The sequence below is a fragment of the Actinoallomurus spadix genome, assembly GCF_024055725.1.
GTDB classification, from domain to species: domain Bacteria; phylum Actinomycetota; class Actinomycetes; order Streptosporangiales; family Streptosporangiaceae; genus Actinoallomurus; species Actinoallomurus spadix.
Map to the genome: position 1 here is coordinate 1 of NZ_JAMXMX010000025.1, position 114552 is coordinate 114552.

General features: G+C 72.5%; 103 protein-coding genes (1 of these 103 only partly in view). 62 read left to right on the forward strand and 41 right to left on the reverse strand.

What is annotated here, in order from left to right:
* The first annotated feature begins 121 nt into the window (after window positions 1-121).
* Together NE235_RS29265 and NE235_RS29270 are read left to right on the forward strand one after the other, a co-directional pair.
* Window positions 122-1279: a serine hydrolase domain-containing protein gene (locus tag NE235_RS29265; RefSeq protein WP_252808506.1), complete on the forward strand. Its 1158-nt coding sequence runs from the start codon at window positions 122-124 to the stop codon at window positions 1277-1279.
* A gap of 142 nt (window positions 1280-1421) precedes the next feature.
* Window positions 1422-2225 carry a trimeric intracellular cation channel family protein gene (locus NE235_RS29270; RefSeq protein ID WP_252808514.1) on the forward strand — a complete coding sequence of 268 codons (804 nt, stop codon included), beginning with the start codon at window positions 1422-1424 and terminating at the stop codon, window positions 2223-2225.
* Window positions 2226-2338: 113 nt separating this feature from the next.
* Here NE235_RS29270 and NE235_RS29275 read toward each other — a convergent pair whose 3' ends face one another.
* Window positions 2339-3592 (reverse strand): cytochrome P450, encoded by a 1254-nt coding sequence (locus tag NE235_RS29275; protein ID WP_252808522.1) that lies wholly within the window; start codon window positions 3590-3592, stop codon window positions 2339-2341.
* Between the two features lie 250 nt (window positions 3593-3842).
* Between NE235_RS29275 and NE235_RS29280 the strand changes: the two genes are divergently transcribed.
* The 16 genes from NE235_RS29280 to NE235_RS29355 all read left to right on the forward strand — a co-directional run bounded on the left by NE235_RS29280 (window position 3843) and on the right by NE235_RS29355 (window position 23704).
* Window positions 3843-5372: an FAD-dependent monooxygenase gene (locus tag NE235_RS29280; protein ID WP_252808524.1), complete on the forward strand. Its 1530-nt coding sequence runs from the start codon at window positions 3843-3845 to the stop codon at window positions 5370-5372.
* A gap of 61 nt (window positions 5373-5433) precedes the next feature.
* On the forward strand, window positions 5434-6279 hold the full coding sequence (locus NE235_RS29285; protein WP_252808526.1) for a phytanoyl-CoA dioxygenase family protein: 846 nt from the start codon (window positions 5434-5436) through the stop codon (window positions 6277-6279).
* 12 nt (window positions 6280-6291) lie between these two features.
* Window positions 6292-7329, forward strand: coding sequence for a ketoacyl-ACP synthase III family protein (locus NE235_RS29290; RefSeq protein ID WP_252808527.1), 1038 nt, complete (start codon window positions 6292-6294; stop codon window positions 7327-7329).
* Window positions 7330-7383: 54 nt separating this feature from the next.
* Window positions 7384-8445 carry a ketoacyl-ACP synthase III family protein gene (locus NE235_RS29295; protein ID WP_252808529.1) on the forward strand — a complete coding sequence of 354 codons (1062 nt, stop codon included), beginning with the start codon at window positions 7384-7386 and terminating at the stop codon, window positions 8443-8445.
* A complete protein-coding gene (locus NE235_RS29300; protein WP_252808731.1) occupies window positions 8445-12194 on the forward strand; it encodes a type I polyketide synthase in 3750 nt (1249 codons plus the stop codon). Before NE235_RS29295 ends, NE235_RS29300 begins: the two co-directional genes overlap by 1 nt.
* A complete protein-coding gene (locus tag NE235_RS29305; protein WP_252808531.1) occupies window positions 12184-13047 on the forward strand; it encodes a transketolase in 864 nt (287 codons plus the stop codon). The genes NE235_RS29300 and NE235_RS29305 overlap by 11 nt, the downstream gene beginning before the upstream one ends.
* Window positions 13044-14042, forward strand: a complete 999-nt coding sequence (locus NE235_RS29310) for a transketolase family protein (RefSeq protein ID WP_252808533.1) — start codon at window positions 13044-13046, stop codon at window positions 14040-14042. The genes NE235_RS29305 and NE235_RS29310 overlap by 4 nt, the downstream gene beginning before the upstream one ends.
* A gap of 41 nt (window positions 14043-14083) precedes the next feature.
* Entirely contained in the window at window positions 14084-15481 is a 1398-nt protein-coding gene (locus NE235_RS29315; RefSeq protein ID WP_252808535.1) for an alpha,alpha-trehalose-phosphate synthase (UDP-forming), read from the forward strand.
* Window positions 15478-16284, forward strand: a complete 807-nt coding sequence (locus NE235_RS29320) for a cupin domain-containing protein (protein WP_252808537.1) — start codon at window positions 15478-15480, stop codon at window positions 16282-16284. Before NE235_RS29315 ends, NE235_RS29320 begins: the two co-directional genes overlap by 4 nt.
* Window positions 16281-16922: an SIS domain-containing protein gene (locus NE235_RS29325; RefSeq protein ID WP_252808538.1), complete on the forward strand. Its 642-nt coding sequence runs from the start codon at window positions 16281-16283 to the stop codon at window positions 16920-16922. Before NE235_RS29320 ends, NE235_RS29325 begins: the two co-directional genes overlap by 4 nt.
* A gap of 85 nt (window positions 16923-17007) precedes the next feature.
* Window positions 17008-17955, forward strand: coding sequence for a GlxA family transcriptional regulator (locus NE235_RS29330; RefSeq protein ID WP_252808540.1), 948 nt, complete (start codon window positions 17008-17010; stop codon window positions 17953-17955).
* Between the two features lie 153 nt (window positions 17956-18108).
* Window positions 18109-19107, forward strand: coding sequence for a type I glyceraldehyde-3-phosphate dehydrogenase (gene gap / locus NE235_RS29335; protein ID WP_252808541.1), 999 nt, complete (start codon window positions 18109-18111; stop codon window positions 19105-19107).
* A gap of 113 nt (window positions 19108-19220) precedes the next feature.
* Window positions 19221-19748 (forward strand): RpnC/YadD family protein, encoded by a 528-nt coding sequence (locus tag NE235_RS29340; protein ID WP_252808542.1) that lies wholly within the window; start codon window positions 19221-19223, stop codon window positions 19746-19748.
* A gap of 231 nt (window positions 19749-19979) precedes the next feature.
* Window positions 19980-21407, forward strand: coding sequence for a family 2B encapsulin nanocompartment shell protein (locus NE235_RS29345; protein ID WP_252808543.1), 1428 nt, complete (start codon window positions 19980-19982; stop codon window positions 21405-21407).
* 53 nt (window positions 21408-21460) lie between these two features.
* Complete coding sequence (locus tag NE235_RS29350; RefSeq protein ID WP_252808545.1) at window positions 21461-22717, forward strand: family 2 encapsulin nanocompartment cargo protein terpene cyclase; 1257 nt, start codon at window positions 21461-21463, stop codon at window positions 22715-22717.
* 117 nt (window positions 22718-22834) lie between these two features.
* Complete coding sequence (locus tag NE235_RS29355) at window positions 22835-23704, forward strand: geranyl diphosphate 2-C-methyltransferase (RefSeq protein ID WP_252808553.1); 870 nt, start codon at window positions 22835-22837, stop codon at window positions 23702-23704.
* 13 nt (window positions 23705-23717) lie between these two features.
* Here the strand turns inward: NE235_RS29355 and NE235_RS29360 are convergent, their stop codons facing one another.
* The gene (locus tag NE235_RS29360; RefSeq protein ID WP_252808555.1) at window positions 23718-24596 is read right to left on the reverse strand and encodes an alpha/beta fold hydrolase; all 879 of its coding nucleotides are present in this window, start codon (window positions 24594-24596) and stop codon (window positions 23718-23720) included.
* A 718-nt stretch (window positions 24597-25314) separates the two neighbouring features.
* On the opposite strand from NE235_RS29360, the gene NE235_RS29365 reads away from it, so the two are divergent.
* The gene (locus tag NE235_RS29365) at window positions 25315-25920 is read left to right on the forward strand and encodes a hypothetical protein (RefSeq protein WP_308206176.1); all 606 of its coding nucleotides are present in this window, start codon (window positions 25315-25317) and stop codon (window positions 25918-25920) included.
* Between the two features lie 137 nt (window positions 25921-26057).
* Here the strand turns inward: NE235_RS29365 and NE235_RS29370 are convergent, their stop codons facing one another.
* Window positions 26058-26552 (reverse strand): cupin domain-containing protein, encoded by a 495-nt coding sequence (locus NE235_RS29370; protein ID WP_252808558.1) that lies wholly within the window; start codon window positions 26550-26552, stop codon window positions 26058-26060.
* Between the two features lie 36 nt (window positions 26553-26588).
* Complete coding sequence (locus NE235_RS29375; RefSeq protein WP_252808560.1) at window positions 26589-26960, reverse strand: DUF4267 domain-containing protein; 372 nt, start codon at window positions 26958-26960, stop codon at window positions 26589-26591.
* A gap of 264 nt (window positions 26961-27224) precedes the next feature.
* Here NE235_RS29375 and NE235_RS29380 point away from each other — a divergent pair, with 264 nt between their 5' ends.
* Window positions 27225-27887 (forward strand): hypothetical protein, encoded by a 663-nt coding sequence (locus tag NE235_RS29380; RefSeq protein ID WP_252808564.1) that lies wholly within the window; start codon window positions 27225-27227, stop codon window positions 27885-27887.
* 101 nt (window positions 27888-27988) lie between these two features.
* Here the strand turns inward: NE235_RS29380 and NE235_RS29385 are convergent, their stop codons facing one another.
* Window positions 27989-28501 (reverse strand): MaoC family dehydratase, encoded by a 513-nt coding sequence (locus NE235_RS29385; protein WP_252808566.1) that lies wholly within the window; start codon window positions 28499-28501, stop codon window positions 27989-27991.
* A gap of 80 nt (window positions 28502-28581) precedes the next feature.
* Here NE235_RS29385 and prcB point away from each other — a divergent pair, with 80 nt between their 5' ends.
* A complete protein-coding gene (gene prcB, locus NE235_RS29390) occupies window positions 28582-29415 on the forward strand; it encodes a proteasome subunit beta (protein WP_252808568.1) in 834 nt (277 codons plus the stop codon).
* 31 nt (window positions 29416-29446) lie between these two features.
* On the opposite strand, the gene NE235_RS29395 is transcribed toward prcB, so the two are convergent.
* Entirely contained in the window at window positions 29447-30652 is a 1206-nt protein-coding gene (locus tag NE235_RS29395; protein ID WP_252808570.1) for a cytochrome P450, read from the reverse strand.
* A gap of 126 nt (window positions 30653-30778) precedes the next feature.
* Between NE235_RS29395 and NE235_RS29400 the strand changes: the two genes are divergently transcribed.
* The 3 genes from NE235_RS29400 to NE235_RS29410 are packed head-to-tail and all read left to right on the forward strand — an operon-like array spanning window position 30779 to window position 33070.
* Entirely contained in the window at window positions 30779-31498 is a 720-nt protein-coding gene (locus tag NE235_RS29400) for a hypothetical protein (protein ID WP_252808572.1), read from the forward strand.
* A complete protein-coding gene (locus tag NE235_RS29405; RefSeq protein ID WP_252808574.1) occupies window positions 31495-32601 on the forward strand; it encodes an XRE family transcriptional regulator in 1107 nt (368 codons plus the stop codon). Before NE235_RS29400 ends, NE235_RS29405 begins: the two co-directional genes overlap by 4 nt.
* 19 nt (window positions 32602-32620) lie before the next feature.
* Complete coding sequence (locus tag NE235_RS29410) at window positions 32621-33070, forward strand: hypothetical protein (RefSeq protein ID WP_252808576.1); 450 nt, start codon at window positions 32621-32623, stop codon at window positions 33068-33070.
* Window positions 33071-33134: 64 nt separating this feature from the next.
* On the opposite strand, the gene NE235_RS29415 is transcribed toward NE235_RS29410, so the two are convergent.
* A complete protein-coding gene (locus tag NE235_RS29415) occupies window positions 33135-33848 on the reverse strand; it encodes a helix-turn-helix domain-containing protein (RefSeq protein WP_252808578.1) in 714 nt (237 codons plus the stop codon).
* A 217-nt stretch (window positions 33849-34065) separates the two neighbouring features.
* On the opposite strand from NE235_RS29415, the gene NE235_RS29420 reads away from it, so the two are divergent.
* Window positions 34066-34992, forward strand: a complete 927-nt coding sequence (locus NE235_RS29420) for a hypothetical protein (protein WP_252808580.1) — start codon at window positions 34066-34068, stop codon at window positions 34990-34992.
* Window positions 34993-35416: 424 nt separating this feature from the next.
* Here the strand turns inward: NE235_RS29420 and NE235_RS29425 are convergent, their stop codons facing one another.
* On the reverse strand, window positions 35417-35842 hold the full coding sequence (locus NE235_RS29425; RefSeq protein ID WP_252808582.1) for an ATP-binding protein: 426 nt from the start codon (window positions 35840-35842) through the stop codon (window positions 35417-35419).
* Between the two features lie 168 nt (window positions 35843-36010).
* Here NE235_RS29425 and NE235_RS29430 point away from each other — a divergent pair, with 168 nt between their 5' ends.
* On the forward strand, window positions 36011-36775 hold the full coding sequence (locus tag NE235_RS29430) for a helix-turn-helix domain-containing protein (protein ID WP_252808584.1): 765 nt from the start codon (window positions 36011-36013) through the stop codon (window positions 36773-36775).
* 231 nt (window positions 36776-37006) lie between these two features.
* On the opposite strand, the gene NE235_RS29435 is transcribed toward NE235_RS29430, so the two are convergent.
* Together NE235_RS29435 and NE235_RS29440 are read right to left on the reverse strand one after the other, a co-directional pair.
* The gene (locus tag NE235_RS29435) at window positions 37007-39496 is read right to left on the reverse strand and encodes an ABC transporter permease (protein ID WP_252808586.1); all 2490 of its coding nucleotides are present in this window, start codon (window positions 39494-39496) and stop codon (window positions 37007-37009) included.
* Window positions 39493-40227 carry an ABC transporter ATP-binding protein gene (locus NE235_RS29440; protein ID WP_252808588.1) on the reverse strand — a complete coding sequence of 245 codons (735 nt, stop codon included), beginning with the start codon at window positions 40225-40227 and terminating at the stop codon, window positions 39493-39495. Before NE235_RS29440 ends, NE235_RS29435 begins: the two co-directional genes overlap by 4 nt.
* A 200-nt stretch (window positions 40228-40427) precedes the next feature.
* Here NE235_RS29440 and NE235_RS29445 point away from each other — a divergent pair, with 200 nt between their 5' ends.
* Complete coding sequence (locus tag NE235_RS29445; protein ID WP_252808590.1) at window positions 40428-42242, forward strand: serine/threonine-protein kinase; 1815 nt, start codon at window positions 40428-40430, stop codon at window positions 42240-42242.
* A 118-nt stretch (window positions 42243-42360) separates the two neighbouring features.
* Window positions 42361-42966 carry a response regulator transcription factor gene (locus NE235_RS29450; RefSeq protein WP_252808592.1) on the forward strand — a complete coding sequence of 202 codons (606 nt, stop codon included), beginning with the start codon at window positions 42361-42363 and terminating at the stop codon, window positions 42964-42966.
* Between the two features lie 56 nt (window positions 42967-43022).
* Here NE235_RS29450 and NE235_RS38400 read toward each other — a convergent pair whose 3' ends face one another.
* On the reverse strand, window positions 43023-45200 hold the full coding sequence (locus NE235_RS38400; RefSeq protein ID WP_252808594.1) for a sensor histidine kinase: 2178 nt from the start codon (window positions 45198-45200) through the stop codon (window positions 43023-43025).
* Between the two features lie 49 nt (window positions 45201-45249).
* Window positions 45250-46092: a fumarylacetoacetate hydrolase family protein gene (locus NE235_RS29460; RefSeq protein ID WP_252808604.1), complete on the reverse strand. Its 843-nt coding sequence runs from the start codon at window positions 46090-46092 to the stop codon at window positions 45250-45252.
* Between the two features lie 223 nt (window positions 46093-46315).
* Between NE235_RS29460 and NE235_RS29465 the strand changes: the two genes are divergently transcribed.
* Window positions 46316-46921 (forward strand): response regulator transcription factor, encoded by a 606-nt coding sequence (locus tag NE235_RS29465; protein ID WP_252808607.1) that lies wholly within the window; start codon window positions 46316-46318, stop codon window positions 46919-46921.
* On the opposite strand, the gene NE235_RS38405 is transcribed toward NE235_RS29465, so the two are convergent.
* Window positions 46841-48619, reverse strand: coding sequence for a sensor histidine kinase (locus NE235_RS38405; protein ID WP_252808609.1), 1779 nt, complete (start codon window positions 48617-48619; stop codon window positions 46841-46843). The two genes, NE235_RS29465 and NE235_RS38405, sit on opposite strands and share 81 nt — an antisense overlap.
* Before the next feature lie 100 nt (window positions 48620-48719).
* Between NE235_RS38405 and NE235_RS29475 the strand changes: the two genes are divergently transcribed.
* Window positions 48720-50726 carry a serine hydrolase domain-containing protein gene (locus NE235_RS29475; protein ID WP_252808611.1) on the forward strand — a complete coding sequence of 669 codons (2007 nt, stop codon included), beginning with the start codon at window positions 48720-48722 and terminating at the stop codon, window positions 50724-50726.
* Window positions 50727-50732: 6 nt separating this feature from the next.
* Here the strand turns inward: NE235_RS29475 and NE235_RS29480 are convergent, their stop codons facing one another.
* Genes NE235_RS29480 through NE235_RS29490 form a run of 3 tightly spaced genes read right to left on the reverse strand, consistent with a single transcriptional unit; the run spans window position 50733 to window position 53967 of the window.
* On the reverse strand, window positions 50733-51509 hold the full coding sequence (locus NE235_RS29480; protein WP_252808613.1) for an ABC transporter permease: 777 nt from the start codon (window positions 51507-51509) through the stop codon (window positions 50733-50735).
* On the reverse strand, window positions 51506-53047 hold the full coding sequence (locus tag NE235_RS29485; protein ID WP_252808615.1) for an ABC transporter permease subunit: 1542 nt from the start codon (window positions 53045-53047) through the stop codon (window positions 51506-51508). Before NE235_RS29485 ends, NE235_RS29480 begins: the two co-directional genes overlap by 4 nt.
* A complete protein-coding gene (locus NE235_RS29490) occupies window positions 53044-53967 on the reverse strand; it encodes an ATP-binding cassette domain-containing protein (protein ID WP_252808733.1) in 924 nt (307 codons plus the stop codon). The genes NE235_RS29485 and NE235_RS29490 overlap by 4 nt, the downstream gene beginning before the upstream one ends.
* Window positions 53968-54125: 158 nt before the next feature.
* Between NE235_RS29490 and NE235_RS29495 the strand changes: the two genes are divergently transcribed.
* From NE235_RS29495 to NE235_RS29505, 3 genes are all read left to right on the forward strand, one after another.
* Window positions 54126-55277: a sensor histidine kinase gene (locus NE235_RS29495; protein ID WP_252808734.1), complete on the forward strand. Its 1152-nt coding sequence runs from the start codon at window positions 54126-54128 to the stop codon at window positions 55275-55277.
* Window positions 55274-55957, forward strand: coding sequence for a response regulator transcription factor (locus NE235_RS29500; RefSeq protein ID WP_252808617.1), 684 nt, complete (start codon window positions 55274-55276; stop codon window positions 55955-55957). Before NE235_RS29495 ends, NE235_RS29500 begins: the two co-directional genes overlap by 4 nt.
* 146 nt (window positions 55958-56103) lie before the next feature.
* On the forward strand, window positions 56104-56955 hold the full coding sequence (locus tag NE235_RS29505; protein ID WP_252808619.1) for an SDR family NAD(P)-dependent oxidoreductase: 852 nt from the start codon (window positions 56104-56106) through the stop codon (window positions 56953-56955).
* A 131-nt stretch (window positions 56956-57086) separates the two neighbouring features.
* On the opposite strand, the gene NE235_RS29510 is transcribed toward NE235_RS29505, so the two are convergent.
* Window positions 57087-58259 carry an FAD-dependent monooxygenase gene (locus NE235_RS29510; protein ID WP_252808622.1) on the reverse strand — a complete coding sequence of 391 codons (1173 nt, stop codon included), beginning with the start codon at window positions 58257-58259 and terminating at the stop codon, window positions 57087-57089.
* On the reverse strand, window positions 58256-61372 hold the full coding sequence (locus NE235_RS29515; RefSeq protein ID WP_252808623.1) for a BTAD domain-containing putative transcriptional regulator: 3117 nt from the start codon (window positions 61370-61372) through the stop codon (window positions 58256-58258). The genes NE235_RS29510 and NE235_RS29515 overlap by 4 nt, the downstream gene beginning before the upstream one ends.
* A 266-nt stretch (window positions 61373-61638) precedes the next feature.
* Between NE235_RS29515 and NE235_RS29520 the strand changes: the two genes are divergently transcribed.
* Window positions 61639-62754: a glutamate--cysteine ligase gene (locus tag NE235_RS29520; RefSeq protein WP_252808624.1), complete on the forward strand. Its 1116-nt coding sequence runs from the start codon at window positions 61639-61641 to the stop codon at window positions 62752-62754.
* Window positions 62755-62768: 14 nt separating this feature from the next.
* Here the strand turns inward: NE235_RS29520 and NE235_RS29525 are convergent, their stop codons facing one another.
* The 4 genes from NE235_RS29525 to NE235_RS29540 form a co-directional block, all read right to left on the reverse strand.
* The gene (locus tag NE235_RS29525) at window positions 62769-63659 is read right to left on the reverse strand and encodes an alpha/beta hydrolase (RefSeq protein WP_252808626.1); all 891 of its coding nucleotides are present in this window, start codon (window positions 63657-63659) and stop codon (window positions 62769-62771) included.
* 107 nt (window positions 63660-63766) lie between these two features.
* Complete coding sequence (locus NE235_RS29530) at window positions 63767-64033, reverse strand: hypothetical protein (RefSeq protein ID WP_252808628.1); 267 nt, start codon at window positions 64031-64033, stop codon at window positions 63767-63769.
* A gap of 88 nt (window positions 64034-64121) precedes the next feature.
* On the reverse strand, window positions 64122-65051 hold the full coding sequence (locus tag NE235_RS29535) for a proline dehydrogenase family protein (RefSeq protein ID WP_252808630.1): 930 nt from the start codon (window positions 65049-65051) through the stop codon (window positions 64122-64124).
* Between the two features lie 95 nt (window positions 65052-65146).
* Window positions 65147-66460 carry an FAD-binding oxidoreductase gene (locus NE235_RS29540; RefSeq protein ID WP_252808632.1) on the reverse strand — a complete coding sequence of 438 codons (1314 nt, stop codon included), beginning with the start codon at window positions 66458-66460 and terminating at the stop codon, window positions 65147-65149.
* Window positions 66461-66507: 47 nt separating this feature from the next.
* Here NE235_RS29540 and pdxR point away from each other — a divergent pair, with 47 nt between their 5' ends.
* From pdxR to NE235_RS38410, 10 genes are all read left to right on the forward strand, one after another.
* A complete protein-coding gene (pdxR, locus tag NE235_RS29545) occupies window positions 66508-67944 on the forward strand; it encodes a MocR-like pyridoxine biosynthesis transcription factor PdxR (RefSeq protein ID WP_252808634.1) in 1437 nt (478 codons plus the stop codon).
* A gap of 253 nt (window positions 67945-68197) precedes the next feature.
* A complete protein-coding gene (locus tag NE235_RS29550; RefSeq protein ID WP_252808636.1) occupies window positions 68198-69277 on the forward strand; it encodes an MFS transporter in 1080 nt (359 codons plus the stop codon).
* Between the two features lie 111 nt (window positions 69278-69388).
* Window positions 69389-70909: a protein kinase domain-containing protein gene (locus NE235_RS29555; RefSeq protein WP_252808638.1), complete on the forward strand. Its 1521-nt coding sequence runs from the start codon at window positions 69389-69391 to the stop codon at window positions 70907-70909.
* 369 nt (window positions 70910-71278) lie between these two features.
* Window positions 71279-71488: a heavy-metal-associated domain-containing protein gene (locus NE235_RS29560; protein ID WP_252808640.1), complete on the forward strand. Its 210-nt coding sequence runs from the start codon at window positions 71279-71281 to the stop codon at window positions 71486-71488.
* A 27-nt stretch (window positions 71489-71515) separates the two neighbouring features.
* Window positions 71516-72394: a hypothetical protein gene (locus tag NE235_RS29565; RefSeq protein WP_252808642.1), complete on the forward strand. Its 879-nt coding sequence runs from the start codon at window positions 71516-71518 to the stop codon at window positions 72392-72394.
* The gene (locus tag NE235_RS29570; RefSeq protein ID WP_252808644.1) at window positions 72391-74640 is read left to right on the forward strand and encodes a heavy metal translocating P-type ATPase; all 2250 of its coding nucleotides are present in this window, start codon (window positions 72391-72393) and stop codon (window positions 74638-74640) included. Before NE235_RS29565 ends, NE235_RS29570 begins: the two co-directional genes overlap by 4 nt.
* Before the next feature lie 18 nt (window positions 74641-74658).
* Window positions 74659-75129 (forward strand): DUF6153 family protein, encoded by a 471-nt coding sequence (locus NE235_RS29575; RefSeq protein WP_252808647.1) that lies wholly within the window; start codon window positions 74659-74661, stop codon window positions 75127-75129.
* Between the two features lie 69 nt (window positions 75130-75198).
* Complete coding sequence (locus tag NE235_RS29580) at window positions 75199-75804, forward strand: DUF305 domain-containing protein (protein WP_252808649.1); 606 nt, start codon at window positions 75199-75201, stop codon at window positions 75802-75804.
* Between the two features lie 94 nt (window positions 75805-75898).
* Entirely contained in the window at window positions 75899-77047 is a 1149-nt protein-coding gene (locus tag NE235_RS29585) for a permease (protein ID WP_252808651.1), read from the forward strand.
* 386 nt (window positions 77048-77433) lie between these two features.
* On the forward strand, window positions 77434-78456 hold the full coding sequence (locus tag NE235_RS38410; RefSeq protein ID WP_252808653.1) for a C40 family peptidase: 1023 nt from the start codon (window positions 77434-77436) through the stop codon (window positions 78454-78456).
* Window positions 78457-78541: 85 nt separating this feature from the next.
* On the opposite strand, the gene NE235_RS29595 is transcribed toward NE235_RS38410, so the two are convergent.
* From NE235_RS29595 to NE235_RS29630, 8 genes are all read right to left on the reverse strand, one after another.
* On the reverse strand, window positions 78542-79561 hold the full coding sequence (locus NE235_RS29595) for a LamG domain-containing protein (protein ID WP_252808660.1): 1020 nt from the start codon (window positions 79559-79561) through the stop codon (window positions 78542-78544).
* Between the two features lie 120 nt (window positions 79562-79681).
* The gene (locus NE235_RS29600; protein WP_252808662.1) at window positions 79682-81754 is read right to left on the reverse strand and encodes a PQQ-dependent sugar dehydrogenase; all 2073 of its coding nucleotides are present in this window, start codon (window positions 81752-81754) and stop codon (window positions 79682-79684) included.
* 171 nt (window positions 81755-81925) lie between these two features.
* Window positions 81926-82738 (reverse strand): sugar phosphate isomerase/epimerase family protein, encoded by an 813-nt coding sequence (locus tag NE235_RS29605; protein ID WP_252808664.1) that lies wholly within the window; start codon window positions 82736-82738, stop codon window positions 81926-81928.
* A gap of 4 nt (window positions 82739-82742) precedes the next feature.
* On the reverse strand, window positions 82743-83876 hold the full coding sequence (locus NE235_RS29610) for a dihydrodipicolinate synthase family protein (protein ID WP_252808666.1): 1134 nt from the start codon (window positions 83874-83876) through the stop codon (window positions 82743-82745).
* Window positions 83873-85135: a Gfo/Idh/MocA family protein gene (locus NE235_RS29615; protein ID WP_252808668.1), complete on the reverse strand. Its 1263-nt coding sequence runs from the start codon at window positions 85133-85135 to the stop codon at window positions 83873-83875. Before NE235_RS29615 ends, NE235_RS29610 begins: the two co-directional genes overlap by 4 nt.
* 64 nt (window positions 85136-85199) lie before the next feature.
* Window positions 85200-85985, reverse strand: coding sequence for an ABC transporter ATP-binding protein (locus NE235_RS29620; protein WP_252808671.1), 786 nt, complete (start codon window positions 85983-85985; stop codon window positions 85200-85202).
* 51 nt (window positions 85986-86036) lie between these two features.
* Window positions 86037-87053 carry an ABC transporter substrate-binding protein gene (locus NE235_RS29625; RefSeq protein WP_252808673.1) on the reverse strand — a complete coding sequence of 339 codons (1017 nt, stop codon included), beginning with the start codon at window positions 87051-87053 and terminating at the stop codon, window positions 86037-86039.
* Window positions 87054-87133: 80 nt separating this feature from the next.
* Entirely contained in the window at window positions 87134-87994 is an 861-nt protein-coding gene (locus NE235_RS29630; protein ID WP_406567653.1) for an ABC transporter permease, read from the reverse strand.
* Window positions 87995-88377: 383 nt separating this feature from the next.
* On the opposite strand from NE235_RS29630, the gene NE235_RS29635 reads away from it, so the two are divergent.
* Both NE235_RS29635 and NE235_RS29640 read left to right on the forward strand, forming a co-directional pair.
* Complete coding sequence (locus NE235_RS29635; RefSeq protein ID WP_252808736.1) at window positions 88378-89391, forward strand: LacI family DNA-binding transcriptional regulator; 1014 nt, start codon at window positions 88378-88380, stop codon at window positions 89389-89391.
* Between the two features lie 163 nt (window positions 89392-89554).
* Window positions 89555-90037, forward strand: a complete 483-nt coding sequence (locus tag NE235_RS29640; RefSeq protein ID WP_252808678.1) for a cupin domain-containing protein — start codon at window positions 89555-89557, stop codon at window positions 90035-90037.
* A 132-nt stretch (window positions 90038-90169) separates the two neighbouring features.
* On the opposite strand, the gene NE235_RS29645 is transcribed toward NE235_RS29640, so the two are convergent.
* On the reverse strand, window positions 90170-90841 hold the full coding sequence (locus NE235_RS29645) for a response regulator (protein WP_252808680.1): 672 nt from the start codon (window positions 90839-90841) through the stop codon (window positions 90170-90172).
* A gap of 41 nt (window positions 90842-90882) precedes the next feature.
* Window positions 90883-92073, reverse strand: coding sequence for a sensor histidine kinase (locus NE235_RS29650; protein ID WP_252808682.1), 1191 nt, complete (start codon window positions 92071-92073; stop codon window positions 90883-90885).
* Between the two features lie 234 nt (window positions 92074-92307).
* On the opposite strand from NE235_RS29650, the gene NE235_RS29655 reads away from it, so the two are divergent.
* On the forward strand, window positions 92308-92916 hold the full coding sequence (locus tag NE235_RS29655; protein WP_252808684.1) for a CHAP domain-containing protein: 609 nt from the start codon (window positions 92308-92310) through the stop codon (window positions 92914-92916).
* Here NE235_RS29655 and NE235_RS29660 read toward each other — a convergent pair.
* Entirely contained in the window at window positions 92886-93584 is a 699-nt protein-coding gene (locus NE235_RS29660; protein WP_252808686.1) for a hypothetical protein, read from the reverse strand. The two genes, NE235_RS29655 and NE235_RS29660, sit on opposite strands and share 31 nt — an antisense overlap.
* 160 nt (window positions 93585-93744) lie before the next feature.
* On the opposite strand from NE235_RS29660, the gene NE235_RS29665 reads away from it, so the two are divergent.
* Together NE235_RS29665 and NE235_RS29670 are read left to right on the forward strand one after the other, a co-directional pair.
* The gene (locus tag NE235_RS29665; RefSeq protein ID WP_252808688.1) at window positions 93745-94341 is read left to right on the forward strand and encodes an RNA polymerase sigma factor; all 597 of its coding nucleotides are present in this window, start codon (window positions 93745-93747) and stop codon (window positions 94339-94341) included.
* Between the two features lie 13 nt (window positions 94342-94354).
* Entirely contained in the window at window positions 94355-95461 is a 1107-nt protein-coding gene (locus tag NE235_RS29670; RefSeq protein WP_252808690.1) for a hypothetical protein, read from the forward strand.
* A 57-nt stretch (window positions 95462-95518) separates the two neighbouring features.
* Here NE235_RS29670 and NE235_RS29675 read toward each other — a convergent pair whose 3' ends face one another.
* Complete coding sequence (locus NE235_RS29675) at window positions 95519-95878, reverse strand: cupin domain-containing protein (protein ID WP_252808693.1); 360 nt, start codon at window positions 95876-95878, stop codon at window positions 95519-95521.
* Window positions 95879-96111: 233 nt separating this feature from the next.
* Window positions 96112-97005 carry an NAD(P)H-binding protein gene (locus NE235_RS29680; RefSeq protein WP_252808695.1) on the reverse strand — a complete coding sequence of 298 codons (894 nt, stop codon included), beginning with the start codon at window positions 97003-97005 and terminating at the stop codon, window positions 96112-96114.
* A gap of 79 nt (window positions 97006-97084) precedes the next feature.
* Between NE235_RS29680 and NE235_RS29685 the strand changes: the two genes are divergently transcribed.
* Window positions 97085-97714 carry a TetR/AcrR family transcriptional regulator gene (locus NE235_RS29685; protein WP_252808697.1) on the forward strand — a complete coding sequence of 210 codons (630 nt, stop codon included), beginning with the start codon at window positions 97085-97087 and terminating at the stop codon, window positions 97712-97714.
* Between the two features lie 29 nt (window positions 97715-97743).
* On the opposite strand, the gene NE235_RS29690 is transcribed toward NE235_RS29685, so the two are convergent.
* Window positions 97744-98841, reverse strand: coding sequence for an NAD(P)/FAD-dependent oxidoreductase (locus tag NE235_RS29690; RefSeq protein WP_252808699.1), 1098 nt, complete (start codon window positions 98839-98841; stop codon window positions 97744-97746).
* A gap of 86 nt (window positions 98842-98927) precedes the next feature.
* Here NE235_RS29690 and NE235_RS29695 point away from each other — a divergent pair, with 86 nt between their 5' ends.
* A complete protein-coding gene (locus NE235_RS29695; RefSeq protein WP_252808701.1) occupies window positions 98928-99398 on the forward strand; it encodes a MarR family winged helix-turn-helix transcriptional regulator in 471 nt (156 codons plus the stop codon).
* 79 nt (window positions 99399-99477) lie between these two features.
* Here NE235_RS29695 and NE235_RS29700 read toward each other — a convergent pair whose 3' ends face one another.
* Window positions 99478-100446, reverse strand: coding sequence for a helix-turn-helix transcriptional regulator (locus NE235_RS29700; RefSeq protein WP_252808702.1), 969 nt, complete (start codon window positions 100444-100446; stop codon window positions 99478-99480).
* 88 nt (window positions 100447-100534) lie between these two features.
* Between NE235_RS29700 and NE235_RS29705 the strand changes: the two genes are divergently transcribed.
* Window positions 100535-102223: an MFS transporter gene (locus NE235_RS29705; protein WP_252808703.1), complete on the forward strand. Its 1689-nt coding sequence runs from the start codon at window positions 100535-100537 to the stop codon at window positions 102221-102223.
* Window positions 102224-102375: 152 nt separating this feature from the next.
* Here NE235_RS29705 and NE235_RS29710 read toward each other — a convergent pair whose 3' ends face one another.
* The gene (locus tag NE235_RS29710; protein WP_252808704.1) at window positions 102376-103071 is read right to left on the reverse strand and encodes a hypothetical protein; all 696 of its coding nucleotides are present in this window, start codon (window positions 103069-103071) and stop codon (window positions 102376-102378) included.
* Window positions 103072-103296: 225 nt separating this feature from the next.
* On the opposite strand from NE235_RS29710, the gene NE235_RS37810 reads away from it, so the two are divergent.
* The 3 genes from NE235_RS37810 to NE235_RS29730 all read left to right on the forward strand — a co-directional run bounded on the left by NE235_RS37810 (window position 103297) and on the right by NE235_RS29730 (window position 105919).
* Entirely contained in the window at window positions 103297-104769 is a 1473-nt protein-coding gene (locus tag NE235_RS37810) for an aminotransferase class I/II-fold pyridoxal phosphate-dependent enzyme (protein ID WP_289849386.1), read from the forward strand.
* A 123-nt stretch (window positions 104770-104892) separates the two neighbouring features.
* Window positions 104893-105396 carry a phage holin family protein gene (locus NE235_RS29725; protein WP_252808707.1) on the forward strand — a complete coding sequence of 168 codons (504 nt, stop codon included), beginning with the start codon at window positions 104893-104895 and terminating at the stop codon, window positions 105394-105396.
* Between the two features lie 268 nt (window positions 105397-105664).
* Window positions 105665-105919, forward strand: coding sequence for a hypothetical protein (locus NE235_RS29730; protein ID WP_252808708.1), 255 nt, complete (start codon window positions 105665-105667; stop codon window positions 105917-105919).
* Between the two features lie 2 nt (window positions 105920-105921).
* Here the strand turns inward: NE235_RS29730 and NE235_RS29735 are convergent, their stop codons facing one another.
* Window positions 105922-106308: an STAS domain-containing protein gene (locus NE235_RS29735; RefSeq protein ID WP_252808710.1), complete on the reverse strand. Its 387-nt coding sequence runs from the start codon at window positions 106306-106308 to the stop codon at window positions 105922-105924.
* Between the two features lie 419 nt (window positions 106309-106727).
* Here NE235_RS29735 and NE235_RS29740 point away from each other — a divergent pair, with 419 nt between their 5' ends.
* The 6 genes from NE235_RS29740 (at window position 106728) to NE235_RS29765 (ending at window position 111353) form a co-directional block, all read left to right on the forward strand.
* Entirely contained in the window at window positions 106728-107699 is a 972-nt protein-coding gene (locus tag NE235_RS29740) for an ATP-binding protein (RefSeq protein WP_252808712.1), read from the forward strand.
* 369 nt (window positions 107700-108068) lie between these two features.
* A complete protein-coding gene (locus NE235_RS29745; protein WP_252808715.1) occupies window positions 108069-108686 on the forward strand; it encodes a D-sedoheptulose-7-phosphate isomerase in 618 nt (205 codons plus the stop codon).
* Window positions 108683-108943 carry a HypC/HybG/HupF family hydrogenase formation chaperone gene (locus tag NE235_RS29750; RefSeq protein ID WP_252808717.1) on the forward strand — a complete coding sequence of 87 codons (261 nt, stop codon included), beginning with the start codon at window positions 108683-108685 and terminating at the stop codon, window positions 108941-108943. Before NE235_RS29745 ends, NE235_RS29750 begins: the two co-directional genes overlap by 4 nt.
* Window positions 108930-109613 carry a D-sedoheptulose-7-phosphate isomerase gene (locus tag NE235_RS29755; protein WP_252808719.1) on the forward strand — a complete coding sequence of 228 codons (684 nt, stop codon included), beginning with the start codon at window positions 108930-108932 and terminating at the stop codon, window positions 109611-109613. The genes NE235_RS29750 and NE235_RS29755 overlap by 14 nt, the downstream gene beginning before the upstream one ends.
* A 27-nt stretch (window positions 109614-109640) precedes the next feature.
* Window positions 109641-110033: a hydrogenase maturation nickel metallochaperone HypA/HybF gene (locus NE235_RS29760; RefSeq protein ID WP_252808721.1), complete on the forward strand. Its 393-nt coding sequence runs from the start codon at window positions 109641-109643 to the stop codon at window positions 110031-110033.
* Window positions 110034-110147: 114 nt separating this feature from the next.
* The gene (locus NE235_RS29765; RefSeq protein WP_252808723.1) at window positions 110148-111353 is read left to right on the forward strand and encodes an acetyl-CoA C-acetyltransferase; all 1206 of its coding nucleotides are present in this window, start codon (window positions 110148-110150) and stop codon (window positions 111351-111353) included.
* Window positions 111354-111482: 129 nt separating this feature from the next.
* Here NE235_RS29765 and NE235_RS29770 read toward each other — a convergent pair whose 3' ends face one another.
* The gene (locus NE235_RS29770; protein WP_252808725.1) at window positions 111483-111812 is read right to left on the reverse strand and encodes a Uma2 family endonuclease; all 330 of its coding nucleotides are present in this window, start codon (window positions 111810-111812) and stop codon (window positions 111483-111485) included.
* Between the two features lie 329 nt (window positions 111813-112141).
* Window positions 112142-113296, reverse strand: a complete 1155-nt coding sequence (locus tag NE235_RS29775) for an acyl-CoA dehydrogenase family protein (protein WP_252808727.1) — start codon at window positions 113294-113296, stop codon at window positions 112142-112144.
* Window positions 113297-113544: 248 nt separating this feature from the next.
* On the opposite strand from NE235_RS29775, the gene NE235_RS29780 reads away from it, so the two are divergent.
* A protein-coding gene (locus NE235_RS29780; protein ID WP_252808728.1) for an ATP-binding protein crosses the window boundary here: on the forward strand, window positions 113545-114552 show its beginning. 1356 nt of this gene lie beyond the right edge of the window; the window shows 1008 of its 2364 coding nt (coding positions 1-1008); its start codon is at window positions 113545-113547; the stop codon falls past the right edge of the window.

Below are 114552 nucleotides of genomic sequence, written 5' to 3' on the forward strand. Positions count from 1 at the left end.
TTCTGGTGGGGGGGGCCGGCCCGGTTGCCGGGGGGGGGCCGCCGAGGTACAGCCAGCACTACCCCGGAACTCCCGCCTGCGGTATCGATTCGTGAGGCCGCCCCTACATAACGTGATCGCCATGAGCGAGCAACGTTTCCGCAAGGGCCGGCGTCTCACCGGCATCGTCACGCTGAGCTGCCTCGGCCTCCTCGGCGGCCTCGTCGCGCCGAGCGGCGCGCTCGCGGCGCGCACCACGCGAAGCGGCGACGCCGTGCAGCAGCACCTGACCCGCCTCGTCCGCGACGACGGCTTCCCCGCGGCGCTGGCCTCCGTACGAGACCGCGACGGGCGCTTCCACGACTACACCGCGGGCGTCGGCGACCTGAAGACCCGGGCCGGAGTGCCGGCCGACGGATACGTCCGCATCGGCAGCAACACCAAGACCTTCACCGCCGTCGTCGTCCTGCAACTGGCCGGCGAGGGCCGGATCCGCCTCGACGAGCCGATCGAGACGTACCTGCCGAACCTCGTCCGCGGTGACGGCATCGACGGCCGCCACATCACCGTGCGGCAGTTGCTCCAGCACACCAGCGGCCTGCCCAGTTACACCAACATCATGGCGAAGGGCATCCTGCCCTTCCGGCACCGGTACTTCGAGCCCCGCGAACTGCTCGACCTCGCCCTCGCCCAGAAGTCCGAGTTCGCCCCGGGAACGAAGTGGGCGTACAGCAACACCAACTACGTCGTCGCCGGGCTGCTCGCCGAGAAGGTCACCGGCCGGCCGATCAACGAGGAGATCACCCGGCGGGTGATCGACCGCATCGGGCTGCGCCACACCTACTTCCCCGCCGTCGGCGACCAGACGATCCGCGACCCGCACCTCCACGGGTACCACCACGACGACCCGAAGGCGCCGCTGACCGACGTCACCGAGATGGACCCGTCCATGGGCTGGGCGGCCGGTGAGCTGATCTCCACGCCGAGCGACGTCGACCGTTTCTTCACGGCCCTCCTCGCCGGCCGGCTGCTCGCCCCGGCACAGCTGAAGGAGATGCGCACGACCGTCCCCGCGCCCGACTTCGGTACCGGGGTGCGGTACGGCCTCGGCCTGACGAGCACCCCGCTGAGCTGCGGCGGTCTCGTCTGGGGCCACGGGGGTGACATCGACGGGTTCGCGACGGTCAACGGCGCGACCGAGGACGGCCGCGCCGCGACCATCGCGGTCACCGAACTGCCCGCCGGCGCCTCCCAGCAGAGCCACCTCGACGCGGCCCTCGACACGGCCCTCTGCCACTGACCGCTCCGGCACCTCGCGGTGTCGTACGCCGGCCGGCGGTCAGGGGCCCGCCGGCCGACGTACGACACCGTGGGCGATCACCCGGTCCCGGGGATCGCGTGACAGGGTCTGCGGAAGATCACAAAAGAAGGGCACGGCGCTCATGACGTTCACCGGTTCGGTCCAGTACTCGATGGATCTGATCGGCATCTTCGCCTTCGCGCTGTCCGGCGCGTTCCTCGCAGTGCGCAAGGACTTCGACGTGTTCGGGACGATCATCCTCGCCGAGGTGGCGGGCCTGGGCGGCGGACTGTTCCGGGACCTCGTCCTCGGGGTCAAGCCCGTCGCGTTCACCGACCCCGGCTACTACTCGGCGCCCGTCATCGCGGCGCTGATCGTGTTCTTCAGCTCCCGGATCCACCGGCACGCGCGGCTGTCCGACGTCTTCGACACCTGCGACATGGCGGCCCTCGCCCTGTTCGGCGTCACCGGCACGGTCAAGTCCCTCGGCCACGGCTTCGGCACCGTCCCCGCCGTCACGCTCGGCCTCGCCAGCGCCGTGGGCGGCGGCGTGCTCAGCAGCGTGCTGGCGATCCAGGTTCCCGCGCTGTTCCAGTGGACGCGCGACCTTTATCTCCTGCCCGCCCTGACGGGCGCGGTACTGGTGGCCGTGTTCCGGCTCGCCGGAGTTCTGAACGGCGGGACCGCCATGGCCGCCGCCGTCTGCGCCATCGGCCTGCGGCTGATCTCCATGTACTTCGGCTGGCACACCCCGCGCGCGTACGTCTGGCGCAATCCGTTCGCCGGGATGCGCCAGCAGGTCGTGCCCGCCGGCCGCACGTCCCTCGGCGGCCTCGTCGGCGGCCCGGGCGGCACCGGCGGCCCGCCGTACGGGTCACCGTACGGGTCGCCGGACGCGGAGCACACGGTCATGACCTTCCGGCTGGACGACCGGGATTCGCGGTGACGACGGTCATCTTTATTTCGGTCATCCGCGCCGAAAAGGAACGCCAAGAGTGGCGTTATTCACACACTCAGTAATAAACGTGTGTTGCATCAATCACATGGGTGGCCGATGGTTCATGTCAGCGCCGCCCCATCCGCTTCGGGCGCCGAATGCCGGTGCGGAGACGAGTCCCAGGCGACCGGCAGGCGGTCCACGCCGTACACCGCCGAGCGCTCGCGGGTCGGCACCTCGTCCGCGGCGACGGCCAGGCGCAGGTCCGGGAAACGGCCGAACAGCGCGGTCAGCGCGATGCGCAGCTCGGCCCGGGCGAGGTGCTGGCCGAGGCACTGGTGGACCCCGTGCCCGAAGGCGAGGTGCCCGACGGAGGAGCGGCCCAGGTCGAGGGCGTCCGGGTCGGCGAACCGCGCCGGGTCCCGGTTCGCGACCGGCAGCGCGAGCACGACCGTCTCACCGGCCGCGATGACCTGGCCGTCGATCTCGACGTCGGCGAGCGCGGTCCGCCGCACGTCGAACTGCAGGATCGACAGGTAGCGCAGCAGCTCCTCGACCGCGCGCCCGGCGCCGTCGGCGTCCGCGCTCAGGCGCGCACGCTCGGCCGGGTTCGTGAGCAGCACGAACGTCCCCAGGGCGAGCATGCTCGACGTCGGCAGGTGCCCGGTGGCCAGCAGCACCATGCCGAGATTGGTGAGCTCCTCGTCGGTCAGGTCACCGGTGGCGACGGCGTGCGCGAGCAGGCCGTCCTCGGCCCCCATGACCGTGCCGGCGCGCAGCCGCCCGATGAGGCCGCGTACGGTCCCGGTGATCGACATGACGGCCTCGACCGCGCGTTCGGGAGTGGAGTCCAGGTCGTTCATCACCGCGGTGGCCGCCTGGATCGCGTGCCGGTCCTCCGCGGGCACGCCCAGGAGTTCGCAGATGACCAGGGCCGGGACCGGTACGGCGAACGCCGTGACGAGGTCGGCGGGCGAGCCGCCGTCCGCCATCGCGTCGAGGGCCTGTCCGGTGTACCGGCGGATCGCCGGCGTGAGCTCCGCGACGCGCCGGGGCCCGAAGTGGGCGCTGAGCAGGCGGCGGTACCGGGTGTGCTCGGGCGGGTCCATGTGCGGGAAGATGCCCGGTTCCGCCGGTGTCGGCCGCTCGTGCGCGCGTTCGCGGCCGACGGGCTGGTGGAGCAGCTCGCGCCGGGTGCTGAAGCGCGGGTCGGCGAGGATCGCTCGGGTGACGGAGTACCCGGTGGCCACCCAGCCGAGGTGCCCGTCCGGGTAGGCCAGGCGGCTGAGCGGGGGACGTCGCCGCAGCTCGACGGGTGGGTCGAAGGGGGTGGGCCGATCGGTCTCCAGCGGACTGGCCGCCCGGTCATCGATCATCCGACCACCTCCCGCCGGCCCCGGGCACGACCGCCCAGGGCGTGATCATCAGCGCGGCTGATTATGCATGACAAGTCGGAAAAAACACACCACTAGTCATTTCCGGACCGCCCGATTAGCATCGGCGCTGACCGAACGGACACATCTTCTGACACGCAGGGCGAACGGGCCGTCGCGAATGTCGCCGGTCCGTGATCGGCGACCCGGCGTTCCCTCCATAGGCTCACTGTCCTCCCTTATAGAGGTTTTAATGGCAGTTCGGCATGCTCAGGTGGCGGTTGTCGGCGGTGGACCGGTGGGGCTCATGCTCGCCTGCGAGGTGGCCCTCCACGACGTACCCGTGGTCGTCCTCGAACGACTGCCCGCGATCGAATGGCGCCCGAAGGCCGAGGGCATCACCGGCCGGGCCGTCGACATCATGGACCGTCGCGGCCTCATGCTCGGGGTCACCGAGACCCCCACCACGCCGCCGACGCCCGAGCAGCAGGCCCGCGTCGCCGCCGGTGAGCGGCGGCCCGACAGCCTGCTGCCCAAGGAGTTCCCCGGCGCGCGGCACTTCGCCAGCATGTTCCTGCTCCGCCCCGAGTCACCGGACCTGCTCGTGCCCCAGCAACTACTGGAGGAGGACCTGGCCCGGCGCGCCACGGAGCTGGGCGTCGACGTGCGCCGCGGCCACACGGTCACCGGGTACGCCCAGGATGACGACGGCGTACGCATCGACGTCGAGGGCCCCGACGGGCCGTACACGCTGGAGGCCGAGTGGCTGGCCGGCTGCGACGGCGGCCGGAGCACGATCCGGAAGCTGTCCGGCATCGCGTTCCCCGGCACGGACGGGATCACGACCGGGTACCGCGCCTTCGCCGAGATCGACGACCCCGACTTCCACCTGCCCGGGTGGTTCCGCAAGGACGCCGGGCTCCTGGTGTACGAGGAGGGGCCGGCCCGGTTCATCACGCTCGAGTTCGACGGGCCACCGGTGAACCGGGACGCGCCGATCACGATCGAGGAGTTCCAGGGCGCGCTGCGGCGGCTGAGCGGCACCAAGGTGACGGTCACCTCGATCTCGAAGATCACCCGGTTCACCGACAACGCGCGGCAGGCGGAGACCTACCGCAGCGGGCGGGTCCTGCTCGTCGGCGACGCCGCGCACGTCCATTCGCATTGGAGCGGTCCAGGACTGCGGCTCGGGCTCGGCGACGCCGTCAACGTCGGCTGGAAGCTCGCCGCGGTCGCCCGCGGCCGGTGCGACGAGAGCCTGCTCGACACCTACACCTCCGAGCGGCACCCGATCGGCGCGCAGACCCTGGAGATCCAGCGCGCCTCGATCGCGCTGATGCGGCCCGGCCCGCACGTCGACGCGCTGCGCCGGCTGCTCCGCGAACTCCTCCTCCGCGACGAGGCGAACCGGCAGCTCACCGCGCTCGTCGACGACCTGCACATCTCCTACGCCATGGGAGACTCCGCGCCCGCCACCCCGCTGGTCGGCCGGTACAGCCCCGATCTGCACCTGCGGCGCGCCGACGGCACCGTACGTGTCGCGGAACTGCAGCGGAACGGCCGGGCGCTGCTGCTCGACCTGCGCTCCGACCCGGAACTGCGCGCCCTCGCCGCGCCCTGGTCCGACCGGGTCGACGTGGTGACCGCCGAGTGCGACGACGCACCGGCCGACGCCCTGCTCATCCGGCCGGACGGCTTCGTCGCCTGGAGCACGCCCGCCGACCCGGCCTCGCTGCCGGACGCCCTCGCCCGCTGGTTCGGCGCGCCCGCCGCGACCGCCTGAGACGCCCCCGCGAATCCCTGAGAGAGACCAACCCAGCCGCTGCACGCCATCGGAGGCCGGAGTGAGTGACCCCAGCCTGACCACCTTGACCACGCTCCCCGCGTCGAGCCCGGTCGACGCCGCGATCGAGGTGGTCGACCGCGACGGAGCGGTGATCATCGAGGACTTCCTCGACGCCGGCACGCTCCGCGGGCTGTGGGCCGACCTCGGCCCGGACCTCGAACGCCAGGCGGACGGCGACGGACGCCTCGTCAGCGAGAAGACCCGCATCCTCCCCGGCCTGGTCCGCCGGTCCGCGCACTCGATGACCATCATGCGGCAGCCGCACTTCCTCGGCCTCGCCCGGCACTTCCTGCAGCGCCCGGTGAAGGCGTGGCTCGGCGAGCAGCGCGTGGAGTTCGTCCCGACGATCCAGCTCGGCATCTCCCGGGCGATCCAGACCTGGCCCGGCGTGCCGATCCAGGCCCTGCACCGGGACGACACCGCCCACCTGCGCACCCACCCGGGCCCGGAGAGCCGGGTCCAGGTCATGGTGGCCGCGAGCGAGTTCAGCGCGCGCACGGGCGCGACCCGGGTGATCCCCGGCAGCCACCGGTGGGACGACGAACGCGCGCCCCGCGACGAGGAGGCGGTGCCCGCCGCGATGCGGACCGGCTCCGCGCTGCTGTGGCTCGGCAGCACCTACCACGGCGCCGGCGTCAACACCTCCGACGGGCCCCGCACCGGCCTGTCGTACGCCTACGACCTCGGCAACCTCCGCCAGGAGGAGAACCAGTACCTGTCCGTGCCGCTGGACGTCGTCCGCGGCTACCCCGAGGACATCCAGCGGCTCCTCGGCTACGAGGCGTGCCCGCCGATGTGCGGGCTCCACGAGCTGAGCGACCCGATGCTCCTGCTCCGGCGCTGAGAGGAGGGACGGATGCGCACTCCGCACATGTACCTGCGCAGCATCGGCGTCCACCTGCCCCCGGTGGTCACCATCGAGACGGCCGTCGCCGAGGGCCGCTACCCGGCCGACGAGGTGGAGTACTTCCGGCTCGGCGGCGCGGCGGTGGCCGGCGACGTGCCCGCCCCGGAGCTGGCGCTGCGCGCCGCCCGGCAGGCGTTCGACCGCTCCGGCGGGCTGTCCCCGCGCGACCTGGACCTCATGCTGTACTCCGACGTCTGGCACCAGGGACCGGAGGGCTGGGAGCCGCAGTACTACCTGCAGCAGCACCTGGTCGGCGGCGACGTCCTCGCCGTCGAGATGCGGCACGGCTGCTGCGGGATGTTCAGCGCGCTGCAGCTCACCGCCGGGTACCTGCGGCCCGACGGCGGCACCGCGCTGCTCGTCGGCGCCGACAACCACGGCACCCCGCTCGTCGACCGGTGGCGGATGATCGAGGGCGCCGTGATGGGCGACGGCGGATGCGCGCTGCTGGTCACGACCGAGGGCGGGTTCGCCGAGCTGCGATCGGTCAACGTGGTCGTGCTGCCGGAGGCCGAGGCCGTCAACGACGGTGGCGTCCCGATGTTCCCGCCGGACGCGACCGTGGCGCGGCCCCTGGACTTCGCCGCGCGCAACCGGGAGTTCCGCAAGCGGCTGATCAACGGCAACGGCGCCGACGTCATGCTCGCCATCCAGAAGACCCTCCTCGAACTGGTCGACCGGACCCTCCAGGAGGCGGACGTCACCCTCGACGACGTCGCGCGCGTGGCCTTCCCGCACGGCCGCTGGGACGACCTGGAGCACCGGGGCGTCAACTGGCTCGGCCTGACGATGGCCGACACCACCTGGGACTACGGGGCGCAGATCGGGCACCTCGGGGTCGGCGACCAGTTCGTGGCCCTCGACCACCTCCTGGCGACCGGCGCGCTGGCCGCCGGCGACCACGTGCTGCTCGTCGGGCTCGGCGCCGGGACCACCATGGCCTGCGCCGTGCTGCGGATCCTCGACATCCCGCCGGAGTACCGGTGAGCGGAGCCTTCCGGGGATCGGAACCGGCCGGAGATCGGACGACGGGGAGGCGGCATGGAGACGGCGGACATGTACATCAGCGGGGTCGGGTCGTACGTCCCCGCCCGGGTGAGCGTCGAGGACGCCGTGGCGGCGGGCCGGTACACCACCGAGGAGGTCGGGCTGCACGGGCTCGCCTCGGTCGCCGTCGCCGGTGACGTCCCGGCGCCGGAGATGGCGCTGCGCGCGGCGCGCGCCGCGGTGGCCCGCAGCGGGCGGTCCCCCGCCGAACTGGACCTGCTCCTGTACACCTCGACGTGGCACCAGGGCCCCGAGGGCTGGCCGCCGCAGTCGTACGTGCAGCGGCATCTCGTCGGCGACGGGGTCCTGTCCACCCAGCTGAAGCAGGGCTGCAACGGCATGCTCACCGCCCTGGAGCTGGCCGCGTGCCACCTGCGGGCCGTGCCGGGGCGCCGGGCCGCGCTGCTGGTCACCGCCGACAACTACGGCACCCCGCTGGTCGACCGGTGGCGGATGCTGCCGGGGGCCGTCGCCGGCGACGCGGGCAGCGCGGTGGTGCTCGACACCGAGCCGGGGTTCGCGCGGCTGGCGTCGGTGTGCACGCTGTCGGTGTCGCAGGCCGAGGAGATGCACCGCTGCGCCGAGCCGCTGTTCCCGCCCGGCATCCTCGAGGGCCGCACGGTCGACTTCGCCGCGCACAACGACGAGTTCCGCCGGCGCGCCGTCACCGAGGGCGACGGCACGAAGGTGCTGGTGACCCTCGACGAGCGGATGGCCGAGGCGATCGACCAGGCACTGGCGGAGGCCGGGATCAAACCGGGAGACGTGACGCGGGTGGCGTGCATGAACACCTCCCGCGAGATCGCCGACCAGATCTGCGAGATGCGGCTGGGCGTTCCGGCGTCCCGGTCGGCCTGGGAGTTCGGCCGGACCATCGGCCACTGCGGGGCGAGCGACCAGGTCCTCGCGCTGGAGCACCTGGTCCGCACCGGCGGCCTGGGCCCCGGCGACCACCTGCTGATGTTCGGCTTCGGACCCGGCGTGACGATCTCCGCCGCGGTCGTGGAGGTACTCGAGTCGCCCGTCTGGGCGCGAGCACGGGGAGGGGATGCGTGATGGGCCGACCGGCCGAGGCCATCGCGGTGATCGGGATCGGCTGCCGCCTGCCGGGCGGCGCCGGCTCGCCAGACGCCTACTGGGACCTGCTACGCGAGGGACGGGACGCCAGCGGGCCCGCGCCCGCGGACCGCTGGCGGGACTACGCCGACCGCGGCCCGTCGTACGCCGCGGCGGTACGCCGTATGGTCCCGCGCGGCAGCTTCCTCGACGACGTCGCGGGTTTCGACGCGGAGTTCTTCGGGCTGACGCCGCGGGAGGCGGAGCTGATGGACCCGCAGCAGCGCCTCACGATGGAGACCGCCTGGGAGGCCCTCGAACACGCCGGGGTGTCGCCGGACGCGCTCGCCGGCACGGACGCGGGCGTGTACGTCGGCGTCTGCACCGGCGACTACGGGAACCGGCTGCTGGAGGACCTGCCCGACATCGAGGCGTGGACCGGGATCGGCGCGGCCACCTGCGCGGTCGCCAACCGCGTGTCGTACTCCCTCGACCTGCGCGGCCCGAGCCTGGCCGTGGACACCGCGTGCTCGGCGTCGCTGGTCGCGGTGCACCTGGCCGTGCAGGCGCTGCGGGCCGGGGAGACGGACGTGGCGCTGGCCGGCGGGGTGAACCTCATCCTGTCCCCCGGCCAGACGCTCACCCTGGACGCGGCGGGCACGCTGGCGCCGGACGGGCGCAGCAAGTCCTTCGACGCCTCGGCCGACGGGTACGGGCGGGGCGAGGGCGCGGCCGTGGTCGTGCTCAAGCGCCTCTCCGACGCCGTACGGGACGGCGACCGGATCCTCGCGACCATCCGCGGCAGCGCGGTGAACCAGGACGGCCGCACCGTGGGCATCATGGCGCCGTGCGGCCAGGCGCAGGAGCACGTTATGCGCCGCGCGCTGCGGCAGGCGGGCATCGAGCCGGACACGGTCGGGTACGTCGAGGCGCACGGCACCGGAACGGCGGTCGGCGATCCGCTGGAGGCCGCCGCGCTGGGCGCCGTGTACGGGACCGGCCGGCCCTCGGACCGGCCATGCCTGATCGGCTCGGCCAAGTCGAACATCGGCCACCTGGAGGGCGCCGCCGGCGTCGCCGGGCTGGTCAAGGCCATCCTCGCCCTGCACTACGGCGAGCTCCCGCCGAGCCGGCTCGACGCGCCGACCCCGGCCGTCGACTGGGCGGGCGCCGGGCTGCGGGTCGCGGAGGCGCCGACGCCGTGGCCCGACGCCGGGCACCCGCGCCGGGCCGCCGTCTCCGCCTTCGGCTACGGCGGGACCGTCGCCCACGTGGTCCTCGAGGAGGCGCCGCCGGCCCGGCCCGCCGAGGAGGGAACGGCGGGCCGGCTGTTCCCCGTCTCCGCCGCGTCGCGGGCGGCGCTGCGGCAGGCCGCCGGGAACCTCGCCGGCACCGCCGGTGACCTGCGCGCGGCCGACGTCGGGCACACGCTCGCACTGCGCCGGGCGCACCTGGCCGAACGCGCGGTCGTCGCGGCCGGCGACCCGGCCGCACTCACCACCGGGCTGCGCGCCCTCGCCGCCGGCACCCCGCACGCCTCGGTGACCACCGGGCGGGTCCTCACCGACCCCGGCCCCGGGCCCGTGTTCGTGTTCTCCGGGCACGGCTCGCAGTGGGCCGGGATGGGCCGGGAGCTGCTGGCGGCCGAGCCGGCCTTCGCGGCGGTGATCGACGAGCTGGAGCCGGTGTTCGCGGACGAGATCGGGTTCTCGCCCCGTGAGGTGCTGACCGGCGGCGAGCTCACCGAGGTCGACCGGATCCAGACCATGATCTTCGCGATGCAGCTCGGCCTGGCCGAGCTGTGGCGCGCGTACGGCGTGCGCCCGCACGCGGTGATCGGGCACTCGGTCGGGGAGATCGCCGCCGCCGTGACGGCCGGGGCGCTGAGCCGCCTGGACGGCGCCCGGCTGATCTGCCGCCGGTCCCGGCTGCTGCGGCGGGTCGCCGGACGCGGCGCGATGGCCATGGTGCAACTGCCGTTCGCCGACGCGGCCGCGCGGCTGGCCGGCCGTACGGACGTGGTCGCCGCGATCGCGTCCTCGCCCGGCTCGACGGTCGTCTCCGGCGACCCGGACGCCGTCGCCGAGGTCCTGTCCGGCTGGCTCGAGGAGGGCGTTCCGGCGCGCCGCGTCGCCTCGGACGTGGCGTTCCACGGGCCGCAGATGGACCCGCTGCTGGCCGAGCTGACCGCCGCCGCGGCAGACCTCGCGCCCCGCACCCCCGGCCTGCGGGTGTACTCGACGGCGCTGGACGACCCGCGCGGGGAGCCTGGTTTCGACGGCGCGTACTGGGCGGCCAACCTGCGCCGGCCGGTGCGCCTGGCCGACGCGGTCACCGCCGCGGCGGCCGACGGGTACCGCGCCTTCATCGAGGTCTCCCCGCACCCCGTCGTCACCCACTCGGTGCTGGAGACACTGAGCGTGACCGGCCACGAGGACGTCTTCGTCGGCGCGACGCTGCGCCGGAACCGGCCCGCACGGGACACCCTCCTGGCGGGCGTGGCCGCCGCGCACTGCGCCGGCCTGGACGTCGACTGGCGGCGGCTACAGCCGTCCGGCGGACCCGTCGCGCTGCCGACGTACCCGTGGCAGCACCGCAGGCACTGGCGCGCGCCCTCGGCCCCCGACGCCGGCGGGCGCGGCCACGACCCGGACACGCACACGCTGCTCGGCGACGGCGTCGAACTCGCGGGCACCGACGTCCGGCTCTGGCGTACCGCCCTGGACGACCAGACCCGGCCTTACCCCGGCAGCCACGCCATCGAGGGCGTCGAGATCGTGCCCGCCGCCGTGCTGGCGGTGACCTTCCTCGCCGCCTCGGGCGGCCGGGCGCTCGACGCGGTGACGATGTCGGCGCCGCTCCTGACCGCCGACCGCCGCGAGGTCCAGGTCGTACGGCAGGGGGCGCGGCTGCGGCTGGCCGCCCGCACGGCCGGCGACCCGGACGCCGCCTGGCAACTGATCGCCACCGCGGAGGTGCCCACGGCCGTGGCCGACCCGGGAGACGGGCCGGAGCCGCCCGCGCTGCCGCTCACACCGGCGGACCCCGGCTCGGTCACGCGGCGGCTCGCCGCCGTCGGCGTGCCCGGCACCGGCTTCGACTGGACGGTCGAGGAACTCCTGTCCGGCCACGGCGCGCTGCGCGCCCGCGTACGGTGCGGGCCCTCGGCCACCTGGGCGCCCGTCCTGGACGCGGTCATGTCGGTCGCGCCGAGCGCGTTCCCCGGCGATCCGCTGCTGCGGATGGTCACGCACGTCGACCGGCTCGCCGTGGCCGGTGAGCCACCGGACACGGTGCACATCGACGTCTGGCTCGACCCCGACCGCGCCGACATCGTCCAGGTCCGGGTGACCGATCCCGCCGGCGTGGTCGTCGCCCGGCTCGACGGGCTGCGGTACCCGGTGATCGACGCGCCCGCCGCCCGGGAGAACGGCGCCGGTGGCGCGGGCCCCACCGAGTCGTTCGCCGAGCTCGGGCCGGAGGAGCTGCGCGCCTTCCTGCTCCGGGAGGTCGGCGCGCAGATCGCCACGGAGATGCGCCTGGATCCCGCCGACCTGTCGCCGCACCGCCCGCTGGTCGAGCAGGGCCTGGACTCGGTGCTGACCGTGGTCGTACGCCGCCGGCTGGAGAAGCGGTTCCGCTGCTCGCTGCCGACCACGCTCCTGTGGCGGCAGCCGACCATCGTCGCGGTCTCCGATTACATCGCCGGGCTGGTGTCCGCGCCGAACGGGAGCGCCGATGCGGGCTGAGCGCACGGTCGCGGGCCCCGCCGTCGATCTCGCCCGGCGGGCCGACGCGGACCGGATCGCGCGGCTCGCGACCCGCTGCCGGCTCGTCCTGCTGGAGATGATCCACCGGGCGGGGTCCGGGCACGCCGGCTCGTCGCTGTCCTGCGCGGACATCGTCAGTGTGCTGAGGTTCGACCAGCTGGACCGGCCTCCCGGCGGGCCCGGTGACGTGTTCGTCCTGTCCAAGGGGCACGCGGCGCCGGCCTGGTACGCCGCGCTGGTCGTCGGTGGGGACCTGCCCGCCGGGGAGGTCGGCACCCTGCGGGCTTTGGACAGCCGGTTGCAGGGACACCCGGACCGTACGCGGCTGGGGCTGGTCGACGTCAGCACCGGCGCGCTCGGCCAGGGCCTGTCGGTGGCCGTCGGCCGGGCCCTCGCCCGGCGGCTGCACGGCCGCGACTCCACGGTGTACTGCCTGCTCGGCGACGGCGAATGCCAGGAGGGCCAGGTGTGGGAGGCGTTCCTGTACGCCGGCGCGCGCCGAGTGCCCGGCCTGGTGGCGATCATCGACCACAACGGCAGCCAGAGCGACGGCGCGGTCGCCGACATCCTGCCGCTGTACCCGCTGCCGGAGAAGCTGCGGGCGTTCGGCTGGCACGTCGCGGAGGTGGACGGCCACGACCACGGCGAGCTGCGCGACGCACTGCGGCGGCGCGACCGCGACGCGCCCACGGTGATCATCGCGCACACCCGCAAGGGGCGCCTCGGCCCCGACCGCGTCCTGCTCGACGGCAGCCACAGCGACCTGCCCTCGGCGGCGGAGTACGCGGCCGCGGTCGACTACCTGGAGACCCTTCTGGAGACCGGACCATGACCGAGCGGAGCGAGGGAGTCGAGAGCACGGCGGTCACGGGTCGTCCCTGCGGCGACGGAGGAGCCCCGAAGTCGACGCGGGACTGGTTCGGCGCCGCGCTGGTGGAGATCGCCCGCGAGTACGACCACGTCGTCGTGGTGAACTGTGACCTCGCCAAGGCCACCCGGACGCTGCCGTTCAAGGAGGAGTTCCCCGACCGGTTCTTCGAGTGCGGCATCGCGGAGGCCAACGCCATCGGCGTGGCCGCCGGGCTGGCGCAGGAGGGGTTCCGGCCGTTCGTCGCGAGCTTCGGGCACTTCCTGACCGGGAAGTTTCTGGAGATCTTCCAGACGGTCGGGCTCAACGACGCGGGCGTGGTCCTCGTCGGCACCCACGCCGGGCTGGCGATCGGTCGGGACGGCCCGACCCAGATGGGGCTGCGGGACCTGGCGCTGATGCGGACCCTGCCGAACGTCGGGGTGTTCCAGCCCGCCGACGGCGCCGAGACCTGGCAGATGATGGCGCACCTGGCGACCGACCGGCGACCCGCGTACCTGCGGCTGTGCCGGCAGCCGCTGCCGGAGGCGCACGCCGACGGGTATCGGTTCCGGTTCGGCGTCCCGCCCGTGCTCCGGGCGGGCGCGGACGTCGCCGTGTTCGCGATGGGCGGCACCGTGCCGGTCGCGGTCGAGGCGGCCGACCGGCTCGCCGCGGACGGGCTCGCGCCGACCGTGGTGAACGTGTCGTCGCTGCCCGTGGACCGCGCGGCGGTGGAGCGCCTCGCCGGCGGGCACCGGCAGGTACTGGTCGTCGAGGACCACTACGCCGTGGGCGGTCTCGCCGACGAGCTGGCCCGGATCGTGCTCGGTCTCCCTGATCGGCCTCGCTTCGACGTGCTCGCCGTACCCGACTACGGGCAGGCGGGGCCGCCCGAGGACCTGTACCGGCGGTACCGGCTCGACGCGGAGGGGATCGCGGCGCACATCGCCGCGCTCCTCCAGGAAGCCCCGGCGTGACACCGCCCGAGACAGCCGCCGACCCGAGGATGGCGACCGGAGTGAGACTGATCGTCTGCAGCAACAGCGCGCCGCGGTGGCAGGACGGCGCCGGCCTGCTGCCCCGCTCCCCCGGCGGCCTGGTCCCGCTGCTGGCCACCCTGCTGGGCGAGCACGGCGGCGACTGGGTGTGCACGATGCCCGCCGACGGCCCGCCCGGCGCGGAGCCCGTCGAGGTGACGCGGCTGCCCGGCGACGTCACCCTGCACCGGCTGCGCCTGCCCCCGGCGGTCGTGGAGCAGCACTACGAGAAGGTCGGCGTACGGGTGCTGCTGTGGCTGTTCCACTACCTGCTCGACACCCCGCGGCAGCCCGGCGAGGGGCTCGCGGAGGCGTGGGCCGGGTACGAGGCCGTCAACCGGGCGTACGCCGACCGGGTGGCGACGCTGCTGACGGGCTCGGCGGAGGAGTTCGTCCTCGTCAACGACCATCACCTGTTCCTCGTCCCAGAGCTGCTCGGGCGGCGCGCGGACCGCCGGGGCCGGGTGGCGTTCTTCCAGGGCCTGCCGTGGTGCGAGCCGGAGTACTTCGGCGTGCTGCCCGCGTACATCCGCGACCGCATCCTCACCGGCCTGCTCGGCGCGGATGTGGTCGGCTTCCACTGCACCCGGTGGGCGCGTGCCTTCCTGGCCTGCTGCGCGCGCTACCTGCCCGGCTGCGCGGTCGACGACGGCGGCGCGACGTACGGCGGGCACCGGACCCGCGTGACCGTCGCGCCGTTCCCGCTGGACGTCGCGACGGTCGAGCGGCTGCGCGCGGAGCCGGCCACCGCGGAGTGGCGGACGCGCCTGGATCGGGAGGCCGGCGGCCGGCGCGTGCTCGTCCGCGCCGACCGCATCGACCTGTGGAAGAACCTGCCGCGCGGCTTCGCCGCGTACCGGAGCCTGCTCGACCGCGACCCCGGTCTGGCCGGGGAGTGGTGGTTCTGCGCGGTGGCGACCCCGCCGGGCCGTCCCACCGAGCGCACCCGGGCGCTCCAGCGCGAGTGCGAGGACCTGGTCGCCGACCTGAACGAGCGGTTCGGCCGGCCCGGCCGGCCGGCCGTCTCGCTGATCTATCCGGACCTGGCCACGACGCGCAACTGCGTGGTGGCCGCCCTGTCGGGGGCCGACCTGACGCTCGTCAACCCGACCTTCGACGGGATGAACCTGGTCGCCAAGGAGGCCTTGTACCTCGGCGAACGCGGGCCGCTGCTGCTGTCCGTCAACGCGGGCGCCTACGAGGGGCTCGCCGGGCACGTCACTCCGGTGCAGCCGTTCGACGTCGAGGCCACCGCCTCGGCGCTGCGGGACGCGATGACCCGCCGTACGGCCCCGGAGGAGCGGGCGGCGGCACGGCGGCTGCTGCGCGACCAGGACGCGACCGACTGGCTGAACCGAATGATGGGAGCGGAACGTTGAGGACGACCGAGGTCACCACGCGGTACGGACGCGTCAGCCGGCTGGCCGACCAGGCCGCCGCAGGGGCGTACCTGTTCGCGGAGCACACGATCGAGCCCGGGCAGGCCACCCCCTTCCGTACCCATGCCCGCGACCACCGGACGTTCGTCGTCATCCAGGGGCGGGTCAGGCTGGAGACCGCCCGCGACGACGGCGGAACCGAGTCGTCGGTGTACGACCGCCTGAGCGGCTGGCACGCCCTCCCCGGCTGCGTCTACCGGATCGTGGGCGCCGGCGCCGGGCCGGCGGTCGTCATCGAGGCCGGGTCCGTGCTGGGCGAGACCCGGGAGGCGACCGGGCCCGACGTCCCGGACGCGGTGGCCTGCCGCTGCCCGGACATCTCCGACTACACGGTGCACAAACCCTGGGGCAGCGAGGTCTGGTACACCCAGAACCTGCCCGACCTCCCGTACGCCCTGAAACGCATCCGGATGACCGAGGGACACCAGTCGTCGCTGCAGTCCCACCGGCAGAAGCTGGAGACCAACTACGTCATCGAGGGAGAGGCGACCGTGCTGAGCGGAGCCATGGCCCCGGAGGATCTGACCGCGGTGATCGACGTGGCGAGCCTGACCACCACCGTCCACCGTCCCCGCTCCGGCTGGACCAACCCGCCGGGCGAACTCCACCGGGTGATCGCGCGGACCGACTACACCTCCATCGAGATCTCCACCCCCGAACTCGACGACGTCATCCGCTGGCAGGACGACGCCGGGCGCGGGCACGGCCGGATCGACTCCGAGCACGTGGGCGGCCGGTCATGAGCCTCGCCGAGACGATCGGGCTGTACCTCAGCGAGAAGCGCCGGATCCTGGACGCCTTCCCCGTCTCGGTGCTGGAGCGCGCCGCCGAGATGCTGTTCGCGACCTACGACCAGGGCGGCATCGTGTACGCCATGGCCAACGGCGGGAACGCCGGCACCCTCGACCACTTCTACTGCGATTTCAAGCACCATCCGTTCGTGACGGAGGACAAGACCCGGCCGCTGCCGGCCGGGGTCCGCCGCCTGTCCTTCGTCAACCTGTGCGGGTCGGCCGCCGAGCTCACCGGACTCGTCAACGACATCGGCTTCGAGGACATGTTCGCCGCGGCCCTGGCCCCCGTCGTCACCCCGAAGGACCTGGTGATGGCCTACTCCGGCAGCGGCAACTCCGCCAACGTGACGAAGGCCCTCGACGTGGCCGTCGCCGCGGGCGCCAGGACGTTCGCCATGACGAAGGGCGACGGCGGCCGGTGCCGGGACCTGGCCGAGGTATGCCTGGTCGTGCCCGGTACGTCCCGGTTCCCCGGTCAGGTCGGCAAGAACGACAACAACTTCCACTTCGAGGACCTCATGCTGTCGGTCAACCACATCCTCGTCGGTCTCCTGAAGGAACGCGTCGCCGCCCACGCCGCCTCGTAGGCCTGCGAGCCTCCGTTCGGCCAGTGGCAGGATGCTTGCGACAGTCGCCATCCAGGCCACTGGCCGAGCGCCGCAGGAGGACCCGATGAGCCGGAGGAGCCACCACGTCGCCGTGCTCGTGCTCGACGGCGCGAAGCCGCTCGACGTCGGCATCCCGGCCCAGGTGTTCTCCAACCGGCCGGGCATGCCGTACGAGGTGCGGGTGTGCGGAGCGGCACCCGGCCTGGTGACCGGCGGCGACGGCCTCTCGTACCACGTGGCCGAGGGCCTGGCGGCCCTGGAGCACGCCGACACCATCTTCATCCCCGGCTATCGCGAGCCGGCGACCACGGAACCTCCCGCGGCGATCGTCGGCGCGCTTTTGGCCGCCCACGAGCGCGGCACCCGGCTCGCGGCCATCTCCACCGGGGCGTTCGCGCTCGCGGCGACGGGCCTGCTGAACGGGAAACGGGCGACGACCCACTGGCACTACACGCGGGCCCTCGCCGAACGGCACCCGCTCGTACGGGTGGACGAGAACGTCCTGTTCGTCGACGAGGGCGACGTCCTTACGTCGGCGGGCGCGGCGTCCGGCATCGACCTGTGCCTGCACCTGGTCCGGCGCGATCACGGCGTCGGCCTGTCCAACCAGGTCGCGCGGCGGCTGGTGGCCGCGCCGTACCGCAGCGGCGGGCAGGCGCAGTACGTGCCGCGCAGCGTCCCAGAGCCGCTCGGCGACGTGTTCGCGAGCACGCGCGAGTGGGCCCTCGCGCACCTCGCCGAGCCGCTGACCCTGGAGGCGCTCGCCCGCAACGCGCGGGTGTCGACGCGCACCTTCTCGCGGCGGTTCGTGGAGGACACCGGTTACACGCCGATGCAGTGGGTGCTGCGGGCCCGCGTGGACCTGGCCCGTGAGCTGCTCGAACGCACCGACCTGGGCGTGGAGGAGATCGCCGACCGCGTCGGGCTCGGCACCGGGGCGAACCTGCGCCTGCACTTCCAGCGCATCCTCGGCACGTCCCCGACGGAGTACCGCCACACCTTCTCGGCCTGAGCCGTCCGCGGAAGCCCTGGTCGGAGGAGGGTTGGCGAGATCCTTGCGAAAGATGGCGAAACGTTTGGCGAGATTTTTGCGCACGGTGGCGTTCAGGCCACTTTCGGGGTGGCGATCCGGCGTCGACGATGGGGCGGACGAAAGGAGCCTCCAATGACTCGCATCGCCGTCAACGGATTCGGCCGGATCGGCCGCAACACCCTCCGCGCCCTGCTGGAGCGCGACAGCGACCTCGAAGTGGTCGCCGTCAACGACCTCACCGCGCCCGAGACCCTCGCGCACCTGCTCAAGTACGACAGCGCGTTCGGCCGCCTCGCGCGTTCCGTCGAGGTCGACGGCACCGACCTGGTGGTCGACGGCCGCCGCATCACGGTCCTTGCCGAACGCGAGCCCGCCAAGCTGCCGTGGGCCGAGCTCGGCGTCGACATCGTGCTGGAGTCCACCGGCCGCTTCACCAAGGACGGTGCCGCCCGCGCGCACCTCGACGCCGGCGCCAGGCGCGTGCTGGTCAGCGCCCCCGCCGACGACGCCGACGTCACGCTCGCCTACGGCGTGAACACCGACACCTACGTCCCCGGCGAACACGTGATCGTCTCGAACGCCTCCTGCACCACCAACGCGCTGGCCCCGCTGGCCTCCGTACTGGACGACCTGGCCGGCATCGAGCACGGCTTCATGACCACCGTGCACGCCTACACCCAGGAACAGAACCTCCAGGACGGCCCGCACCGCGACCTCCGCCGCGCCCGCGCCGCCGGTGTCAACATCGCGCCCACCACCACCGGGGCCGCCAAGGCCATCGGCAAGGTCCTGCCTAACCTCGACGGTAGGCTGTCCGGCGACTCGATCCGCGTGCCGGTCCCGGTCGGCTCGCTCGTGGAGCTGAACACCACGGTGTCCCGCGAGGTCACCCGCGACGAGGTGCTCGCCGCCTACCGCGCCGCCGCCGACGGCCCGCTCAACGGCATCCTCGAGTACGAGGCCGACCCGGTCGTCTCCAGCGACATCGTCGGCCGCCCCGCGTCGTCGATCTTCGACGCCGCCCTCACCCGCGTCGACGGCCGGCACGTCAAGGTGGTGGCCTGGTACGACAACGAGTGGGGCTTCTCGAACCGCGTCGTCGACACCCTCGAACTCCTCGCCCGCAACTGACCACCGGGTACGGCCGACCGTCGGGGGCCGGCCCACGACCAGCCCCCGACCCGCACTCGTGCGTCTGCCCTGACGCCAAAGTCGCCGCCTACTACGCCGAACCCATCACCACCGTGCTGCCCGGTTACCGGTTTCAGGCCGTGGTGCTGGGCCCGGATCAGGTCCCGCCCATCACGGATCGGGAAGAGGCGGCGGCGCACCCGGAGCTGGCCGCGCTGGCGGTGATGATGCACGGCCTGCGCAAGCCGGTGGTGCAGGCGTTCGTTACGGCGGTCTCGGCCCCCGGGACGCCTGGTTACGCTCCGCATTACTATGAATACGCATACATGATGGCTGCGTCGGCGATCAAACGGATCATGGAGGAAGTCGTGTCCGAAACCTGGCCCGTCTACAGCCCCTTCGCCCGCGAACACTTCGGCCGAGGCAAAGCCGAAGGCAAAGCGGAAGGCAAAGCCGAGGGCAAAGCGGAAGGCAAGGCCGAGGGGGAGGCCGATGCGCTCCTGACGATCCTGGAGGCCCGGGGCATCGAGGTGCCACAGACAGCCCGCGCCCGCATCACCACCTGCACCGACGTCGAAGAACTCAAAACATGGCTCAAACGCGCCGCGGTGGCGCGCTCCACCGACGAGGTCTTCGACTGACGGTCAGGACCGTGCCGATGGCGTCGGCGGCTCGTCGGCATGGATTCGGCCGGTCACGTTCGGTGATGATCCGGTACGGCAGCGGTAAGGAAAAGCTGCCGTGAGCGGGGGGTGTCCGACTGGATAGACCACCCATACGATCCGTATCGGATCGATCACGCAAAGTGATCATCCATGCGAGGTCAGTTCTCCGTCTCAGCGCACTCGCGCGCGGAAAAGGGAGGTCTCGGTTTGACGTCATCCTCGTGGCAGGAGCCGGTGTCCACCGACGAGACCGCGGAAGAGGAGTATCAGCGGAGCCTCAGCACCGCGGCGGCGCGGAACCTTACGACGACGACCAAGACCCCGCCGCAGATGCAGGCGATCAGCTCGCGCTGGCTGCTGCGGGTGCTGCCCTGGGTGGAGGTCTCCGGCGGTCACTACCGGGTCAACCGCCGGCTGACCTACAAGGTGGGTGGCGGCCGGGTCGCCGTCACCGGCACCGAGAACCGCGCCCAGATCCTCCCGCCCAGCCTGCGGGAGATTCCGCTGCTGGCGGGGTTCTCCGACGAGGAGGTGCTGGCGGAGCTGGCCGGCCGGTTCATGCTGCGGGAGGCGGCGGCCGGCGAGACCCTCGTCGAGCGCGGCCGGCCCGGCGACCGGCTGTTCGTGGTCGCGCACGGCAAGGTGGACCGGCTCAGCGCGGGACCGTTCGACACGCCGGCGGCCCACGCCCCGGTGGGCGACGGCGGCTACCTCTTCCCCGGCGCGCTGACCGATCCGGATTTCACGTGGGACCACACGGTCGTCGCGATGACGACGTGCTCGCTGCTGGTGCTCTCCCGGCAGGACTTCCAGGCCATGCTCGACCGGTCCGAGGCGCTCGCCGCGCACGTCGAGCGGTATCGGGCGGCGCTGCGGGCGCCGCAGAACCGCAAGGGCGAGGCGGAGATCGCGCTGCTCTCCGGGCACGCGGGCGAGCAGGACGTTCCGACGACGTACGCCGACTATGAGCTCGCGCCGCGCGAGTACGAGCTGGGCGTCGCCCAGACCGTGCTCAAGGTGCACACCCGGGTCACCGACCTGTTCAACGAGCCGATGAACCAGTTGGAGCAGCAGCTCCGGCTGACCATCGAGGCGCTGCGGGAGCGGCAGGAACACGAGATGGTGAACAACCGGGACTTCGGGCTGCTGCACAACGTCGACTACTCCCAGCGGCTGCAGACCCGGTCCGGTCCCCCGACCCCCGACGACCTGGACGAGCTGCTGTCGCGGCGCCGCAGCACCCGCCTGTTCCTCGCTCACCCGAAGGCGATCGCGGCGTTCCTGCGCGAATGCACCCGGCGCGGTATCTACCCGGACCCCGTCGAGTGGGAGGGCGGCCGGATGCCGGGCTGGCGGGGCATTCCGATCTTCCCGTGCAACAAGATCCCGGTCGTCGACGAGCACACCTCCTCGATCCTGGCGATGCGCACCGGAGAGGACGACCAGGGCGTGGTGGGCCTGCGCCAGACGGGCATCCCGGACGAGTACGAGCCGGGGCTGAACGTCCGCTTCATGGGCATCGACGAGAAGGCCATCACGTCGTACCTCGTCAGCACCTACTTCTCGGCGGCGGTGCTGGTCCCGGACGCGCTCGGCGTGCTGGAGAACGTCGAGGTCGCGGCTCCGGGCTCGTGAGCCGGGCCCGCACCACCGCCGGCCCGTACGTCCGAGATCTCCCGGGAGCGCACGTGTCACACGACCTGCCGATCCGCCCGACCGGGCTGGGCACATCCGCGGCCCACCTGGCGGGGGCGCTTCGGTCCGCGGCCCGCGAGGGGCCACCACTCCTCGCGGACCCGCCGAGCATGGCGGCGCCGGTCACGGCTCCGCCCGCCCATCCGCCCGTACCGGTCCCCGCTCCGCCCGACGACCTGTCCGTGCCGGTCCCGGCTTCGTCCGCCGATCGACCGGTGCCGGAGCGGGCCGTGGTCTCCTGCCCGGGCGGGGACGTCCCGGGCGTCGTGCCGGGGTACGCCGAACGGCAGTGGGGGGACGGGTCGTACCCGCCGCTGTACTGCCCGGAGACGGTCCGCGTCGACGAGGATCTCGGCGACCGGGTGAACGACGCCCTGGTCGCCTGGGCGGAGGAGACCGGCATCTACGCCGGTCGTCTGGAGGCGTTCCGCAGCACGGGGTTCGGCCGGCTCGCCATGCTCACGCATCCCGACACCGACGACCCCGACCGGCTGCTCCTCGCCGCGCAGCTGAACGCCGCGTGGTGGGCGTGCGACGACTACTACGCCGACGAGAGCGAGCTGGGGGCCACTCCGATCGAGCTGCCGCCGCGGCTGGCTCTGGTCATGTCGGCCATGGACCCACCGCCGTCCGCGGGCGAGTTCACCGGCCCGCTGGAAGAGGCGGTGCGGGCCGATCCGGTGCTGGTGGCGCTGGCGTCGGCCACCGCGCACCTCAGGCGCCACGCCACCCCGGAGCAGGTCATGCGGGTCTGCAACACGACCTTCCAGATGTACGTGAGCTGGACGGCGTACGCCGCCTGGCGCTTCGGCGGCGGGCTGCCACCCGCCTGGCGTTACCTCGCCGCCCGGCAGCACGACAGTTTCTACACGTCGATGACGTTGATCGACGTGGTCGGCGGTTACCGCCTCCCCGGTGAGCTGTTCTACGCCCCGGAGGTGCACCGTGCCGTGATGCAGGCGGGCACGGCGTCCGTCATCGTCAACGACCTGCACTCGGTCGCCCGGGAGGCGGCGGACGACCAGACGGACAACCTCGTCCTGCTGGTCGCCGCCGAGCGCGACTGCTCCCTCCGCGAGGCGATCGAGACCTGCGTCCGCCTGCACAACGCGTTCGTCCGGGACTTCCGGTCCGCGCAGGAGCGGCTCGCCGCCGTGCCGTCGGCGGAGCTGCAACGGTTCCTGCGCGGCGTGCAGGCCTGGATGGGCGGCGGCGCCGAATGGCACGGCACGAGTAGCCGCTACCGCTGATCCGGCCGTGGGATCCGGCGATCACCTCGCCGGATCACGCGGGCACCACCGTGGTCGGCGTGCCGTTGGCGCGCCGACCCGGCAACCCCCCGATTCACGAATCATGAGGAGGCCGGCATGACGTCCGTCCACGACTCCGCCCTCGACGACTCCGTGGTCGTCGCCAGCCCGTACCAGCGGGCCGTCGCCGACTACTGGAACGCCGAACGCAACCCGGTCAACCTCCGCCTGGGTGAGGTGGACGGCATCTACCACCACCACTACGGCATCGGCGACGTGGACTGGTCGGTGCTGCAGAGCCCGGCGGAGGTCCGCGAGGCCCGGATCGTCGAGGAGCTGCACCGGCTGGAGTCCGCGCAGGCCGACTTCCTCCTCGACCACCTCGGCTCCGTCGGCCCGGAGGACCGGGTGCTGGACGCCGGGTGCGGGCGGGGTGGGTCCAGCCTCGTGGCCGCGGCGCGGTTCGGGTGCCGGGTCGACGGCATCTCGATCTCCCAGGCGCAGGTCGACTTCGCGAACGAGCAGGCGAAGCGGCGTGGCGTGGACGCTTCGGTGCGGTTCCACCTGCGCAACATGCTCGACACCGGCTTCCCGACCGGCGCGTTCCAGGCGATCTGGAACAACGAGTCCACGATGTACGTCGAACTCGGTCCCCTGTTCGCCGAGCACTCACGGCTGCTCCGCCGCGGCGGCCGGTACGTCTGCATCACCGGCTGCTACAACGACGCGTACGGGCTGCCATCCCGTGCCGTCAGCCAGATCAACGCGCACTACATCTGCGACATCCACCCACGCAGCACCTACTTCCGGGAGCTGGCCGCGAACCGCCTGGTTCCGGTCAGCGTGGTCGACCTCACCGCCGCGACCATCCCGTACTGGCGGCTGCGCGCCCGGTCCGGTCTGGCCACCGGCATCGAGAACGCCTTCCTCGACGCCTACACCGGCGGCAGTTTCCAGTACCTGCTGATCGCCGCCGATCGGATCTGAGGCGCCGCCTCGATCATCGGGCGAGGAGGTCACGGAGGGCCTTGGTGATGTCCGCCGGGGCCTCCTCGGCCATGAAGTGGCCGCAGGTCACCGTCCCATGGTGCAGGTCGGCCGCCCAGGCGCGCCAGACGGCGGCGGCGTCGTAGCCGAGGGCGGCGCCCCAGTCCTGCTGCAGGACGGTCACCGGCATCGTCAGGCGCCGGCCGGCGGCGCGGTCGGCCTCGTCGTGCTCGACGTCGATGCCGGCGGAGGCACGGTAGTCCGCCACGATGGAGGGCACGGCGTCGCGGCAGGCCGCCAGGTACTCCGCGCGGACCTCGGCGGGGATCGCCTCCGGGTCGTTCGCCCAGAGGTCGAGGAAGTGGCCGAAGAACGCGTCGGGGCTGCCCGCGATCAGCTTTTCGGGCAGGCCGGGCGGCTGCGCCATGAGGTACAGGTGGAACCCGACGGCGGCGGTGACGCCGTGCATCACGTCCCACATGTCCAGGGTCGGCAGCACGTCCAGGCAGGCCAGGTGGGTCACCGCGTCGGGGTGGTCGAGGCCGGCGCGGAAGGCGACCAGGGCACCGCGGTCGTGCCCGGCCAGTGCGAACCGCTCGTGCCCCAGCGCGCGGGCCAGGGCCACGGTGTCGGCGGCCATCGTGCGCTTGGAGTAGACGTCGGCGCCGGTCTCGGCGGGCTTGTCGCTGGCGCCGTAGCCGCGCAGGTCGGGGCAGATGACGGTGTGGTCGGCGGCGAGGTCGGCGGCGACGTGCCGCCACATCAGGTGGGTCTGGGGGAAGCCGTGCAGGAGCACGATGGCGGGTCCCGATCCGCCGACGGCCGTGTGCAGGGACACGCCGTCCGCGACGGGCACGCGCTGGTGGTCGAATCCGGGAATGGCGGGCGCCATGGTCTTCTCCTCGTAGGTTGAGAACACGGTCAGCCTGCCGGGTCCGGATGAGCATCCGATGAGTGCGCCACCGAGGGCGAATCAGGCGGGCATGCCGCCGGGGGCGGGCCAGGTCGGCGCACGGGGCTTGAGCAGCGACCGACGACGCCGCAGGGGCGACGTTCGTCCGCGACGCCCTACAAGCGTACGCGCGGACCCGGATGTAGCTCGTGTGGTCGCAGAACGGCCAGCTCCGCGAGACCGTCGGCGACCATCCCAGCGTTCAGAGGCACAGCTCGCGATTCTCGAAACTCACCACAGGCACGCCCCCGCCCGGCTCGTCCGGGACCGGGGGCGTCGCCCGTGTTCCGAGGCTGCGTAACTGCGCATCTGCCGGGCTGCGGAGTGCGCAGCCTCCCCGCCCGTCGTCGGCCTCGGCGGCTACCGGGTTGAGCGAGCAGGGCGCGGCGTGCGGGGGCCAGCCCAGACGCTGCCCGCGGGCACTTGCGACCGCCAGGCCCTTCAAGGTGGGCCACAAAAATCGATCAAGGTGTAGGCGGAGCGGCCCTGCCGGACATCTCTGGGCGACACCGACCCGAGAGAAAGGAGCCGGCGTGCCGGATCCAGACGGGGGATCCGTCTTCAGGCCCGGAGCGCCCTCGCGGACTTCACGGCCGCGGACGAGCACGCGGCGGCCGCCGACCGCCTGGCCGAGCGCCACGAGCGGCCGCTGGTCGAGGTGTTCACCCGGTGGTACGCCGCGCTACGGCTGGCCGAGACCGGTTCGGCGACCGGAGCCGCAACCGACGCCGGGACCGGGTCCGAGGCCGCGTCCGGGGCCGCGACCGGAGCCGGAACCGCGTCCGTGACCGGAGCCGGGACCGGGTCCGAGGCGGAGTCGGAGGCGGAGGCGGCGTACCGGGATGCGGCGACCCGCCTGCCGGGCTCGGGCATGCCGGGGCTGGCGGACGGGTTGTTGCCGCTGGCGTTGCTGTGCCTGCGGGTGCGGTACGGACTGCCGCCCCGGCCCGGCGACCCGGCCGGCTTCGGGCCGTACGAGCCGTGGGCCCGGCCCCTGGTGCTGCTCGCGGAGGGGCGCCGGGAGGCGGCCGCCGCCGCGCTGCGCGAGGTCCCGGACCCGCCACGCGACCTGCTGCTGGAGGCCCTGTGGTGCCTGACGGCCCGCGCGGCCCTGGCCCTGGGCGACCGGCCGGTGATGGAGCGGGCGTACGCGGCGCTGCGTCCCGCGGAGGCGGAGCTGGCCGGGGCGGGCAGTGGCCTGCTCACGGTCGGCCCGGTCGCCCGCCACCTGGACGACCTCGCCGTCGCCCTCCGCCGACCCTGATCGCGCGCCGCGTGCGATGGCTCAGGCCTCGGCCAGCGGTTCCGTCGCGGATGCGCCGGTCGCCGCCTCCTGGCCGGCGCTCTCGCGCCGGGCGGGGATGCGCTTGCCGAGGGTGATGAAGAACAGGGTCACCGCGGTCAGGACCTGGCGGCGTCCCACACCGGGCTGGACAGGAAATAGGTGTCGTAGATCTCCTGGACCTCCAGGAGACTTTCGGGCGGCACCTTCCCATAGGCGATGCGCTCCAGGTGGCGGAAGTATTCGAAACGTTCGACGCCGGGCGTGATGACGATGAGGATGTCGGCGTTCTCGCCGGGCGCGGCGGCGAAGGCGTGCGGGGCACCGGGCGGAACGACCACCAGGTCGCCGCGTTCGGCGGTCACGACCTGGTCTCCGGAGAGCAGTTGCGCGGTGCCGTCCAGGAGGTAGAACAGCTCGGCCGACCTGCCGTGGTGGTGCGGCTTGGCGCCGTCCGCGCCCTGTTCGAGGGTGACCCGCTGGGTCGACAGCGCGCCGCCGGTCGAGCTGCTGTCGGCCAGCAGCCGGATGGTGGTGGGAGCCCGGCCGATCACCTCGGCCTCGGCGGATCGGACGATGACGGCGTCGTTGAAGTCCGGTGTGATCAGGGACATGGGAGCGGCTCTTTCTACGGGTGGGATTCGGGGATGTCAGACGGCGAACAGGAGGGCGGCGCTGATCAGGACGATCACGGCGGTGGCGAAGTGGACGCCGAACGCGACCGCCTTGGTGCCGCCGTGGCGCAGGACGATGAGCGTGTCGCCCAGCGGTGCGATCGCGACGGCCAGCATGTACCAGCCGACGGCGTGCGCGCCGGCGAACGCGAGCAGGACCGCGCCGAGGACGCCGTAGGTGAAGTCGCGCAGGCCCTTGATGGTCAGGTAGGCGGCGTCGCCGTTCTCCTTGGCCGGCACGCCGTACCCGGCGGCGGCGGGGCGGGGCGCCAGCAGGAATCGCAGCCCGATGAACGAGATGAGGACGATGAGGGCGATCGCGAGTCCGTAGGCGATGGGCGTGAGCATGAGCATCTCCGATTTGCTAGCAGCGCTAGGAACGAGACCGACACTAGCAGATCGGCGATAGAACAGCTAGCGCTGCTAGAAATATTGGAAGGCCGAGAGAAGCGCCTCACCGACCTCACCGCCTCGCGTCGCCGACGACGGTGGTGGTGGTGGTGCTCGCCGGGGTGTGTCCATCGAATGTCATCCTCCGGCAACGACCGTCCTGATAAGTTCTTTCGCCCGATGTGCTCGAAAACGTACAAAAAGGACTGGACGCGGGAGAACATGAAGACTCGTACGATCGTGGTCGGCGCGCTGTGCACCGGCCTCGCCCTGGCCGGATGCTCCGGAGGATCCGACGACAAGAAGTCCGGTGACGGCGCGACATCGGCGCCGAAGTCCGGCACGAGCAGCTCCGCCGCTGCCGCTCCGCCCGAGCTGCCGGCCGGTTACCGCCGGATCGGCGGTTCGGAGAACGGCCTCACCATCGGCGTGCCGAAGAGCTGGAAGGCACTCGACTTCGACCAGCTGACCAAGGCCAAGGCGGAGCTGGGGAAGAACGGTTTCCCCGCAGCGACCGTCGACCAGGTCGTCAAGACCATGAAGCAGAACAACGCCTTCATGGCGTACGACCCGGGGACCGCGCGGACCGAGCACTTCGGCAACAACGTCAACGGCTTCTGCCAGCCCGGTGCCGCCCCCAACGCCGACCAGGTCAAGGCACAGCTGGGTCAGATCGGCGCACGCAACGTCGCGATCGAGAACACCACCGCCGGCGGCCGATCGGCGGTGAAGGTGACGTACGAGCAGGCGGGCACCGCGACGCTGGAGACCACGCAGTACGTCGTCCCCGCCGACGGCGGCCGGACCTGTTACGCGACGCTGACCAAGAAGAAGGGCACCGACGCGCCGTTCGACGCCATGGCCCCGACGATCCAGGTCCTCTGACCGAGGAGGTCCGTCAGGACCCGCCGTCCTCGGCGAACTCCGCGAGGACGGCGACGGCCTGCTCGAAGGCGACGACGGTGACGCCGTCCGACGGGCGCTCGCTACTCCCGCACCGGCGGGAGGGAGTCCTCGGGCGGGCGCGGTACCGGCGGGTGCGGGGCGTGGTCGCGCTTGTACACCAGCAGCGTGCGTGTGAACGAGCACACGATGACGCCGTTCTGGTTGAAACCCTCGGTGGCCACGGTGACGACGCCGACGTTCGGCCGGGAGCGGGACTCGCGGAGCGCGATGACCTTCGACCGCGAGTACAGCGTGTCGCCCTCGAAGACGGGGGCCGGCAGCCGTACGTCGTCCCAGCCGAGGTTCGCCATGACGTTCTGCGAGACGTCGGTGACGGACTGGCCGGTGACGAGGGCGAGGGTGAAGGTCGAGTCGACCAGCGGGCGCCCGAACTCCGTCCGCGCGGCATAGTGGTGGTCCACATGCACCATCGCGGTGTTCTGCGTCAGCAGCGTGAACCACATGTTGTCGGTCGTCGTGACCGTCCTGCCGAGCGGGTGGTAATAGATGTCCCCGAGCGTGAAGTCCTCGTAGTACCGGCCACGCCACGTCATGGGCTCAAGTCTAGGTGGCGGGCGAAGGCGGAGATCGTACGATAAGCGAGGCACATGTCCTTGATCGGAAGCGGGCGCAGATGGTCGATTTCTCGCGGGGCCTCCCTCCGGCGTTCCTCAGCAGCGCCAACGCGTCGTTCACGCAGCTGCTGGCCGAGGTCGCACCCGAGGCGCTGCCCCCGGGCCGCGTCCGGGAGTCGGTGGCCGGGCTGAACCTCCCGCACGGGACCACGATCCTGTCGCTCACCTTCGAGGGCGGCGTGCTGATGGCCGGCGACCGCCGCGCCACGATGGGCAACCTCATCGCGCAGCGCGACCTCGAGAAGATCAATTACGCCGACGAGTACTCCGCGGTCGCGTTCGCCGGGACGGTCGGGACCGCGATCGAGATGGTGCGGCTGTTCCAGTTCGAGCTGGCGCACTACGAGAAGATCGAGGGCCGGCGGCTGTCGCTCGACGGCAAGGCCCGCCGGCTGGCCACCCTCGTGCAGGGCAACCTCGGCGCGGCCATGCAGGGGCTCGTCGTCGTTCCCCTCTTCGCGGGCTACGACCTCGACCGGGGAGTCGGCCGGATCTACTCGTTCGACGTCACCGGCGGCCCGTACGAGATGAAGGACTTCCACGCCGACGGGTCCGGCTCGCCGTACGCGCGGGGTGCGCTGAAGAAGCTGTACCGGCGCGGCATGTCCCAGGAGGACGCGGTCGTCGCGGCCGTCCAGGCGCTGTACGACGCGGCGGACGACGACTCGGCCACCGGCGGCCCGGACCTGACCCGGCGGATCTACCCGAGCGTCGCGGTCGTGACCGAGGACGGCTACCGGCGGCTGCCCGAGGACGAGGTCCGCTCGGTCGCCGAGGCGGTCGTCGCCGCCCGCCACGACTCCCCCGGCGGCCCCACCGCGTCCCTGCGCTGAGCCGCCGGTCCCTCGGCGGAAGATGCGGTCGTCACCAGGCGACGGGCAGTTCGTACAGGCCGATGAACGCCGCGTCCCAGGCGATGCGCAGCTCGTCGAGCCCGACCGCGAGGCGCAGCGTCGGGATTCGGGTCAGCAGGGTGCCGTAGACGATCTCCAGCTCGGCGCGGGCGAGGTTGTGGCCGACGCACTGGTGCACGCCGTGGCCGAAGGCGAGGTGGTGCTGCGCGGACCGGCGGATGTCGAACGCGTCGGGATCCTCGAACACCCGCTCGTCGCGGTTGGCGGACGCGGCCAGCACCGTCAGGCGGTCCCCGGCGCCGATCCGCGTCCCGCCGACCTCGATGTCGTCCACCGCCACACGTTCGAAGACGACCCAGTCCTGGACCGTGTGGAACCGCAGCAGTTCCTCGGTCGCCCCCGGCAGCAGGCCCGGATCGTCGCGCAGCGCCGCGAGCTGCTCGGGGTGCTCCAGCAACGTCACCACACCCAGCGCGATCATGTTCGCCGGTGAGTCGTAGCTCGCGAGCAGCAGGAGAAACGTCATGTTGGTCAGCGCTTCGGCGGTCAGCTCCCCGGTGGGCAGATGCCGGGCGGCCAGCCGCCCGATGAGACCGTCCGGGGATTCCCGTTCAACGCGGCCGATGAAGTCGCGCAGGTAGTCGCGGAGGTCACGGGACGCCTCGGGCGCCCGCGGGTCGCGGATCAGCAGGCTGAGCATCCGGAGCCGGGAATCGACGAACTCGCGGTCGGCCGCCGGAATGCCGAGCAGCTCGCAGGTGACACGCGGCGGGACCTTGCGTGCGAACGACTCGACGAGATCGGTGGGCGGACCGGCCGCCAGCAGCTCGTCGATCGCCGCATCGACGATCCGCTGGATGAGGGGTCGCATGGCGGCGACCGAGCGCATGCCGAGCTCCGGGAGCAGCACGCGCCGGTACCGGGTGTGCTCCGGCGGGTCCATGCCGACGAGGAAGCCCTCGTCGGTCCGGTCGTCGTCGGGGCCGCTCGGCCGCCCGAGCAGTCCGGGGTTCGAGCTGACTCGCGGATGGCTGAGCATCTGCCGCGCCTCGGCGAGGCGGGTGACCGCCCAGACCGGCGCGCCGTTGGGCAGAGCCGCGCGGACGACCGGCGCGGTGTCGCGCATCCGCTGGTACTCGGCCGGCGGGGCGAACGGGCAGGTCCGCACCATCGGCAAGGTCGGCGGCGTGGGTTCGTCGTGCTGGGACGTGCTCATCGTGATCTCCCCTCAACGCCCGCCTCAGCATGCAACCGTGATGTGGATCATGTCCAGGGGCCGTGGCGACGCGCCGGGGACTTCATTTTCGCGCGTGGGCCGCTGGGAACATCTATAGTCCAACGCATGTCGGAGGATCGGGAAGCCTGGGGCACCCTGCTCGAAGCCGGATTCCTGCACGCGCTGCGCGAGGCGCACACCGAGGCGACCCTCGCCGTGTTCGGCGCGATGAGCCGGGCGGCCGGGTTCAAGGAGCGGTCGTTCGGCACCGGCGCCTTCGACGTACTGGAGACCCAGCTGGACCGGGTGTTCCACCTGGGCGAGTTCGCCCCCGACCCCGCCGAGGGCGACGACGACCCGCTCACGGCGATGGTGAGCCGAGAGAACCTGAACGGCTCGCCGGGCTGGCGGTACGGCCGCTACCGGATCCTGCTCAAACGGCACCGTTTCGGCGCGGTACGGGCGATCCGCTGGGACCGGGACAGTTACACCAAGCAGGCGGTCGCGCGGCAGGAGTTCCCCGACGATCCGCAGCTCACCCTGGACTTCGCCCTCGGTCCCGTACGCGACACGGACGACGTCGTGACCCTCGTCCTCGCGCACAGCGCGACCGAGGAGCCGCTGGAGATGGAGCTGTTCCTCGGCCGTCCCCGGCTGAACGCCGACGGCGGCCCGGCCTGGCACTGGCTCCGGCAGCTGACCGATGACACGCTCGGCGCCGACCGACGGCGTAGGCTCGTGCCTTCCACACTGCCCCTGTGGGCCGACGACGAGGCCGATGTTCCACTGCGGCTCCACGGTCGGCGTGCGGGCGGCGGAGAGACGAGTATCGAAACGGCCCAGTGAACGACCACACCAACGAGCACGCCGCGCGGCGGCTCGCCGAGGCTCGGCTGCTGTTCGACGCCGACCGGCTGACGCTCGCGCGGCGCCTGCGCGGCATGCGCAAGAACCAGCTGGCCCAGGCCGTCGGCACCACGCCGACCGCCATCGGCCAGTACGAGGCCGGCGTGCACCGGCCGTCGGAGAAGACGCTGTCACGGCTGGCGTTCGCGCTCGGCGTGCCGGTCGAGTTCTTCCGCGCCGGACGCGGCCCCGTCTCCCTCGACACCGCGCACTTCCGGTCGCTGCGGTCCACGACGCAGATCGAACGCGACCAGGCCCTCGCCCACGGCCGGATCGCCGCGGACATCGTCACCGCCCTGGAAGAGCTGGTCGAGCTGCCGCGTGCGGAGCTGCCCGAGCGGCCCGTGTCGCCGGAGGAGATCGCCGGGTCCGGTCCGGTCGAGGCCGCCCGGCTGGCCCGGAAGGCCATGGCCGGGGACGCCGGTCCCATCCCGCATCTCGTACGGCTGCTGGAGAAGCACGGCGTCATCGTGCTGATCCTGCCGCCGTCGACCGAGCGCGTCGACGCGTTCAGCATCGGCGCCCACCCGCGTCCGATGGTGCTGTTCAACCCGGCCAAGGGCGACTACTGGCGCAACCGCTTCGACGGTGCGCACGAGCTCGGCCACCTCGTCATGCACGCGGACGCCGAACCCGGCAGCAAGATCATCGAAGATCAGGCGCACCGGTTCGCGGCCGAGTTCCTGATGCCGGAGGCGGCCATCGCCGACGAGCTGCCCCACACCGCCGACTGGGCCCGCCTCGCCGAGCTGAAGGCGGCGTGGGGGGTCAGTATGGCGGCCCTGCTCTACCGCGCGCGCAGCCTCGGCATCATGAAGGAGAGCACGTACCGGAGCGCGATGAGCGTGATGAGCGCCCGCGGCTGGCGGCGCAACGAGCCCGGCCCGGCCCGGCCCCTCGAGACCCCGACGATGCTCACGCGGGCGGTCGAGCTGGTCGCCGGCTCCGGTACCGGCCGCGACGAGCTGGCCGACCGGGCCGGCGTCACCCGCGCCGACCTCGACCTGCTGGTCCCGAGCCGCCGCGTGCCCGCGGTCGGCTGACCCCCCACCAGGAGGCACGGTGTTCCGGCCGCTGATCCCCCTCGCCGTACTCGCCTGCGCCGGTGGCCTGGCGGCCTGCGAGTCCCAGGACGAGCCGAAGCCCCAGAGCGCGCCCTCGTCCGTCCCGGCCGCCTCCACCCCGGCGGTCTCCGCCGCACCGGGCACGTCGTCGGCCGCACCGGCGAGCACGCCGCCGGCGCCCTGCGCGTCGGCGGCGGACTTCCTCAAGGCCCGGGCCGCCGAGGGTTCGATGGAGTTCCGGGTCTCCGGCCGCGTCATCTGCGACCACGGCTGGGCGGCCGCGTACCTGAAGCAGCCCGCCGGGCTCACCGACCCGGCCTGGACCGTGCTCCGGAACACCGGCGGTCGCTGGCACCTGGTCACCTACGGCACCGACGGCCTCTGCGGCGCCCCGGGCATGAAGGCGGCACCGGCCAAGATCAAGAAGGCCCTCGGCCCGTACTGCTGACGCGACGCCGGCCCGGTGCTTCGCGCTCTCACCGTGCGACCGGAATCGGGCGCGTACTACCGACTCAGCCGCAGACCGCACGGTAATAGGCGAGCCGTTCCTGGAGCACGTATCCGGCCAGGCCGTTCTTCACGACGACGCCGTAGTAGCGGTACGGCCGGGCGGGGTTCCCCGGCGTCTCGTCCCGCGTGAACAGGTCGCCGGGCCACACGGTTCCGACGACGGCGCCGTGCGCGTCGACGACGTTGCCCCGGTGCACGACCCGGTACTGCGGGCGCTGCCGGCAGGCGCCCTGCCGCGCCACCGGGTGCGCGTCCGGCGGCCGGTCGTCCCCGGTGCCGGTCACGATGACCGCCGCGGCCACCGCGCCGGCGACCAGCGCCACGAGCACGACCACCGTGAGCAACCGGCCACGTCGGCGCCGGACGGGCCCCGCCGGTGCCTCCGCCTCCGGAGATCCTCGGTCGCCGGAGCGTCGCTCCCCAGGAGTCGTCGAGCGGGAGGCCAGTGCGGCCTCGCGCAGGTCCCGCAGGCGCTTCCGCTCCTCAGGGGGCAGGGCGGCGAGGTCGCAGAACCGGTCGAGCACGTCCGCCGGCATCGGGGTCTGGGCGTTGAGGTACCGGGACAGGGAGGAGTCCGAGACGTTGAGGTCCCGCCCGAGCCGGGCGAGCGTCGACCCGACGCGCTCGTACAGCACGCGAAGCTGCTCGGTGAACAGCCGGACCGGTTCGGCCAGGTCCGGGGGCAGCGGCTGAAGAGGCTTGCGGCGCTCCGCCACGTCGTCTCCTGTCCCGTCTCGATCCCGTCCTCGACGAACGGCCTGGTCAACTGGGCGTGGGATATCCCGCCCGTCCCGTCTTCGGCCGATCTGTGGCGACCCTGCCCGTCCGGACCGCAGGATCGATCTTGCCCGCTGCGACCGGAGCAGTCGGGTGGAAACCCGAAGACCCGCCGTCCGCTTGCGGACAGCGCACCCCCTTGGAGGAACACCGGGAATGGCTTCGAAGAACACCTCGCGCCGTGGCGCCGTCATCGCGGCGGCCTCCCTGGCGAGCGCGGCACTGCTCATCGGCGGCGCCGGCGGCGCGGAGGCGGCGCAGGCCCCGACCAATCCGGCGAAGCTCAAGAAGAGCTGCACCCTGTGGTTCAACTACACGCCGCATCAGGCGATGGACAAGGCACCGGGCCACTCCGTACCGGTGCAGGCGGGCAAGGGGCGGACCGTCAACTACCGGTACAACTGGGACTCCCACTACGCGGTCGTCTCCACCTGGGGCTCGTCCGGCGTCTGGGGCTTCATCAACCGCTCCTGTCTGGGCAGGCCCAAGCACGCGGTCGGCGGGCGGCTCACCGAGCACCTGTCCTCCAGCGCCGAGAAGCACACCCGGTACATGTGCGGCCAGCAGACCCTTTACGTCCGGGACCACCAGCAGCGGGTCATCGGCCGGCTGTACCACGGTGACCGGTTCGTCCAGTACGGCAAGACCCGGAAGATGAAGAAGGACAACGGCCGGATCTCGGTCGGGTATGCCTACGGGCGGGTCCACAAGCCCGGGCGCGTGTACACGAAGTACCTGTCCACGAAGCCGTGCCCGTCCGCCGCCGCGGCACCCGCCGCCGCGGCAGCGGCCCCCGCCCCGGCTCCCGCGGCCCGGGTCGCCGCCGGGTCGGCCGTGCCCGCGTCCCGCGCGGTCGCGGCCGACTGCCACTACAAGGTGACCTGGCCGGTCGCCGGCGTGTACGAGCAGCCGACCAACGCCTCGACGCTGCTGAAGGACAAGCGCGCCGGCGACATCGTCGGCGGGTACTGCGACTGGACGTACGACAACACCACCGAGGGCCACACCTACCTCGCGGTGGCCACCGACAGCGCGGCGGACGGCATCGGCTGGATGCGCCGCGACGCCCTCGTGAAACTCTGACCCGCGACACGAACGCCGGCGCCGCCGGGTACGGGACGACGGTCCCGGACCCGGCGGCTCGCGCGGACGGGCGAGTGGCCGGTGGTGTCCTTCGCAGCCGGGAGGTGGATCGTCGCCGTCGCCGCATCCTCGTCCGCACCGGCGTGCCCGGTCGCGTTGGGCGTTGTCTCCTCTGGGCCCAGAGCGTCCCGCACACAGGAGTCGTTCAGCCCCGATTCTCCTGCGTGCGGAGCCTTCGGCGTCTTCTGCGGTCCCTCACCATGGTGGCCACGGCGTCAGCCGACACCCCCAGGGAGAAGGCGAGGACGAGACTCGGCAGACTAGCGAGATGCATCGTTTCGGACACCCTTTCCAGCTCTCATGCCCACGAGACGCCCTTCATGATTCGGTCGGTCATCGCTTCATCTCCTTTCCGGTAGGTGCCTTATTCCGGCAGGATGACCCAGACGCACTTGCCGGATGCCGCCAGGCGGGAGCCCCAGATCTCGCAGAGAGCCGCGATGATGTACATCCCGCGTCCGGACTCCTTCTCGAAGTCGACTGGGGCGATCCGAGGACGGTCAGGAGAGTCGTCCCACATCTCCAGCCGTATCCGGCCACCGTTCCAGTCGATGGCCGCGACGAGCTCTTTCGAGTCGGTGTGCAGAAGAGCGTTGTTGAACAGCTCTCCGATGATCACGGTGGCGTCTTCGATCTGATCGGTGCGGCCCCAGGCCCTCAGCCGGGATTCCACGAAGTCTCGGGCCGTCCCCGCGGCCGCCTTGACGGGAGGAAGGTGTCGTTCGTGGCGGTACCGAACATACTGAGGGTGTTGAGACGTCCCGTATTTAGCTAGTTCGCTCCGATCCATCACTGCCTCCTTGCGTGTACGTGACAGCGTGGCGCGTCGGAGTTACGCTCGGGAACGATTCAACTCTTCTTTCGAAGTGAACAGTTACCGCACCGTCACCAGGCGTGATAGGCAAAGAAAGTGAACAGAGGGAGCGACCTAGATCCAAAAGAGTCTCTGGCCCATCTCATGGCCTACTACCTCCGGATATACCGCGAGGCGGCCGGCCTGACCCAGCTGGAGCTGGCCGGGAAGCTGCATGTCGGGGACAGCCACCTGGGCAACCTCGAACGAGGCCGCAGGCGGATCACGATCACACAGGCCAAGGAAGCCGACAAAATCTTCAACCTGCCCGGCTGGTTCGAAAACCTTCATTACCACGCCCAGCGACAACACCGAGACTGGCTGGAACAGTACGCAGCGCTAGAGGTCGAGGCATCGGAGATCCGATCATGGCAGCCGCTATGGCTGCCTGGTCTGCTACAGACCGAGGCGTACGCCAGAGCCACCATGGAAGGTAGCCATGTCGATGATGTCGAAGGCAAGATCGCCACCCGACTGAAAAGGCAGGCCATCCTCGAAAGAGAAGATCCACCACATATCTGGTTCTTAATAGACGAGAAGACGATCGCTCAGGGCGTAGGAGGCCCTGAGGTCATGGCGGAGCAGATCGAACATCTCCTGGCGTTGACGGAGCAGCCCTCCATCACGCTCCAGCTCATCCCCTCCCGAGCCGGGGTACACCCTGGGCTGGACGGAGGCTTCAATGTTCTGACGACCGACGAGGGCGACGTGGGGTTCGTAGAAGCCCCATTGGGCGGCAGGCTTATACAGGACGACCAAGACGTCCGGAGGCTCGCGAGGCGATGGGATCACATAAGGTCCCTGGCGCTACCAGTGACAGAAACCCGAGCAAAACTTCTCGAAATCCTGGAAGGATTGTACGAAGGATGAAGCTTGTCAAAGTCGTGAAGAACTTCCGGAAATCGGCGTACAGCCAGCCCGACGGCGAATGCGTCGAGGTCGCGGAAGTCGTTGCGGCGAGGCAGTAGCCGGTCTGAGCTTCTTCAGAGGCCCTCTCCCTCCCCCACCTGATGGACGGGGGAAGCCATATCCGTGACGAACTCCGACGCGCCGGGGCGGACCGATGGTCCGCGCCGGCGCGTCGGCGGGTGGTGTTCGCGGTTAGGCGCGGGAGCCGATGAGGTCGGCGGGGCGGGTGGCCAGTGCGAGACGGGCCGGCAGGACCGTCGCGAGCACCGCGAGGGCGGCGGCGCCCCCGATGACGGCCAGGTACGGGACCGGCGGGACGTACGGCGCGGCGGACCCGATCATCCCGGTGGCGAGGGCCGTCAGCGTGATGAGGGTGACGGCCGTGCCGAGGACGACGGCGGTCGCCACGACCGCGAGGGTCTCCCAGCGGAGCATCCGCATGACCTGCCGGCGGGTGGTGCCGACGAGGCGGAGCAGGGCGAGTTCGCGGGCGCGGTCGGCGGTGGCCATGGCGAGGGTGTTCACGACCGCGATGGCGGTGAAGGCGATGATCAGGCCCATGGCGACGTAGTTGACCTCGGCGCCGGCGGCGGCGCGGTCCTTCGACAGGGTGGCCTGGTCGAGGACGGTGACGGCCGGGTAGTGCCGGACGGCCGACCGAAGGGCGTCCGCCCCGGCGGGGCCGGCGACCAGCACCGTGTCGGCGCGAGGGTCGTCGACGTGCGCGGCGAGCAGGTCATGGGCGACGGTGAGGTCGCCGAAGCCGAGGCCGCGGCCGTACACCGCGATGACCCGGGGGGCGAACGGGGTGCCGTCGCCGAGCGTCATGCGGATCGTGTCGCCGACGTGGACGCCGAGCCGGTCGGCGGCGGTGCCGCTGACGGCGATCGTGCCCGCGTCGAGGCCGTTCAGCGAGCCGGAGCGTACGTCGAGGTTCATGGTGCGGGAGAGCCCGGCGGGGGTGACGCCCTGGACGCCGTAGTTCGCCAGCCCGACGCGGACGGTGCTGTGCAGGACCTCGGTGACCGTGGTGACGCCGTCGGTGTGCCGGAGCGCGGCGGCGGCCGCGGCGGGCACCTTGGGGCCGAGGACGTGGTCGGCGACGGTGCCGGCGTCGGCCTGGGCGGTGGCGGCGTGCCCCATGGTCGTCTGCGCGAACAGTATCGTGCCGGTCAGGCCGACCATCAGCGTCAGCGGGGCGATGACCGAGCCGACGATTCGGGAGCGGGTGCGCAGGTTCGCGGCGGCGAGGTGGCCGCCGACCGGCGAGAGCCGGAGCAGCGTGCCCCACAGGGCGGCGGCCGTACGGGCGACGATCGGGGCGAGCAGGGCGACGGCGACGGTCCAGACGATCGCGGTGAGCATGGTGACCGGGCTGGAGGCCGCCTCGGTGTTCAGCGACGACAGCACCAGGGTCAGCACCACGCCGCCGGCGAGGCACGCGAGCCCGGCGAGGATCCGGGCCGCTCCGGTGCGCGGCCCGCTCAGCGCGGCCTCGCCGAGGGCCTCCACGGGCCGGATCCGGGCGGACCGGCGGGCGGACAGGCGCGCCGCCGCCCAGGCGGCCACGACGGCGGCGAGCACCGCGGCGAACAGCGGGAACGGGCTGATGACCAGGTTCAGGGTGGGCGGCAGGGCGCCGAGGGCGCGGAACCGGTCGCGCAGCCACAGGCCCAGGAGCGGCCCGACCGCCGCGCCGAGGGCGCCGGCGCCGACGCTGACGATCAGTGCCTCCCGGCCGATCATCCGGCGGATCTGGCGCGGGGTGGCGGCCACGGCGCGCAGGAGCGCGATCTCCCGCTGCCGCTGCTGGATGGACAGGGCGAACGTGCCGGCGACGACGAGGATCGCGACGAGCAGCGCCGTCCCGCCGAGCGCGCCGCCCATGCTGATCAGCTTGATCCGTGCCTTCTCCGCGTCCCAGAACTCGGTGCGGCCGCGGTCGCCGCCGGTGTGCACGGTCGCGGTCGTGCCGCGGACGGCGGCGGTGACGCTCTTCGCGACCGTGGACGTCCCGGACTCGCCGGCCGCGGGGAACACGCCGATCGCGCTGACCGCGCCCGGCCGCCCGGCGAGCCGCCGCGCCTCACCGGTCGAGAAGAAGACCGCGGCCTGGTGCGGGAGCGCCTCGCGGGTCACGCCGACGACCCGGTACGCGCCGGTCGCGATCGGCGAGGAGACTGGCAGGCGCGAGCCCACGCGCAGGTGCGCCGTACGCGCGGTGGCGGCGTCGACGACCACCTCGCCCGCAGCCGACGGCGCGCGGCCCGCCGCGAAGGTGAACGGGGTCAGGGCCGCCGACTCCCAGCCGTGCCCCCAGGAGCTCCCCGGCGTGGCGCCCGGCACCTCGGCCGGGAAGGTGACCTCGGTGACGACCGAGCGGACGCCCGGCACCCCGCGCAGGCGGTCCGCCGTCGCGACCGGCAGCCAGGCGCGTTCGGCGAGCGCCTTCGCCTTGTGCTTGACCTTGTGCTTTTTGATCTTGTCCTGGTGGACGTACTGGTCGCCGGTGACGAGGACGGGCGCGCCGGCGTACCGCTCCGGGGCGATGGTGCCGCGCAGGCCCGTGTCCAGGAGGATGCCGCAGGCGCACACGAGGGCCGCGGCGCAGAACAGCGCGAGGAACGCCCCGGCGAACCCGGCCTTGCGGTGCCGCAGGGTGCTGAGGACCAGTCCGATCATCGGTTCCACGCTCCCAGGCGGGTCATGCGGGCGGCGACCTTCTCGCTCGTCGGGGCGTCCATCGCGTCGGCGATGCGGCCGTCGGCGAGGAACAGCACCGTGTCGGCGTACGACGCGGCGACCGGGTCGTGGGTGACCATGACGACGGTCTGGCCCATCCCGTCGACCGTCTCGCGCAGCAGGGAGAGCACTTCCCGCGCGGTCATGGTGTCGAGCGCGCCGGTCGGCTCGTCGCCGAAGACGACCTCGGGCCGGGTCACGAGGGCGCGGGCGATCGCGACCCGCTGCTGCTGGCCACCGGACAGCTGGGCGGGCCGGTGACCGATCCGCTCGGCCAGGCCGACACGCTCCACGATCTCCCTCAGCCGGGCACGGTCCACGCGGGTACGGGAGAGACGCAGCGGCAGGGTGATGTTCTGCTCGACCGTCAGCGACGGCACGAGGTTGAACGCCTGGAACACGAACCCGACCCGCCGGCGCCGCAGCTCCGTCAGCCGGGTCTCGTTCAGCCTCGACAGTTCGGTGTCACCGAGCCGCACGCTGCCGGACGTTGGGGTGTCCAGCCCGGCGGCGCAGTGCAGGAACGTGCTCTTGCCCGAGCCTGAGGGCCCCATCACGGCCGTGAACCGGCCGCGCGGGAGGCCGATCGTCACCTCGCGCAGTGCCGCGACCGCGCTCCTGCCCTTGCCGTACACCTTGCTCACGGCGTCCATCGCCACGACGTCATCCATGCCCATAAGTGTGCTGAGCTGCGGTTTCCCGGACCAGAGACGTGCTCACGAGTCGACCATGACCTCGTCATGCCTCCGGCCGTGACGACCTCCTGGTACGGCCCGCCTCGCCGGCTGCGGTGCTCGCCCCGAGGTAACGGCGGCATCTCGATCGGCCCGATCCCGCGCGGTTCCGGTAGTGAGTGGAACAGCATCATTCTGTGGACGAATGGTCACTTCCCGGGTACGTCGCCCTCCGCGAGCTGGGACGCGGCGGCTTCGGCCGTGTCGTTCTCGCCCGGCATCAGGCTTCGGGCACGCAGGTCGCCGTCAAGTACCTCACCGTTCCGGATGAAGGCTTCCGCGCGGAGTTCCGGGAAGAGGCGCGGCTGCTGCGCGATCTCGATGACCCGCACGTGGTGCGCCTCTTCGAGTACGTCGAGCAGCCGCAGGGCGCGGCCATCGTCATGGAGGCGATCGACGGGGTACCGCTCCGGGCGCTGCTCGACGAGCGGGGCCCGCTGGAGCCGGAGGCCGCGCTGGCGGTGCTGAAGGGATCCCTGCTCGGCCTGGGAGCCGCGCATCGCGTGGGTGTCGTCCACCGCGACTACAAGCCCGCCAACGTCATGGTGGAGGCCGACGGCCGGAGCAAGCTGATCGACTTCGGCATCGCGGTGCGCTCCGGCGCGGCGGGCCAGATCATCGGCACCCCGGCGTACATGGCCCCGGAGCAGTGGGCCGGAGCACCCGCCTCGCCCTCCACCGACGTGTACGCCGCCACGTGCGTGTTCTTCGAATGCGTGATGGGCCGCACGCCGTACTCCGGCGATACGGCCGCGGCCTACCGCGCTCAGCACACGAGCGGCGAGATCCCCGCCGATCAGGCACCGCCGCCGATCCAGGCGCTGCTCCACCGTGGCCTGGCCAAACTCCCGGACGACCGGCCGCCGGGCGCGCTGGAGTTCGCCGAAGAGCTGGAGTCGGCGGCGGTGGCCGAGTACGGGCCGCAGTGGGAGTCCAACGGCTGGCGGCGGCTGGCCGAGGCGGCGGCCGGTCTCGCCGCGCTGTTCCCGTTCGCGGCTCTGGTGGCGGGTACGGCCCCCGGTGCGGCCGGCCACGTGGGCGGGGCCGCCGCGGGTAAGGCCGGTGGCGCCGCGGCGGGCAAGGCCGGCGGGGCCGCGGCGGGCAAGGCCGGCGGGGCCGCGGCGGGCAAGGCCGGTGCGCTCACCAAGATCCTTGGTTCCAACGCCGGAGTGAAACTGGGCGCCATCGCCACCGGTGTCGTCGTGGCGGGCTCGGCGACGACCGCCGCCATCGTCCTGAGCCGGCACAAGCCGAAGAAACCGGAACCCGTCGCCGCGCGGATCGAGCTGGCCTCCTACCGCCGGTCCATCGCCGGCCTCGACCTGCGAGAGGCACGCTACGCCCACGTGAGCGGCGTCCGGGACGCCACCGTGCAGCGCAGGATCGATCAGGCGCTGTTCGCCCCACTCGACTGGGGCATCGTCCTCATGCAGAAACAGGACGCGGACGCGAACCCGCCGTGCACGAAACCGACGATCCTCCGCTCACAGCCAAAGGTCGGGATCAACGGGCCGCGGCTGGCATCGGTCCAGTACGCACTGCCGGCGACGTACTGTTCCCCCCTCGACTACCGACTCCCCCGGATCACCGTCAACGTCGACCTGCGCACCGGGAAGGCGCTGACCGCCGACGACGTGTTCCGGCCCGAGACGCTCCGCCCGGACGGCCTCGCGACGCTACTGAACCGGGTGTCGCCGCATGTGACCGACCCCGACCTGCACACCGTGTGCGTCCGCCCGCCGCTGCGTCACGACGACTTCTTCCCGACCTCGGCGCTCCTGCCGGGGACGCGGCCCCAGCCGCCGCGCGTCTCCGCGTTCTTCACGGCCGGTGGGATGGTCGTCAGCTGGTCGCACGCGGGCAGCGAATGCCCTTACTACGCGCTCACCTTGCCGTACTCCGAGGTGCGGGACCTGCTCAACCCGCAGATCGCCGCGGAGCTGCCCCGGTGACCGGACGACGTCACCTCGTCCTCGCGCCGGGCGGCGTCCCGGGCGGTCCTGCCGGGGCTTCACGCTCATCGTGGGTCACGGCACGGTGGGGCGCCGCCGGCCCTGGTACACATGACCTGTGATCAAGGTTCTGCTGGCCGACGACCATGCCGTGGTGCGCGGGGCCCTGGCCGCGCTGCTGTCGCTGGAGCCGGACCTGGAGGTGGTCGCCGAGGTCGACGCGGGTGACCAGGTGCTGCCCGCCGTGCTGCGCCACCGGCCGGACGTCGCGGTCCTCGACGTCGACATGCCCGGCGCCGACGGGCTGAGCGCCGCCGCCGCCGTGCACGAGCAGGTGCCGGAGTGCCGGACGCTGATGCTCACGGGGCACGGCAAGCCCGGGCACCTGCGCCGGGCCCTCGCCGCGCACGCCGGCGGGTTCCTGCTGAAGACCGCGCCGCCCGATGAACTGGTCGCGGGCATCCGGGCGGTCGCCGCCGGGCGGCGCGTTCTGGACCCGAACCTGGCGCTGACCGCGTGGGACCTCGCCGACGACCCGCTCACCCCGCGTGAGACGGACGTGCTGCGGCTGGCCGCCGAGGGCGCCGACGCGACCGAGATCGCCGCGCGGCTGCACCTGTCGGCCGGGACCGTGCGCAACTACCTGACCGCCGTCGTCGACAAGCTGAACGCGCGCAACCGCACCGACGCCGTCCGGATCGCCCGGGAGGCGGGCTGGATCTGACCGTGGCCGTGGCGTCCACGGACGCGGCGGCACGCCTGCGCGAGAATCCTTGAGGCTCAGGGCTCGGCCGGGGCGTCCGCGTCCGCGCGCAGCCGGGCCTGGACCCGGAAGCCGCCGTCGCCGTCGGCGCGTGCGGTCAGGGTGCCGCCGACGGCGGCCAGCCGGGTCGTGAGGTTGCCGATGCCCGCCCCGGGCGGGGTGCGCCGGGCCCGCGGGTCGAGCCCGTCGTTGTCGACCGTGAGGGTCACGGCGCCCGCCTCGCTCGTGGTGACGATGGCGCAGTGGCGGGCGGCGCTGTGCCGCAGGATGTTGGTCACGGCCTCCCGCAGCACCGTGCTGAGCACCGTCGCCGACGGGCCGGGCAGCGGGCCGTGGCCGAGGTCGACACGGGTCTCGACGCCCGCGGCGGTCAGCACGGAACGCGCGGACTCGGCCTCGATCTCCAGCGACATCTCCGGCTCGCCGGCGCCCGAGGCCGCGCGCAGGTCCACCTGGGCCCGCTCGGCCATCGCGACGACCTCGGTGAGCTCCGCCCGGGCCCGGTCCGGGTCGGCCGCGGCGAGCCTGCGGGCCAGCTCGCACTTGAGGAGCATCGCGGCGAGGCTGTGACCGAGCAGGTCGTGCAGGTCGCGGGCGGCGCGGAGGCGCTCCTGGACGGTCGCCGCCCGGGCCAGCTCCGCCCCGGCCGCCCGCAGGTCGCGTACGAGGCGGGCGAGGCGCACCAGGGCGTACACCACGAGGCCGGTGACCAGCACGCTCACCGTGTAGTTGACGATCCGCGCCGGGCCCTGCGACAGCGCGGCCGCCATCGCCCCGGTGGCCGCCATCGCCGCCGCCACGAGCGGCACGCCGAGCCGGATCGGCAGGGCCACCAGGAAGGTGCCCGCGAGGAAGCCGGCGGTGCCGAGCCACGCGGTGCCGAACCACAGCACCGGCACGAAGCTGAGGAGCGTCTGCGCGGCCAGGAGCGCGTACGGACGCCGGGGCGGGGCTTCGGCGGTCCAGCGCAGCTGCAGGACCGCGAGGAGGGCCATGCCGGCCACGGCGGCGGGCAGGGTCGCGCCCCAGGGGACGTGCAGGAGTCCCTTGACGCAGAAGCCCGCCACCACCACCGCGAGGAGCGTCACGGACAGGGCGTACGCGGTGGGGTCGGGCACGGTCACGGGGCGCGGAGTGGCCGCGATCGCCGCCTCCACGGTGAACCGGCCGTCGGCGTCGAGGCCCATGGTGAGCGTGCCGCCGGCCGCCTCGACCCGCCCGGCGGCCGCGGCCAGGCCCTCCTCGCCGCGCGCCGCGGTGGGAGCGCCGTCGTTGCTCACGCGGAGCCGGACCGTCCCGTCCTGCTGGGAGGTCTCGATGACGCACCTGGTCGCCGTGCCCTGGCGTACGACCTCGGTGACGGCCTCGCGCAGCACGGTGGCGAGCAGCGCGCCCGCCGAGCCGAGCGGCTCGTCGTGGCCGGTGCGGACCTCCGCCTCGATCCCGGCCGCGGACAGCAGCGCCCGCGCCGCCGTGGCCTCGGGCGCGAGAGACATGGCGCGGAAGCCGGCCGCCGCCGCCCGCGTGTCGGCCAGCGACCGGCGGGCCACGCGGAGGACGTCGCCGATCTCGGCGGGATCGCCGAGGGCCCGGCGGCTGCCGGCGGTGATCGCGTCCAGGCCGCGCCCGATGCCGGTGTTCAGCTCGGTGGCGATGCGGAGGCGTTCCCGTGCGACGGCCGCCATCGTCAGCGCCGGCCGGGCCGCGGCCAGGTCGGCGACCCGGTCGGCCAGCCGTACGAGGCCGTACACGACGAGCGTGCCGAGGACCGGGGTGATCGCGGCGTCGGCCGCGGCGGCCGCGTCCGGGAACCGCAGGACCGCGACGACCACCCCGCCGGCGAGCACCGCGATCGCGGGCAGCGTGTACGAGGCGAGCAGCAGCGGCGCCGCGGCGAACGCGAGGACCCCCACGGACGTGCCGAACCCGAGCACGTCGGCGCACGCCAGGATGGACTGCGCCGCGACGAGCGGCACGCCACGGAACCTCGCCGCGCGGGGCAGCACCCAGATGAGCAGGGACGCGTACAGGAGCACGGTGACGGCCACCACACCGGCGACGCGCGGCACGCCACCCGTACGGAACGGGGCGGCGAGGACGTACACCCCGGCGAACGCCGCGAGGACGACCACGACGATCAGCCGGGCCAGACGCGGGCCGATCGCCGGCCCGGCGTGCGGATGCTGCGAACTCACGAGAGGAGTGGTCTCCAACCTTCACGGGCCACGCGGGTCCCCCGGCGGCTCAGCGCGGGCCGGTGTCTCCGGCGAGCCACGTCATCGGGTCCCGGCCGGCGACGACCGTGCTCGTGAGCGTACCGACCTCCGCGATCGTGATCGTGATCTCGTCGCCGCCCGCGAGGGTGAACGGCAGCTCCGGGACGAGGCAGGTGCCGGTGGCGAGGACGGCGCCGTCCGGGAACACGTCCGCGCGGAACAGGTACCCGACCAGGTCGTCGAGCCTGCGGTGCAGCTGCTCCGTGCTCGCCCGCCCCGTCCACGCGACGCCGCCGTCGCGCCGGATCGTGAGCTCGATGCCCAGGGCGTACGGGTCGGGCACCTCCCAGGCGGGCCGTACGCCGGGACCGGCCGCGCAGCCGCCCAGGTAGATCTTGGCCTGCGGCAGGTACAGCGGGTTCTCGCCCTCGATGGTGCGGGAGCTCATGTCGTTCACGACGGTGTAGCCGACGATCTCCGCGTGCCGGTTCAGCACCAGGCCGAGTTCGGGTTCGGGCACGTCGATCCCGGAGTCCGTGCGGATCGCGACGGTCTCGCCGTCGCCGGTCACCCGCCAGGCCGCGGACTTGAAGAACAACTCGGGGCGTTCGGCGTCGTACACCTGGTCGTACACGTCGGCGGACCGCTCGCTCTCGGTCATCCGCGCCTCGCGGGAACGCCGGTAGGTGACGCCGGCCGCCCAGACCTCCATCCGCCCGTCCGCCGGCGGCAGCGTCCGTACGCCCGCGGCGTCGTGCCGGGGGCCGTCCGCCGCGAGGCAGCGGTCCCGCAGCTCCGCCAGGGGGAGCCGGAGCAGCTCGCCGAGGCTCCCGGCCAGCTCGGTGACGGTCGTGCCGTCGGACACCCCCACCAGCGGATGGTTCCCGCCCACCGGTATGAAACGGACAATGTGCACGTCATCCCTCGCTTCACGTCGGGTACGCCAGCACCGTAGGCGGAGGCGGGCGGACCGGTCCAGCCTGTTCCCGCCGGATCCGATGCACCTGATCCCGCACGCCGTGAGACCGGCGTGCCGTCGCCGTACACCGCTCCCTGGCAGGATGTGAGGCGCGGACGCGAACGGGGAGCAGGGCGTGATACGGGTACTTCTGGCCGAGGACATGCACCTCATCCGCGGCGCCCTGATCGCGCTGCTGGCTCTCGAGCCCGACCTCGAGGTGGTCGCCGAGGTGTCGACCGGCGACGCCGTGCTCCCCGCCGCGCTCGATCACCGGCCGGACGTCGCCGTGCTGGACGTCGACATGCCGGGCATCGACGGGCTGACTGCGGCCACCGCGCTCGCCGAGCGGCTCCCGGACTGCCGCGCGCTGATCCTGACGGCGCTCGGCCGCCCCGAGACCCTGCGCCGGGCCCTGACGGCCCAGGTCCGGGGCTTCATGCTGAAGGACTCGCCGCCCACCGAGCTGGCCGACGCGATCCGCCGGGTGGCGGCCGGGGAGCTCGTGATCGACGCGCAGCTGGCCGCCGCGGCGATCACGGCCCGGCCGAACCCGCTGACGGAGCGGGAGGCCGAGGTGCTGCGGCTGGCCGCGGAGGGGGCGGAGCTCGCGGAGATGGCCTCCCGGCTCCACCTGACGAAGGGCACCGTCCGCAATTATCTAGCGGCGATCGTCACCAAGCTGGACGCCCGCAACCGCATCGACGCGGTCCGCATCGCCACCGAGGCCGGCTGGCTGTAGGACCAGGAGCTCGAACTCCCCGCCCGGGCGCGGCCCGGCCGTGAGCCGGCCGCCCATCGCGGCCACGCGCTCGGTGAGGTTGCCGACGCCCTGGCCACCCGCCCCCGCCGGAGCACCGGGCACGCCGACGTCGGTGACGCCCGGTCCGCCGGTCCCCGCCGGAGTCCCGGGGACGCCGTCGTTGGTGACGCGGAGCCGGGTCGTGCCGCCGGCGACGGTGACCTCGATGGAGCAGGTCCGGGCCCGGCTGTGCCGGAGGACATTGGTGACGGCCTCGCGCAGCACGGTCGCCAGCAGGGCGTCGACCGGTCCGGGGAGGCCGTCGGCGGAGGCGTCGGCGCGCGCCGCGATCCCGGCGGCGGCGAGCACGTCACACGCCGAGGCGAGCTCCGCGCGGAGGGACATCCGGGGATCGTCGCCCGGGATGGCGCGCAGGTCGCCCAGCGCGCGCCGGGCGATCAGCACGATGCCGGCGAGTTCGCGTTCGGCCCGAGCGGGGTCCCGCGCGGCCAGCTCGGCCTTGACGATGATGGCGGACAGGCCGTACCCGAGCAGGTCGTGCACGTCCCGGGCGATCCGCCGCCGCTCGCGCGCCAGGGCCATCGCGGCGAGCGCCAGGCGCGCCTCCCGGATCTCGTGGACGAGCCCGGTGAGCAGCGCCAGCCCGTAGAAGATCAGCGCGATCGTTCCCGTGTCGACCGTCAGGGACGCCGTCTCGCCCAGAGGGACGGACCGGACGAGCAGGATGACGGGAACGCTCACGACGACGATCCCGGACAGCGTCCAGGCCAGGCGACCACCGAGGATGATCAGGATCGAGCCCGCGGCGAAGCCGACCATCCGGGGTTCGGGCCCGCCGGGAGCCAGAAGCGGCAGGCAGGCGAGCACGGTCTGGGCGGAGAGCGTCCAGCCGGCGTACCGGGGCCGTACACCGGGCGGCCGCGGCAGGCAGTGGTAGACGGACAGCCCGATGACGACGGCGAGGGCGGTCAGGTCGGTGGCGAGGATGAGGGCGGGCGGCGACGCGCTCCCCAGGACGATCGCGCCGACGGCCAGGTACTCCAGGTGCGCGGCGACGACGATCGGAAGTGCCAGGCGCGGCGTCAGGTCGGCGGGCGGCGGCTCGACCGGAGCGGCGGGCGTGGCCCGGACGCGCGCCGCACTCTCCCGGGCGATGGTCAGGATCCGTTCGACCCGTCCCCGTGCGGCGAGCCCGGCGATCTCGGAGAGGGCCGAGCCGAGGGCGGCGTCCAGGTCGCGGGAGAACCTCTCGCGTTCGCCGGCGACGGACTCGGCGGCCAGTGCGCCGCGGGCGGCGCGGAGTTCGGCGCGCAGGTCGCTGAGCCGGGTGAGGCCGTAGACGGTGACGCCGATCGCCAGGGCGTTGCCCATGGCGTTGGCGCAGGCGTAGACGTCGCCGAGGTTCAGCAGCCCGGCGGCGGCCACGACGGCGCCGAACAGCGGCCAGCGGATCCGTCCGGGGACGATCAGCAGGACGGAGGCGGCGAGGAAGCCCGGCGGACCCGCCCAGGGGAACAGCGCGGCCTGCGCGGCGAGACTCCACCGGCCCCGGAACCGTTTGGTCCCCGGCAGGCAGTGGAGGATCTGCAGGGCGAGCGTCAGGACCGCCGGAACGCTCGGGTGGATCAACCACGGGTCGAGGGCCAGGCCGACCAGGACCACGAGGATGATCACCACGCGAAAATCCTAGCCATTTGTCCGGATTATGCGTTCTCCATATCGAGTCGGTGTGACCGGCACTGGTCGCGTGCGCACCCACCCCGACATCGTCTTTCCCATGAGAAGAACCGCCTTCGCCATCGCCCGCGCGGGCCTGGCGCTCGCCCTCGCGGCACCCCTGGCCGGTCTGCCGGCCGGTGCGCGAGCGGACGCGACGCACCCCCGCACCGCCCCGGGCGGCACGCCGTCGACGGGTACGGCGGCACAGGGAACGGCCGCGCGAGGTGCCGCGGCGCGAGGTGCGGTGCAGCCCACCCCGGCCGACGTCGCATCGACGGTGAACGGAATCGTGCCCGGCATGCTCGCCAAGGACCGGATCCCCGGCGCGGCGGTCGTGGTGGTGGCCGGAGGGCGACAGGTGTTCACGCAGGGGTACGGCGTCGCCGACGTCAACCGGCGCACCCCCCTCGACGCCCGGAGCACCGGCCTCTTCATCGGATCGATGGCCAAGCTGTTCACCGCCACCGCCGCCCTGCAACTGGTCGACCAGGGGAAACTCGACCTGCACACCGACGTCAACCGGTACCTCACCGGTTTCAGGATCCGTGACACGTACCCCGGCCGGCCCGTCACGCTGGAGAACCTCCTGACCCACACGGCCGGCTTCGACGACGACATCGTCGGCACGGCCGAGGCGGACCCGGCCCGCGTCGAACCCCTCGGCCGGAACCTCGCGAAGCGACAGCCCCCGCGGGTACGCCCGCCGGGGACCGTCGTCGCGTACGACAACTACGGGACGGCCCTGGCGGGATACCTCGTCGAGATCGCGTCCGGGGAGCCCTTCGCGCGCTACGTCGACGAGCACGTGCTGCGGCCGCTGGGCATGACCGCCACGACGTTCGCCCAGCCGCACCCGGCCGCGATCGACGCCACCCTGGCCCACGGCTACCGGCCGAACGGCTCCGGCCACACCGCCGAGAAGGGGCAGTACGGGTCGTGGTCGCCGACCGGCGCCGGAGCGGTGTCGCCCCCCGCCGACATGAGCCGGTTCATGCTCGCCCAGCTCGACAACGACCCCCGGCTCGGCCGGGACGTCGCGAAGCGGATGCAGCAGCGGCACTTCGCGCAGGACCCGCGGATCCCCGGCATGGGCTACCAGTTCGAGGAACGCCCGCGCAACGGCCGGCGGCTGCTGTTCAAGGACGGTGACGTGCCGGGCTTCCACGACCAGATGGCACTGCTCCCCGACGAGGGGATCGGCATCTACGTCGCCTTCAACGGCGACGGCACGGACACGGTCGCCGGCTGGGACGGCGTGAGCCTCATCGACCGTCTCGTCGACCGCTACCTCCCCGGCAGGACGGCCGCGGCGCCGGCCGTACGGACCGGTGACGTCGCGAAGTACGCCGGGACGTACCGGTCGGTCCGCACCAGCCACCACGCGCTGACGAAGATCTCCACCCTCGTCTCGTCGGTGTCCGTCCGGGCCGACGGCCCCGGGGCCCTGACGACCACCGGGCTGGCCCTCGACCCGGCCGCGGCGACCCGGCACTGGACGCAGGTCGGACCCGGGCTGTTCCAGGAGCGGAACGGCCAGGACCTGATCGCCTTCGACCGCAAGGGCATCCTGTCAGCGTCGACGACGCCCGCCGAGGCGTACGAGAAGCTGGAGTGGGCCGACTCCCCCGCGCTGTACCTGCCGATGTTCGGGGCGGGCGCCCTGGTGCTCCTGCTGTGCTTCCTCGGCATCCCGGTGGCCGCGCTCGTGCGCCGCCTGCGGCACCGCCCCGCCCGCTCCCGTGCCTCCCGCGCCGCCTGGCTGGCCGCCTGGGGCACCGGCGCGCTCGGCACGGCGTTCCTGGCCGGGTTCGCGTCGCTGATGACCGACTCCAACGCGCTCCAGGAGAAGATCATGCTGGGCTCGCCGTCCCTCACGGTGCTGCCGGTCGTCCTGGCGGTGGCGTTCATCCCGGCCGCAGCCGTCCTCGCCGGCACGGTGGCGGCCTGGTGGAAGGGCTGGTGGGGCTGGAGCGGACGGCTCTCGTACACCCTGATCGCCCTGGCCGGGGTCGCGTTCCTGAAGGTGGCGCTGACCTACAACCTCGTCGCCCTGCCGTTCGCCTGACGGCCGTCACGCGTCCCGCAGCCGGAACAGCAGGCCGCCGGTCAGCAGCGCGCCGGCGGCCCATCCGGCGAGGACGCCGAGTCCCGCCCACGGGCCCAGGGGCAGGGCCGCCAGGTGCCTCGTCGACTGGATCGCGAGCCCGGCGTTCATCGGCGAGATCCGCCAGAGGAACCTGCCCCAGCCCGGGTCGCTGATCAGGTAGGGCAGCACCGACAGGACGTACAGCAGGCCGAACACGAGACCGACGGCCGTCGCCGAGTCGCGCACGGTGGTGGCGACGCCGAGGGCGAACAGGCCGATCAGCACGAGGTACAGGACGGAACCCGCCGCCGCCCGGAACGTCGGCCCGTCGGCGAGGGACAGGAGCGGATACCCGCGCGCGGGGATGAAGCCGTTCCGCGGCAGGACGAGCCGCCCGGCGAGCACGCATCCGAGCACGGCGACCGTCCCCGCGGCCGAGGTGAGGGCGGTGAGGATCGTCGCCTTGGCGGCCAGCACCGCGGTGCGGCGCGGCATCGCCACGAGGGTCGTGTGGATCATCCCGGTCCCGTACTCCGCGCCGACCGACAGCACGGCCAGGATGACGATGATCGCCTGGCCCGCCTGGATCCCGGACAGGCCGACCTTGGGGGCGTCGTACCGGCACCCCGCCGACGGGCAGGAGACGAGCGCCGTGGCGGCGGCGCTCACGGCCACGGTCAGCGCGACGGCGGCGACCGGCAACCAGGCGGTGCCCGGCGCGGTGCGCACCTTGGTCCATTCCGCGCGGAGTTCTCGCCTCATGCGTCCCTCCGGCGCAGGGCGAGGACGGCCAGGGCGAGGGCCAGCGCGGCGTATCCACAGGAGACGGCGAAGCCGGCCCACGGCGACAACGGGTAGTAGCCGGCCTGAGGAGAGAAGAAGGCGGTCACCTGCGGGTACGCCGGAATGCTCTGCTGGATCGCGAACCCGGCGGCCGGGGTGACCCGCAGCAGCCACCGTGACGCCTCGACCGGCAGGACCGAGGTGGTGGCGAGGACGCGGGGCAGGACGACCAGCGCGATCGCACCGGTGATCGCCACGGTTCCGCGCCGGACCACGGTGCCGAGCGCGAGGGCGAGGACGGCGGTGACGGCGAGCAGCGCGGCGGTGCCCGCCACGACCCGCAGTTCGGTGAGCGGGCCGACCGGCAGGATGTCGTTACCGTTGGCGCGCAGAACGTGCGCGCCGAGCGGGACCGTGACGCCGGCGGCGATCAGCCCGGCGGCGAACGTCACCGCGGCGATCACGACGGCCTTCGCCGTCAGCGTCCGGCCGCGCCGGGGACCGGCGAGCAGGGTGGTGCGGATCAGTCCCCGCCGGTACTCCGCGGTCACGAACACCACCGCGACGACGACTACGACGATCAGTCCGGCGAGCAGCCCGGAGAGCGTCTTCTCGATGGTCTGGCCGTCGGTGCGGGGCGCGATGTCGCCGACCCCGGTCACGGTGAAGGTGCCGCCGGTCCGGACGACTCCGCCGGGGTGGTGGATCGCCCCGTCGGGCTCCTTCGCCGCCCCGATGTCGTCGTGGCGCCACGCGCCGCCGCTCATCTCGCCCTGAAGGCTTACGTGGTCGAACACCGCGGTGGCCTGGGCGAAGCGTGACGCCGCGATCGCCCCGCCGAGGTCGGCCTGCGTGACCGTCAGGTCGCCGGGGCAGGCGGCGAACAGCCCGATCCGTACGGTGGCCGGCAGGCCCTGCGGGCGGGCCGTGCCGACCTTCGCCCACCGCCTGCCGTCGGCCGACTCGTAGCCGGTCAGTTCGCCACCCGAGCGGACGAGCCGCAGCCAGCGCGGGGCCGTCTCCGAAACACCGCTCCGGCCGCCGGCCGTGTCGTGGACGAAGTCGTGCTGCAGCCGCACTCCGTGGCGGCCGGTGACCATCAGCGCCGCGTACGCCGCGCCCTGCCGGGTGCCGTCCTTGACGATCACGCCGGCCTTCGCCCACGGCTCGACCCTCGGGACCTCCCGCCGGACGCCGGGGGTGACGTCCGGCAGCCGGATCCGGCCGGTCAGGGAGGTCACCCGGACGGTGATGGAGCCGTCCCCGTTCAGCGCCCGGTGCACGAAGAAGAACTTGTCGTCGACCGCCTGGCCGTCCGGGCCGATCGGCACGGCGGGGCACACGTCGTCCGGGCCGCCGCACGAGGAGTGGCTGCCCGACGCGGCGAACAGCCCGAGGCCCACGGTCACGAGCACCGCGGCCACCATGCCGAGCACCCAGCCCCGGACCGTACGGAACTTGGTCCACTCCGCGCGGGAGAGCCGCGCGAAGCTCCGGGCGCCGTACGCGAAGGTCATCGGACCGCCTCCCGGCCCGTGGCGGCGTGAAACTCGACCGCGTCGCGCGTGAGCTCCAGGTACGCCTCCTCGAGCGTCACACGCTGGGCCATGACCTCGGAGAACGGCACCGCGTGCGCGGTGAGGACGGCCACGATCCGCTCGCCCGGCAACCCTGAGACGGTGAGCTCGTCGCCTTCGGTGACGGTCCCGGCGGCGCCCGCCCGCGCCAGCGCCCGCATCGCCCGCTCCGGCTCCGGGGTGCGTACGGTGACGCGGCCGCGCGAGGCGGCGGTGATCAGGTCCGCGACACCGGTGTCCGCGATGACGCGGCCCCGGCCCACCACGATGAGGTGGTCGGCGGCGCCCTGCAACTCGCTCATCAGATGGCTGGACACCAGAACGGCGCGGCCCTGGGCGGCCAGCGACCGCAGGAGGTCGCGGATCCAGATGATCCCCTCGGGGTCGAGGCCGTTGACCGGCTCGTCGAGCATGAACACCGGCGGGTCGCCGAGCAGCGCGGCGGCGATCCCGAGCCGCTGCCGCATGCCGAGCGAGAAGCCACCGGCCTTCCGCCGGGCAACGGACCGCAGACCCACCTGCTCGATCACCTCGTCGACCCGCCGGGCGCCCAGCCCCTGCGAGTGGGCCAGCCACAGCAGGTGGCCGCGCGCGGACCGGCCCGGCTGCAGCGCGGCGGCGTCCAGCAGCGCACCGACGTGGCGCAGGGGCTCGCGCAGACTCCGGTACGGCCGGCCGCCGACCAGCGCCGTACCCTCGTCCGCCGCGTCCAGCCCCAGGACCACCCGCATGGTGGTCGACTTCCCCGCGCCGTTCGGCCCGACGAAACCGGTGACCCGCCCCGGCCGCACCGTGAACGACATCCCGTCCAGCGCCACGGCCGGGCCGAAGCGTTTACGCAGGCCGGTCACCTCGATGATGGCTTCCCCGCTCACTGTCCCGTCCTCTCCTCGGTCGGGACAGACCCTGGACCGGGCGCCGTAACGGGGGCCGAACGGCCGCCGTTATTCCGCTGTTAGGCCCGGCCCGGCATGCTGTCACCGGCACGGGAACGGACACCGGGGAGGGAACCGTGAGGATGGGGATCCGCACCGTACGAGCACGGTTCACCGCCCTCTACGTCACCGTGTTCCTCGGGTCCGGCGCGTTGCTCCTGGCGATCGCGGGCGGCGTGGTCCTGGGCCCGACGCGGGTCTCCCGCGTGGCGCCCGGCACGGAGCCGGCCCCCTCCGGCCCCACCCCGGCTCGGGCGCAGATCGCCTGGCTGCGGCGGCAACTGGCCGAGCAGCAGTCGGACCAGACGCGGCGGCTGCTGGCGGGGGCGGCCGTCGCCCTGGCCGTCATGGTGGTCGTGTCGATCGTGCTGGGGCGCCTCGTCGCGGGCCGGGTGCTGCGCCCGCTGCGGACCATCACCTCGGCGACCCGGCGGATCACCGCCGACAACCTGCACGAGCGACTGAGCGTCTCCGGCCCGGCCGACGAGGTCAAGGATCTCGCCGACACCATCGACGACCTGCTGGAACGCCTGGAGGGCGCCTTCGCGGCCCAGCGGCGCTTCGTCGCGGACGCGTCCCACGAACTACGCACCCCGCTGACGACGATGCGGGCCTCCCTGGACGTCGCGATGGCCAAGCCGGAGCCCGCGCCACCGCAGACCGTCGCCCTCGCCGACCGGCTCCGCACCGGACTCGACGAGATCGACCGGCTCCTCGAGGGGCTCCTCGCGCTCGCCCGGGCCCAGCACGGCGAGCTTCCCGACCGCGCGACGCTGTCGCTCGCCGGTCTCGTGTCCGAAACGGTGGCCGCCCGGACCGCCGACATCGCCGCCAGGGATCTGACCGTCCAAGAGGCCCTCGGCGAGGACGTGCCCGTACGGGGCAGCCGGGCCCTGCTGGGCCGCATGGTCGAGAACCTCATCGACAACGCGATCCGGCACAACCACGAGCACGGCTGGATCCGGGTCGCCGCCGCGGACGACGGCGAGACCGCGCACCTGGTCGTCGAGACGGGCGGCGATCCCCTCGACCCCCGTCAGGTCGCGGAGCTGGCCCGGCCGTTCCGGCGGCTCGGCGCCGACCGGACCCGTACGGGCGACGGCACCGGGCTCGGCCTGTCGATCGTCGCGGCCGTCGCCACGGCCCACGGCGGCGCGCTGGACCTGCGCGCCCGCCCCGAGGGCGGCCTGCGCGCCGCCGTCTCGCTGCCGCTCGCCACCGCGGTGCCGGCATGAGGGTCCTGGTGGTCGAGGACGCGCGGTCCCTCGCCGAGGTCCTGGTCGAGGGGCTGCGCGACCAGGGCATGGCCGTCGACGCCGCGCACGACGGGCTGGAGGCCGCCGCCAGGCTCGACCGCAACGTCTACGACGTCGTCGTCCTCGACCGTGACCTGCCCGGCGTCCACGGTGACACGCTCTGCCAGATGATCACGGAACACGACGACCGTCCCCTGGTGCTCATGCTCACCGCGGCCGGGACGCCCGGCGACCGCGTCAGCGGGCTGAGCCTGGGAGCCGACGACTACCTCGCCAAGCCGTTCCACTTCCCCGAACTGGTCCTGCGCGTGCGCGCCCTCGCGCGCCGCCGGCCCTCGGCACGGGCCCGTACGCTGCGCGCGGCCGGGATCGAACTGGACCCCGTGCGACGCGTCGTCACCCGCGACGGCCGCCACCTCGACCTGTCCGTCAAGGAGTTCGGCGTCCTGGAGGCGCTCCTGCGCGCGGCGCCCGCGTTCCTCAGCGCCGAGGACCTGCTCGACCAGGTGTGGGACGAGCACGCCGATCCCTTCACCAACACCGTCGCGGTGACGATCGGCCGGCTGCGCCGCAAGCTGGGCGACCCGCCGGTCATCGCGACGACGCCGGGCGTGGGATACCGCGTCGTCGGCGAGGCACCGACCACCCGGCCCGGCTGACCAGGGCCGGAGAGACACGGGTCACACTCGGTGGGTGTCACGGCATCGCCAGAGCGTGTGTCTTGGGGGTGAGACAGAGACAGCGGCGGCCAGGAGCCGGACCCGGACCCGGACCGCCGCCACCGCGGAAAGAACGGGATGTCGTCATGAGCAAGGTCTGGTTCGTCACCGGCTCGTCGCGCGGCTTGGGCCGCCACTTCGTCGAGGCCGCCCTGGCCCGCGGCGACCAGGTGGCCGCGACCGCCCGGAACGCCGGCACTCTCGATGACCTGGTCGCCGCCTACGGCGACGCGGTGCTTCCGCTCGAGCTGGATGTGACCGACAGGGCCGCCGCCTTCGAGAGTGTGCGGCGGGCCAAGGAACACTTCGGCCGTCTCGACGTCATCGTCAACAACGCCGGATACGCCCAGGTCGGCGCGGTCGAAGAGCTGACGGAGCAGGAACTTCGCGAGCAGCTGGAGACCAACCTGTTCGGGGCGGTGTGGGTCGTTCAGGCCGCGCTCCCCTACCTGCGCGCGCAGGGCTCAGGGCACATCATCCAGTTGTCCTCGGCCGCCGGCCTCATCGCGATGCCGCTCGGTGGCGCGTACCACGCCTCCAAGTGGGCGCTGGAGGGTCTGAACGAGGCCCTCGCCGGCGAGGTCGCCGACTTCGGCATCAAGGTGACCGTGATCGAGCCCGGCGGGTTCGCCACCAGGTCCGGCAAGAACCCCGATCCCCTCGCCAACGGCCACATGGCCGAGCCCGACCCGGCCTACGACGGTCTTCGCCGGCGCCTCGCCGCGGTCGCGGGCAGGCAGCCCGCCGGCGACCCGGCCGCCGCGGCCCGGACCCTCCTCACGATCGTCGACTCCGACGACCCGCCCCTGCGCGTGCTGTTCGGGCAGGGCTTCTACCCGATGATCCAGCAGGCCTACGCCGAGCGGCTCAAGACCTGGGCGGACGGGCAGGACCTCGCGGCCCAGGCTCACGGCGAGCTCGAGCACGCGGACCGGTGACCCCGTTCCCGGCGAGGGCGCCGACACCGGCGCCCTCGCCGGCCGTCTCCCGTCTGATGCCGGGCGGCGTGTGAACGTCCCTTCAGGGCAGCGTCCGAGTGTGGCGGGTTCGGGCTCGACACCCACCGCCGTCAGCGGCGGGCGGCCTCGGCCGGGGCCGGGTAGTCCTTGAGGTCGATGTTCGAGGCGAACCTGTCGGTCATCCACAGCATCGACCTGAGCAGGAGCCGGCGTTTGAACATCTGGTCGCGCATCGTGATGCGACGCCGGGTCGGCGGGGCGAGGAACGGCCCGGCGTTGCCCTTCCTGGCGACCTTGGCGTAGCCCCGGAGCTCCTCCTCGTACCGGCGGAACGCCGTCCGGTGATCGCCGTCGGCCGCCGCCAGCTCCCCGGCCAGGACGTACGCGCCGACGATGGCCAGGCCGGTGCCGAAGCCGCCCAGGGTGTTGCCGTACGCGGCGTCGCCGAGCAGCACGACCCGTCCCTTGGCGTAGTGGTCGATCTCGACCCTGCTGATCGAGTCGAGGTAGAACTCCGGGGCGCGGGACACCGCGGCGACGATCTCGGGAACCCGCCACTTCGCGCCGTCGTAGGCGCGGGCGAGGAGACTCTTCTGCCGGCCGGTGTCCCAGCGGTCGTACTCGAGCTGTTCGGAGGCGAAGACGAAGAACGCCGACGCCTTGTTGCCCCAGAGCGAGACCATGCGGCCCGGCTCGTTGTACATCACGCTCTGCGCCGCGGGGACCGCGGCGGAGACGTCGGCGAGGGCGTAGTAGTGGCCGAGGAAGCGCACATAGTCCTCTTCGGGGCCGAAGGCCAGGCGGCGGACGTTGGAGTGGATGCCGTCCGCGCCGACGACGAGGTCGAAGGTGCGGGGCGCGCCGCGTTCGAAGGTGACGTGGACGCCGGACGCCGTCTCGGTGAGGGAGGTGATCGAGTCGCCGAAGACGTACTCGCACCGCGCGGCGGTCCGCTCGTACAGGAGGGCGGCCAGGTCGCCGCGGCCGATCTCGATGTCGCCGCCGGTGAACTCGCCGGGCATGACGGCCTGCGGCCGGCCCTCCGCGTCGATGAAGGTGGTGTCGTGCGCGCCGGTCTGGAGGCGGCGCACCTCGTCGAGGATGCCCATCCGCGCCAGGACCTTCAGGTGGGTCTCGCCCTTGAAGTCGACGGCCTGGCCGCCGGGGCGCAGCGCGGGCGCCTTCTCGACGACCGTGACGGTGCAGCCGTAGCGGCTCAGCCAGTGGGCGAGGGCGGGGCCGGCGATGCTCGCGCCGGAGATGAGGACTGCCGTGTTCTTCATGTCCCCGACTCTCGCGGCGGGCGTTGACAGTCCGTCCGCCATCCGCTGACAGTCTCGCCGGCGGCTGTCAGCGCCTCCGCGCGGGACATCGCGGCGCCGCGCGCGAACGCCGCGGCGAACGCCTCCGCGCCGACGAGGTCACGGGCGCGGGCGGCGACATCGTCGGCGTCCCGGTCGCGGGCGACGGTCGTCCCGCGCAGCGCGACCGCCGCGCCGAGCAGGAGCGCGGCGCGTTCTCCGTCACCGTCGCCCGCGGCGATCCCGGCCAGACCGGTCACGGCGTCGGCGAGGTCGACGGCGATCGGGGACTCGCGGGCGGCCGCGACGGCGCGCCGGTGCCAGGTCCGCGCCGCGTCGGCGTCGCCCTCGGCCTCGGCGAGCCGGCCCAGCGCGGTGTACAGCCACGGCTGGGTCGCCTCGACACCGAACCCGGCGTCCCCGGCCACGCGGCGGGCCTCGTCGAGGCGGCGGCGGGCCTCGGGCAGGTCACCGTGGAACCGCGCGATCTCGGCCAGGCCCAGGTGCACCGATGCGGGCGCGTCCGTCCGGCCCGCCCGGCGGGACAGGTGCCCGGCGCGGTCCAGGTCGGCGACGGCGGCGGGCAGGTCGCCCTCCCGGGTCAGCGCCTCGGCGCGGTGCATGAGGACGTCGACGACCTCCTCGTCGGCGCCCAGCTCGTCGAACAGCGCGATCGCCTCGTCCCAGTGGCCCCGGGCACGGGCCCACTCACCGCGGCGGGCCGCGCTCACGGCGAGCCAGTCGAGCGCCTGGGCGGTCCCCCACCGCTCACCGAGCGTACGGAAGCGGGTCAGCGCGTCCTCGATCCGGCGTTCGCCCTCGGCCGGGTCGCCGCCGAGCAGCGTGATCAGGCCGAGACTGAACCCGCCGAGCGCCTGGTTCCAGGGGTCGTCGCCGCCGAGCACGCGTTCGTTCGCACCGTCCGGTCCTGGTGGTCCCGCCGTCATGCCCCACATGACCGCGGTGAACGGATGCCGCGGCGGCCGGTCCCAGGACCGTACGATCGACCCGGCCCGTTCCCAGTGCGCCGGATCGATCCGTGGCACGGCCTGCGTGACGCAGGCGACGTACTCCTCCTCGAGTCCCTCGATGGGCGCATCGAGGAGTTCGGCGGCCGCCCTGCGGATCTCGGTACCCCGCCCGCTCAGCCAGCCGTACGCCCCGAGCGCGGCGACGAGCCGCATCGCCGTCTCCCGGTCCTCGCGCACGGACCAGCGCAGGGCCGCCATCAGGTTGTCGTGGTCGGCGGAGAGCCGGGCCAGCCACTCCAGCTGGTCCGCGCCGCGCAGGTGGGGGTCGGCGCGCCGGGCCAGGTCGAGGAAGTGCCGGGCGTGCGCGGCGCGTACGCGCTCGGGCTCACCGGTCTCGGCGAGCCGCTCGGCGCAGAACAGGCCGATCGTCTCGAACATCCGGTAGCGAGCGCCGTCCGCCTCGACGAACGACTTGTCCACGAGGTCGGGCAGTGCGTCGGCGGCGTCCTCACCGCAGACCGCCTCGACCGCCTCGAACGAGGCGCCGCCGGTGAACACGGCGAAGCGCCGGGCCGCCGCCCGCTCCTCCGGCGTGAGCAGGTCCCAGCTCCACGCGACGGCGGCGCGCAGCGTCCGGTGCCGGGCCGCCGCCGTACGGTCGCCGCGCGACAGCAGCCGGAACCGGTCGTGCTCGGCGAGGCGTCGGGCGATCTCCTCGACGGGGAACGTGCGCAGCCGGGCCGCGGCGAGCTCGATGGCGAGCGGCAGCCCGTCGAGGGCCGCGCAGATCCGGGCGACCGCCCCGGCGTTGTCCGGCGTCAGGACGAAGCCGGGCCGTACGGCCGCCGCCCGGTGGGCGAACAGCCGCGCGGCCGGGTAGCCGGGCACATCGGCGGGCGCGGTCCCCGGCGGGGGCACGTCCAGGGGAGGCAGCGGCACGAGCGTCTCACCGGTGATCCCGAGCGGTTCCCGGCTCGTGGCGAGGATCCTCAGTGCGGGGCACTCGCCCAGCGCCCGGCGGGCCAGGGCCGCGGCGGCCGCGATGACGTGCTCGCAGTTGTCGAGGACGAGCAGGAGCTCCCGGTCCCCGAGCGCCGCGACGAGCCGCCCGACCGGATCGGGTGCCTCGATCGGCTGGAAGCCGGTCTCCCGCAGCCCCAGTGCGCCGAGGACCGCCCGCGGCACCTGGTCGCCGTCCTCCAGCGGGGACAGGTCCGCGAAGACCGCCTCGTACGGGTCCCGGCCCGCCGCCTCGATCGCGAGCCGGGTCTTGCCGGCGCCGCCGGGGCTCAGGATCGTGATCAGCCGCGCGTCGCGCAGCTCGCCGATCCGCGCGAGCTCGCGGTCCCGGCCGACGAAGCTCGTCAGCTGTGCCGTCGGCCGCCGGCGCGGCACCGGGTCCGGCCGCTGCGCGCGCAGGACGGCCAGCTGGATCGCGGCGAGCTCCGGTGACGGGTCGGCGCCGAGTTCTTCGGCGAGCAGCCGGCGGGTCTCCTCGAAGACCGCGAGGGCCTCGGCGGGCCGTCCCGCCGCGTGCAGCGCGCGCATCAGCAGGCAGCGGAGCCGCTCGCGCAGCGGGTGCTCGGCGACCAGCCGCCGCAGCTCGGCGACGGGCGCGCCGTCGGGCAGGGCGAGCTGCGCCTCGAACAGGTCCTCGGCCGTGGCGAGCCGCAACTCCTCCAGGCGGGCCTTGTCCGCGTCGGCGAAGGGCAGGTCGGCCAGTGCGGGACCGCGCCACAGGCCGAGCGCCCGGCTGAGGGCCGCGGCGGCGTCCGCATGGGCCCCGGCGCTGAGCAGTCGCCGTCCCTCCCGGGCCACCCGCTCGAAGCGGTGCGCGTCGACGTCGTCGGGGTCGACCGCGAGCCGGTACCCGGTCCCGCCGAACTGGAGCGTCCCCGGCGGCAGGTGACGCCGCAGCCGGGACACCTGGGCCTGGACGGCGTTCACGGCTCCGGCCGGAGGCTCGTCGCCGTACTGCGCGTCGACGAGGCGTTCCACCGCGACCGTGCGCCCCGCGTGCAGCAGCAGCATCACCAGGAGCGCGCGCGGGCGCGGGCCGCCGACGGGGACGACCTCACCATCGGCCGACCGGACCTCCAGGGAGCCCAGGATCCCGAACCACATGCCGTCGATTGTCCCGGTCGGCCGGGAGCGCGGCGTCCGCCGTGATCGTTACCGCGTTCGCCGGGAGCTCACCGACCAATGACTGATCCACACACCAAACTCACAGATTCGTCGATACCCGGCAAATGAAAGCGTTCCGCGATTTAGGCTGACGTGAAGCGGGAGGTGCTGGTCAACGATCACGGAGCCGGTCTTTTGGCGCCGCGAGAAACGGAGATGTCATGGCTTTACTTTTCTGCCGTCACAAAATGGCACAGTAGGTCATAGTGGATACGCGAACCGTGGGAGTGGAAGAGGAATTCCTCCTCGTCGACCCGAACAGCGGACGGCCCCGTGCCGCCGCCGACGCCGTGCTCCGGCCCGGGCGGCACGGGCACGCCGGCCTGCCGCATGGCGGCACCGACGGGCTGCTGCAGAGCGAGCTGCAGAGCGAGCAACTCGAGACGGGCACCCGCCCGTGCTCGTCCATGACCGAACTCGCCGACCAGATCCGCACCCTGCGCCACAGCGCCGCGGCGGCCGCCCAGGCCCAGGGCGTGGCGCTCGCCGCACTCGGGACCTCCCCGCTGCCGGTGCGGCCGACGATCACGCCCGAGGAGCGTTACGTGCGGATGGCCGGGGAGTACGCCCTCACCGCCGCCGAGCACCTGATCTGCGGGTGCCACGTCCACGTCGCGGTCGAGTCCCCCGAGGAGGGCGTCGCCGTACTCGACCGCATCCGCCCCTGGCTCCCGGCCCTGCTGGCGCTCAGCGCGAACTCCCCGTTCTGGCAGGGGAGGGACAGCGGCTACGCCAGCTACCGCCGGCAGGTCATGGGACGCTGGCCGTCATCCGGCCCGACCGAGCTGTTCGGCACGCCGGCGTCCTACCGCACGACCGTCCAGGAGATGCTGGACACCGGCGCGATCCTCGACGAGGGGATGGTCTACTTCGACGCACGGCTGTCCCGCCGGTACCCCACGGTCGAGATCCGGGTCGCCGACGTCTGCCTGCTGATGGACGACACCCTGCTGGTGGCCGCCCTGGTCGGCGCGCTGGTGGAGACCGCCGCCCGCGCCTGGCGGGCCGGGCGGCCGGCGCCGCCGATGCGCGCGTCCCAGCTGAGGCTCGCCACCTGGCGGGCGTCCCGGTCCGGTCTCCGGCACGACCTGGTGCACCCGCTCACCGGCCGTCCGGCGCCCGCCGAGACCGTCGTACGGGCACTGGTCGAGCACACCACGCCGGTCCTGGCGGAGAACGGCGACCTCATCACGGTCGAGGGCCTCCTGCTCGGTGTGCTCAAACGGGGCAACGGCGCCGAGCAGCAGTGGGACGTCCACCAGCGGAGCGGTGACCTGTCCGAGGTGGTGTCCTACGCCGTCGCCCGGACGCTGGAGTCCTAGCGCCTGGGGGCGGATCAGCGGAGGTGACGGCCGAGGAAGGTGAGCTGGTCCGGCAGGTGCCGCTGCCAGAACGCGCCGTCGTGGCATCCGCCGCCCATCGCCCCCTCGGGGCGCAGCCGCCTCCGGAGCCGGCGGGCCATCGGCGCGAACGGGTCGCTGGTGCCGCAGTCGACCCGGACCGGCACGCCCTTCAGCCGGTCCAGGCCGGCGAAGACGTCGTTCCGCGCGAAGTCGGCCGCGTCGTCGAAGGCCCGGGGGTTCGTCCGGCGGGCGTTGCCGTAGGACGGGAACAGCGCCGGGGAGGAGGCAACGGCGGCGGCCACGCGCGGAGCGCCCGCCGTCTCGGCCAGCAGGAGGGCGCCGTACCCGCCCATCGACCAGCCGCACACGCCGAACCGGTCCGTCGAGGCCCCCTGACGGCGCAGCCGCGGCAGCAGTTCCTCGGTGATCATGCCGAGCGGGTCGTCGCCGCTCGCGCGCCGGTGCCAGTACGTGTCGGGGCCGCCGTCCACCGCGACGATCGCGAACGGCGCGACCGCGCGGGTGCGCACGGCGTCGGTCAGGTAACGGTCGAGGCGGAGGTTCTTGGCGGCGGACGCCGCCGAGCCACCGTTGCCGTGCATTGCGACGACGACCGGAAGGTGCCAGAGCGACCTGACGCCGGCGGGGAGCACGACGACGGCCGTGACGTCGGTTCCGCGCCGGCGTGAGGCGAAGGTCTGGGTCTGGACGACACCCGGCGTGCGCGGCGGGGTGGGCAGCGATCCGCAGCGCCCGAGGGCGCGGTCGAACGCCACCTTCCCCGGCAGCACGTCCTCCTCCACGAGGGCGGCGCCGCCCCCTCCCGTCACGGCGACCGCTCCGAGCCCGGCCCCGCCGAGCAGAAAGGCACGTCTGGACACCATGCGAACCGCCTCTCGCCGTCGCGTCAGCAGAAGAGACGTTCGCGGGTGGTCCGTGGTTCACCCGGAGCGCGGTCCGCTCCAGAGCGTCCCGCCGGATAGGCGGTGCCTCAGTCCCGCGGGCGCGGGGTGCCGTCGGGGTTGGTGTCCGATGCGTGCTCGTCGGTGAGCCCCGCCTCACGGGAGGCCGTGCCGGGCCGGGTCTCGACGCCGGACAGCGGATCGCCCTGCCGGGTGCCCTCCGCCTCGGTGTCGTATCCCTCCGCGGCGCTCATCGTGCCGGGGACCACGCGCTCCTGTGGCTGAACCTCGTGGCCGGAGTGCGCGCCCACGCCACGGTCGCGCTCCGGCGGGCGGTCCTTGCCGGTGCTGCTCACGATCAATCGCCTCCTTCTGGCCTTTACCTGCACCCCTTCGCGGCGGTGCGTGTACCCGCACGAACCAGATGGAAACACCCGGTGACGGTCACCCGACGGCGTCCACCAGGGCCTGGAACAGGCGGGCCGGGTCTTCGGCGATGCGGTTACAGAGGTACAGCCACCACTGGGTGCCGAACACGATGTACTCGCGGACCGGGTGTGCGCGCTCCTGCATCGCCCGCAGCTGATCGACGCCGAGCCCCAACAGCATCTCCACCTCGTACGCGCCGGGTTCCCCCCGCAGGTGCGGCTGCAACGCGTCGAGGAGGTCGAGGTCGTGGGTGGCGATCGCGCAGGGATGGCCGCTGTCGAGCAGGTCGGTCGCGTACGCGAGGTAGGCCGCCCGCAGCTCACGGCTGTCCCGGGGATGGGCGACGGACTCGGGTTCCAGGTAGGCGCCCTTCACCAGACGGATGCGGCCGGGCAGCCGCAGCAGGCGGGGCAGGTCCTCGGCCGTCCGGTGCAGGCGGGCCTGGACGGTGACACCGACGTGGTCGAAACGCTCACAGAGGCGCTCGTGAGTCCACAGGATGAGGTCCGTGCGGTCGGATCCCTCCATCGAGATCATCATCTCCTGACCCGCGGCGGCGGTGGCCTCCGCCAGGCGGGCGGCGTTGGCCAACCCCAGCTCCCGATCCACCACCGAGCCGATGTGGGACAGGTCGAGGGAGACCGAGCAGTTCACGCCACGGGCCACGGCCTGCCGTGACAGGTCCAGGAACACCTCGGTCTCGGCCACGGCCAGGTCGGCGTCCCGGCAGCTCTCGCCCATGTAGTCGAGGGAGACCGACCGGCCCTCCGCATTGAGCAGGGCGGCCCGGTCGAGCGCCTCGGCAATGGTCTGACCGCCGACGTAGCGTCCGGCCACCCGCCAGGCCACCTCGCGCAGTGCGGGATCCGCCGCAACCCGATCCTTGAGGCCTTCGTCGAGAGCGAGCTTCCGCATCGCCTGGGCGGCCTGCTCCATCACGGTCATCGTCGTCCCCTTCCGTCCGAGAACCGCGAATCTATCATCAACAGATGTTGTTTTTAGAAGGACGATCCGATCGGTCGGGTGGACCGGCGGGACGGTCAGAGCAGCACGGGGACGTTGCTGCGGAAGACGCCGTGCGGGTCGTGGCGGCGCTTGACGTCCCGCAGCCGGGCCAGCGCGGCGGGAGCGAAGGCGTCGGCCGCAGTCTCCCCGGGGTTGAGGAAGGTGAGCGGCTTGCGGCCGCTGACCGGGAGGCTCTCGGCGAACGCGCGCTGCCGGCCGGCGACGGCCCGGGCGGTCGCCGGGTCGGCCGGGATGCCGAACAGGTACAGGGCGTAGGGCTCGGTGAGGGGGCCGTGCGGGGTGTCGGACGGGCGGGTGAACGCGCCGCCCAGGTGGCGGACCTGCACGCTGAGCAGCGGCGCGATGGGGTCGGCGAGCAGCGCCTTGGCGGCGACGTCGTCGAGGCCGGTGAGCAGCTCGCCGCGGGACAGGCCCGCGCCCGGATCGGTGGGTTCGGCGGTGATGGTCCCGATCTCGCTGACCGGCATCATCCTCCTGCCGTCGGACAGGGGGCGCGGGAGGTGGTCGAGCGGGCGCAGGAGGTCGCGGGCCTCGTCTTCCGCGCCGAGGTGGGTGACGTCCACGGCGACCATGGGCGCGGCGCCGGGGAAGTGCAGCAGGTCCAGCCAGACGGTCAGCTCCTCCGGCGCGGTCGCGGTGATCCGCCGGTAGGCGTCCAGGACGTCCGGGGCGTGCTCGGCCGGCCACAGCATCCGGCCGCCGAACAGGCGGGGCGCCGGATGCAGGGTCAGCTCCAGGGCGGTGACGATCGCGAAGTCCCCGCCTCCGCCCCGCAGCGCCCAGAACAGGTCGCGATCGGTCTGCGCGGTGACGTGCCTCTGGTGCCCTTCGGCGTCGACGACGTCGAAGGCGGTGACGGCGTCGGCGACCCAGCCGTGCGCGCGGCCGAACCAGCTCAGCCCGCCGCCGAGGGCGACGCCGGTGACGCTGACGACCGGGGAGCTGCCGGGCAGGCCGGTCAGGCCGTACGGGGCGGCGGCGGCCTGCAGCCGGCCCGACGGCACACCGGCCCCCACCCTGGCCCGCCGGGCGGCCGGGTCGATCTCCAGGGTGTCCAGCCGGCCGGTGCGCAGCAGGATCGTGCCCTCGGTACGGCCGGTGGCCCCGTGCCCGTTCGGCTGGGTGGCGATGCCCAGTCCCGCTGCGCGGGCATGGCGGGCGAGCGCGGCGACGTCGTCGGCGTCGGCGGCCTCGACGACGGCGGCCACCGGCTGCTCGACGGCCAGGTTCCAGGGGCGGCGGGCGGCGTCGAAGCCGGGGTCACCGGACAGCAGGACCCGGCCGCGGACGACGGACCTCAGGGTGGTCAGGGCGCTCACGTTTGTCATGATCATTACGCTAGGGCCGGGAAAGACCTTGGATAAGGTGCATTCTCATGGCGGAAACATGGGTCAATTCGGCGCGGCGGATCGGCAGTGACCTGCATCTGGAGCTGCGCGGTCCCGGCAGCCGCCGCGCGATCCTGATCCGCGCGCTGCGGGAGGCGGTACGGGACGGGAGGCTCGCCCCGGGCACCCGGCTGCCCCCGTACCGCTCCCTCGCCGCCGACCTCGGCCTGGCCCGCAACACGGTCGCCGACGCCTACGCGGAGCTGGTCGCCGAAGGATGGCTGATCGCCCGGCAGGGATCGGGGACCCGCGTGGCACCGCGCGCCGAGCCCGTACGGTCCGCACGCGCGCCGGTGACGGCGCCCGCGCGGCCGGCCCCACCGGAGCACAACCTGCGGCAGGGACAGCCGGACGCCGCCTCGTTCCCGCGCGCGGCCTGGCTGACCGCCGCCCGCCGCGCCCTGAACGCCGCGCCGAACGACGCGTTCGGCCCGGGTGACCCGCGCGGCCGCCCGGAACTGCGCCGCGCCCTCACCGAGTACCTGGCGCGCGCCCGCGGCGTCCGTACGACGCCCGGCCGGATCGTGGTGTGCTCCGGCTTCGCCCACGCGCTGCGGCTGCTGTTCGGCGGGCGGGTCCTGCGCGGCCCGCTGGCGGTGGAGTCCTACGGGCTCGCCTTCCACCGCTCCGTCCTGGAGGCCGCCTCCGTCCGTACCGTCCCGCTCACGCTGGACGAGTGCGGGGCCCGTACCGGCGAGCTGCGATCCCTCACGGGCGTACGGGCGGCGCTGCTCACGCCGGCGCACCAGTTCCCGACCGGAGGGCCGCTGCACCCCGAGCGGCGCGTGACCGCGGTCGACTGGGCCCGCACGCGCGGGGGCGTGATCCTCGAGGACGACTACGACGGCGAGTTCCGCTACGACCGGGAACCGGTCGGCGCGGTCCAGGGCCTCGACCCCGAACGGGTCGTCTATCTCGGCTCGGCCAGCAAGAGCCTGTCACCGGCGCTGCGGCTCGGCTGGATGGTGCTGCCCGAGGATCTCGTCGAGCCGGTGCTGGCGGCCAAGGGCGAGCGGGAGGCCTGGGCGAGCGCGACGGACCAGCTGACCCTCGCCGAGTTCATCGCCTCCGGGCAGTACGACCGGCACATCCGCCGCATGCGCCAGCGCTACCGGGCCCGTCGCGACCGCCTCGTCGCCACCCTCGCCGACCGGGCCCCGCACATCGCGCTCACCGGCATCGCCGCCGGGCTGCACGCGGTCCTGCACCTGCCGCCCGGCACCGAGCGCTCCGCCGTCAAGGCCGCCGCCCGGCGGTCGATCGCCCTGGACGGGCTCGCCGGCTTCCGCCACCCGTCCGCCACCATGCCGGTCCACGACGGCCTCGTCGTCGGCTACGCCACCCCGCCGGACCACGGATACGCCGCGGCCCTCGACGCGCTGTGCCGGATCCTTCCCCCCACACCCGGCGCGAGCCGCCCCTGAGGCGGCGTCAGGCGGCCCCCGGCAGGCGGGCGGCCAAGGGGCGGCCGGGGGGCGATCAGCCGACCCACCTCCGCGGCGCCGTACCGCGCACCGGCGGAGGACTCGACGAAATCGCTTCTGCTTCCACGCGCCGGTGTCGTACGCTGCCGCCATGAGACGACGACATTGATCTTCATCGAAGTCGAGACTCACGCGCAGGCTGTACTCCTACGCGTTCCTTGAGGACTTCATCGTCCTGTATCCGGTCTACGCCGTGCTGTTCGCGAAGGCCGGGTTGTCCGCCGCCGCGATCTCATCGCTGTTCATCATCTGGTCGGTGACGTCCTTCGCGCTGGAGATCCCCAGCGGAGTATGGGCGGACATCTTCTCCCGCCGGTCCCTTCTCGTGATCGCCCCGCTCGTCAAGGGCGTGGGCTTCGCGCTGTGGACGTTCGCCCCGTCGTACCTCGCGTTCGCGCTCGGCTTCGTGCTCTGGGGCGCGGGCGGCGCACTGCGCTCGGGCACCCTGCAGGCGCTCGTGTACGAGGAGCTCACGCGAACCGGCGCGTCGGACGCCTATCCGCGCGTCATCGGCCGGACCCACGCCATGGGCATGCTCGCGGTGCCGGCCGCGACCGCTCTGGCAGGACCCGTCCTGGCCGTCGGCGGCTACTCCGCCGTGGGGGTCGCGAGCGTGGTCGCGTGCCTGTGCTGCGCGGTGGTCGCCCGCACGCTGCCCGACTCGCGGGGCCGCGCCGAGCGGGGCCCGGCGTACCGGCAGGTGGTGCGGGACGGCCTCGCCGAGATCCGCCGCGCGCCCTCGGTCCGCCGGTCGCTGCTCATCGTCTCGGTACTGATGGGCGTCGCCGGCGCCCTCGACGAGTACGTCCCCCTCCTCGCCCGGTCGACCGGCGCTCCCGCGTCCGCCACGCCGTTCTTCGTCCTGCTGGTCACGGCGGGCATGACGGCGGGCGGCTGGCTCGCCGGGCGCGGCACGCGATGGACGGTCCCGATCCTCATGGTGGCCGCCGGATGCCTCGCCCTCGGCGCGGCGAGCGGCCGGGCGGCCGGGATGGTGCTCGTCGCCCTCGCCTTCTGCGCCTTCGAGTGGGCGACCAGCAACGCCGACGCGCGGCTGCAGGACCAGATCGGCGACGAGTCCCGGGCGACCGTCACCTCGGTGGCCGGCTTCGGAACGGACGTCGTCGGGGTGGTGATCTACGCCGCCTACGCGCTCGGTTCCACCTGGGCGGGCCCCGGCCCGCTGTTCGCCGTCGCCGCCGTCCCGCTGCTGCTGGTCGCGGCGATGCCCGCCGGTGAACGGCCGGAGCCCGAACAGGTCGCGGAACGATGACGGTCCGCTCGCCATCGGACAACGGCCTTGCGCGCGGTACGGCACTGATGCAAGGTCGGTAGCGCACTCGGGCGGAGCGGAGGCCGAGGCGGCGATGAGGGGGAGTACGGGGTGGGAGGCGAGTATCGCGCCGGAGACGTGGTCGACGGCCGATTCGTCCTCGAGGAACAGCTCGGTTCCGGCGGCATGGGCAGGGTCTGGCGTGCCCACCATCGGCACCTGGAGATCGACGTCGCGCTGAAACAGCTCCTCGTCGCCACGACCGGCACCGCCGAGGTCCCCGAGGAGCTGGTGGCACGTGCCCGCCGGGAGGGCCGTACGCTCGCCCGGCTGCCACCACATCCGGGCATCGTGTCCGTGCGCGATCTGATCACCGTCGACGGCCTGCCCTGGCTGGTGATGGAGCTCATCGAGGGACGCTCGCTCAAGGAGACCGTCCACCGGGACGGTCCGCTCACCGAGGACCGCACCGCCGCGCTCGCCGAACAGCTGCTGACGGCCCTGACGTTCGTGCACGCCCACGGCGTGCTGCACCGGGATCTCAAGCCGGGCAACATCCTGATCGACGCGGCCGGCGACGCGACGCTGGTCGACTTCGGCATCGCCGTGCACGCGGACGACACGACCCTCACCCAGAGCGGCGCCCTGATCGGGACCCCCGGCTACCTCGACCCGGAACGCCTGCGCGGGCAGGCTCCGACCGAGGCGTCGGACCTGTTCTGCCTGGCCGCCACCCTCTACTTCGCGCACCGGGGACGGGGACCGTTCCACCGCGACAACCCGGGAGCGACGGTCCACGCCACGCTCTACGAGCGGCCGCTGTTCGAACCGGGCTCAGGGCTGCTGGCCGAACTCCTCGAAGCCCTCCTGGCGCCCGCGGCGGCCGACCGCCCCACGGCGGAACAGGCCCTGGACCGCCTCCGCGCCATGCGACCCCCCGTCCCGGCCCAGCACTCCGCGACCGAGGCCGGAGTCGACGACGCACCGGGCGAAGGCCGCTCCCGACAGGGCGCGGTCGACGTAAAGCCCACCTCGCCGGCGCCTTCCGCCGTCACCCGCGACGACCGCCCGGAAGCGACAGAGCATGCCGGGGCGGCGGACTCGCCTGAGCCACGGCGGTGGTGGCCTCACGTAGTCCAGTCGACGCTGGGCCTGCTGGCGTTCTTCCTCCCGCTGACCCTGGGAATGGGCGCCGCTCATTCCGCCGCAGACGGGTCCTACCTCACCGGAGCCTCCCTGCTCCCCCTGGGCATCGCGGCTGCCGTCACCGTCGCCGGGATGAAGATCACCCGCTGCTCGGAGGTGGTCGCGTTCCCGCTGCTCTTCGAGATGATCACGCTACTGGTCGGGCTCCCGATCGGATTGGTCCTGGGAGGGATCCTCGGAGACTTCTACGCCGGGGCCGTTCTCGGCAGCGCGGCCTGCGGCGCGCTCGGCGCCAACCTCGGAGGAGGGAGAATCGAACAGCAGAACGACTCGTGGGCCGTCGACACGGTCTTGACTCTCCTCATCGCCGCCGTATGGATCGCACTGATCGAGACCACGGGCTACCTCACGCAGCGCTGGGCCGTCCACAGCGCCGTCGGCTACCTCGACACCTGGGCCGGAGGACTCGTCCACCTCCTCAGCTGACTCCCGGCGTCGCACCTCCTTGCCGTCGAGGTCGCCGAGTGGACAGCCGATTCGTGTGGGTTTGTGGGTCACTATCGGCGTCACAGTGTCCGGCCCCGCATCGCGCCACCACGCCGGCTACTTCCCCGGCAGGTGTCCGCGACGGGTGGCTCTGCCGTCGCCGTGGTCACCTTGCCGTCGCCGTGGTCACCTTGCCGCCGCCGTGGTCACCTTGCCGCCGCCCGCCGCGGGAACCCCGTGACGTACGACTGGCGGATACCCCCCACCCGTATGCTATGGTCGCCGACATGCCCTACCCCGGGTGGGTATATGTTGAGGACTGGCCGGAAATCCGGTCACGAACGACGTACAGCGTGTGAGGAGAACGAGATGACGACCACCGAGTACACGGTCAAGGGCATGACCTGCGGGCACTGCGTGTCCGCCGTGACGGAGGAGGTGAGCGCCATCGAGGGCGTCACCGACGTCAAGGTGGATCTGGCCTCCGGCGTCGTCACCGTCTCCAGCACCGCCCCGGTCGACGAGCAGGCGGTACGCGACGCGGTCGACGAGGCCGGCTACGAACTCGTCACGGCCTGACCCGGTTCCTTCGAAGGGGAGATCAGCATGAACGCACCGGCCAGGCTCGGGATCTTCGGGCTCGGGCTGGCGGTGGTGTTCGGCGCGGCAATGGGAGCCGGTCACCTGACCGGCCCCGTCGGAGCCGAGGCGAAGCCGAGCGCCGCGCACGGCGGCATGGAGCACGACCAGGCCGAGGGCCACGACGGTCACGCGGGCACGCTGCCGGGCGGGTTGCTCGTCTCCGACCGGGGTTACACCCTCGCCACGGCGCCCGCGACGACGGGCACGTTCGCGTTCCGGATCCTCGGGCCGGGCGGGCGGCCGGTGACGGCGTTCGACACGCGGCACGACAAGCGGATGCACCTGATCGTCGTACGCCGTGATCTGTCCGGGTTCCGGCACGTGCACCCGGCGATGGACGCCGACGGCACCTGGCGGGTCGCCTCACCGCTGAGCGGGCCGGGCACGTACCGGGCGTTCGCCGACTTCAAGCCCGCCGGCGGCCCGCCGCTGACCCTCGGGGTCGACACCGCCGTCGGAGGCGACGCCGCGCCGCGTCCGCTGCCCGCGCCGGCCACGTCCACAACCGTCGACGGTTACACGGTGACGCTGGCGGGGACACTGGTCGCGGGCCGGTCGAGCCGGCTCGACCTGACGATCTCCCGTGACGGCAGGCCGGTCACCGACCTGCAGCCGTACCTCGCGGCGTACGGGCACCTCGTCGCGCTGCGCCAGGGCGACCTGGCCTACCTCCACGTCCACCCGGACGGTGAGCCGGGCGACGGGAGGACCAGGCCGGGGCCGGCCGTTACCTTCCACTCCGAGGTGCCGTCCGCGGGCACCTACCGCCTCTACCTCGATTTCCAGCACCAGGGCACGGTCCACACCGCCGAGTTCACGGCCGTCGCCGAGGAGGGAAGATGAGCACCACCACGAGCACGGCACCCGAGCGCGTCGAGCTGACGATCGGCGGGATGACCTGTGCCTCGTGTGCCAATCGCGTCGAGAAGCGGCTGAACAAGCTCGACGGCGTCACCGCGACGGTCAACTACGCCACCGAGAAGGCGAGCGTCAGCTTTGGCCCGGGCGTCAATACCGACGACCTGATCGCGCAGGTGGAGAAGGCCGGGTACACCGCGAGTCTCCCGGCTCCGCCCGAGCCGGCCGAAGAGGAGGCCGCCGCGGCGGAGGACGCCCCCGTACGGGCACTGCGGGACCGGCTGATCGTCAGCGCGGTGCTGGCCGTTCCGGTGATCCTCCTCGCCATGGTTCCGGCGTTGCAGTTCCGGTCCTGGCAGTGGGCGTCGCTGACGCTCGCGGCCCCGGTGCTGGTGTGGGGGGCGCTGCCGTTCCACCGCGCGGCGTACAAGAACCTCAAGCTCGGCGCGGCGACGATGGACACGCTGGTGTCGCTGGGCACGATCGCGGCGTTCGGCTGGTCGCTGTACGCGCTGTTCTTCGGTGACGCCGGGGAGCCGGGCATGCGGCACCCGTTCACCTTCACGATCGAGCGCTCCTCCGGGACCGGGAACATCTACCTGGAGGTGGCGGCCGGGGTGACGGTGTTCATCCTGGCCGGGCGCTACTTCGAGGCGCGGTCCAAGCGGCGCGCCGGGGCCGCGCTGCGGGCGCTGCTGGAGATGGGTGCCAAGGACGTCGCGGTGCTGCGCGACGGCCGTGAGGAACGGGTTCCGGTCGATCAGCTGACGGCCGGTGACCGGTTCGTTGTACGGCCCGGCGAGAAGATCGCCACCGACGGCGTCGTCGTCGAGGGCGGCTCCGCGGTCGACATGAGCATGCTCACCGGCGAGTCCGTGCCCGTCGAGGTCGGCGCCGGCGACACCGTCGTCGGCGCGACGGTGAACGCGGGCGGGCGTCTCGTCGTCGAGGCGACCAAGGTGGGCTCCGACACCCAGCTCGCGCAGATGGCCCGGCTGGTGGAGGAGGCGCAGAACGGCAAGGCGCAGGTCCAGCGCCTCGCCGACCGCATCTCCGGGATCTTCGTGCCGATCGTCATCACCCTGGCGGTGGCGACCCTGGGGTTCTGGCTCGGCACCGGCGGCAGCGTCGCGGCCGCCTTCACCGCCGCGGTCGCGGTCCTCATCATCGCCTGCCCGTGCGCCCTGGGCCTGGCCACGCCGACCGCCCTCCTGGTGGGTACGGGACGCGGCGCGCAGCTCGGCATCCTGATCAAGGGGCCCGAGGTGCTGGAGTCGACCCGGCGGATCGACACGATCGTGCTGGACAAGACCGGCACCGTCACCACCGGCAAGATGAGCCTGGTCGACGTGGTCACCGCCGAGGGGCAGGACGCCGAGGAGGTGCTGCGGCTGGCCGGCGCTCTGGAGGACGCCTCCGAGCACCCCATCGCCCAGGCGATCGCCAAGGGCGCCGTCCAGCGGGTCGGCGCGCTCCCCCGCGCCGCAGACTTCGCCAATGTCGAGGGCCTGGGCGTCCAGGGCATCGTGGACGGGCACGCGGTCCTGGTCGGCCGCACCCGGCTGCTGGCCGAATGGTCTCAGCACCTGCCCGCCGAACTCGATGACGCCAAGGCGACCGCGGAGGCCCAGGGGCGGACGGCCGTCGCGGTCGGCTGGGACGGCGAGGCTCGCGCGATCCTCATCGTCGCGGACACGATCAAGGACACCAGCGCCGAGGCCGTCACGCGGCTGCGCGCGCTCGGCCTGACACCGGTGCTGCTGACCGGCGACAACGAGGCGGCGGCCCGCGCGGTCGCGGCCGAGGCCGGCATCGACGAGGTCATCGCCGAGGTACTGCCCGCCGACAAGGTCGACGTCGTCAAGCGGCTGCAGGACGAGGGCAAGGTCGTGGCTATGGTCGGGGACGGCGTCAACGACGCGGCGGCCCTGGCCCAGGCCGACCTCGGCCTGGCGATGGGCACCGGCACCGACGTGGCCATCGAGGCCGCCGACCTCACCCTCGTCCGCGGCGACCTGCGCGCCACCGCGGACGCCATCCGCCTGTCCCGCCGGACACTCGCCACCATCAAGGGCAACCTGTTCTGGGCGTTCGCCTACAACGTGGCCGCCCTGCCCCTGGCCGCCGCCGGGCTGCTCAACCCGATGCTGGCCGGCGCCGCGATGGCGTTCTCCAGCGTGTTCGTGGTCAGCAACAGCCTGCGGCTGCGCCGCTTCGAAGCGGCCCGCTGACCGGCGGCGGAGAAGGGTATGGTCGGGAGCGAGATGAGCAGCGGGCAGAGCAGGGCGGGCGCTCCGGTGGTGTCGCCGGGCGCGCTGCTGCTCCTGACGCTGACCGTGCTCGGCCTGTTCGCGATGCACGGGCTGCAGGCGACCGCGAGTCCCGCGGACACGCACCCGGCGGCCCTCTCCCTCGTGATGCCGGCGGACACGCACCCGGCGGACGTCTCCCTCGCCATGCCGGCGATGGGGCGCTCGGAGACGGCGGCCGGGCACCACGGGCCGACGCCGTCCCACGACTCCCCCGGCCACCGGCATCCGGGCGGCGGGATGTGCCTGGCCCTGCTGGTCATGGCCACGCTGCTGATCCTGTCCGCCGTCTTCGTCCGCCGCCGGCGACGGTGGGCGCCGGTGGGCCGTCCGGCCGGGCGGGGAAAGGATCGCCTCGGCCGGGCACCGCCCCCACCATCCATCTTCCAGCTCTCCGTACTCCGGCGGTGACAGGCGCCCGGGTCCGCGGAGGACCCACGCGCCCACTCAGCACGCCCGAATATGGAAGGTCGAATTCCGATGAAGCGCATCCACTCTCTGTTGCTCGTTCCGGTCGCCGCGCTCGCCCTCGCCGCGTGCGGCGGCAACGGTGACGACTCCGGTCACCACTCCATGAACGGGCACTCCATGGGCCCCGGCATGGGCATGAGCTCGGCCCCGGCGACCACCGCCGGGCACAACGCCCAGGACGTGATGTTCGCGCAGATGATGATCCCGCACCACCAGCAGGCGATCACCATGGCGAAGCAGGCCGCCACGAAGGCGTCCTCGCCCGAGGTCAAGAGGCTCGCCGCTCGAATCCAGAACGCCCAGCAGCCGGAGATCGACAAGATGACCGGCTGGCTCAAGACCTGGGGGGCGTCCATGCCCTCGCCCGGCGGCATGCACATGGGCGAGGGAATGATGTCCGACCAGGACATGAAGAAGCTCGACTCCCTGTCCGGCAAGGCCTTCGACAAGGCGTTCCTGCAGATGATGATCCAGCATCACCAGGGCGCCATCACCATGGCCAAGACCGAGCAGGCCCAGGGCTCGAACGCCGACGCCAAGGCCCTCGCCGGCTCGATCATCACCTCCCAGAGCGCCGAGATCACCACGATGCGGAACCTGCTCAACGGCATGTGACCGCCCGGGGCGGCCGATGCACGGTCGGCCGCCCCCCGGTCAGGTTCCGGGTGTTCCCGGCGGGGCACCACCGTTCGGTGATGAGAGGACGGAGATGAGCGCGATCGGTCACGCGTTGGCGATCACCGGGTCGATGACCTGGGAGATCCTGTGGGCGCTGATCCTGGGGTTCCTGTTGTCCGCGATCGTCCAGGCGGTGGTGCGGCGATCGACGATCGTACGGCTGCTCGGCGACGGGCGGCCCCGTACGCTCGCGACCGCGACCGGCCTGGGCGTCGCGTCGTCGTCGTGCTCGTACGCCGCGGTCGCGCTGGCGCGTTCGCTGTTCGTCAAGGGCGCGAGCTTCATCGCGGCGATGACGTTCGAGATCGCCTCGACCAACCTGGTCGTCGAGCTCGGCATCATCCTGGCGCTGCTGATGGGCTGGCGGTTCACCGCCGCGGAGTTCATCGGCGGGCCGATAATGATCGTGATCCTGGCCGTACTGTTCCGGCTGGTCCTGCGCGAACGGCTGCTGCGGGACGCCCGTGCGCAGGCCGAGCGCGGGGTCGCCGGCGCGATGGAGGGGCACGCGGCGATGGACATGTCCGTACGGCGGGAGGGGTCGTTCCGGCGCCGGCTGCTGTCCGGGGAGGGCTTCACGTCGGTCGCGCACGTCTTCGTGATGGAGTGGGCGGCGATCCTGCGGGACCTGGTCATCGGCCTGCTGATCGCGGGGGCGATCGCCGCGTGGATACCCGACTCCTTCTGGCGGCACTTCTTCCTCGTCGATCACCCGCTCGCGGCGAAGCTGTGGGGGCCGCTGGTCGGCCCGCTCGTCGCGGTGATCAGCTTCGTCTGCTCGATCGGGAACGTCCCGCTGGCCGCGGTGCTGTGGCAGGGCGGGATCAGCTTCGGCGGCGTGGTCGCCTTCATCTTCGCCGACCTGATCATCCTGCCGATCATCCTGATCTACCGGAAGTACTACGGCACCCGGATGGCGCTGTTCGTCACCGGCACGTTCTACGCCGCGATGGTCCTCGCCGGGTACCTCGTCGAGTTCCTCTTCGGCGTCGCCGGCCTGATCCCCGGTGAGCGGCACGCGGCGGTGATGGAGCGCGGCGTCTCCTGGAACTACACCACCTGGCTGAACCTCGCCTTCCTCGCCCTCGCCGCCGTCCTGCTGGTCCGGTTCGTCCGTACGGGCGGGATCCCGATGCTGAGGATGATGGGCGGTTCCCCGGAGGCCGAGCACCACCACTGAGACGCCAGGCGCGTCAGCGGGAGGCGGGCGGGCCTGCCGCGGCGGAGGAGCCGAAAGGGTGTCCCATGACGGCCGGATGTGAACACTTCTAGCCCTGTTTTGTCCGTTTTGTGATGCACGGCGGTGCTCACGGAAAGCAACGGCCGATGCCCGCAAAAAGGTTAACGAAACATTGATTGGCAGACGGCACCTGATCACCCCTAAACTACGGAAAGCCCGGCTGCCCCCGCCTTCACAGAAAGCACAGCCGTCCGCCGAATCCCCCCTGGGACCCGGGAATCACCAGTTGTCGAGGCGCGTCCGGAGCCGAAGAGGTTCCGGCCGGGCGGCTCCGGCCCGAGCCCGACCGCTGCCCCGGTAGGCGGCGAGGAGAGGAGTAGGACTCTGTGGCGCCCTCCAACCCGATGACCTCCACGCGCGCCACCGGCCGCTCGCGGTTCCGGAACTCGCTCCGGATCTGCGCCGCGGCCTCACTGGCGATCGCCGTCTCGCTGACGACGGCCGGCACCGCCGACGCCACACCGAAGCCGTCGGCGGCCGCCGCAAGGAAGGAACTGGCCAAACTCAACCCCGAGCTCGACAAGAAGGTCGACCAGTACAACAAGACCAAGACCGAGCTCGACGCGGCGAAGAAGCGCCTCAGGATCCTCCAGGCGCAGAAGAAGGCCGAGCAGGCCACGTACGACCGGCTGCACACGCGCGTCGTGCAGCTCGCCGCGGACCAGTACAAGACCGGCCAGTCCGACCCGGCCACCGCCGTGCTGGCCTCCGGCAACCCCGACCAGGCCCTCGACCAGATGTCCACGTTCATGCACCTGGCGAGCAACCGTGGTCAGGAGCTGACCGCGTTCCTCGCCTCAACGCAGCGGCTGCAGCGCGACCTGGCCGCGGTCCAGAGCACGGTGCAGGACGTCTCGGAGAAGGCCAGGAAGCTCAGGTCGCAGAAAGCGTCGCTCGAGAGGCAGATCGCCAAGCAGCGGAGGCTGGAACGCCAGGCAGGGGAGACGACGAGCTCCTCGGGCGGGAAGATCGGCGGCACGTACACCGGCCCGGCCTCCGGCTCGGCCCGCGCCGCGCTCAACTACGCCTACGCTCAGCTCGGTAAGCCGTACATCTACGGGGGCACCGGCCCGCAGGGCTATGACTGCTCCGGCCTGACGATGATGTCCTGGCGGGCGGCCGGGGTCAGCCTGCCCCGCGTCGTCCCCGACCAGTACAACGCCACCCGCCGCGTCGCGCAGAGCGACGTCCAGCCCGGTGACCTCGTCTTCCTCAGCGGCAACGGGCACGTCGGGATGATGGTCGACAGCGGCCACTTCATCCACGCGCCCCGCACCGGCGAGAACGTCATGATCAGCCCCCTCGCCGGCTACTGGCAGGGACAGCTCGTCGGCTTCGGCCGCCCCTGACGACGTTCGCCGACGACGTTCGCTGACGGCGTCACCGCGCGGTGAGCCCGGGGGGCGGCTCACCGCGCGGTTCCGTCCGGAGCGATCAGTGCCGGCCGGACACGGCCCGGTGGTACTGCTGCCAGACCTCCTTGTCGGTCACGGCGCGGTTCAGGAACATCAGGCCGTCGAGCCGGCAGTCGCACGCGTTCTTCTCGGCGGTGTTCTGCGGGAAACTGCCGCCGATCTTGATGCCGCGCGGGTCGGTCGCCGAGGTGACGTGCGTGCCCGGCGTCCCCACCTCCCACGGGTCACCGGCCGTCGTGTAGAAGCCGTCCAGCGGCCTGCCGTTCTTGTACAGCCTCATCGTGCCGTGGTCGTAGTCGAACGACGCGGCGAGGAAGACCCACTCGCCGATCGGCAGGATGCTCTGCCAATCCTCGTTCGCGGCGAACGTCTGCGACTTCCCGCCGTCGACGCGGCGGCCGAGGGCGACGACGCGCATCGTCCCCGACACGTCGATCACCTCCAGCAGCGCGCGTACGTCATGGCCGTTCGAGTCGCCGCTGAGCAGGCCCGCCAGCCCGACCGCGTTGTAGTGGTCCGACGGATCGGCCGTCTCGGAGTTGGGGGCCGGATTCGGGCCGGTCATCTTGAACCAGCCCATGATCGATGCCTCCTTGGCGCCGCTGAAGGCGCGCAGGGTCGGCACGCCGGTCGTCGAGTAGACGCCGGCCTTCCAGTCGTCGTTGCCCTTGGTCGCCGGGTTCACCTGCCGGCTCTGGATTGCGTGGCCGCCGCCCGGGGACGCGCCGTCCCGTACGCGCATGGCGGCCCCGCCGTTGATCAGGTCGATGGTCGTGCCGGAGAACCCGCGGTCGCGTTCCCGCGCGGGGGCGCCCGGGACGGGGTGCTCGAAGTCGTAGTACGAGACCAGGTCGGGCCGCAGGCTCGGCAGGACCGCCGACAGGGCATGGCCGTGGCCGCGGGCCTCGTCCGTGCCCGCCTGGGCCGCGCTCACCCCCGCGAGCGGCCCGCACATCAGGGCGGCCACGGCGACCGCCGCGAGCCGCCGGGACCGTACGGACCGGCGGCGGCCCACCCCTTTGGCACTGTAATCCGTCATTTTCCCTCCACGTGCGTCTGGGGTCCCGGCGGTCACCGTCCGGGGACGGTGACCGCCGGGGTCGAGGGGCCCGGGCCGCGCCCGCCGCCGGACCGGCCGGGCGGCGGCCCGGGCCCGCGATCAGTCGCCGGCCGCGGTGCCGGTGACCTTGAGGTTGCGAACCCGGCCGGTGTTGTCGAACGACCCGAACCCGACCCGTCCCGACGTGAGGGTCTTGTCGACGGCCGTCATGCGCGGGTCCTTAGCGTGGTCGAGGTAGACCGCGATCTCCCCGGTGTCGACGTGCCGGATCACTGTCACGTGGTGCCACTTGGTGTCGGTGATCGACGGCGGGGCGCCGCGCGAGCGCAGGGCGTCCCACTGGTCCTCGATCCGCTGCCGGTCGGCGTTGTTCACGAGGAAGATCCCGTTGTGGGCGTAGATCGAATTGTCCTGCGAGAGATGCGCGTAGTAGAACTGCGTGTCCGACCGGTACCCGAACACGATGATCACGTCGCGGTTGGTCACGTCCGTCGGGGTGTCGATCCGCACGTCCGCGTCGATCCGCTCGGTGCCGAACTCCGGGCCCTTGGTGAGCACCGCGTACTCGAACGGGCGGCGCGGGCCGGGCCGCTCGACACCGGCCTCGGCCAGGATCACCTGGTCGCCATGGAACTCCCACTTCGACGGGGTGACCGGCGCCCAGTTCTTCGCGCCGGCCGTGCCGTTCACGTGGGTGTGCCCGACCGGGCCGGCGGCGAAGTGCCGGGTGCCGACGACCTTCCAGATCTTGCCGTTCGCCTTGGACAGCAGGTAGAGCTCGCCCTTGCTGTCGCGGCCGAAGCGCAGGTCGACGCGCTTGTCCCCGGCGAACTGCTGCATCGTCAGCCGGTTGCCGTTCGTGTCGAACGTCTGCAGCTGGTGGATCGGCGCCCGCGGCCCGCCGCGGCGCATCCGGCTCTCCTCGGTGTAGTAGACGGCGCCGTCGACGAGGTCACCGAAGATGTACTTGCCGTACAGCTCGGGCAGCTTGTGGCCGCGGTAGACGTAGCCGCCGGAGATGGCCTTGCCGATGTCGCCCGAGCAGCTCCAGTCGGCCGGCGGGTCGTGGTCGTAGGCGGCCACCGGGTAGTCGTAGCCGTACTTCGCGTCGTCCTCGGGCAGCGTGTACAGCTCGCAGCGGTCGTTCTTCTCGAAGACGAACGGGCCCTCGCGGTTCGGCCAGCCGGCGTTGTCGCCGGCGCGGATGTCCCAGACGCCCTCGATGGCGTGTTCGCCGATGTGGCCGAGGAACAGCCGGTGGCTGCCGCCGGTGTCCCAGCTGAAGCGGTGCGGATCGCGGAAGCCGAGGGCGAAGATCTCACCGATGGCTCCCGGCTTGCCGACGAACGGGTTGTCCGCGGGGATGCCGTACTTGCCGTTTGCGCTGTTGGTCCCGTGCGGGTCGATGCGCAGGAGCTTGCCCTGCGGGACGCCGAGGTTCTGCGGGTCGGTGTTGCCGGCGGCCTGGCCCTGCCCGCCGTCACCGGCGGCAACGTAGAGCTTGGCGTAGTCCTTGTCGCCCCGCTTGGCGTTCGGGTTGAAGCCGATCTCCTGGATGCCGTGGATCTGGCCGCCGAAGCCGAGCCGGAGGATCTCCCGGTGCGTGCCGTGGAAGGTGTCCGCCGACGGGTCGTCGGCGGTCCACTCGTCGATGATGCCGTGGTAGATGGTGTTCGCCTGTGGCGTCAGGTCGGGGACCTTCGTGGTGCTGGAGGCCAGCTCGGTGTGGACGGTGTAGAACTTCCCGTTCGTCGTGAAATCCGGGTCGAAGGCGACGATGCCGAAGCCCTGGCCGAGGCCGCGCCCGGAGAAGAAGTACGGATCGAACTGCGCCTTGACGTCGAGGTAGAGGTGCGGCTGTCCGTTCCGGACGATGTACATGGGGCCGTTCAGGTCCGGCACGTACATGCGGCCGGAGCCGTCGGGCACCTCACCGATGTAGTTGATGCGCGCCCAGCGCATGAGGCGGGGGTCGACGGGCGCGGGGGTGGGCTCCGACTTGGGGAACTGCGCGTACTCCTGGAGCACCAGTCCCAGGTCGGAGGTGATCGGTCGTTCGGGGATCGGGTCCTTGACGGGTTGTTCGTCGGCCAGCGCGGCCGTCTGCGGCACCGTGAAGAGAGCCGCGAGGAGAGCGACGGCCGTCAGGAGGCACCATCTGAGCTTCGTCATCCTGCCACCCATGGGGTCGATGAGCGGAAAGCGCTTTCAGCAAACGCTTTCCCGAACGTAGGTGAGGTCGATCACAGCGTCAAGAGAGAGATTCGGCGGCCTCCCGGGGGTCGGTTCGTCTCGGCGAAGAACGCAGGTCGGCTCGGTCCGGGTCGTCCTGATCCGGTCAGGTCAGGTGACGTGCTCGGCGAAACGCGCCAGGCACAGCGCCAGCGCCTCCGCACCCGGCATCGCCCACAGGGCATCGTTGAAGATCTCCACCTCGATCGGCCCCGCGTAGCCGGCCTCGTCCACGGCCGTACGGAACCGGCGCAGCTCGACGCAGCCGTCACCGAGCATGCCGCGCCCGGTCAGCACGCCCTCGGGCAGCGGAGTCGTCCAGTCGGCCACCTGGAACAGCGCGATCCGGTCCCCCGCACCGGCCCGCGCGATGGCGGCGTACGCGCCCGGGTCCCACCACAGGTGGTAGGTGTCGACCATGACGCCGACCCGCGCGGCGGGATGCGGCGCGGCCAGGTCGAGGGCCTGGTCCAGCGTCGAGACCACGCAGCGGTCCGAGCAGTACATCGGGTGCAGCGGCTCCAGGGCGAGACACACCCCGCACTCCCCCGCGTACGGGGCCAGCTCGGCGAGCGCGTCGGCCACCCGCCGCCGCGCGCCGTCGAGGTCACGGGAGCCCTCGGGCAGCCCGCCGCTGACCAGGGCGAGGGCCGGCGCCCCCAGCTCGGCGGCCTCCTCGATGGCCCGCCGGTTCTCCGCGATCGCGCCGGGAAGCTGGAAGAACCCGCCCCGGCACAGCGACGTCACGGTCAGCCCCGCGTCGCGGACCAGCTTCGCCGTACGGGCCAGGCCGTACTCGGCGACCGGTTCGCGCCAGAGCCCGACCCCGGTCACCCCGGCCGCGGCGCACCCCGCGACCAGGTCCGGCAGCGGCCAGTACCGCGTCGTCCACTGGTTCAGGCTGAAACGCTCGACGGCGCTCATGACGTCACCCCTGGACGGTCAGCCACGCGCGCATGCGGGCCACCGCGAGCTCCGGATCGGGCAGCAGTCCGGCCCGGTCGGCCAGCTCGAACAGCCGGACCAGGTGCGGAACGGAACGGGCGCTCTCCAGACCGCCGACCATGCGGAAGTGCGCCTGGTGCCCGGCCAGCCAGGCGAGGAACACCACGCCCGTCTTGTAGTAGTACGTCGGGGCGGCGAAGAGGTGCCGGGCCAGCGGGACGGTCGGCGCGAGGATCCACTCGTACGACTCCAGGTCACCGCCGTCCAGCGCGCCGAGCGCCGCCGCCGCGGCGGGCGCGATCGGGTCGAAGACGCCGAGCAGCGCGTCGCTGTACCCGAGGTCGTCGCCGCGGATCAGCTCCGGGTAGTTGAAGTCGTCGCCCGTGAAGAGCCGTACGCCCGCGGGCAGGCGGCGGCGCAGCGCGACCTCCCGGCCGGCGTCGAGCAGCGACACCTTGATCCCGTCGACCTTCGCGGCGTGCTCCGTGAGGATCGCCAGGACGCTCTCGGCGGCGGCGTCCAGGTCGGCCGACCCCCAGTAGCCCTCCAGGGCCGGGTCGAACATCGGGCCCAGCCAGTGCAGTACGGCGGGCCGCGCGACCTGGCCGAGCAGCCGCCCGTACACCTCCGCGTAGTCGCCGGGGCCGCGCGCCGAGGCGGCGAGCTGACGGCTCGCCATGAGGACGGGCGTCCCGCCGGCCGCCTCGATCACGCCGAGCTGCTCCTCGTACGCCGCGACGATCCGGTTCAGCGGCGCCGGTCCGGGTGGGAGCTGGTCCGTGCCCGCGCCGCAGACGATCCGCCCGCCGCACGCCCGCGCCTCCGCGCCGCTGCGCTCGATCAGCTCGCGCGTCGCCGCCCAGTTCAGGCCCATGCCGCGCTGCGCGGTGTCCATCGCCTCGGCGACGCCCAGCCCGTACGACCACAGGTGGCGGCGGAACGCCAGGGTCGTCTCCCAGTCGACCGCCTCGGGGCCGGCGAGGGGGTCGGCGACGACGTGCGCGGCGGCGTACGCGACCCGCGACGTGGCGGGCGCCGCCGGCGGCGGGTAGGCGCGCGGCTCGCCGAGCGTGTACGGGACGACCGAGCCGTCCGCCCGCGGCAGGTCGATCTTCACTTCGCCGGCTCCGATGCTTCGTCGGCCCCGGCCTTCACCGACTCCGATGCTCCGTTAGCCCTGGCCTTCACCGGCTCCGATACTCCTCCGGCCTTCGCCGCGCCGCCGGCGTGCGCCAGCTCCGGGACCTCGACGCGGCGGCCCTCCCTCCAGGAGCGCAGGCCCAGCTCGGCGAGTTGGACGCCCCGCGCGCCCGCGTAGAAGTCCCACGGGAACGCGCCGTCCTCGGCGACGTGCCGCAGGAACAGCTCCCACTGCGCCTTGAACCCGTTGTCGAACTCGGCGTTGTCCGGCACCTCCTGCCACTGGGCGCGGAAGTCCTCGGTGGCGGGCAGGTCGGGGTTCCAGACCGGTTTGGGGGTCATCGACCGGTGCTGGACGCGGCAGCGGCGCAGGCCCGCGACCGCGCTGCCCTCGGTGCCGTCGACCTGGAACTCCACCAGCTCGTCGCGGAACACCCGCGTCGTCCACGAGGAGTTGATCTGCGCGATGATCCCGCCCTCGAGCTCGAAGATGCCGTACGCGGCGTCGTCCGCCGTCGCGGCGTACGGCTTGCCGTCCTCACCGACCCGCTCCGGAATGTGGGTCGCGCCCAGCGCCTGCACCGAGCGGACCGGCGCGATGACGTTGTCGAGGACGTACCTCCAGTGGCAGAACATGTCGGCGATGATCCCGCCGCCGTCCTCCACCCGGTAGTTCCAGCTCGGGCGCTGCGCCTCCTGCCAGTCGCCCTCGAACACCCAGTAGCCGAACTCCCCGCGCACCGACAGGATCCGCCCGAAGAAGCCGCCGTCCACGAGGCGCTTGAGCTTCAGCAGGCCCGGCAGGAACAGCTTGTCCTGCACGACGCCGTGCCGGACGCCCGCCTCGTCGGCCAGCCGGGCGAGTTCGAGCGCCTCCTCGACGTCCTCGGCGAGCGGCTTCTCGGTGTAGACGTGCCGGCCCGCCTCGATCGCCGTCCGCACCGCCGCCGCGCGGGCGCCGGTGATCTGGGTGTCGAAGTAGATCTCGACGCCGGGCCGGGCAAGGGCCGCGCCGAGGTCGGTGGACCACTCCGTGAGCCCGTGCCGCTCGGCGATGGCGCGCAGCTTGGCCTCGCTGCGGCCGACCAGGATCGGCTCCGGCCACAGCACGGTGCCGTCGGCGGTGGTCAGCCCGCCCTGCTCGCGGATCGCGAGTATCGAGCGGAGAAGGTGCTGGCGGTACCCCATCCGGCCGGTCACGCCGTTCATGACGATCCCGATGGACCTGCGTGCCATCCCTGTGTGTTCCTCTCTGCGGTGGTGGGCCGTCAGTGGTCCACGGCTCGACGGTGGTGGAACGTCAGTCGGCGGCCGAGGCGGCGCCGAGGAGGTCGCGGATCCGGGCGGTGGCGCGGGCGAACTCCGGGCGGGCCATGGTCACGGCATAATCCCGCTCGTCCGGCAGGCCGACGTCGATGACCTCCGCGACCGTGCCGGGCCGGTCGGTCATCACGACGATCCGGTCGGCGAGGTAGGCCGCCTCCGCGATCGAGTGCGTGACCAGCAGGACCGTCGTGCGCGTCTCCCGCCAGATGCGGTTCAGCTCGACGTTCAGCTGCTCGCGGGTGAGCGCGTCGAGCGCGCCGAACGGCTCGTCCATCAGCAGGACCGGCGGCTCGTGCAGCAGCGCCCGGCACAGCGCCACCCGCTGCTGCATGCCGCCGGACAGCTCATGCGGGTACGCGTCCTCGAACCCGGTCAGCCCGGTCATCGCGATCAGCTCCGCGGTACGCGCGCGGGCCCGGTCGGCGGGCATCCGGCGCATCTCCGCCTGCAGCAGGATGTTGCGCCGCGCGCTGCGCCACTCCAGCAGCGCGGCCCGCTGGAAGACGTACCCGATGTCGTGGCGCGGCCCCGTGACCGGCTCACCCCGGAGCCGTACGGCGCCGGAGGACGGCTTGAGCAGACCCGCGACCAGCTTGAGCAGCGTCGACTTGCCGCAGCCCGACGGGCCGACGATCGCGACGAACTCTCCCTCGGCCACGTCGAGCGACACGTCCCGCAGCGCCGTGACGTCCTTCTTCTTCGTGCGGAACCGTACGGCCACGTCCTCCAGCCGGACACTCCCGCCGCGGCTCGCTTCCACTCGTCCTCGTTCCCGTGTGCTCTCGGGCATCGTCGGCCCCCTCTCGGTCGGTCAGCCCTGCGGCGCGGCGGAGGAGTCCCAGTACGCCGACGGCGGCTGGGCCTTGCCGATCAGGCCGCTCTGCGTGAAGACGGTGATGGTCTGCCGCCAGTCCGCGTCGGTGTTCACGCCGGGGGCCTTGCCCTGGGTCGCGGCGGTGTGCAGGAGGCCGATGGTCGTCTTGAACTGGTCGGTCAGCACCGTCGGCGACGGGAGCTGCTGGGACGCGCCCCGCATGGCGGCGACGGCGTTCGCCGGGTCCTTCTCGGCCGCCGCCCACGCCTCGCTGGTGGCCGCGGACATGCGCTTGACCAGGTCCGGGTCGCTCTTGCGCTTGCGGTCGCCGACGAGCAGGCCGTTGGAGTAGAAGTTCAGCCCGAAGTCGGCGAACTTCAGGTACGACACCTGCTTGCCGGCCTTGGCGGCCATCGTCGGGCCCTGGTCGTTGGCGTAGCCGATCAGGCCGTCCGTCCGGCCGGAGATGACGGCGGCCATCTTGCCCGCCGGGTCGGTGTTCTGCAGGTGGACGTCGGACTCGCCGAGGCCGTTCTTCTTGAGGAACGCCGGGAACGTGCGGGACGGCGCGTCACCGGCGGTCGCCGCGATGCGCTTGCCCTTCAGGTCGGCCGGCGTCCTGATCGGCTTGTCGGCGAAGAACTGCACGGCCGCCGGGGTCGTCTGCAGGTAGACGCCGACGCTCTTGACCGGCAGGCCCTGGCTCACCCCGGCGAGCAGCGCCGGCGTGTCCGCCCAGCCGAAGTCGGTCTGGCCCGCGCCGGTCGCCTGCACCGTCTTCTGCGAGCCCTGCCCCGCCTTGATCTCCAGGTTGATGCCATGCTTGGCGAAGATGCCCTGCTTCTTGCCGTAGTAGAACGGCGCGTGCTCGCCGTAGGGGTACCAGTTGAGGGTCAGCGTGACCTTGTCCGTTTTCTTGCCCGAGGCGCCGTCGGTGTTGTCGTCCCCTCCCCCGCACGCGGTGGCGATCGCCACGATGGGGACCAGGGTCAGGACGAGGCTGCGCAGTTTCATGGGTCGTCTCCGTCGGTAGGTCCGGTACGCGTCAGGTCGGCGGGACGGGGCGGCGTGCGCCGGGGTGCACGGGCCGTCCGTCAGTAGGTGGTGGTCACGGCGGTGCCACGACGGCTGGCGTGCCAGGGCAGCAGGAGCTTCTCGGCGAACTCCACGAGGACGAACAGGACGACGCCGATCAGGGACATCACCAGCAGGCCGGCGAAGAGCATCGGGGTGTCGAGGTTGCCGTTGGCCTGCTGGATGACGTAGCCGAGGCCCTCGTTGGCCCCGACGAACTCACCGACGACGGCTCCGGTGACGGCGAGCGTCACGGCGACCTTCAGGCCGGAGAACAGGTGCGGCAGCGAGGCCGGGAAGCGGATCTTGGCGAAGGTCTGCAGCGGTCCGGCGCCCATGGTCGCCGACAGCTGGATCATCTCCGGGTCCACCGCCTTCAGGCCCGTGACCATCGAGATGACGACGGGGAAGAACGCGATGAGGACGGCGACGACGACCTTGGGCGCGAGGCCGAAGCCGAGCCAGACGACGAGCAGCGGCGCGATGGCGACCTTGGGGATGACCTGGGCGAACAGCAGCACCGGGTAGAGGGTCCGCTCGACCGCCGGGGAGTACACCATGAGGACGGCGGCGAGGACGCCGACGATCGTCGCGATGACGAAGCCGAGCAGCGTCTCGTACGTCGTGATCCAGGTGTGGTGCCAGAGGTAGCCCGCCTTGTCGGCCATGACCTGCAGGGTCTTGGCGGGCGACGGGACCAGGTACGCCTTGATGAGCTTCGCCGCGGTGATCGCCCACCAGGCGACGAGGCAGGCGAGGAGGAGGGCGACGGGCCGCCAGGACCGCGCGGCGGCCTCGCGCACCCGCTCGCCCGCTCCGGGTCTGCCGCGCTCGGCGACTCCGGCCACCGGAACATCGGGCGTGGTGCTCTGACTCACCATGAGCTCCTCCGTGCTCGGACCCCGCGGTAGCGCTCGCAGAAAGCGTATTCTGAAAGCGCTTTCTGTTACCGTAGGGACGGCCTACCGCGCGGTCAAGAGGCGTTTTCCGGCCACCTGGACCGCCCGCACGCGGCATGCTGGAGCCAGGAGGACGCAAAGTGGGGGAACACCGACCGGAACGGCCGACCAGGCGCACCCGGGCGAAGGCGAGCACGCCGGCCGCCGACGAGCCGGAGGACGGCACCGGCCGAGCCGACGGGAGCGGCGTGAGCACACACCGGACCGGCGGCGCCAGACCGCGGCAGACGGGCGGGACCGGGCCGCAACAGGCCGGCGGGACCGGGCCGCAACCCGCCGGCGGGGCGGCCGGCGCGCACGTCACGCTGCAGGACGTCGCCCGGCGGGCGGAGGTCTCCCTCGCCACCGCCTCCCGTGTGCTCAACGGCACCACCCAGGTCCGCGCCGACCTCAAGGAACGCGTGCTGGCCGCCGCGTCCGAACTCGCCTACGCGCCGAACGCGCACGCCCAGGCGCTCGCCCGGGCCTCCAGCCAGTCCATCGGCCTGATCTGCCACGACGTCAGCGACCCGTACTTCGCGGCCATCGCCCGCGGCGTCACCCGCGCGGCCGCCGAGCACGGCCTGCTGGTCATGCTGGCCAGCACGTTCCGCGACCCGGCCCGCGAGGTCGACTACATCGCGATGCTCCGCGCCCAGCGGGCCCGGGCGATCCTGCTGGTCGGCTCCGGCTTCGAGGACCGCGCGTGGGAACGCTCGATGGGCGCCGAACTCGACCCGTACGTGCGCGCCGGCGGCCGCGTCGCCGTCCTCAGCCGCCACCGCAGCCTGCGCGTCGACACCGTGCAGCCGGAGAACCGCGAAGGCGCCGCCGCGCTCGCCCGTACCCTCCTCGGCCTCGGCCACCGCGACTTCGCGGTGCTCACCGGGCCGCGCACGCTCACCACCGTCGTCGACCGGCTCGGCGGCTTCCGCGACGCCCTGGCCGAGGCCGGAGTGTCACTCTCCGACGACCAGGTCGTCGAGGAGTCGTTCACCCGCGACGGCGGGTACGCCGCCGCGACCGAGCTGATCCGCCGGGGCCTGCGGGCGACCTGCGTGTTCGCCCTCACCGACGTCATGGCGATCGGCGCGCTGTCCGCCTTCCGTTACCACGGCGTGGACGTGCCGGGGCAGGTCTCGCTGGCCGGTTTCGACGACATCCCGATCGTCCGCGACCTCGTCCCGCCCCTGACGACGGTCGCCCTCCCCCTGGAGGAGATGGGCGAGCGCGTCATGAATCTCGCCCTCCGCGACCCGGCACGCCGCAGCCGCGTCGAGCGCATCCCCGGCGAGGTCGTCCTCCGCGCCACCACCGCCGCCCCCCGCCGGCCGACGTGAGCCCCTGCGGCGGCGCGGTTCATCGCCCGTCGCAGCCCGCACCGCGCGCACCTTCCCCGGAACGACACGAGGCGCGATCATGCCATCCTGTGGCCGACCGTTCCAGATGATCCGCTCACCGGTTCGACGGTGGGATCGGCGTTCGTTACACGAGGGAGACGACGTGAGCTATCCACCGGCACGTTACGAGGGCGAGAACGGCGAGATCAGCGCCACGTATCGGCCGGCCGGCCACGAGCCGGAGCTGACCTACCCGTCCGGCAACACGGTGCACTACCTGGCGACCGGCGAGTCGACGGGCGGGCTGTTCGGCCTGTACCGCTGGGAGATGGGCCCGAATCCCAGCGGCCCGGGCAAGCACTTCCACCGGTCGATCTCCGAGTCGTTCTACATCCTCACTGGAACGATCCGCATCTACAACGGCGAACGCTGGATCGACACGGTCCCCGGCGACTTCGTCCACGTCCCGGCCGGCGGCGTCCACGCCTTCCGCAACGAGTCGGGAGAGCCGGCCTCGATGCTGCTGCACTTCTCCCCCGGCGCCCCGCGCGAGGGCTACTTCGAGGGTCTCGCGGAGGGGCTGGACAAGCTGAGCGACGAGGAGCGCTCCGAGTTCTTCCTCCGTCACGACAACCACTGGCTCTGACGCCCTCCCGCGCGGCACGGACCGGTACGGGTGCGATCGAGTACTACGCCGACGACCTCGACGAGACGGTCCCCGGCTCGCCTGACGCGCGGCGCGCCGCACTTCGCGGCGAAGCGCGCGGGGATCGTCGCGTCAGCGCGGCCGGCTCTGCGGCGCGACCAGGCCGGTCTCGTACGCCAGCACGACGGCCTGCGCCCGGCTCGCCAGGTTCAGCTTTGTCATGGTGCGGTTCAGGTGGGTCTTCACGGTGGCCTCGGTGATCACGAGCTCACCCGCGATCTCGGCATTGCTCATGCCCCTGCCGACCAGCTCCAGCACCGCCGCTTCGCGCTCGGTGAGGACGTCCAGGCCCGCGCACCCCTTCACCGGCCCCGCCGGCCGGTCGACGTACGCCTCGATCAGCCGGCGGGTGACGCTCGGCGCGAACAGCATGTCCCCGGAGGCGACGGTGGCGATGGCCGCGAGCAGCCGCTCGGGGGGCGTGTCCTTCAGGAGGAAACCCGACGCGCCGACGCGCAGCGCGGCGTAGACGTACTCGTCCAGGTCGAACGTCGTCAGCATCACCACCCGAGGCGGCGGCGCGCTCGCGTCGCCGAGGATCTGGCACGTCGCCTCGATCCCGCTCAGCCCCGGCATGCGGATGTCCATCAACACCACGTCCGGAGTTAAGTCCGCCGCGAGCTTGATCGCCTCCTCGCCGTCGGCCGCCTCCCCGACGACGGTGAACCCCGGCGCCGCGCGCAGCAGCGCCGCGAGCCCGGCCCGGATCAGGATCTGATCGTCGACGACGAGGACCGTGGTCATTGCCGGTGCGTCTCCCCTTCGTCACGGCCGGGCATGAGCGGTCACGCGTCGGCGGGGCCGGGGACGGGCAGCGTGAGCACGACCTCGAATCCCCCCTGCGGACGGGGTCCCGCGGACAGGGTCCCTCCGTAGAGCCTGGCGCGTTCCCGCATTCCCAGCAACCCGTGCGGTGGCGTCCTCTCGGTCGCGGCCGGCGCGCGACGCCGGCCGTCGTCGACGACCCGGACGACGAGCCGCTCCGATTCGTACCGCAGGTCGACCCACGCCCGCGCCGGTGCCGCGTGCTTGATCACGTTGGTCAGGGACTCCTGGATCACCCGGAAGACGCACTGGTCCTGACCGGGAGCCAGGGGACGCGGCGTGCCGGTGACGGCCACCTCCACCCGTACACCCGCATCACGTACGCGGGCGGCCAGCTCATCGAGGCGGCTCAACCCCGGGGCCGGGTCGTACGCCGCGGCGTCCTCGGCGTCCTCCGGCGGGATGCGCAGCACCGCGAGCAGGCGGCGCATCTCCTCCAGGGCCTCCCCGCTCGTGGCGGCGATCGTGTCCAGCGACCGCCGCGCGGTGTCCGGATCGGAGTACACCACGTAACGCGCGAGACCGGCCTGTACCGACACCACGGACATATGATGCGCGACGACGTCATGCAGTTCCCGGGCGATCCGCACCCGCTCGTCCATCACCGCCCGGCGCGCCCGTTCCTCCTGCTCGGCCCGCAGGAGCGCGGTCAACTCCGCCAGCCGGGCGTTACGTTCGGTCAGACGGCGCGCGCCCGCGCCGAACACCCAGATGACCGCCACCGCGAGCACCGACTGGGTGACGGCGAGCGCCGCCGGCAGTGCCGTCAGCCCGCTGTAGAGCACCGCCCCGGCCGTCAGGACCGCCCCCGCGACGACGGCTCCGCCCCGCCGGTGAGCGGCGAGGCTGTACAGGGCCACGAGCGGCCCCCAGGTGTTCACCGAGGGCTGGTCACCGGCGGCCAGGTAGACGGTGAACACCGCGCAGGACACGACGAGCACCGCGAGGGGAAAGCGTCTGCGCAGGACCAGGGGAAGGCTCACCGCGATGCTCAGGGCGTACGCCATGGCGTCGAACCGCGGCCAGCCCTGCGGGTGATACGCGGCACCGGCGACGCACCCGGCCGCGCCGAGCGAGAGCGCCAGGACCCAGTCGATCAGCCGGGGGTCGATACCGGCCCACCACCGCGCCAATCCCGCTTGCACACTCATTACGCGGAGAATAAGCCCTGGTCGCCCGCGGGTCCTCAATCCAGCGGATGATGGCGATCTGCACCCTGCGTTGCAGACCTGCCATGGAACTACCGCGTCAGTTCTAAGAACTTCTCTCCGAGCCACCGCGCTGGATGCAAATACGAAACCAGCTTCCTGCGGGATGCCCGATTCGCGGTGGCGTTATTGAATTCCAGGCGTCGGATCACCGCCACCCTTTCGAAAGGGGAGATCGTGGCTTTGAAGAACACCCCCCGCCACCGGCTCGGACGGGCCACCGCAATCGGCGCACTGGCGCTGTCACTCACCGCAGGCCCGGGCGTTTCCACGGCGTTCGCCGACGCCCCGGGCGCCGCCACCGCTTCCACCGCCTCGACCTCCACCGCCACGGCCTCCTCCGCGCAGATGCGCGCGGGGCTCGTCGCCCGCATTCTGTCCACCGCACGGTCGCAGATCGGTTACCGCGAGCACGGTAACAACTGCACGAAATACGGTCCGTGCGAGGAATGGTGCTCGCTGTTCGCCACGTGGGTCTGGCGGAAGGCGGGCGTGAAGATCCCGAAGTACGCGTTCACCGGCGACGTCTACCGCTGGGGCCAGCGAAACCACGTCGCGTGGAACAAGCACTGGCTGAAGACCGCGCAGCCGGGTGACGTGCTGCTGTTCGGCACCGGCCCGAAGAACACCCACACCAGTACGCACATCGGGATCGTCGAGTCGGTCAGCCGCAACAAGAAGACGGTCACCCTCATCGAGGGGAACGCCGGGAACGCGGTGCGCAGGAAGAAGCACAAGCTGAGCGGCTCGATCTTCTACGGGGGCGTCGACCCGATCGGGCACTGAGCGGCTCGATCCCCAACGGGGACGTCGACCCGATCGGGCGCCGAGCGGCGTCCCGCCCCGGGCGAGGACCACGGACGCGGCGAGGTACGGCGGGGGAACACCCGTCCTCGCCGGCCGGGGGATGAAAGGCTCGGCGCCGGGATCGGGGCGGATCGGAAGACCCGCCGCGAACCCGGCGCCGAGCGCCATTGGGGTCTCCCGGGGATCAGCCTCCGATGCCGCCGCCGGGGCCCGCGTACGGGCTTGTCCGTCATCCAGAAGTCGCCGTCGAACTCACGCCCCTTGCACTGCGTGCCGAACGGCAGGAAGTCCACCTTCGCCGGGATGCCGAAGGCGCGCAGTTTCTGTTCGACCCGTTCGGGGTGGGTGAACTCCACCAGGTGGACCGCGATGGAGCCGTCCGGGGCACGCTCGGCGGCGTTCGCCTCCGCGCTCCTGTTCTCCGTGAGGGCGGGTACCGCGATCATCGTTCCGACGGCGGCCGCGACGGCTCCGGCGGCCAGGGCGAGACGGCGACCCGTCCATCGCCTCGGCCGGCGCCGGGGCTCCGCGGCCCGATCGTTGGCCGCCACCACCTGCTTCAACTCCACGCCCTCCGCGTCGATGCGCTCCACCAGCCGGTCGATGTCGTCGGGGTCGAGCAGCCGGCGGCTCCTGCGCCACCGCACGTTGCCGTCGCCGTGTTGCCGTGAGCGCGTTGCCGTCGGCGCCGCGTTGCCGTCGGCGTGCGGCACCCATGAGGGAACCCGGTTCGCGGGATGGGGGAAAAGCGGGTGACAGCGCACTCCGCGCACGGCCGGAGCACCGGCCGCAAGAGACAGGAGCCGTATGACTGTGACGACTCGACAGGGCGTGAGCGACGCCGCTGTGATCGAGCAGTCCTGGCAGGAGCCCGGGGTCTTCGCCGCGCTCTACGAGCGGCACGCCCCCCACATCAGCCGCTACGTCGCCCGGAGACTCGGCGATGACATGGCGGACGACGTCACCGCCGAGACGTTCTACCGGGCGTTCCAGAAACGCCGGCACTACGACCTGGGCCGGCCGGACGCCAGACCGTGGCTGTACGGGATCGCCGCGAACGTGATGGCGCAGTACCACCGCAAGGAGACGCGGATGCTGCGGGCGTTCGCGCGCAGCGGCGCCGACCCCGTGGTGCAGACCTACGGCGGCCAGCTGGACGGCGCCGACGACCGGGTGGTGGCGAGCGGGATGCACCAGTCGCTCGCGGCGGCCCTGGCCGGTCTCAGCCGGGCCCACCGGGAGGTTCTGCTGCTGATCGCCTGGGCCGACCTGTCCTACGAGGAGACGGCCCAGGCATTGGGCGTCTCCGTGGGTACGGTCCGGTCGCGACTGCATCGGGCTCGAAAGAGGATCCGCGCCGCTCTCGGCGGCGACAACCCCCTGTTCGTTTCGGATGAAGGCTGAGAGGTACCGACCGATGAACGAGCTCGACCTGATGCGCACGATGCGCACCGACGCTCCGATCCCCTCACAGCGGCGGCTGGACAGCGGCCGGGAGCGGCTCCTTCAGGCCATCGACGGCTCGTCCGGAGCCCGGCGTCCCGTACGGGCGGGTCGGCGTTTCGGGGGCGTACGGACGATGCTCCTCGCGACCGGTGGAGTGGCGGCCATCGCCGCCGGGGTCACGGTGATCACGCAGGCGGGCGGCTCCCCCGTGACGGTGCACGGCTCCCCCGCCGCCGTGTCGGCCAGGTACGACAACCCGCTGGTGGAACGCGCGGCCTTCGGCTGGCTGCCGGCCGGGCTGCACGCCAACGGTTACGTGGCCGACCACCAGCAGGAGAAGTTCTTCCAGGTCACCGCGCAGAAGGGCGGAAGCACCGTCACCCTCACCGCGTACGCGAGCGGTAAGGAGCCGTTCAAGGGGTACCTCCCGGGCGGTGTCCCGGCCAAGCGGATCCCCGCCCCGTCCGTCAACGGCCACTCCGCCTACTGGATCTTCAAGCCGGCCCCGTCCGGGCAGTCGCAGTTCTCACTGCGCTGGCAGCCGGCCCCGAACCGCTGGGCCCAGCTGGAGGGTAACGGCCTGCCGGGCAACGCCACCGAGCTGGCCAGGACGGCACACCGGATCGCCGCGTCCTCGAAGTTCGACCAACCCCGGCCGATCAAGATGCCCCTGCACGCCGGCGGCGTGCCCGGCGGCCTGACGCCGAACCGCACGGTGCTGAACGACGGCGCGTACGGGGAGGTCAGCGCGATACTGGGCTTCAACGTCGGCGGGCCGTCGTCCAACCTGGAGATCAGCGTCGTCAAGTCGGACGGCAGCATCGGCACCGGCGTCGCCGCCGGTCCGGGGAAGCCGATCACTGGTCGTCCTCGTCCCAACACGAGGTTGGACGGACACCCCGCGTACGTCACGGCGGGTCTCGTCTACGCCTATGGGGTGAACGGTTTCGACGTCCAGATCGAGGCGTCCGGGTCGGTCCTGGCGAAGCTCGGCAAGCCCGGCGTCACCGGGCTGTTCCACCACCTGAAGGTCCTCGGCACCGACCCGTCGAACTGGACGCCGACCCCGGTCAACTGAACCCGGCGCCGGTATCCCCGTTCGGGCGGTACCGGCGCCGTTCCCGAGCCTCTGGGGTCAGTTCCCGTACTGCTTGGTGTCCGGGTGCTCGATGAGCAGGGTGTGGGCGGTCGTCTCGGCGACGGGGCGGTGCCGTACTCCCTTGGGGACGACGAACAGCTCGCCCGCCCTCAGCACCACCGGGTCCCGTCCCTCCATCTGGATCTCGAAGCCGCCGTCCCAGCACAGGAAGAGTTCGTCCTCGTCGTGGTGGTGCCAGGGGAACTCGCCTTCCAGGCGAGCGAGGCGAACGACGGTGGTGTCGTTCACCATCGCCAGCTCGTGCTGCTGGAAGGGGCCCGGCAGTGCGGCGATGGCCGCGGAGATCGATACCGCAGGGGGGTCGCGTGTCCTGTCGCGCAGACGGCCCTCCGCCACGGGGTCGCCGTTCTGCCCGGCAGCGGACTGGACGCCTCAGGGGGCAGCAGGGAGTTCGTCCGGATCCACTTCCTCGCCGCCCCGGACGCGCTGACCGAGGCGGTGCGCCGCCTGGCCACGGCCTGGGACGCGTACGGGGCCGGTCCCGGCCAGGACTCCCCGGCGCCCCGGTCCATGGCGATATGACACGGGCGGCCGGTGGCTCGGCACCGGCCCGTCGCGTCGTGTCGGGGTCAGGCGGCCTGGAAGGCGGGCTTGAGGATGTCCTCGCACCACTGACGGAACGTCGTCGGGGTGGCGATCGCGTGCTGTGGCGTGCGGGTGACGCCGTTCGCCAGGCCGTCGTCCACGGCGATCGCCATGTCGATGACGCTCTGGGCCATCGCGTCGGACATGCCGAAGCCGGTGAGCTGGTCCTTCAACGACTGGGCGGGGACCTGCCGGTACTTCACCGGAGTTCCGAGCACCTCGGAGATGACGGCGGTCATGTCGTCGTACGACAGGTCCTCGGGGCCGAGCAGCGGGACCTCCTCGCTCCCGGTCCACGAGGTGTCGAGCAGCAGCCGGGCGGCGACGGCGGCGATGTCGCGGGTGGCGACGGTCGGCATGGTGCGGTCGGGCGAGACGGCGTCGAAGAGCGCGCCCTGCTTCTTGATCACTTGGACCTGCCGGAGCACGTTGTCCATGAACGGAGCCGCGGCCAGGGCGCGGAACGCCACGCCGGTGCCGGCGATCAGGTCGTCCATGGCCAGGGACGCGGTCACGTGCCCGGCCCGGCCGGCGTACGGGGTGCCCCGGCCCACGGAGGTGACGTCGACGACGCGCTTGACGCCCCGGTCGCGCATGGCCTCGGCCGCGGGGCGGGTGAAGCCGACGTAGGCGTCCTCGGGGCTCGCGGCGCGGGGGTCGGCCGGCAGCAGCCAGAACACCGCGTCGGCGCCGTCGAACGCGCGGGCGAGGACCTCGGGATCGCCGTGCGAGCCCTGGACGACCTCGACCCGGTCGCGGACGCCGGCGGGCAGCTTGGCGGGGTCGCGCACGATGACGCGGACCGGCCGGTCCCCGGCGAGGACGTTCGCGAGGACCTGGCGGCCGATCTGCCCGGTGGGGGCGGTAACGACGATCATTGCGTCTCTCCAGCACACTGGGGTGAGTGACGAATCAAGTAAACTCTACCGTACCGTTTACTTTTGAGGATGCAAGCGGATGAGCCCAGCAAGTGAACCGCAGCGGCGTGGCGAGGCCCTGCGCCGCCACATCCTGATGGTGGCCAAGGACGTCTTCCTCGAGACCGGCTACGAACGCGCGTCGATGGACGCCGTCGCGACACGCGCCGGCACGTCCAAGCGGTCGCTGTACGCGCACTTCGAGAGCAAGGACAAGCTGTTCCTCGCGGTCCTGGACCTGATCCGCGAGCTGTACCTGGCCCGGCTCAAGACCCCCGACGCGTACGCCGAGGACCCCGCGGAGGCGGTGACGCGGTTCTGCGGGCGTTACCTGCAGCTGATGGTGTGGGACGCCCAGGTACGCACCTGCCGGCTCAGCATCACCGAGGCCGAACGGCTGCCCGGCAACTCGACCGCCTACTTCGACACCATCTTCACCGCTACCCGCGAGCGCCTGGTCGCGTACCTGGTGCAACGATACGGAAAGGACGCCGCGGAGGGCTCCGCGCTCGCGGAGGACCTGATCGCCCGGACCGTGCTGCCGCGCCTGTTCCGCACCCTGCTGAACGTCGAGGACCCGATCAAGGACATGCCCGACGAGGCGAACCTGGCCGACGACGTCGACCTGACCGCCATCCGCCGCCTGGTCACGACCGCCCTGCCCGCCTGAGCCCCGTCACCCGGCGGCCGCTTCCTCCGTCAGACACCGCCGAACCGCGCGGCGAACCGCGCGGTGAACAGGTCGGCGCCCTTGCGCCGGTGCACCGTCTCCGCCGTGGCCGCGGCGACACCGTCCGGGGTGGGGAGCTGGCCGACGCCCCCGCGCGTTCCCAGCGGGAGCAGGATCCTCCGCTCGGGCGCCGGCGTGTGGACGGCGGTCGGCCGGTCGCCGGCGAGCCGCGCCCTGATGTTCTTCACCACGATGTCGGCATGCTCCATCGCGTAGGAGGCCATCTTCGGGTCGGGGAGCGCGGCGATGTCGCCGATCGCGTAGACGTGTTCGTGGCCCTGGACGTTCAGCCGCCCGGTGACCGGGACCGTTCCCTGTTCCGTCAGTGGCGTGAGAGACCCGTCGGCCAGGTAGCCGGTGTTGATCTCGACTCCGAAGGCCTGGAACCAGATGTCCGCCTTGATGCGCTCGCCCTCGTCGGTGGTGACCGCGAAGCGGCCGGCCCGGCCGGCCTCGACCGCCGGCAACGCCGTCAGACCGGTACCCGGCCGCACGTCGATGCCGAGCTCGTCCAGCCGGCGGTGCAACTCGTTCCGCACCTCGGGAAGGAAGCCGGGGAGCAGCCGATCGGCCCTGTCGAGGATGACCACGCACTTGTCCGGCCAGACGTCCTTGATCTCTCCGGCGAGCTCCAGGCCGACCGGGCCGGCGCCGAGGATCAGCACGCGGTCGCTGCCGGCCAGCTCCCGGTGGGTCTCGCGCAGATCGTCCAGTTGCTGGGTGACGCTCGTCGACGCATGGCGCGGTTTGGCGGGATACGTGTAGCCGGAGCCGGTGGCCAGCACCAGATGGTCGGCCTCGACCCGCTCGCCCGAAGCGAGCGTGACGCCCTTCGGGTCCACGGAGACGGCCCTGTCGCGGATCACCCGTCCCCGCTGGAGCAGCGTCGCGAACGGGAAGAACGCGTTGTGCGCCCAGTCCGGCCGGGTCAGTGCCCGCAGTGACGCGGCCGCGTTGACGAAGGCCTCCCGGGGGTCGATGAGCGTGACGTCCGCCTCGGAGTCCAGCTCCTTGGCGACCAGCGACCCTCCATACCCTCCACCGACGACCACCACTGTGTGATTCATCCCGCCCCTCCACCGCCTCCAGAGTTGACGTGACAACTCTAGGGAGGGCGAGTTGTCACGTCAACTGTGTGCGCTAGGATCACGTCATGGCGAAGCCCCGCACACTGGAACCCGAGCAGTGGGAGCTCTGGAACAGCTGGATGCAGGCGCAGCGTCTCCTGACCCGTGAGCTCGACCGCGCTCTGCAGCGCGACCACGGCATCTCCAAGGCCGAGTTCAGCGTGCTCGTGACGCTTCACCGGGCGGCCGAGGGCCGGATGCGCGTGAGCGAGCTCGCCGAGTCACTCGGCTGGGAGAAGAGCCGCGTGGCACACCAGCTGACGCGGATGGAGAACCGCGAACTCGTGGATCGGACCGAGGACCGGTCCGGCCGCCGGATCGGCGTCGGGCTGACCGCCAAGGGCCGCGACTCGGTGGAGGACGCCATCCTGGGGCACGCGGAGAACATCCGCCGGCACTTCTTCGACACCCTCGCGCCCGAGCAGGCCGCGGCCATCCACGCGTGGAGCCGGCAGACGGTCGACCGCATCGAAGCACGCTGCCGCGAGGGCGCCTAGTCACGACCGCGAGGAGTTCCTGCCGAGGATCCCGGTGGTCAGGACGTACGAAACCCTCGGCGCTCATCGGCGCGGTCGCTCACACACCGGCCGCGCCGCCGGTGACGCGGAGGAAGCGGGCGCCCCACTCGCGGACGAAGGCGGTCAGCTCGGGTGGGCCGACGATCTCGAAGTCGGCGCCGACCGCGCCGAGCAGCATCGCCGGCCACTCCAGGCCGTCGACGGTCATCAGCAGCCGGCACCGATCCTCGCCGACCTCCTCGACCGTGCCCCAGCGCGAGACGGCGGCGCGGACCCTCGCCGCCGGGGCGTGCACGAGCACCTCCACGTCGTACGCGGCCGGCATGGTGTTGATGCCCTGCCGTACGAAGGCGGCGGCGTCCTCGGCGGGCAGGTCACGGGGGCGGAACCGCTCGCCCGTGCTGCCCGGGTCGGCCAGGCGGTCGAGGCGGAAGCTGCGCCAGGCGTGGCGGGTCAGGTCGTACGCGACGAGGTACCAGCGGCGGCCGAGGGAGACGAGCCGGTGCGGTTCGACGTGGCGGGCGGTCAGCTCGCCGTCCCGCGCCCGGTAGGAGAACCGTAGTCGCTCCTCGTCACGGCACGCCTGGGCGACGGCGGTCAGCACGTCGGCGTCGATGGTGGGGCCGGCGCCCCAGGCCGCCGGGACGGTCACCGAACGCAGCGCGTCGATGCGGCGGCGCAGGCGGGGCGGCATCACCTGGACCACCTTGGTCAGCGCCCGTACCGCCGACTCCTCGATCCCGGCGACGGTGCCCTGCGCGGCCATCCGCAGGCCGATGGCGAGGGCGACGGCCTCCTCGTCGTCGACCACGAGCGGGGGCAGCGCGGCGCCGGGCGCGAGCTGGTAGCCGCCGTCGACGCCGCGGTGGGCGACGACCGGATAGCCGAGTTCACGGAGCCGGTCGACGTCACGGCGGAGGGTCCGGGGGGAGACGCCGAGGCGTTCGGAGAGTTCGGGGCCGGGCCAGTAGCGGTGGGTCTGCAGGAGGGACAGCAGCCGGAGCGTCCGTGAGCTGGTGTTCGCCATGTCGTCAGGGTCCCCGTCATTGAGGTCAAGAACTGGCCGCTAAGGAGCCTAACGTCGAGTCATCGACCTCGTTCCACAGGAGATGGTCTTGACCGAAATCCTCGAATCCCCCGTCGCGGCCGACCGGGAGGCCACCGCGCCGTACCGCTGGCGGTGGCTCGCCTTCTCCGCCGTCCTGGCCTCGAGCGTGATGGACCTGCTGGACAGCACCGTGATCAACACGGCGGCGCCCGCGATCCGGGCCAGCCTCGGCGGCTCGTACGCGACGCTGCAGTGGATGGCGGCCGGCTACACCATGGCGCTCGCCGTGGTGCTGCTGATCGGCGGGCGGCTCGGCGACATGTTCGGGCGCAAGCGGATGCTGCTGATCGGCGTCGCGGGCTTCACGGTCGCGTCGGTGGCCTGCGCGACCGCGGTCACCCCGACCATGCTGATCGTCTCGCGGGTACTGCAGGGCGCGTTCGGGGCGGTGATGCTGCCGCAGGGATTCGGACTGATCCGCGACCTGTTCCCGCCCGCGGAGATGAAGAAGGCGTGGACCGCGTTCGGCCCGGTCATGGGCCTGTCGGCGGTGCTCGGCCCGATCATCGGCGGAACGCTCATCCACGCCGACCTGTTCGGCACCGGCTGGCGGATGATCTTCCTGGTCAACGTGCCGATCGGCGCGTTCGCGCTGACCGTCGCGGCGAAATTCCTTCCGGCGACGCCGCCCGCCGTGCGCTCGGCGCGCCTCGACCTGACCGGTGTCGCGCTGGCCGCGTCCGGCATCTTCATGCTGATCTTCCCGCTGGTCCAGGGGCGTGAACTGGGCTGGCCGACCTGGAGCATCGCACTCCTGATCGCCTCCGTTCCGGTCCTCGCGTTGTTCGCCGGCTCCCAGGTGCGCCGCAAGCGGGCCGGGGCCACGCCGCTGATCGAGACCGGCGTGTTCGCCCGCCGCTCGTACGCCTCCGGGGTCCTGTTCGCGATCGCGTTCACCTGCGCGATGGGCGGCACGCTGCTCACGCTGGGAGTCTTCATGCAGGTCGGACTCGGGTACAGCCCGCTGCGCGCCGGGCTGACGACGGCGCCCTGGGCGTTCGGTGCGATGGTCGGCTCGGCGGTCAGCGGGATGCTGATGGTCAAGCTCGGCCGCCGGCTCCTGCACATCGGGCTGGCCGGCATGGGCGCGGGCCTGGCCGTTCTCTACGCCGTCTTCGAGTACGCCGGACCCGGTCTGACCAGCCTCGACTTCGTCGTCCCGCTGCTGATCGGCGGGGCCGGAATGGGCATGATCTTCGTGCCGATGTTCGACATCATCCTCGGCGAGGTCGCCGACCACGAGGTCGGTTCGGCGTCCAGCACGCTGCAGGCGATCCAGCAGCTCGGCATGTCGCTCGGCGTCGCGGTGATCGGCACCGTGTTCTTCGGGCTCCTCGGCGCGCAGGCGCACCACAACTTCGACGCGGCGGCCGCGCCCCGGCTGCGCGCGGAGCTGACCCGCGCCGGGGTGCCCGGCCCGGCCCAGGCCGGGATCGTCGCGGGCGCCCGGGATTGCGTGCGGGATCGGGAGGCCGAGAAGGACCCGGATGTCGTGCCGGCGAGCTGCCGCGCCACCGGAGCAGCCTCACCCGCGGTCGTGACGGCCGTCACGACGGCCGGCCTGGACACCCACCGGCGCGACTCGCTCGACGCCGCGAAGACCACGGCGCTCGTCACGATCGGGCTGATCGTGCTGGCGTTCGGACTCGGGTTCCTGCTCCCGAGGACGGCTCGTGCCGAGGCCGCCCCGGCCTGACGCCGCGGCGTTCCGCGCCTCGCCCCTGACGGCACGGCGTTCCGCGCCCCGGACGTCCCGCCCTGACGCCGCGGCGTTCCGCACCTCGAAAGTCCCACCCTGATGGCACGATGCTCGCGCCCCCGGCCGACCGGCCGGGGGCGCGCGGCGTCTCAGGCGAGCCAGCCGTCGCCGAAGTCCTCGCAGACGTTGACCAGGGCCTCCTCCGTACGGGCGCGGACCGTGATCCAGGACCGCGCGTCCTCCCGGATGATCACGTCCAGGCCGGCGAACCAGCGCGTGCCGGGCAGCTGCCCCGACGGGTACTCCGGCAGCGGAAGGCGAGCGTAGCGCTCGAGCACCTCGAGGTCGTCCTCGTCGGCCTCGCGGTAGTCGGCGAGCTCCTCGGCGGCGTGCGGCGACTCCGCCAGCACGATCTCGACGCAGGCGACGGAGAACGAGTCGAGCCACGGCTCCCAGCGCTCGGCGTCCGCGTCCTCCAGGTCGGGCCGGATGAACACCGCGGGGTCCGGACCGTCGAGCCGGACGCCCCAGCGCGCCGCGCCCTGGTCCTCCTCCCGGAACACCAGCAGGCCGTCGAGGACGTGCAGTTGCTTCGGCTCGAGCAGTTCGTCCTGGTTGGAGGTCAGGTCCGTGCGCCGTCCGAACAGCGCGTACGCCTCGCGCACCGCGACCGGCAGGGTGATCCCGAGCCGGGCCTCGGCGGCGTCGAGGGCGGCGTCGTCCCAGCCGTCCGCGTCCGTGAGCGGCGTCGCCCACGCCGCCGCGAACCCCCGGATGAACCGCCACGCTCCGGCGCGATCCACGACTCCGGCCAGTTCCTCACGCACCTCGAACGCTTCGACCATGCCGCGCACCGTACCCGAGCGGTACGGCGCGGGCCGGGCGAAGAGGTGACGATCCGGTCGCGATGGTGGAGATCATGATTCGGCGCTTCCGGTTACAGCCCGTTCCCGTAGCCGGGCCCGTTCACTCCGCGGTGAGCACACGGGAGGGGATTCGCACCGCCGGATCCCCTCTCACCTGGGGTGATCCGGTGTTTCCGGTCCTCCGTAGCGGGAAGCCCGCTCTTCATGAACCATGCTGAGGCTCCCGTGCTCGACGCGCTCGCCGACTATCACCGGCGCGGATACGTGCCGTTCACTCCGCCCGGCCACAAGCAGGGGCGGGGCACCGACCCGCGGGTATGCGCGGTCGTCGGCGACGCGGTCTTCCGGTCGGACATCCTGGCGACCTCCGGGCTCGACGACCGGACGTCCTCGAACGGCGTGCTCCAGAAGGCCCAGGAGCTGATGGCGGACGCGGTGGGGGCCGAGCACGCGTTCTTCTCCACCTGCGGCAGTTCCCTGTCAGTCAAGAGCGCCATGCTGTCGGTCGCCGGGCCGCACGAGAAGCTCATCGTCGGCCGCGACGCCCACAAGGCCGTGGTCTCCGGCCTGGTCCTGGCCGGCATCCGGCCGATCTGGGTGTGGCCCCAGTGGGATCCGGACCTGCACCTGGCCCATCCGCCGTCCGCGGAGAGCTTCGACCGGCGCTTCGCCGAGCACCCGGACGCGCGCGGCGCCCTCGTCACCAGCCCCACCCCGTACGGCACGTCGAGCGACCTGCGGGCCATCACGGAGGTGTGCCACCGGCACGGCAGGCCGCTGATCGTCGACGAGGCATGGGGCGCGCACCTACCGTTCCACCCCGACCTGCCGACCTGGGGGATGAACGCGGGCGCCGACGTCTGCGTGACGAGCGTGCACAAGATGGGCAGCGGCCTGGAGCAGAGCTCGGTGTTCCACCTCCAGGGCGACCTGGTGGACCCGGCCGTCCTGTCCTCTCGTGAGGATCTGCTCGGCACCACGAGCAACAGCGTCCTCATCTACGCCGCCCTCGACGGCTGGCGGCGGCAGATGGTCGAGCAGGGCCGGGAGCTGCTGCAGAACACCATCGACCTGGTCACGGGCGTACGGGAGGAGATCGAGCGGATCGACGGCCTGCACGTGCACGGCGACGAGTTCCTCGGCCCGGGCCGCGCCGCCGAGCGCGACCCGTTCCAGGTGATCATCGACATCGCCGGGCTCGGCACGACCGGGTACCGCGCGGCCGACTGGCTGCACGAGCACCACCGCGTCAACCTACACCTGTCCGACCACCGGCGGATCAGCGCGCAGTTCACCTACGCCGACGACGAGGAGACCGCGCGGACGCTCGTCACGGCGGTCCGCGACCTCGTCGACCACCTCGAACGCGGGGACGAGGCCCTGTGCACCTCGGAGACCGTCGCGGTCCCCGCTCCGGAGGATCTGCAGCTCGAACAGGTGATCCTGCCCCGCGACGCGTTCTTCGGCCGCGTCGAGCAGGTCCCGATCGACCGGGCCGCCGGCCGGATCGCCGCCGAGATGATGACGCCGTACCCGCCGGGCATCCCGGCCGCTCTGCCCGGCGAGCGTCTGAACGAGGCCGTCGTCGACTACCTGCGGACCGGGGTCGCCGCCGGCATGGTCGTGCCCGACGTCGCCGACAGCGAGCTCAAGAGCCTCCGCGTCGTGGCCGAGTGACGGCTCACGAGGGGTCGGACGGCTTACAGCGGGTATGGGATCGCCGCAAAGGACCAAAGACGGCGAACCTCGGCAAAGAGGCGCCGGGTCGATCGGCAGCGAACCGAACGGAGGTGAGCTGACATGTCGACCTCTCTGCACGGCCACGGTACCCGGCGGACCACCGCGTCCGGGAACTCCTCGCTGGGCCGGCTCGTCAGCGACACGACCGCCGACCTGCAGAAGTTGATGCGTCAGGAGGTCGCGCTGGCGAAGGCGGAGATCCGCCAGGAGGCCAAGAAGGCCGGGAAGGCCGCCGGACTGTTCGGCGGAGCGGGATTCGCGGGTTACATGACGGTGGTGATCGGATCGCTGGCGGCGATGTTCGGCCTCGCCCACGTGGTGGACATCGCCTGGGCCGCTCTGATCATCGCGGCTCTCTGGGGTGTCACGGCCGCAATCATGGCCGCCCTGGGCCGGCAGCGGATGCGGCACGTGTCGCCGCCGCACCGGACCGTCGAGACCCTCAAGGAGGACGCCCACCTGATGCGGCGCAGCGCGAGCCACGCCAAGGCGATCGCCGCCGAGCCGATCTCCTCTGAGCCGCCCGCGCTGCCGGTACCGCACACCGAGCACGGCCACCGGTGAACCGGCACGTGCCGTGTCCCGCCGGGGACACCGACGGGACACGGCACGTCGGACCGGCCTGACCCGGCGGAAACGACGTCTCACGGCCGTGTCCGCCGGGCCGGTCCCGGTCCGTTAGGACGACGGGTACGGCGGCTGCCACTCCCGCCTTTTCTCACCCTGAAGTGACCGTTATTCACCTTGAAGTCCGAATCTCGGCTGTTTCCCGGACCGGCAGCGGGTACGAAACCGGAACGAACGCTTTCGGACACGGCGCGAGGAGACCGAGATGCCGGCAGGCGAACAGGGAGCAGCGGGCGAGCGCGACCACCGGTTCGCTCCGATCCTCCGGGACGAGGACGAGAGCCTCGCCGCCGACGAGGACCGGGCCGAAGGCCGGGCGGTCTCGGGTACGGGCGTGCCCGGCACGCCGACCGCGCATCCGGACGCGCTACCGCCGACCGAGGAGGGTGCCCGCGAGGCCGACCGCACCGACGACACCGGTGACGTCGGCCGGACCGCGCGCCCGGGCCGCCCGAAGTGAGACTACGAGAGCTCCCAGCTCTCGATCTCGGCGTCGCTGAGCGGGAGGACGCACCAGAGGGCGTCCTGCATCGTCGGGCAGATCAGTGCGATCTTGTCCACGCCGGTGATGCGGAACGGGCGCTCGACACAGGGCAGGAGGCCGAAGTAGGCGACCGAGACGCCCCGCTCGCGGGCGAGCTTCTCGGCCGCGACCACGGCGTTCAGGCCGGCCGCGGAGAAGAACGGCACCCCGCTCATGTCCACCAGCAGCGGCCGGTCGGCCGATGCGACGAGCTCCAGCAAACGCCCCCGGAACGTACGCCCGGTGAAGGCGTCGACCTCGCCATGCGGCATGGCGAGGGTGTAGTCCTCGCACTCCATCGCGAACATGTCCAGGGCAACGTCCATGGGACCTCCAGTCCGGAACACCGTGGGGCACCCGTGACCATCACAGCATCGCGCGATTACTGATCGTTTCCAAGAGGGTGACGGATACGACGCCCGGCGCGGCGCGTTAATTGAGCACCCTGCCCGTTTTGTGAGTGCGCAAACACCCCCACGAGGCGGGACATCACGCTGCCACCGCCCGGCGACCACGCGGGAGCCACCCGGCTCTCACAACTTCCAACCGCTTTACCGGCCGGTTGATTCCACGCCGCCGCAACTCGCAGAAAACAGCTGGTCAGACGACATTTCCTCCGAGGCGTCTTCGCCGGTCGACCTGAAAACGGTTTTCGTTTCTCCTATAGTCGGTCGCGCGGAGCCGGCTGCTCAGCGTCCCCGCTCGGGCACTCCGCGCACCATGACCATCGCATCGGGAGGAAGACATGAAGGTCGCGTTCGTCGGGAAGGGCGGCAGCGGCAAGACGACCCTGTCGTCCCTGTTCATCCGCCACCTGGCGGCCGGAGGAGCACCGGTCGTGGCGGTCGACGCCGACATCAACCAGCATCTCGGCGTCGCGCTCGGCCTGTCCGAGCAGACGGCCGCCGCGATCCCGGCCATGGGCGCGCACCTCCCCGAGATCAAGGACCACCTGCGGGGCGCCAACCCCCGGATCCCCTCCGCGGCGGCGATGGTGAAGACCACGCCGCCCGGCAGCGGCTCCCGGCTGCTCCGGCCCGCCGGGGACGACCCGATCCACGCCCGGCTCGGCGTCCCGGCCGTCGGCGCGACACTGATGGCGACCGGCCCGTTCACCGAGGAGGACCTGGGCGTCTCCTGCTACCACTCCAAGACCGGCGCGGTCGAGCTGTACCTCAACCATCTCGTCGACGGCCCCGGTGAGTACGTCGTCGTCGACTGCACGGCCGGGGCGGAGTCGTTCGCCTCGGGGATGTTCACGCGCTTCGACCTGACCTTCCTCGTCGCCGAGCCCACCCGCAAGGGCGTCGCGGTCTACCGCCAGTGGACCGACTACGCCGCCGACTACGACGTGGCACTCAAGGTCATCGGCAACAAGGTCCACACCCCGGAGGACGTCGCGTTCCTGCGCGAGCACGTCGGCGACGCCCTGCTGTGCTGCGTCGGCCAGTCCGGCGCCGTCCGCGCCATGGAGCAGGGCCGCCCCTTCGACCTGGACGACCTGGCCGAGGACGACCGCGCCGCGCTGGCGACCATGCGGGCCGCCCTCGACGCCCGCCCGAAGGACTGGCCGAAGTTCACCCGCCAGGCGATCGAGTTCCACCTTAAGAACGCCCGCGCCTGGGCGAACGCCGCCACCGGCCAGGACCTCGCCGCCCAGATCGACCCCGGCTTCACCCTCGGCGCCGACGCCCCCCTCACCGCGACGGCGCTCTGATGGGACCAGCGCCGTCCGAACCTTCCGAAGAGGCTTATGCGGCGGCTTCGCAGGAGCCGGACTACGGCCGTGAGATCGAGCTCTGGGACACGACTTCCGCGGACGGCATGGCCGATGCGCGAGGTGACGGGGTAGCGGTGTGACGCACCTACGGAATCACGGCGTCTGGGGCCCCGACGCGATGCCGGCCGCGGGCAACGCGTCGATCGTTGCCCGCGGCGTGGGTTTCCCTGGAACGCCGCCGCGAACCTCGTGGCCGGGAAGTTACTCGGCGCGCCCAGGCTTTACCCGTCGTTGTCCGACAGAGGGTGTTGCCCCAGAACGACATGGACATAGCGTGACGGGACAGATCCGGGAGGGAGCGTGCGCATGACGGTGACACCACCCGCCGAACGGGTCGGTCAGGCGTTCGCGCGGCGGGAGACCGCCGGCCGGATGCTCGCCGAGGACTCCGAACGCGTGGCGCTCGCCTGCCGGGACATGGCGATCCGCTTCCATCGCGGCGGGAAGCTCATCGCCTTCGGCAACGGCGCGGCGGGTACGGACGCGGCGCACATCGCCGTGGAGTTCATGCATCCCGTGATCGTCGGCAAGCGGGCGCTGCCCGCCATCGCGGTCAGCAACGACGCGGCGGCCATCACGGGGGTGGCCCGCCAGGACGGGTTGTGCGAGGTCTTCGCCCACCAGGTGCGCCACTGGGGCGCGCCGGGCGACATCGTCCTGGGGATCTCCACGGACGGCCGGTGCGTGGACGTCCTCCGCGGCCTACAGACGGGCCATGAGCTGGGACTGCTCACCGTGGCGCTGACCGGCGGCGACGGCGGCATGCTGCCCACCAGCCCCGCGGTCGACCACGTGCTCACGGCGCAGAGCGACGACCCCGCGGTCGTCAAAGAGGTCCACGTGACGATGTACCACATCCTGTGGGAGCTCGTTCACGTGTTCCTCGAGCAGCCCGGCCTGCTCGGCCCGGAGGTGATCCGGTGACCGAGCGCGGCCGGTGCCGGGACGAGGTGTGCGTCACCTGTTCCGACGAGGCCGTGCCCGTCACGGTGGTGCGGCTGCTCGACGGCGACCTCGCGGTCGCCGACGTCGGTGGCGGCGGGCGGGAAGAGGTCAGTGTCGCGCTGGTCGACGCAGCCGTCGGCGACACGATCCTGGTCCACGCGAAAGAGGCCATCGCGGTGGTCACGCGCGGTGACCCCGGCAGAGTCGCAGGGGGGAACGGCCATGGCCGGGAGTGATCCACCGGAGGGGATGCGAGAGCTCTATCCCTTCCTGTACTCGGGAGAGTCGGAGATCGAGGCGGTGCTGGCGGAGGTCGGCCGGTCGACCGCCGAGAAGGCGAAGGAGATCGTCGCCCTGCGCCGCGAGGTCGCGGAACGGTCGGGGGCGTTGCTCGCCGAGTGCGGTGAGGCGATGGCGAAGCGGTTCGCGATGGGCGGCCGCCTGTTCACCTTCGGCAACGGGGGCAGCAGCACCGACGCGCAGGAGGTCGCCGAGGCGTTCTCGTATCCGCCGCACGGCCGGCCCCTGCCCGCGCTGTGCCTGACCAACGACGTCGCGGTGCTGACCGCGCTGTCCAACGACGTGAGCTTCGAGGTGGTGTTCGCGCGCCAGCTCGCCGCGCTGGGCGGCACGGGCGACATCGCGCTCGGCCTGTCGACGAGCGGCGGGTCGCCGAACGTCGTCCGGGCGATCGAGGAGGCGGGCCGGCGCGGCATGCTCACGATCGCGCTGGCCGGCTACCAGGGCGGCGAGCTGGCCGAGCTGCCCACCCTCGACTACCTGTTCGCGATCCCGTCGTCGTCCGTACACCGTATCCAGGAGGCGCAGGCGACCGTCTACCACGTCCTGTGGGAGCTGACCCAGGACGCCCTCGGCGAGCTCTCGGCGCAGGAGGCGACGGCATGACGGCGCCCTCACCGGTGCGGGACCCGCATGCATGAGCTCGGGATGGCGGAGGCGCTGCTCGCGGCCGTTGAGCGGGGCGCGGACGGCCGCCCCGTACGGCGGGTACGCGTACGGGCGGGAGTCCTGCTGCGGATCGACGAGGCCGCTCTCGTCCAGGCGTTCGCGGTGGCCGCCGCCGGGACCGTGGCGGACGGCGCGGACCTGGAGGTGATCGTGGACCCCGTACGGCTGTCCTGCGGCCGGTGCGAGCGGACCACGACGTCCGACGGCCTGCTGGCGGCGTGCCCCGCGTGCGGCGCGACCGACCTGAGGATCGAGGGCGGCGACGAGCTCGCCCTCGAATCGATCGACCTCGTGGAGACGGCGGAGGTGCCGGGGAATCCCCGGCGCGATCGCGGGAACCCTCCCGAACCGGCCTGACCCCGCCACGGCGGGCGTGCGCCGGCCTCCTGACCAGACCGCTCTCACCTGCCGGAAGCCCGGCGAACCCCTCCGCGACCCGAAACGTAGGGTGGTCGCGGAAGGAGTGGTGAGATGCGCGAGGTTGTGGTCTGTGCACCGGTGCGTACGCCGGTTGGGCGGTTCGGCGGTGCGTTGAAGGACGTCAGCGCGCAGGAGCTGGCGGTGACGGTGATCCGCTCGCTGGTGGAGCGCACCGGCGTCGACCCGCAGGAGATCGGTGACGTCATCCTCGGCAACTGCAACCCGAACGGCGAGGCGCCCGCCATCGGCCGGGTCGCCGCCCTGGACGCGGGCCTGCCGGTGGAGGTCGCCGGGGTGCAGGTGGACCGGCGGTGCGGATCGGGGCTGCAGGCCGTCGTCAACGCGGTGATGCAGGTCGCGACCGGCGTGAACGACATGGTCATCGCCGGCGGTACCGAGAGCATGAGCGGCGTCGAGTACTACGCCACCGACCTGCGCTGGGGCCGGCCCGGCCCGGAGATCAAGCTGACGGACCGCCTGGCCCGCGCCCGCGTCACGGCGGGCGGGGAGCACCACCCCGTGCCGGGCGGCATGCTGGAGACCGCCGAGAACGTCCGCGAACGCTACGGGATCGGCCGTACGGAGCAGGACGAGCTGGCGCTGCGCTCCCACGAGCGGGCGGTGCGCGCGCAGGACAAGGGCCTGTTCGCCGACGAGATCGTGCCGGTCGAGGTCCGTGACCGCAAGGGCGTGCAGGTCGTCGACCGGGACGAGCACCCCCGCGCGGACACCACCCTGGAACGGCTCGCCGCGCTCAAGCCGGTGATGCGCGTCGACGGCGCGACCGTGACGGCGGGCAACTCCAGCGGCCAGAACGACGGCGCCGCCGTCTGCCTCGTGACGACGCGGGAGCGGGCGACCGCGCTCGGCCTGACCCCGCAGGCCCGGCTGGTGTCCTGGGCCGTGGCGGGCGTGCCCCCGCACCTCATGGGGCTGGGCCCCGTGCCCGCGACCGAGAAGGCCCTCGGCCGCGCCGGGCTCTCCCTCGACGACATGGACCTGATCGAGCTGAACGAGGCGTTCGCCGCGCAGGTGCTCGGTGTCCTGCGCGAGTGGAACCTGGACGAGGCCGGCCTGGAGAAGCTGAACGTCAACGGCTCGGGCATCTCCCTCGGCCACCCCGTCGGGGCCACCGGCGCGCGCATCCTCGCCACGCTGCTGCACGAACTGCGCCGCCGCGACGCGCGGTACGGACTGGAGACCATGTGCATCGGCGGCGGCCAGGGCCTCGCCGCGATCTTCGAACGCGTCGCCTGACCGGCGCGGACCGTCACCCCATGGACGATGACCCGGCCACCTCCGACCAGGCGAGCCGGGTCATCGAGCCCCGCGCGTTCGCCCGCAAGCGACGTGCAGACCCGTCCCGGCCACCTGATCGCGTACAGCTCAGATCTGGCCTAGGTCGATCTCCGCCGGGAAGGGGGCCGCGACCTTGACGACGCCGGTGAACACGTCGCCGTCACGGTAGGTCCTGGTCGCGGGATCGAGGACATACGTGTAGACCAGGGGAACGCCTGTCGCCGCCTGCTCGACGCGCCAGTAGAACGCGATCCCGGCCTTGGCGTACTGGTCGACCTTCACGATCCGGTCGGTCGTCTCCGAACCCGGTGACACGACCTCCGCCACCAGCAGCACATGCTCGGGGCGAGTAGGCGTGATGTCGATCGTATCCGCCCGGTACACGACGACGTCCGGGCGGCGATTGGTGAGCGGCACGTCCTGAAAGCCGCACGTCGAAATCCGTGTCCGCGTTCCAGTCCGGGCCCGCGGCGGCGTCCAGGGCGTTCGCCAGAATCCGGGCCGGCCGGTTGTGCCGCTTGGACGCACTCGGGCTCACGACGACCATCCCGTCCACGATCTCGATCCCGGCGCACTGCTCCTCGGACCAGGAGTCGTACTGCTCCGCCGTGATCTGCTCGTGCATCCACAGGGGAGCCACCATGTCGGCAGTCATGACGCACCTCCCGGACGCTGCCCGGCGAGACCGATCCCGCCGGCTTCAGCGTACTGTCTCAAGCCGTTGAAGACTCTCACCGAGGAACAGGTCAGCGGAGACGGTGGCGGTCGATGAGCTGCCTGACGATGACGTTCCGCTGGATCTCGTTGGTGCCCTCGCCGACGATCATCAGGGGGGCGTCGCGGAAGTAGCGTTCGACGTCGAACTCGGTCGAGTAGCCGGCCGCGCCGTGGATGCGGACGGCGTCGAGGGCGATGCGCATCGCGGCCTCGGAGGCGTACAGCTTGGCCATGCCGGCCTCCAGGTCGCAGCGCTCGCCGCCGTCCAGGCGGTCGGCGGCGTCGAGCGTGAGCAGTCGGGCCGCCTGCAACCGGGTCGCCATGTCGGCCAGGTAGTTGCCGATCGACTGGTGCTGCCAGATCGGCCGCCCGAACGCCTCGCGCTCCTGTGCGTACCGCAGGGAGTCCTCCAGCGCGGCGCGGCCGACGCCGAGCGCCCGCGCGGCCACCTGGATGCGGCCGACCTCCAGGCCCCGCATCATCTGCGCGAATCCCTTCCCCTCCACGCCGCCGAGCAGCGCGCCGAGGGGTGCCCGGTGGTCGTCGAAGGCCAGCTCGCAGCTCTCGACGCCCTTGTACCCGAGCTTGGGCAGGTCCCGTGAGACGGTCAGCCCGGGCCCGGGTTCGACCAGCAGGATGCTGATGCCGCGGTGCCGGGGGCTCGCCTCGGGGTCGGTCTTGCAGAGCAGGGCGATGAGGCCCGCGCGCCGCGCGTTGGTGATCCAGATCTTCGCGCCGTTCACGACGTAGTGATCACCGTCCCGCCGGGCGGTGGTCGTGATCGCCTGCAGGTCGGAGCCGCCGGACGGTTCGGTGAGCGCCATCGTCGCCCGCAGCTCACCGGTCGCCATGCGGGGCAGGTAGCGGCGTTTCTGCTCCTCGGTGCCGAAGACGGCGATCAGGTGCGAGACGACCGTGTGGCCGCCGAACGCCCCGGCCAGGCTCATCCAGCCGCGGGCCAGTTCCTCGGTCACGAGGACGTAGCACCGCTTGGACACGGCGACCTCACCGTACGGCTCGGGCACGGCCAGCCCGAAGACGCCCAGCTCCTTCATGCGGTCGATGAGGTGTTCGGGGTAGGTGTTCGCGTGCTCCAGGTCGCGGGCGACCGGGCGTACCTCCCGGTCGACGAAGTCGGCGACGACCCCGACGATGGCGTGTTCTTCCTCGGTCAGCTCGGGCACGGTCTGGCCTCCTCGGCCTCCCACCGTAGCGGCGGGCGAGCATGACGGCGGACGGCGCCCGGATCAAGGAGGACCCGTGGGGCGTCCGCCCGCCGGAACACCCCCGGAACACCCCTGCAGGGGAACGTAAAGCCGATTTGACGGTCACGTAGCGTTAACGACCATTCGGCTGGTTAAACTCAACTTTCGTAGGGCACACGGTGCCCTGTCCGCGGTCCGGTCGGTCAGGGCCCCGTTGCGGGGGCGCCATGAAGATTGTGACATCCGACCAGGTCGAGCCTCGCCCGCCCGGGCCACGCCTGCCGGCCGAGGTGACCAGTTTCGTCGGGCGTCGGCACGAGGTCGCCGAGGTCAAGAGGCGCCTGTCGATCTCCCGGCTCGTCACTCTGTGTGGGGTCGGCGGGGTCGGCAAGACCCGGCTCGCCATCCGGGTGGGCGTCCTCGTCCGCCGGGCGTTCCCCGACGGCGTGTGGCTCGTCGACCTCGCCGCGGTGACCGACCCCGGTGCGCTGGTCCCGGCCGTGTGCGCGGCCCTGAGGCTCGACGACGTCCCGGCCCGCCCACCGCTGCAGGCACTGATCGACCATGTGCGGGGTTGCCACGCGCTGCTGATCCTGGACAACTGCGAACACCTGCTGTCGGACGCCGCCCGGCTGGCGGAGGCGCTGCTGCGCTCCTGCCCACGGCTGCGGATCCTGGCCACCAGCCGTCAGGCCCTCGGCATCACCGGAGAGCAGATCCTGTGGGTCCCGAGCCTGCCGGTGACCGGCCTCAGCGTCACCGGATCGGACACCGGCCCCGGCGCCGACACCGGGATCGTGGCCGGTGACGCCGTACGGCTGTTCGCCGAGCGCGCCGAAGCCGTCGTCCCCGGCTTCACTCTCACCGAGGACAACCGCGAGACCGTCGAACGCATCTGCCGCCGCCTCGACGCGCTGCCGCTGGCCATCGAACTGGCCGCCATACGCCTGCGCGCCCTGTCGGTCCACCAGCTCCTCGCCCGCCTCGACGACCGCTTCCGCCTCCTCACCTGCGGATCCCGCACCGACCTCCCCCGCCACCAGACCCTCAGCGCCCTCATCGGCTGGAGCTACGGCCTGTGCACCGCACCCGAACGCCTCCTCTGGCAACGCGCCTCGGTCTTCTCCGGCGGCCTGGACCTCGAAGCCGCCGAAACCGTCTGCGCCGGCGACGGCATCGCCCGCGAGGACATCCTCGAACTCGTCATCGGACTCGTCGACAAATCCGTCCTCCTC

What these genes read in the sequence shown, in the direction of transcription:
- NE235_RS29265 (WP_252808506.1), top strand. Translation starts at nt 122, where the DNA reads ATGAGCGAGCAACGTTTCCGCAAGGGCCGGCGTCTCACCGGCATCGTC.
- NE235_RS29270 (WP_252808514.1), top strand. Translation starts at nt 1,422, where the DNA reads ATGACGTTCACCGGTTCGGTCCAGTACTCGATGGATCTGATCGGCATC.
- NE235_RS29275 (WP_252808522.1), bottom strand. Translation starts at nt 3,592, where the DNA reads ATGATCGATGACCGGGCGGCCAGTCCGCTGGAGACCGATCGGCCCACC.
- NE235_RS29280 (WP_252808524.1), top strand. Translation starts at nt 3,843, where the DNA reads ATGGCAGTTCGGCATGCTCAGGTGGCGGTTGTCGGCGGTGGACCGGTG.
- NE235_RS29290 (WP_252808527.1), top strand. Translation starts at nt 6,292, where the DNA reads ATGCGCACTCCGCACATGTACCTGCGCAGCATCGGCGTCCACCTGCCC.
- NE235_RS29295 (WP_252808529.1), top strand. Translation starts at nt 7,384, where the DNA reads ATGGAGACGGCGGACATGTACATCAGCGGGGTCGGGTCGTACGTCCCC.
- NE235_RS29300 (WP_252808731.1), top strand. Translation starts at nt 8,445, where the DNA reads ATGGGCCGACCGGCCGAGGCCATCGCGGTGATCGGGATCGGCTGCCGC.
- NE235_RS29305 (WP_252808531.1), top strand. Translation starts at nt 12,184, where the DNA reads ATGCGGGCTGAGCGCACGGTCGCGGGCCCCGCCGTCGATCTCGCCCGG.
- NE235_RS29310 (WP_252808533.1), top strand. Translation starts at nt 13,044, where the DNA reads ATGACCGAGCGGAGCGAGGGAGTCGAGAGCACGGCGGTCACGGGTCGT.
- NE235_RS29325 (WP_252808538.1), top strand. Translation starts at nt 16,281, where the DNA reads ATGAGCCTCGCCGAGACGATCGGGCTGTACCTCAGCGAGAAGCGCCGG.
- NE235_RS29330 (WP_252808540.1), top strand. Translation starts at nt 17,008, where the DNA reads ATGAGCCGGAGGAGCCACCACGTCGCCGTGCTCGTGCTCGACGGCGCG.
- gap (WP_252808541.1), top strand. Translation starts at nt 18,109, where the DNA reads ATGACTCGCATCGCCGTCAACGGATTCGGCCGGATCGGCCGCAACACC.
- NE235_RS29355 (WP_252808553.1), top strand. Translation starts at nt 22,835, where the DNA reads ATGACGTCCGTCCACGACTCCGCCCTCGACGACTCCGTGGTCGTCGCC.
- NE235_RS29360 (WP_252808555.1), bottom strand. Translation starts at nt 24,596, where the DNA reads ATGGCGCCCGCCATTCCCGGATTCGACCACCAGCGCGTGCCCGTCGCG.
- NE235_RS29370 (WP_252808558.1), bottom strand. Translation starts at nt 26,552, where the DNA reads ATGTCCCTGATCACACCGGACTTCAACGACGCCGTCATCGTCCGATCC.
- NE235_RS29375 (WP_252808560.1), bottom strand. Translation starts at nt 26,960, where the DNA reads ATGCTCACGCCCATCGCCTACGGACTCGCGATCGCCCTCATCGTCCTC.
- NE235_RS29380 (WP_252808564.1), top strand. Translation starts at nt 27,225, where the DNA reads ATGAAGACTCGTACGATCGTGGTCGGCGCGCTGTGCACCGGCCTCGCC.
- NE235_RS29385 (WP_252808566.1), bottom strand. Translation starts at nt 28,501, where the DNA reads ATGACGTGGCGTGGCCGGTACTACGAGGACTTCACGCTCGGGGACATC.
- prcB (WP_252808568.1), top strand. Translation starts at nt 28,582, where the DNA reads ATGGTCGATTTCTCGCGGGGCCTCCCTCCGGCGTTCCTCAGCAGCGCC.
- NE235_RS29395 (WP_252808570.1), bottom strand. Translation starts at nt 30,652, where the DNA reads ATGAGCACGTCCCAGCACGACGAACCCACGCCGCCGACCTTGCCGATG.
- NE235_RS29400 (WP_252808572.1), top strand. Translation starts at nt 30,779, where the DNA reads ATGTCGGAGGATCGGGAAGCCTGGGGCACCCTGCTCGAAGCCGGATTC.
- NE235_RS29420 (WP_252808580.1), top strand. Translation starts at nt 34,066, where the DNA reads ATGGCTTCGAAGAACACCTCGCGCCGTGGCGCCGTCATCGCGGCGGCC.
- NE235_RS29425 (WP_252808582.1), bottom strand. Translation starts at nt 35,842, where the DNA reads ATGGATCGGAGCGAACTAGCTAAATACGGGACGTCTCAACACCCTCAG.
- NE235_RS29430 (WP_252808584.1), top strand. Translation starts at nt 36,011, where the DNA reads ATGGCCTACTACCTCCGGATATACCGCGAGGCGGCCGGCCTGACCCAG.
- NE235_RS29435 (WP_252808586.1), bottom strand. Translation starts at nt 39,496, where the DNA reads ATGATCGGACTGGTCCTCAGCACCCTGCGGCACCGCAAGGCCGGGTTC.
- NE235_RS29440 (WP_252808588.1), bottom strand. Translation starts at nt 40,227, where the DNA reads ATGGATGACGTCGTGGCGATGGACGCCGTGAGCAAGGTGTACGGCAAG.
- NE235_RS29475 (WP_252808611.1), top strand. Translation starts at nt 48,720, where the DNA reads ATGAGAAGAACCGCCTTCGCCATCGCCCGCGCGGGCCTGGCGCTCGCC.
- NE235_RS29480 (WP_252808613.1), bottom strand. Translation starts at nt 51,509, where the DNA reads ATGAGGCGAGAACTCCGCGCGGAATGGACCAAGGTGCGCACCGCGCCG.
- NE235_RS29485 (WP_252808615.1), bottom strand. Translation starts at nt 53,047, where the DNA reads ATGACCTTCGCGTACGGCGCCCGGAGCTTCGCGCGGCTCTCCCGCGCG.
- NE235_RS29495 (WP_252808734.1), top strand. Translation starts at nt 54,126, where the DNA reads ATGGGGATCCGCACCGTACGAGCACGGTTCACCGCCCTCTACGTCACC.
- NE235_RS29500 (WP_252808617.1), top strand. Translation starts at nt 55,274, where the DNA reads ATGAGGGTCCTGGTGGTCGAGGACGCGCGGTCCCTCGCCGAGGTCCTG.
- NE235_RS29505 (WP_252808619.1), top strand. Translation starts at nt 56,104, where the DNA reads ATGAGCAAGGTCTGGTTCGTCACCGGCTCGTCGCGCGGCTTGGGCCGC.
- NE235_RS29510 (WP_252808622.1), bottom strand. Translation starts at nt 58,259, where the DNA reads ATGAAGAACACGGCAGTCCTCATCTCCGGCGCGAGCATCGCCGGCCCC.
- NE235_RS29515 (WP_252808623.1), bottom strand. Translation starts at nt 61,372, where the DNA reads ATGTGGTTCGGGATCCTGGGCTCCCTGGAGGTCCGGTCGGCCGATGGT.
- NE235_RS29525 (WP_252808626.1), bottom strand. Translation starts at nt 63,659, where the DNA reads ATGGTGTCCAGACGTGCCTTTCTGCTCGGCGGGGCCGGGCTCGGAGCG.
- NE235_RS29535 (WP_252808630.1), bottom strand. Translation starts at nt 65,051, where the DNA reads ATGACCGTGATGGAGCAGGCCGCCCAGGCGATGCGGAAGCTCGCTCTC.
- NE235_RS29540 (WP_252808632.1), bottom strand. Translation starts at nt 66,460, where the DNA reads ATGACAAACGTGAGCGCCCTGACCACCCTGAGGTCCGTCGTCCGCGGC.
- pdxR (WP_252808634.1), top strand. Translation starts at nt 66,508, where the DNA reads ATGGCGGAAACATGGGTCAATTCGGCGCGGCGGATCGGCAGTGACCTG.
- NE235_RS29560 (WP_252808640.1), top strand. Translation starts at nt 71,279, where the DNA reads ATGACGACCACCGAGTACACGGTCAAGGGCATGACCTGCGGGCACTGC.
- NE235_RS29565 (WP_252808642.1), top strand. Translation starts at nt 71,516, where the DNA reads ATGAACGCACCGGCCAGGCTCGGGATCTTCGGGCTCGGGCTGGCGGTG.
- NE235_RS29570 (WP_252808644.1), top strand. Translation starts at nt 72,391, where the DNA reads ATGAGCACCACCACGAGCACGGCACCCGAGCGCGTCGAGCTGACGATC.
- NE235_RS29575 (WP_252808647.1), top strand. Translation starts at nt 74,659, where the DNA reads ATGGTCGGGAGCGAGATGAGCAGCGGGCAGAGCAGGGCGGGCGCTCCG.
- NE235_RS29580 (WP_252808649.1), top strand. Translation starts at nt 75,199, where the DNA reads ATGAAGCGCATCCACTCTCTGTTGCTCGTTCCGGTCGCCGCGCTCGCC.
- NE235_RS29585 (WP_252808651.1), top strand. Translation starts at nt 75,899, where the DNA reads ATGAGCGCGATCGGTCACGCGTTGGCGATCACCGGGTCGATGACCTGG.
- NE235_RS29595 (WP_252808660.1), bottom strand. Translation starts at nt 79,561, where the DNA reads ATGACGGATTACAGTGCCAAAGGGGTGGGCCGCCGCCGGTCCGTACGG.
- NE235_RS29600 (WP_252808662.1), bottom strand. Translation starts at nt 81,754, where the DNA reads ATGACGAAGCTCAGATGGTGCCTCCTGACGGCCGTCGCTCTCCTCGCG.
- NE235_RS29605 (WP_252808664.1), bottom strand. Translation starts at nt 82,738, where the DNA reads ATGAGCGCCGTCGAGCGTTTCAGCCTGAACCAGTGGACGACGCGGTAC.
- NE235_RS29615 (WP_252808668.1), bottom strand. Translation starts at nt 85,135, where the DNA reads ATGGCACGCAGGTCCATCGGGATCGTCATGAACGGCGTGACCGGCCGG.
- NE235_RS29625 (WP_252808673.1), bottom strand. Translation starts at nt 87,053, where the DNA reads ATGAAACTGCGCAGCCTCGTCCTGACCCTGGTCCCCATCGTGGCGATC.
- NE235_RS29630 (WP_406567653.1), bottom strand. Translation starts at nt 87,994, where the DNA reads ATGGTGAGTCAGAGCACCACGCCCGATGTTCCGGTGGCCGGAGTCGCC.
- NE235_RS29645 (WP_252808680.1), bottom strand. Translation starts at nt 90,841, where the DNA reads ATGACCACGGTCCTCGTCGTCGACGATCAGATCCTGATCCGGGCCGGG.
- NE235_RS29650 (WP_252808682.1), bottom strand. Translation starts at nt 92,073, where the DNA reads ATGAGTGTGCAAGCGGGATTGGCGCGGTGGTGGGCCGGTATCGACCCC.
- NE235_RS29665 (WP_252808688.1), top strand. Translation starts at nt 93,745, where the DNA reads ATGACTGTGACGACTCGACAGGGCGTGAGCGACGCCGCTGTGATCGAG.
- NE235_RS29670 (WP_252808690.1), top strand. Translation starts at nt 94,355, where the DNA reads ATGAACGAGCTCGACCTGATGCGCACGATGCGCACCGACGCTCCGATC.
- NE235_RS29680 (WP_252808695.1), bottom strand. Translation starts at nt 97,005, where the DNA reads ATGATCGTCGTTACCGCCCCCACCGGGCAGATCGGCCGCCAGGTCCTC.
- NE235_RS29685 (WP_252808697.1), top strand. Translation starts at nt 97,085, where the DNA reads ATGAGCCCAGCAAGTGAACCGCAGCGGCGTGGCGAGGCCCTGCGCCGC.
- NE235_RS29690 (WP_252808699.1), bottom strand. Translation starts at nt 98,841, where the DNA reads ATGAATCACACAGTGGTGGTCGTCGGTGGAGGGTATGGAGGGTCGCTG.
- NE235_RS29695 (WP_252808701.1), top strand. Translation starts at nt 98,928, where the DNA reads ATGGCGAAGCCCCGCACACTGGAACCCGAGCAGTGGGAGCTCTGGAAC.
- NE235_RS29700 (WP_252808702.1), bottom strand. Translation starts at nt 100,446, where the DNA reads ATGGCGAACACCAGCTCACGGACGCTCCGGCTGCTGTCCCTCCTGCAG.
- NE235_RS29710 (WP_252808704.1), bottom strand. Translation starts at nt 103,071, where the DNA reads ATGGTCGAAGCGTTCGAGGTGCGTGAGGAACTGGCCGGAGTCGTGGAT.
- NE235_RS37810 (WP_289849386.1), top strand. Translation starts at nt 103,297, where the DNA reads ATGAACCATGCTGAGGCTCCCGTGCTCGACGCGCTCGCCGACTATCAC.
- NE235_RS29725 (WP_252808707.1), top strand. Translation starts at nt 104,893, where the DNA reads ATGTCGACCTCTCTGCACGGCCACGGTACCCGGCGGACCACCGCGTCC.
- NE235_RS29730 (WP_252808708.1), top strand. Translation starts at nt 105,665, where the DNA reads ATGCCGGCAGGCGAACAGGGAGCAGCGGGCGAGCGCGACCACCGGTTC.
- NE235_RS29735 (WP_252808710.1), bottom strand. Translation starts at nt 106,308, where the DNA reads ATGGACGTTGCCCTGGACATGTTCGCGATGGAGTGCGAGGACTACACC.
- NE235_RS29740 (WP_252808712.1), top strand. Translation starts at nt 106,728, where the DNA reads ATGAAGGTCGCGTTCGTCGGGAAGGGCGGCAGCGGCAAGACGACCCTG.
- NE235_RS29745 (WP_252808715.1), top strand. Translation starts at nt 108,069, where the DNA reads ATGACGGTGACACCACCCGCCGAACGGGTCGGTCAGGCGTTCGCGCGG.
- NE235_RS29755 (WP_252808719.1), top strand. Translation starts at nt 108,930, where the DNA reads ATGGCCGGGAGTGATCCACCGGAGGGGATGCGAGAGCTCTATCCCTTC.
- NE235_RS29760 (WP_252808721.1), top strand. Translation starts at nt 109,641, where the DNA reads ATGCATGAGCTCGGGATGGCGGAGGCGCTGCTCGCGGCCGTTGAGCGG.
- NE235_RS29765 (WP_252808723.1), top strand. Translation starts at nt 110,148, where the DNA reads ATGCGCGAGGTTGTGGTCTGTGCACCGGTGCGTACGCCGGTTGGGCGG.